Raw genomic sequence first — 115343 nt, forward strand, 5'->3', positions numbered from 1 at the left:
AACCAAGGGTCAACTGCAATACAGTGCCCGCCAACACCTGGTCCTGGGTTTAATATGTTGACCCGAGGGTGGCGGTTGGCCAATTTAATTAATTCCCAAACATTGATTTTTAATTTCTCACAAATAAGGGAAAGTTCGTTCGCGAATGCAATATTGACGTCGCGAAAGGAATTTTCTGTTAATTTCGCCATCTCCGCCGTACGAGAGTTGCTGATGATGCATTCGCCTTTAACAAAGGTTTTATACAGAGCCATCGCTTTCTCGCTACACGATTTACTCATGCCACCAATCACTCGGTCATTACTGACCAACTCTTGTAGTACATAACCCGGTAAAACTCGCTCTGGGCAATGCGCTACCTTAATGTCAGCCGTGTCACCTTTGTGCTGTGGGAAAGTTAAATCAGGACGAGCCTCTGCTAGCCATGCGGAAAGCTTTTCTGTCGCACCGACAGGGGAAGTACTTTCCAATACCACCAAGTTGCCTTTTTCCAGAACTGGTGCAATCGCTTTGGCCGCGGCTTCTATATAGCTAAGATCAGGCTCGTGATTATCACCTTTAAATGGTGTGGGTACCGCCACTAAGAAAGCATCAGCTGGTTCAGCTGTCACAGTTGCTTTTAGTTTGCCAGTCATCACTGCACTTCGAACTACGATATCTAAATCCGGTTCGACAATGTGAATTTCACCTTTGTTGATTGTATCGACAGCGTGTTGATTGACATCTACGCCAATCACTTCAATACCACGCGAGGCTATAACGGCAGCCGTTGGCAGGCCGATATACCCTAAACCAATCACAGAAACTTTATTAAACATCTTATTTTCCTTAAATCTTATCTTGCTAGAATGTCGGCGATACGTTGACAGGCTTTGCCATCACCGTATGGATTGTGTGCTTGACTCATGAGTTGGTAAGCGCGCTCATCACTAAGCAACCGGTCTAACTCTTCACAAATCAGTTGTGTGTTAGTCCCAACCAGCTTGACCGTACCCGCGCTTACCGCTTCAGGTCGTTCGGTGGTGTCTCTCATCACTAATACAGGCTTCCCTAGCGACGGTGCCTCTTCTTGAATACCACCGGAATCAGTTAAAATGATGTGTGCTCTGTCCATCAAATAGACAAAGGGCAAATACTGTTGTGGATCCACTAAGAAAATGTTTTCAATGCCTTTTAAAAGACGATTGACGGGCTCTTGAACATTCGGATTAAGATGTACCGGATAAAGAATTTGACAGTCAGGGTGGCGCTTTGCTGTGATGGATAAGGCTTCACAAATACGCTCAAATCCATCACCAAAACTTTCACGACGGTGGCCTGTAACAAGAATGAGTTTTTTATTGTTATCAAGCATCGGAAACTGGTGTGCCAGCGTAGCATTGAGATCTTGCTCGTTATGAATCTTGTTACGGATCATAAACAAGGCGTCAATGACGGTATTCCCAGTAATATGGATGTTCTCGAGGCAATAATTTTCATCCAATAAATTTTGTTGAGATGTTGCCGTTGGTGCGAAATGGTAGTGAGTCAATGCACCCGTAAGCTTGCGGTTCGCTTCTTCAGGCCAAGGGGAATAAATATTGCCGGTGCGTAATCCAGCCTCAACGTGGCCGACTGCAATTTGCTGATAATAACAAGCAAGTGAAGTCGCAAACGTTGTAGCGGTATCGCCATGAACTAAGACGATGTTTGGTTGAAAGTCTTTTAGAACCGTTTCCATACCGTTCAAGATTTTAGTCGTTACTGTCGTCAGTGTTTGCCCTGGTTCCATGATATTAAGATCAAAATCAGGCACCACTTCAAACAACTCTAAAACCTGGTCAAGCATTTCCCTGTGCTGGCCAGTGACGCATACTTTTGTGTCGAAGCGGTTATCTTGTTTAAGCTGATGAACTAGAGGCGCCATTTTAATTGCTTCAGGTCGTGTACCAAACGCAATGAGTATTTTTTTCACTTTATTTATTTCCTTGGGCTAAACTAAACGACTGTTAAGAACAAACTGTTCAACGCTATTTCTTCAAAAAAGCAGATAAAAATGGTGAATAGCAACGGTTAAATACGCTACCGCCACTAGATGTCGCCTCTAGAATGCGCATTTTCTTCACATTTTTTTGCTTTATGTATATAAGAGAAAACTTATTAACCACCCATATTTAATCACCTACTTAAAAACTATGAGTAGAAATTAATTGCCAAACTGTTGCTTTGTTTTTTGGGGTGGGTAATCAAAAAGTCATATAAAACTTTCTATGTGCTACACACAAAGTTTCATTGCACTTTCCTTTAATTGATATTGTTTAGATATATGTTCGATGATCCCTTGGGCCCCGCTCTCTATCAGTTCCAAAACCCGTTCAAACATATGAATATTTCCTTTGTAAGGATCAGGGACTTCCGTGACACCGATGTGGCTATGCGATAGAAACAGTGAAAGTTTCTCTTTATGTTTAGCAGGACAAATGTCAATCAGATCCGCTAAGTTGGCTTTATCTAAGGCAAAAATAAGATCAAATTTTTCGAAATCCTCAGAACAAACCTGCCTTGCTCTTAAATTTGACATTGAATAGCCACGCTGCTCAGCGACAGATATCGCTTTGGGATCTGGTTTTCGGCCCACTTGATAATTCACAGTACCAGCGCTTTCAACAAATAAATTAATTCCATGTTGTTGCGCTTTTTGGCTCAAAACAGCTTCAGAAAGCGGTGAACGGCATATATTTCCCATGCATACGATGAGGATAGAGAGTTTTTTATTTTCCATGGCCATTACTGATGCATTCACTTCATTTTGTCTCTGTATTAAAGAGGTGGATAGAGTATCGCAAGGCGCATTGCAATGGGTGTCTCAAAATTGAGTCTATCTATAATTAATACCTAAGATTTAAATAGGAAAAATGAACTGGCTATTTTGATGGATTATCGAAAATGGCATTAACCATTTGATATCTCGCTTGTATGTTCAAATAACTTGATGTGATAAGCCGGCCGCATGTGATTTCATCTAATGAGCATAGATAACGGTGAATGGAATAGGTGTGAACGGTGAACAAAGAAGAGCCTGCAGGGCGCAGGCTCTTGATACGTTAATCAGTGAACACTTCTGGTTTTAACATCATGCAGCAGTTCTTGATTAAGTTCAGCTTCAACATGACCTGGAGAGCGTGTTGATGCCGAGACCAAACGGTACATAGCAGGAATAACAAATAGAGTGACCAAAGTGGCAAAGCCCATACCGAAGAAAATCACCGTACCCACTGCCACTCGGCTTTCATAACCTGCTCCTGTCGAGATAATTAATGGGATGGAACCTGCTAAAGTAGTAAAGGCGGTCATCATGATTGGCCGTAAGCGCCTTGCTGAGGCATCAATGATCGCTTTTTCAAACTCAACCCCTCGGTCACGCAGCTGGTTGGCAAATTCAACGATCAAAATGCCATTTTTGGTCACCATACCGATCAGCATAATCATCCCAATTTGGCTATAGATATTGATACCTTGTCCCATAATTGATAGACCAAGAAAGCCGCCAAACACACCCATCGGCACCGTCAACATCACCACTAACGGGTTGATAAAACTTTCAAATTGGGCGGCAAGTACCAAATAGGCGACAAGCAGCGCTAACGCAAATACAATGGCTACGCTCGATTGGTTTTCTTTAAAATCTTTTGACTCACCTGAGTAACTAACGGAAATATCACTAGGAAGTATCTCTATCGCTTTCTTGTCAAGAAAATCAAGCGCTTCGCCCAACGTGTAACCAGCCGATAAATTTGCAGTAACCGTGATCGCCTTTTGCTTATTGTAATGAGACAAACGGATCGATGATGCCACCTCTTCCACTTTCGCAAGTGCATCGAGTGTAACAAGCTCACCGGATGCGGTTCTCATGTAGATCTGGCTTAAATCGGAGGCGTTATTGAAGCTATTTTCGTCGCCACGGAGATAAACATCATACTCTTCGCCACGCTCAACAAAGCTGGTTTCACTCTTCCCGCCGAGCATCACTTCTAACGTATCTGAAATATCCGCGACACTGATCCCCAATTCCGCGGCACGCTGCCTATCAATCGTCACCACCAGTTCAGGTGTCTTTTCGGAATAATTGGTGTCAGCACCTTCCATAAAGGGGGAATTTTCAGCTTCCGTTTTTAGCAATTCAGCCCATTTTTTGAGTTCAGGATAGTCTGACCCACCTAACACAAACTGAACAGGCTCATTAGAGCCACCACGAAAGCCGGGCATAAAGGGCATAACTCGTACATCGGGAATTCCCGTTAGCGCTTTTTTTACCTGCCCTAATGCTTGTTGAGCGGTAATGCTTCGTTCGTTCCAGTCATCCAAAATCATGATAACAAAACCCGTCTGATCACCCGCTTGCCCACCGAACGCGGGCGATTGAATACTAAACGACTTGAGAAAACCTTTGCCAACCAAGGGCATTAACCGCTGCTCAACAAGATCCATATTGGCCGACATCCGGTTATAACTGGTCGCATCCGCTCCGCGCACAAAGGCAAAAATAACGCCGCGATCTTCTGAAGGCGTGAGCTGGGAAGGCACTTTCTGCATCAGAAAATAACTGCCACCGACACATGCAAGAATAACGAATGGTGCCGCCCATTTCCAACGGATAGCAAAACGTAAAGAGGATTTGTAACCCGCTTCTAAACGACCAAAAATACGATCAACAAAACGATTAAAACGGTTTGGTTTGACATTGACCTTTAAAATCTTGCTACCGAGAACGGGCGTTAAAGTTAACGCTATTAGCGATGAAAAGAGAACCGACATGGCCAAAAGTACAGAGAACTCGGTGAACAACAGGCCGACCATACCGTCCATAAAAGAGATCGGTAAAAAGACCATCACTAATACCAATGTGGTGGCAATCACGGCAAAGCCGACTTCGCGCGTCCCTTTATAAGCCGCCAGCAGTGGCTTCTCTCCCTGTTCTATGTGATGAAATATATTTTCCACCACCACAATCGCGTCATCAACAACCAAACCGATGGAAAGAATCAGCGCCATCAAGGTGATAAGGTTAATGGAGAATCCGAAATAGTAAGCGGCAATAAAAGAAGAGATCAATGATACTGGCACAGTAACGGCTGGGATTAGCGTTGCCCGAACTTGGCCGATAAAAATGTACAGTACCAAAATCACTAAACCACCCGTGATAAACAGTGTGCTATACACTTCCGAAATTGAGCGATCAATAAAAACGGTCGAGTCGTAGTCAATGGCCAAGCGCGTTCCTTTGGGTAGAAACTGCTGAATATTATCGACTTCTTGATGGACACGCTGCGCCACATCCAAGGGGTTAGCATCTGACTGTGGCACAATGCCCATGCTCACATTAACCACACCGTCGCTTTTGAAGGTTGAGTTTTCGTTCTCAGCGCCGATGAAGACATCCGCGACATCTTTTAAGTAAATCGGCGAATTGTCACTTGCGCGCTTAACCACCAAATAGTCAAAATCTTGAGCCGTTTTGTACGCTCGGTCGGTACGCACCGACATTACTGTCGAATCGTTACGCACTTCCCCGCCCGGGCTTTCAATATTTTCACTGCGCAATGCACTTGATATATCAGAAGTCGTGACACCACGCCCAGCCATCAGATTCGGCTTGAGCTTGACATACATCACCTTATAAAGACCACCAGACACATCCACAGAACTGACGCCAGAGATTAAACTAAAGCGGTCAATCAAAGCTCGTTCGATATAATCGGTCAGTTGGGTTCGATCCATCTCTGAAGAACTGAGATTAATGTACAAAGAAGCTTCACCAGAGCCATTGTTTTTGAATACGGTTGGATCATCTGCTTCATCTGGTAATGAGCGCTGTGCTCTCGCAACGGCGTCGCGGATATCGCTCACACCAGTATTGAGATCGTAACCCAGTTCAAATGTAACAGTAATCCGTGACATGCCATTACGCGTGGTGGATTCAATTTCATCAATCCCGCTAATGCCTGCCAGTTGATCTTCCAATACAGAAGTGATTTGGTTTTCAATGATGGTAGCTGAAGCCCCTGCATAGCGAGTACTGATTGAAACCACCGGGCTTTCAATATCGGGCATTTCCCGGACCGAAAGCTTAGAAAATGACACTAGACCAAAAACGCACAACAGTAAGCTTAATACCACCGCCGCCACAGGGCGCTTCACTGAAACATCGGATAACCACATTATTTGTCATCCTTTTGTATCGGTGAGCCATCCACATTGACTTCAGTAACGACAATGCCGTTTCTCATATTCACGATACCTTGCACCACAATCTTATCGCCAATGGCTAAACCTTTATCAATCACCACTTGATTGTCGATCCGCGCGCCAAGCCAAACTTCCGTGCGTATTACTTTATTATTGCTATCAATCACATAGACATAGCGTTTAGTGCCTGAATATTCGAGTGCTTGAACAGGGATAATGGGCGCTTCAATCGCTGGGAAATTCAACTTAGTAGAAAGCAACATTCCGGGTTTTAGCTTGCCATCTTGGTTATCGAAATGAATACGGACACGCAAATTCAAGGTTTCACGGTTAATGCGTGAATCAATACCCACAACTTTGCCGGTAAACTCGTTTTTTGCCCAAGCATTACTCTTCGCCGTCACCGTCATACCTTTACTGATTAACGAAAGGTAACGCTCTGGCACTTGGATATCGAGTTGCATCACCGATAGGTCATCTAAAGTCAGCAATTCCGTCCCTGCACTGACCATTTTGCCCAAACTAAAATCAATAAAACCAACGGTGCCATTAAATGGCGCGCTAATGCGCAGATCGTTTAAATTTGCGTTTGCTGCATCTAAACGTGCTTGAGCAATATCAACACTCGCTTTTTGCGCATCGATTTCCGTTTGGGTAATGGCATTCCGTTTGACCAAACGTTCAAACTCTTTCAACTTACGCTGTTCATCGTTCAAATAGGCTTGAGCCTCTGAAAGTGCGGCTTTGGCTTTATCATCATTAAGCTGAATTAAGAGCTGACCTTTCTTGACCTCTTGATTGGCTTTAATCGCAATATGGCTGACCTTTCCCGAAACTTCGGATGAGATCTCCACTGCGCGTTCAGCTTCTAATTTACCAATCAGAGAAAGGGACTGAGATACTTGATGAGTTGCCACCCGCTCTGCGACCACCGCAACGGCTTGTGGTGCTTGCGCAGCGAACGCACTTAACGGTGTGGTAAGCAAGGTAACCAACATTAACGAAAGAATAGACGTGTTTTTCATAGTTTTTATTCAACAATAAATAGACTGATTGAATTGTAACTGCTTATACGACGCTCGAACGTCAAGGAGTGTAAATCTTATTAAATATCTGTAACGTGCGTCATAACTTAGCCTCCTCCAGCTGTTTTTTAGGCGTCACACACAGGCTATACCCAAACAACTTGAAGTTGCAGGTAGGCGGCAAGTAAGTTCATCCCCATGAGCATAGATAAACTATGTGATTGGGGTGAGCGAACGTAGCCAACACCGCTGCAGCTTCAAGTGGGAAGGGTATAAATAGAGCAAAACTATCCATTCCTCCCCCCTTTGCCCAAAAAGGCAGCATTCAATTCAAAATCATAAGAAAAAGGCTTTACAGAGAGAGCGAGTTTGCTATCATGCGCTCCGCACTTGAGCAATGCGTTGGGAAAACGTTGTTTAAGCATACTGTGAGCCAATAGTGTCGTTATAAGCACTATAAATCACATTGTATGAAAACCCTCTGGAGGGGTTCCCGAGTGGCCAAAGGGAGCAGACTGTAAATCTGCCGGCTCCGCCTTCGATGGTTCGAATCCGTCCCCCTCCACCATATTCTCTCGTAAGAGAAACCTTGTTTGATATGTTGGGAAAACATCATTCAAGCCTATTTTTAGAATAGGAAAACACCCGGAGGGGTTCCCGAGTGGCCAAAGGGAGCAGACTGTAAATCTGCCGGCTCCGCCTTCGATGGTTCGAATCCGTCCCCCTCCACCATATTCTCTCGTAAGAGAAACCTTGATTGATACGTTGGGAAAACATCATTCAAGCCTATTTTTAGAATAGGAAAACACCCGGAGGGGTTCCCGAGTGGCCAAAGGGAGCAGACTGTAAATCTGCCGGCTCCGCCTTCGATGGTTCGAATCCGTCCCCCTCCACCATATCTTCTCGATTGAGAACGATAAAAAGCCAGCTTTCGAGCTGGCTTTTTCGTTTCTTTACATCATAGCTCTATAAACTGGCGTCACTAAGTAGTCTAGTTAACCCTCAATATACTGAAGCAGAGCGGTAACACAGCTTTGTGCATCACTGCAATTGATACTCTCTGGCAGTTCAGTCTGCAATAAAAACCCTTGTTCCAAAGAGTGGCAAGATGAACTTTCACTTAAACAAATCGGAACTCCTTGAGCAGAAAGGGCATTTAATAACAACAAAGCCGTTTGTATATTTCCCCCAGCATTGGCGGCAAAATGTAGCTCAAACTCAGCAGCGCTATTGAGTGAAGTCAGCGCATGCTCTAATTGAGTGTCCACTTCGCTTAAAGAAACCGAATCTAAATCACTAAAGCTCAGCATGCCTTGGTTCCTATCAGCATACCGCCAAGCAACGATATCAACCTGCTGCATATAGGCTCGCTGCATGCTTTGCGCGGCCGCCTGAATGATCACCTGCATTTGGTCACTGTTGCTTCTTCCACCACTGTCTTTGACTGATAATTCAAAAATATACGTGCCAGCAATCGTAGGATAAAACGCCGTTGCTTTCAGAGAATCTGCATTGATCAAAGTAAGCGATTGAGGCCCAGAAACTTGACGCCAAGACTTCGTTTTAATTTCATATATTGATAACTCAGATTTCGCCGTTCCGCTCAGTGTAATACTATTCACTGGCAGTATTAACATCTGATCAGCACCAGCATTAACCGTAGGCTTAGTCAGCTTATCCGCATCTTTCAAATCATCGGCTTTACATCCCACGATAAGTGCGAGCACACTCAGGATCACGAACAACTGGTTTAACTTAAACATAATATTTTCCTGTGATTAAGCATTAGAAGAGGTAACTGGTACTGATGGAAAGAAAGGCGACTTCACTACCGTCCAAATACATTGCAGCATCTTGTTGCGCGTAATCCATCATCACATTCGATTGCGTATTGGTTTGGCTGAGCTGGTCATTTAAGCGAACCCCATCGCTGAAGGCTGAGATCCATTCCATCGGTTTAGTGGCACTGGTAGATGAGAAAAATACGCCGCTTAAAAACAGCGCTAATAATTTGGTATTCATGCTTACTCCTTGTGAGCGGTCTGATTCACCGACCCATTCAAGGTAGCATTCTCAATACAAATAAATCGTCAGCAGTTTATTGACCATTTGTATCCAGTTTGGTCACATTAGGTAAAGAAATCTGTTTCGGCCATTGCAGTTCAAAACATGCGCCCCCTAATGCTGAACCATTTACTTTTACTCTAACCTTGCCTTGATGCCAACGAGTGATCTGTTTAACAATCGCCAGCCCAAGACCATGACCTTTTTCACTATTACGCTCTTGATTATTCACTTGAGTAAAGGGCTCAAAAATACGTTCAATATCATCTGGCGCAATACCGGGGCCATCGTCTTCGACCACCAAAAAAAGTTGCCCATCAGATTCGTTCAACGATAGATGGATCTCTTGCTGCGCAAATCGCGCGGCATTACTCAGCAAGTTTTTAACGGCCCGTAATAAAGCTCGATTATCGACAAATATCGTTTGCTGTCGCAACGAATCCAACACGCTGACACGCAATGTGAGTTGCGGGTTTTCAAGCTGGAAATGCTCCGCTTCTGCAACCAAATTGTCGGCAAAGTGGCAATAAGAAAAATGGCGAATATCTGTGATACGGTTATAGCGCGACAAAACAAGTGTCTGGTTAATCAAATGATCGAGATCTTCAATACTGGAGTGAATTACTTGGCGGTATTTTTCTTTCTGGCTTAAGGCAATGTCTTCATCCTCAAGCATTTCAAATGCAAAGCGTAAACGGTAGAGCGGTGTTCGTAAATCATGCGCCACGGCGTTGGTTAAGGTTCTTTGGCTGGCAATCAGCTTTTCGATGTTATTTGCCATGTTATTAAAAGAATGACTGAGCTGAGAGACCACGGAAAGCCGAGATGTCGTCGCTCTGCGAGATAATACTCCTTGGCCAAATTCATTCGCCGTTTTTACAAGACGTTTCAGATCTCGCCATAAAGGGTAAATCCACATAACTAAGGCCACAGAAATGGCTAAAAAAAAGAAACCGCCGATAGCCGTGGTGAGCTTTAATTGGGTTTGGTAGGAAATATTGTCCTCAACGCGTAACCACGTATTCTCATCCACCGCAGCCAATAAGATCATGCTGCCTTGTTGATTGATATAACTGGTCATCTGCTCTTTATCAGCCAGCAATTTGGTTCGCTCGATGGGTGACAAATCTTGCTCTCGCAATAGACTCAACTCTAAAGGTATTCGGCTATTTTGCTCAGCAATACTAGTTTGCCATTGAGTACGAGGTTGGCTACGGAGATCTTCTACCGCGAGGTATAATGTACCTCTGGACTGGTTAAGCGCAGCGAGTTCTCTCGGTTCATTGATCGCGAAATAGAGCACTTTGTCACTGTTCAGCACTCTTTGCAAAAGTGCCATAGGATCACCATCTTGGAAAATGATCTCGCCTTTTTGCAACGCTTGATAAACTTCTGGGGAGGCGTGGTAACTGTCTAATGCCTCTAATCGAAGTGGGTAGCTGAAATGCTTAGCATAGCCGTCAATAATCGTTGTCCACTCAGCTTGAGGCGCTTGACGCAATTTTTCAGATAGAAACGTAAAGTTACTCTGATAGACAGGCTTATAAAACTCTTCAGAGATACTGCGGCTAAGATATGGGATCGGATTAAATTGCGTGGGAATACTGAGTAATAAGATCGGCAGAAACACAGCTACCCAGAGTACCCAAAAAGATCGAATCATGACCACTTCCCTTCCGATACAGCGCAGAGCTGATATCCTTTACCTCGAACCGTTTTTATCAACTTAGGTTCATTAGGATCATCTCCGAGCGCACGCCGCAAGCGTGATATACGACGATCAATTGAGCGATCTAAACCATCATATTCAAAACCACGCACATGCTGAGCGATATCATCTCTCGTGACAATGGTGCCGACATGTTGGGCGAGTAGATACAAAAGCTCAAACTCGCTGGTCGTGAGTTTTATGGGCTGCTGCTCAAGTAATACCGCTCGATGCTGTAAATTCATCCACAAGTTACCTATGCACAATTCGTATTTGTCACTTTGACTTCCTCTTGCTTGCCTTCGAAGTAAGGCTCGAATACGTGACAGTAGCAAACGGGGCTTAACCTGCTTAACAACATAGTCATCGGCACCCAGTTCCAACCCCATCACCTGATCAATATCGTCGTCCAACGCCGTTTGCATTAAGATCATACCGTGGTATTGATCTCGGACAGCGCGGCAGACATCCATACCACTTTGCCCTGGTAGCATAATATCCAGAATGACTAAATCAGGTTGCTCATCCAAAATCCGATCAACGGCTTGAATCCCATCCGCAACCGTTGAGACACAAAACTCATAGTGGTTGAGAAAGTCTTTGATCAGTTCCGAGAGTTCTAAATCGTCTTCAACGAGAACCACTCGATAAGAGGGGGAGAGAGTACTGTTCATTGTGTTTCACACATCCGTTTGCTAAGAACGCAAACTATAGCGGATTGTGTTTCATCTTTGTGTGACTAATTGTGACCAAGCAACAAAGTTGTGGTGTTGTTAAAATATTAAACAAACCATCAACAGCCAAACCTACCGCGTTGAATCAATAAGAGCACGAAGAAAGTACCATTGAGCCGTGACTCATAAACAGAGTCGATAAAAAAGCCCCGAAAATTCGGGGCTGAAAAATGACTGAATCTATAGGGGTAGGACTCAATCAGGATACTAAATCGAACAAAATTACGCGTGTTTCATACGGACGAAGCACTTGATGTTCCAAAACTTTGAGTGGTTTTATATCTGTATAGTTGCCTAACAGGTATTTTGCTTTCTCAATCGGTAACTCTTTTGGCAGCACGCATTCGGTGTCAACGCCATAATAGTTATTGATACAGATCAGCACCTGTTTCGCGTTGCGTCGCTGGTAGGCAAAAATCTCTTTATGATCGGGTAGTAAATCGGTGTAATCACCATCGGTAATTACACCGATTTTTTTACGCAGCGCTATCAACTCTCGATAGAAATAGAACACCGATTGCTCATCAGCTAACGCACATTGCGCATTCAATTCTTGATAGTTTTCTGCAATGTCTAGCCAAGGCTGACCTTGGCTAAAACCAGCAAAGCGCTCTGCATTCCATTGCATTGGCGTGCGAGAATTGTCACGGGATTTTTGTGCAAGAATGACCATCATCGCTTCATGACTTACCCCTTGCTGGTTCACCATGATGTCGTAAATGTTAGTACTTTCCACATCTCGGTACTGTTCAATAGCGGTGTAGCCGGGATTGGTCATGCCAATTTCTTCACCTTGATAAACATAAGGCGTGCCTTGCATCATATGAATCGATGCGGCCAACATTTTTGCCGACTCAACGCGATAACGTTGATCATCCCCTAAACGGCTCACGATACGAGGCTGATCATGGTTACACCAAAAAAGTGCTCCCCACCCTTTACCATTTAAACCCGTTTGCCAATGGTTGAAAATCTGCTTCAATTGCAAGAAATCAAATGGCGCTTTCGTCCATTTTTCACCATTCGGATAATCCACTTTTAAATGGTGGAAGTTAAACACCATCGACAGCTCTTTGCCGTCCAAGCGTGAATATTGTTGGCAATGTTCAAGCGTTGTTGAGGACATTTCCCCCACGGTGACACTGCCGTACTGTTGGAAAACCGCTTGGCTGATCTCTTGTAAAAATTCATGCACGCGCGGGCCATCGGTATAAAAACGGCGTCCATCACCTTGGTGATCATCACTGAAATCCTGCGCTTTTGAGATTAAATTGATCACATCGAGACGAAAACCATCCACCCCTTTTTCGGCCCAAAAACGAATCACTTGCTTCACTTCCTCACGAACTTGAGGATTTTCCCAATTTAGATCCGCCTGCTCTTTGGCAAATAGGTGCAGATAATATTGCCCTGTTGCGTCATCTAACGCCCATGCACTACCACCAAACTTTGACTGCCAATTATTTGGAGCCTGACCATTAATCGGGTCTTGCCAAATATAATAGTCACGATACGGGCTTGATTTATCACCCAACGCCGACTGAAACCAAGTGTGCTCGGTTGAGGTGTGGTTAACCACAATATCCATAATAATGCGGATACCTCTTTGATGAGCTTGAGTCAGCAGTTCATCAAAATCTTGCATGCTACCGAATTGAGGATTGACACTGTAATAATCCGAAATGTCATAACCGTTATCAACCATCGGAGATGAATAAATGGGTGTCAGCCAAATGGCATCAATTCCCAAGCGGTGCAAGTAATCCAGTTTAGAGATGATCCCTTTGATATCTCCCGTTCCTTTATTGCCGCTATCACAAAAACTTTTGGGATAAATCTGATAGATGGTAGCGGTTTTCCACCACTGACTATCACTCTTGGTTATAACCATATTGACAACTCACTTACCAAAATGAAAATGAGTGGTGAAAACTCACCACTCGAATGAAAGGTTATGCACTTGCTGGCTCTAGCTCGCCTTTAGCTTGAGCTCGTTTGTATAAAAACAGAGTAAGCAGAATTGGGACGGCCATCGCCACCAGCATCGCGATGCCGTAAATACCCCAGTATTGTGGTTGAATCGAAAGAATACCTGGTAAACCACCCACACCGATGCCATTCGCCATCACCCCTGCACTACCACAAATTGCGGCTGCAATAGCACTACCAATCATGGCGCTTAGCATTGGGAACTTGTACTTTAAGTTGACACCATACATCGCTGGCTCTGTCACACCCAAATAAGCCGAAATAGCCGCAGGAACAGAGATGTCTCGCTCACCGTGTTTTTTGCTGATAAAGATGATACCGACGACCGCAGACGCTTGAGCAATATTTGACAGTGCAATCAGTGGCCAAATTGGCGTACCACCCATTTCTTGCATCAATTGCAGATCCACCGCGTTAGTGGTGTGGTGAATCCCGGTAATGACCAGTGGCGCATACAAGAAACCGAACACCATTGAACCGATAACCGCAAAATCGCCAGTCATTGCAGCTTTAGCCGCAAACGCGACGCCATCGCCCAATACGCGACCAAATGGACCAATTAAAGCGTGGGCCAAAATAACGGACAATATGATAGAGATAAACGGCACAACAACGAGGTAAAGATAAGAAGGGATGATGCGCTTTAAGTTTGTCTCAATAAACGCCAGAGCAACACCCGCCAACATCGCAGGAATCACCTGAGCTTGATAGCCGACTTTCTCTATCACAAACAAGCCAAAATCCCACACTTCGGGCATCTGCTTACCGATCAGATAAGCATTCATTAATTGAGGCGAAACCAGAGTCACACCCAAAGTAATACCTAGTATCGGTGTTCCACCCAACTTTTTCACCGTTGACCAACAAACACCAACCGGTAGGAAGAAGAAAATAGCCTCGCCAATTAACCATAAGAAAGAATGAACCGTGGCCCAAAATTGGCTAATTTCAACCAAGGTTTTGCCATCGAACATACGAATGTCGCCAATGACATTACGAAAACCGAGGATTAAACCGCCGGTGATGATCGCTGGCAGCAAAGGAACAAAGATTTCCGCAAGATGCGAAATGCCACGTTCTAAAAAGTTCATGTTTTGGCGAGCGGCTTTCTTCGCTTCATCTTTAGAAACGGCTTCTTTGCCTGAAAGCCCGATTAAGATGGCGTAAACTTCGTCCACCTCAGTACCAATCACAACTTGAAACTGCCCAGCATTGGTAAAACACCCTTTAACCATGCTCAGCTGTTCTAGTCCTTTTTTATCCGCCTTGTCGGTATCATTTAAAACAAAGCGTAAACGAGTCAAACAGTGACTCACACTGGCGATGTTCTCTTTACCACCTACCAGCTCGATAAGACGTATCACGTCTTGCTTCGCTATCTTGGCCATACTTTTGCCCACCCTATATTGGAATACTGTCTGTTTTTCTTTTTAATGGGAACATTCCCACCTACAAGTGCAATATTGACATAAATAATAAAAGGTAAAAATGGGAACAATCCCATTAATTGAATAAGATCACAGACTAATTGTAATTCACTTTAAGAAATAAGGAGTTAGCTTGTTAGCGGTTGTTGAGTGATGTGTGCAGGGTTCATTTCATTATTAAGCTGTAAAATCAATAAATTAGCTGCTTTTTCTCCCGCTTGAGCATAGCCAGGATCAATACTGTAAATATTAGGGAAAAGAAAAGAGAGCAGTTCATTACCACCCACACCAGTGACGGCAATATCATCTCGGCCTAATTCTTGGAGACGTTTAATCACGCCAAGTGCCAGAGTGTCACTGGCGCACACGATAGCTTGAGTCTGATCATTCAGCACTTCATCAACCAGTTGGTAGGCACTTTCATGATGCAAACGCCCAGTGCGATAATTGGGAGTGCATCCACTTTGTTTGCACCAATCTAAGTACGAATCTAAACGTAATTTACCTGTCGTTTTATCGCTAGGATCGACCCCAATGTAGGAAATATGAACTCGATTTTTCGAAGTCAAATGAGCAAGCGCGCCTTGAATAACACCATAATTGTCATAGTTAATCGATGAGACTTTATCGGCATCCATCGCAATCACAACCGCTCGCGATGCCCATAGGTTGAGTTGTGTGATATCGAGATCGGTAAAACCAAATACAATTACACCATCCACATTACGCTTATGTAAAACCTCAAGGTGCTCGTTCGTTTTAGTGCGATCAAACTGGCTTTCCATAATCACCACATCGTACCCATTTTGATACAACACCTGTAGCATTCGCCCCACGGCGCGGTTTTCAGACGGTGACTCAAGGCGTGAGATAATCACGCCAATCACTTTCTCACTGCCACCACGCATTAACTGAGCCGATTTCAGTGGCACATACCCAGAATCTTGGATAACGCGTTCCACTTTTGCTCGTGTTTCAGGCTTCACTTTTGGGTCGTTCGTCAATACACGAGAAACCGTCGATTTACCAACACCAGACAGTTTTGCAATATCCAAGATAGTCAGTTTTCTGCTCATGCGAACCTATAGCGTAAATAAAAATGGAAGATAGCATGCGCTTATCTTAAATGAATTATTGAGTGGTACAGCCTTGATAAGTCGTTGATCCCACTTCGAGCAAAGCCTCATCGCCTTTCGTATGTAAAAGCACGGTTTGAGGCTGAGTTTGCTCGCTATCGTCGATCACATACTTTGCGCCAGAGGCGGCTGGAATTTGTATTAATGTATATTCGCGATCGGCAATACGGAGAACGGCTGACTGTTGCTCAATATACGCAACATCAAAATGCTCACCAGAACGGCATTGATAATGCTGGAACAGGTTCTCACTTTCAACGCGCGAATCGTTCGCGTAGTGTGGTGAGCATGCCGCTAAAAAACCAACACTGAATCCAACAAAAAGAAATGATTTATTCATATTGCCTTCCACAAAGGGGGGAATTTTTACGGTGCAAGAAAAGCAGGGACATCGCGAATACTATCAAGTACCACGGTGGCGAGTAATTCACCTTGCTCAGTAACGGGTTTACCCGTACGCACTAACACACGAGTACCAACACCTGCGGCTTGTGCAGCCATCATATCTTCAGCTTTATCGCCTATCATCACGGATTTTTCCATATCGATATCAAGAAAGTCCCGTGCGGAGATAAACATACCAGGCTTGGGTTTGCGGCAATCACACTCTTCTTTATACTTACCTTCACCGTGCTCAGCATGGTGCGGGCAGTAATAAATACCATCAAACTCGACACCGTGATCGGCAAAATTCCAGTCCATCCATTGCGTTAAAGATAAAAAGCGCTCTTCACTAAATTTCCCACGAGCGATACCTGATTGGTTGGTCACCAAAACCAGCAAATACCCCATGTCTTGAAACTTCTTAGTAGCTTCAAATACACCATCAATAAACTCAAAATCATGCTCATCATGAACATAGCCATGGTCAACGTTGATCACGCCATCGCGATCTAAAAACACTGCAGGTTTAGCCAAAATAACTCTCTCATATCACGCCAGATATGATGATTATTACACGCTTTATTTTTTTCATCACTACCTAATTCACCAAAGCGTTTAGACGTCTAGACGTAAAAATATCTATTGACTTAAATCAAGTTAAGCCATAGCATCGTCCAACAAGTGAGAGAGAGTTCAACATTTTATTCTGTTATCCCTGCACAGGTTTTCCGATGATTCAAATTAATCAAGTAAATAAAGTTTTCTATCAAGGCAATAAGGAAATTCATGCTTTGAAAGAGATTAATCTTCACATTAAGCAAGGCACTATTTTTGGTGTAATTGGCTCGTCAGGTGCAGGGAAAAGTACACTGATTCGCTGCGTCAACATGCTAGAAGCTCCAACAACAGGTTCGGTTGTGGTTGATGGCGTTGATTTAACTCAACTGAGCAAATCAGAACTCAGCCAAGCTCGTCGCAACATTGGCATGATCTTTCAACACTTCAATTTGCTTTCATCACGTACAGTATTTGGCAACATTGCTCTGCCACTTGAACTGGCTGGTGTCGAAAAAAATAACATTGAAAAGAAAGTGTCAGAGCTGTTGCAACTGGTCGGCCTGACGGATAAGCGCGAAACGTATCCTGCCAATCTGAGTGGTGGTCAAAAGCAACGTGTTGCAATAGCGCGAGCACTCGCCTCTGATCCCAAAGTATTGCTGTGTGACGAAGCCACCAGTGCGCTTGATCCTGCGACGACTCAATCGATTTTAGAGCTATTGAAAGAGATCAACCGCACACTCAATATCACCATTTTGCTAATTACTCACGAAATGGATGTGGTAAAAAGTATTTGCCACGAAGTGGCCATTATTGGCGACGGTGAACTGGTTGAAAAAGGCACAGTTGGCGAGATTTTTGCTCACCCTAAAACCGCCTTGGCTCATCAATTTATTCGCTCAACACTCGATTTATCAATTCCGGAAGATTACCAAGCTCGCCTGCAAGCCACTCGCGTAAAAGGTAGCTACCCGCTGGTGCGATTAGAGTTTACAGGAGCAACGGTTGATGCTCCCTTGATGACACAAATTGCCCGTAAATTTAATATTGATGTCAGTATATTAAGTTCTGACCTTGATTACGCCGGTGGCGTTAAATTCGGCATGATGGTCGCTGAACTTTTTGGTAATGAGTCGGACGATACGGCCGCTCTTGAATTTCTTCGCGAAAACAACGTAAAAGTAGAGGTACTTGGTTATGTCCTTTAACACCATCACCGCTTGGTTAAACCTGAATGGCGATCTTCTACTGATGGCAACCTGGCAAACACTCTACATGGTCGCTGTCGCGGGCATCGTCGGTTTCGTGGTTGGTATTCCACTAGGGGTTATTTTACATACCACCAAAAAAGGCGGCCTTCTCGAAAACACTCAGCTGAACCGCATTCTTGGTGCCATCGTCAACATTGGTCGCTCTGTGCCATTTTTGGTGCTTATGGTGGCCATTATTCCGGTGACAAAACTGCTTGTCGGTACGTTTATTGGCACCACGGCGGCCATTGTGCCGCTGACGATTGGCGCAATTCCATTTGTCGCTCGTTTAATTGAAAGTGCATTGCTGGAAGTGCCCACTGGTTTGGTCGAAGCTGCGCAGTCAATGGGGGCTACGCCGATCCAAATTATTCGTAAAGTGTTGCTTCCTGAAGCGCTACCAACGATTGTCAACTCAGTCACCATCACGATGGTCACTCTAGTAAGTTACTCTGCCATGGCCGGAACCGTTGGCGGCGGTGGCTTGGGCGATGTCGCTATTCGTTACGGCTTTCATCGCTACGACTTAGGCATCATGACGGTCACCGTGGTGATGTTGATTGTCTTAGTACAAATTATTCAATCGATTGGCGATAAGTTTGTCCGCCGTGTCGACCACCGTTAAATCACAATAAAGTTAAAACACAGATTCGTTTTATAACAAGGAGTTAATCATGAAATTTAGCCTTAAAGCTCTACTTACCCTCGCCGTTAGCGCTTCAGCACTCGTGCTGGCAGGCTGTGGTGAAAAAGCGGTCGACAACAATAAAATTAAAGTGGGTGTCATTGCCGGTGCTGAAGCACAAGTTGCTGAAGTTGCAGCAAAAATTGCAAAAGAAAAATACAACCTAGATGTAGAACTCGTAACGTTTACCGACTATGTTACTCCTAATGCGGCACTGGATGATGGTTCGATTGATATCAATGCATTCCAACACAAGCCATACCTTGATCAACAGATCGCTGACCGCGGTTACAAATTAGCGATTGCAGGTAACACCTTTGTTTACCCGATTGCTGGCTATTCAAAACAAGTGAAATCGGTTGATGAGATTCAAGATGGCTCTCGTATTGCGGTACCTAACGATCCAACCAACCTTGGTCGCTCTTTACTGCTGCTAGGACAGCAAGGCCTTATTACTCTACGTGACAGTGCAGGCCTACTGGCAACGGTACGTGATGTGGTCGCCAACCCAAAAAACATCACTATTGTTGAGTTAGATGCCGCGCAACTGCCTCGTTCACTTGACGACGTTACGCTCTCGATCATCAACACGACCTACGCCAGCTCAATCAATCTAACGCCTGAAAAAGATGGTGTGTTCGTTGAAGATAAAGAGTCACCTTATGTCAATATCATTGTTTCTCGTGCAGAAAATCTGAATGCTGAAAACGTGACTAACTTTGTTAAAGCCTACCAAACAGAAGAAGTGTACCAAGCCGCTTCGAAAATTTTTGACGGTGGCGCAGTAAAAGGCTGGTAATTAATAAACCTATTACCTGTGCAAAAAAGCCTATAAAAACAGAAAAGCCGATACGCGATGTATCGGCTTTTTCGTATCAACAACACGCACCTGTTTACTTAATATGATCCCAAGACATATTGGACACAATACGGCATGGGTCGCATTTAAAATGGAAAATGTCGTGCAGCGGTTCATCGAGTAGCCACTCTCCCCCACATTTCGGGCATTTTCTGGCTTGTTCGTCCGCTAGGCTCTGGCCGCCAACTCGATACTGATAGTAATAAGTAGGGACGTGGGTCAAAAACTCAATTCGTCCTCGTAAATCCCATCCTCTAATAAACAGCACACTGTCCGCATCGCAAATCTCGTGCAGTGCAGCGTGTTCTGCTCGACAACCACCCGCCATCTGAAGTTCATCACACGCCTGCCACTCTGTTTGCCATTTGATCACTGCTTTATGATCGCCATTTAAGGTCGCAGAATTACGATATAAAGGGATCGGCAGCAATGTGTCACCACTGCGCAGCGGAGAACAAGTGTGTACATAAGTGGTGTAAAGTATCTGCCAGCTAGGCAAAACATCATCAGCGGCTTGCTCGGAATTAAGATCGCGCCCCAACAAACGGGCTTTCGGAGCCAGCAAACTAGCCTCCGTCAAGCGACTCAGGCACACCCTAACAAAATCAGAGTGATACTTAGGGTGTAAGCTTTCTTGCTCTGGGCAAACCACCCGCACAAAGAACTCGCCCTCTCCCATCACGATGGGGAATTCACGCCCAAGCACTTGACCGTTATAGCGTAAAGCATCCATTAGGCCATTAATCGCTTTGTCTACCGCCGAGATAGTCGTGTTATCAAAACACTCAAACTGCAATTCAACCACGTACATCGTTACACCACAGGTTCTAAATTAGCGAAAAACTCGGCCACACTTTCGGCCAGCACGTCGCGTTTATCGGTACCTAAACGTTCTAATAACACATGGCCAGAAAGGTTACAGATCGAAATTACATCCATCTCCGCATCGGTTGCACCAATAAACACGGTTGGTTTGAGTTTTAGTCGGCGCTGAGTCACCAAATGACCGAGGATATTTTCCTGCAAACGAACAAAATCATCCTCACTCCACACTTGCAATAGAGCGAGCTCGTTGCCTTGCCATTTAGCGGGCATGTCCGCACAAAACTGTACGCCATAAAAGGCTTTAATATCAGAATGTAGAGTCAATTCAATCGCTGCTTCTACGTTAGAAAAATCAGCTGCAACCGATCTGACGACGGGCTTCCACAGCACACTGTCTTGGTCGTTCATCACTGCGCAAGGAGAATCCAACTCAGCCAACTCATCATTACGAGGAGACTCGCCATGCTTTGTTTGGTAAGCGTCAAGATAACGTTGAGTAAATGAAAGTAAGGCTTGCTCGGCAGTTTGTGCCATGAAGTGCTCCAAAATTGATGAGTCGCTGCCTTGTGTGATGACAGCAACCCTAGGATTGCGTAAAATTCTGCTTATTCTAATCGAATTGACGTGAAAGTATGAGCAAATATTCCGATGCCAAAGCGCTGGCAGGGTTAACCCTTGGCAAAAAAACCGACTACGCCAAACAGTACGATCCAAGCTTACTGCAACCTGTCCCTCGTAGCTTAAACCGTGATGATCTGCATTTGGGGGATAGCTTACCGTTTAAAGGCTGTGACATTTGGACTTTGTACGAGCTCTCTTGGCTCAATGAAAAAGGGTTACCACAAGTGGCAATTGGCGAGGTTTCTATCCCTGCAACAAGTGCTAGTTTGATTGAATCTAAATCCTTTAAGCTCTACCTCAATAGCTATAACCAAAGCAAAATAGCCAGTTGGGATGAAGTAACGCAGCGCTTAACCAACGATTTATCGGCCTGTGCCGGAGCGCCAGTCAGTGTCACTCTCAACCCGGTGAGCGATTACACTGGCCAAGCAATTGTGACTATGCAAGGTGAATGCATTGATGGACAAGATATTGAGATTGAAAGTTACCAATTTGATGCCAGCTTACTGAAAAGTGCCGCGCGTGGTGAGCAAGTCAATGAAACACTGCACAGCCATTTACTGAAATCGAACTGTTTAATCACCAATCAACCCGACTGGGGCAGCGTCGAAATTCATTATCAAGGTCAACAAATTGATCGAGAAGCACTGTTACGTTATCTCGTCTCATTTCGTGAACATAATGAGTTCCACGAACAGTGTGTAGAGCGCATCTTCACCGACATTATGCAATACTGCCAACCGACACAGTTAACGGTATACGCTCGATACACTCGCCGCGGCGGTTTGGATATCAACCCATTTCGCTCAACCGAACAAGAACGGCCAACACATAACCAACGTATGGCCCGTCAATAAGGATTAGCATTAGGATGATCAACGTGCGCTGGACACTTTTGCTCAGTTTAACTCTGGCTCTGTTTTCATTGGCTTCACAAGCCACTATCTACTCGTCGCCAATGTTAAATGAAGCCAATGGGTTGATTGATATCTCACCGAATCAAGCCAAAGCCCTAGCCACTGAGTATCTGACTCAGCGCAAGTTGGCCGAAAAATCAGAAAAATCATCATCAGTGATGGCGCGCGATGAAAGCGACAGTCGGATTCGAACACCGGGCAGCAGCGTTGATGCGTTAAAGATTTTAGCCAAAGCAGAGTTCCAGTTGCACAATATGGATGCCGCACTGGCCGCATTAAAACTTGCTGAAGAGCTCACGCAACACTATCAATTGCCTTATTTAGCCACGGATGTACAAATACTCAAAACTCGTCTAATTTGGCTCAATAATAATGATGCAAGCGCCGCTCGGCAGGCGCTACGCGCGATCAGCATTCAATATGATGCCATCAAAAATGCGGATCAAGTGGCAAAAGGTCTCGATTATAAAATTACCCTGCTCAAAGCAGAAATTGCCTCAAAAGCCAATGATATCGAACTGGCCAATAAGCTTTTTGCTGACCTAAAGCCTTACATTGATTCGATCTCCTCACCGAAAACCGTGATTGAATATCAGATTGTTATTGGTCAACATTTTCTCACTCATGGCTTTTACAATCGTGCTTTATCTGAGTTGCTAGTTGCCTACTGGGGCGCGATTGAAAACAACTCAAGCGCCCTACTCGCTAAAACTAATACCTTGCTGGCTCAGCTTTTTTTTGAAAGAAAAGTGCTCGATAAGGCTTTAGAGCATTTGTCTCAAGCCGCCGATTTTTATGACGGCTATAACAAGTCGCCAGCCTTGGCTGATGTATTGCAACGTATGGGCGATGTCTATTACCAGCAAGGTAAATACAATCTAGCGCTCGTTCACTACTTCAACGTGATCGATCACGAAACGAGCCGCAATGATCTGGAAAAAATCATTGAAGTGCGTATTAGTTTGGCAGCGACCTACCTTAATCTCTATAACTACCCATTAACTGACCAATATCTCACTCGCGCTGAAGACTTGCTTGAGCTGAAAGATTATCCTCGTTTAAAGGCACAGGCTTATTTACTGCATTCAGGATTAGCCTTTCACCAAAAGCAAGCCGATGTGGTCATCAGCAACGCTCAACATGCTTTAAGCGTTGCTAAAACGATGCAAGATGAAGAGATTGAAGAGCATGCCTATCGGTTACTGGCCTTGGGTTATGAGCAAAACGGTCAGTACGCACAGGCCTTAGAGAACATAAAACGCAGCAATGCACTATCGCAAATACGCCAAGAAAAACTCAACCAAATCAGTGAAGATGCTTTTCGTCAACAAAAAGAGTTTGTAGAACAAACCTTACATCTGGTCGGGCAAGAAAAAGCGCTGCTCAAAACTCAAGAAGAGTATAATAAGTTCAAAAAGATCGCCTTTATTCTGTTTATCATCTCCATTATTTTATTTTTACTGCTACTGCGTAGAGGCTACCTTATCCAGTTGCAAAATGAAGAAATCGATGAACTCAACAGCACGCTCTTTACCCATTCTCGCTCTCGCTTACGTAACCTGCGCATGCTCAATGCTAAGCTTCCTTCAGCGATGCAAAAAAGCAGCCGTCATTTTGAGCCGTGGTATATTGGTGAACTCATCCACGAGCCACTGAGTGATCGCCTCCGCTTTGTGATGATTGATATTCCCTTTCTGCGCAACATGTACTTAGAACATGGCTATTCAGCTGGCTTAGAATTGGAGCATCAATTTGGTCAGTTTTTAAAATCGAAAATCAAAGAACCGAATCGGATTTATCACTTTTCAGATTCCAATCTGCTCTATATCGAACCGAATGCCGATCGCAATACACCGCCTGAAATCGCATTCGATCAAATTCAGCAATGGATAGATGAATTTCAACCTGAACGTCGCTTAAACCGTACAATACGGATGGGCATCGCCGACTACCCATTTTTGCCAAGAGCTTATATGGCGATTAATGATAAAGAGCTGCTCGATATTCTGCTGATGGCAACCAACACGGCTCGTGAGCTAAGTATGAGAGAAGAAGCAAGCCATTGGGTCTACTTAAAAGCGATTGATAACGCTCCAGCCGCTAGTTTTGCCTCCAACAATATTCGCAAATCATGCAAGCACGCCATCAATCAAGGGTTGATAAAAGTGCATTCTTCTTATAAGAATGAGGAGAGCATCAAAAAACTCCTAAAAGATGGGTAATTACTCGGCATTCAATGTGTTAAAGCAGTGACGTGGGCAATTAATTTGTTATTATCGATAAATCAATTAATAGGATCCTAACGATCCTCGCAGTTTAGTTTAGTTGTACATGGGCGCTCTCGAACAGGATATTCAAACACAGTTACAGCAGCTGAAAACTCAGTTGGAACAGGTTCGTTTGACACACAGGGACACTTCGTTCAAATTTAAACGAGAACATACTGTCCTAAAACGGATCGTCGCATCATTAAGCTTGGCGTGTCAGGGTAATGATCATCAGCTAAATATTAATTTATCGGATCTTCGTGAAGCTCTAGAGCAACAAAAAGATGTAAGCACGCTCATACCTCGCTTAGCCGTATTGGAGCGCATGTTGAAGCAACAAACTTTGGTTATGGAAAAAGAAAACTCTCATTTGGACTCTCAAATCAAACATTGTGGGGAAACATTACTTCGCGTTGCTGGCCTACCCGCCAAACTTAAGCGTGATTTGCGTGATCTGCTCAGTTTTTCAGAAGCTCAGCCTAAAGCCGAACAAGCGATTCAACTGCTTGGGATTTATGAACGTGCAATCAAAATAATAACAGCGAACCCGAATACGGCCATCAGCGAGCTGCATGTCGCGGATAGAGAGCTATTGACCAAGCTATCCGATGAACTGCAACACCTGATCACTGAATTGGATTTTGAAGGTGAATCAGGGGAACTACTGGTAGATATTCGTGCCAAGCTGTTGATTGGCGTATCGACATCAACGCTCTTAGAGTTGACGTTAGAGATTCTAAAACTGGTGATTGATGGCACCAACAGTGAGCGCAAAACATCTGAGAAGTTTTTAGAACAGGTCAACTCATCACTCACAAAACACATTAAAAGTAGCACTCACAACGCAGACCAAAGCCAGAGTTACTTTGAACATCGCCAAGAGATGAATGCTGAACTCGCCGCTTTGATTACCCAAAGCCAAACTCTAATCAAAGATTCTGTGGCGATTGACGATCTTAAGCTCTCCGTTTCACCTATATTATGCGAAATGGCGTCACTTTCTGAACGCTTAAGTCATGCAGAGCAACGCGAGCAGGCACTGATTGAACGCTTAAATTATGGCAAAAATCAAATGGAAGCTCTGTTCGAACTCACCCAAGATTATCGCCGTCGATTGGAAGATCAGTCTCAGCGCTTGCTGCTTGATCCACTGACAAAAGTCTATAATCGCACCGCCTTTAATGACCACCTTGAGCTGGAATACCGGCGCTGGATAAGAGCTCAACACACTTTCCGAATCGTAATCTTTGATATTGATAAGTTCAAAACTATCAACGATAGCTTTGGCTATACGGCAGGTGATAAAGCCCTTAAAATTATTGCCCGCACCATATCCAAAGAAGCATCCGATACGGATACCGTGGCACGTTTCTCTGGTGAAGAATTTATTATTTTACTTCCCGATCAAGAAGATAATCACTGTTTCAAGCTAGTACAAAATATTCAACGTAATGTGTCTAAACTGCCTTTCAAGTTCAGAGACAAGAGTATTACGATTACACTTTCAGCCGCGAGTACCTGTTTTAAAGACTCCGATACACCAGAGGAAGTACTTGAACGTTTACGCCGCTCGTTACTAGAAGCCAAAAGTTTCGGCCCTAACCAAGTGGTTTGGAAATAAACACAAGTCCAGATCGGATGTAGACAAAAGAAACCCATTCAAATCGCGGCCTTAACTGGTCGCTATTTGAACAAAACCAAACTAAAGCGTGCTTAACATCACACTCTGCTTGCATAAACATTTCCTAACAATCGAGAAAAGAACTAGATTGATACTGTAATTTCAATCAGTTATGTCGTCCTATCGCACATCCGCCACTAAACGAACCATGACCTATACTCCATACTAAGCGGGTATATATAAAAACCAACTTTAGTCGTAGCGTGGACATTTTCCTTACTTCTCAACTAAGGAGGCCAGTATGATTACTCATATCAGCCCTACAGGCAGCATGGATCTGCTTTCTCAACTTGAAGTTGAGCGTCTAAAAAAGACCGCGTCGAGCGATCTATATCAACTGTATCGCAACTGCACTTTGGCGGTACTTAACTCTGGTAGCCATACGGATAACTCAAAAGAACTTCTTGAAAAATATAAATCTTTTGATGTCACTGTCATGCGCCGTGAACGCGGTATCAAGCTAGAGCTGACGAATCCACCAGAACATGCCTTTGTTGATGGGCAGATCATTAAAGGAATTCAAGAACATCTGTTTTCGGTCCTACGCGATATCGTTTATGTCAACATGCATCTGGCGGATAATCAGCGCCTAAATCTTACCAATGCCATTCACATCACCAACTTAGTGTTTGGTATTTTGCGTAATGCCAGTGCCTTGGTTCCCGGTCTTGAACCTAACTTAGTGGTTTGTTGGGGTGGACACTCTATCAACCCTACTGAGTACCAATATACGCGGGAAGTGGGCCATGAACTGGGCTTGCGTGAACTGAACATTTGTACAGGCTGCGGACCAGGCGCTATGGAAGGGCCAATGAAAGGAGCCGCCATTGGACACGCTAAACAGCGCTATACCGCACAACGCTATCTTGGCTTAACAGAACCATCGATCATTGCCGCCGAGCCACCGAATCCGATTGTGAACGAACTGGTGATTATGCCGGATATTGAAAAACGGCTAGAAGCTTTTGTGCGAATGGCGCACGGCATCATTATTTTCCCCGGTGGAGCAGGTACAGCGGAAGAACTGCTGTACATTTTGGGTATCATGATGCACCCAGATAACGCAAGCCAACCAATGCCAATTGTACTGACTGGTCCAAAAGAGAGCGAAGCCTACTTCCGTTCAATCGACACATTCATTGCCGAAACATTAGGTGAAAAAGCACGCCAGCATTATCAAATCGTCATTGATGATCCAGAAAAAGCGGCGCGTATCATGAGCCAAGCGATGCCGCTGGTTCGTCAGCATCGTAAAGATAGTGGTGATGCTTATAGTTTCAACTGGTCCCTCAAAATCGAGCCTGAGTTCCAACTGCCTTTTGAACCGACTCACGACAGTATGGCCAACTTGGATTTACACCTAAACCAAAAACCAGAAGTACTCGCTGCTAACTTGCGTCGCGCCTTCTCTGGCATTGTCGCTGGTAATGTGAAAGCGGAAGGCATTCGAGAAATTGAACGTCACGGCCCATTCATCATTGATGGCGATGCCCAATTGATGAAAAAAATGGATCTATTGCTAAAAGACTTCGTTGCACAACACCGAATGAAGCTACCGGGTGGCAGTGCTTATGAACCTTGCTATAAAATTGCAACCAATAACCATTAACCATTAACCATTAACCATTAACCATTAAAGGCAAAAATAACTTATGCCGGGGATGAGTGGCAATATTAAGTGAGATCATTACAATAAGGGCTTATTAAGCCCTTATTTTTTGGTCGTTATGTCTTTACACCTTGTCATCATTGATGCTTTGAATTTGATCCGTCGGGTGCACTCCGCACAACCCGATCCTAACGATAATATAGCAAGAACCATAGAGACAACCTCGCGCACCTTGCACCGTATCATCAATGAAGCTCAACCGACCCACATCATCGCCGTGTTTGATCATCACTTACAAGACCGGGGCTGGAGAGCACAACTTCTACCGACTTATAAGCAGAACCGGAAGCCGATGCCAGAAGCACTGCAACTTGGCTTAGACGCCATTCAGCAAGCATGGTGGGAATTAGGGATTGATTCACTGCTCTCGGAAGGTGATGAAGCCGATGATTTGGTGGCCACCTTAGCCACGAAAGTGGCAAGCCACGGTGAAAAAGTAACGATCGTTTCAACCGATAAAGGCTATTGCCAACTGCTCTCCCCCACTTTACAAATTCGTGACTACTTTCAACATCGTTGGTTAGATCAACCCTTTATTGAACAGGAATTTGGCGTAAAGCCGAGCCAATTAACCGATTTTTGGGGATTAACGGGCATCAGTTCAAGCCAAGTTCCCGGCATTGCCGGCATTGGTCCAAAAGCAGCAAAAGAGATATTAACGCAATTTCCCGACATAGAAGCGGCCTACGCCAGTGCTGATTTGGCCAAGAAATACCGTAAAAAATTTGATGAGCAGATCGATATGGCGCGAGTCTGCAAACACATTGCCACACTAAAGACCGATATAGAGCTCGGTTTTAATTTGCAAGACATTCGCTTTTCAGCGCAAGTACCGCGTCCAGAATAGCAAAACGCTCCTAGATAGGAGCGTTAAATTAAATTATCGAACCGTTAATGCGGAGAGATGTTCGACAAGCATTGGACATGCACTGTGATCTCTTCACGATCATGATACAAATGCTTTGCCTGCATGCGGAACTTTACATCATTTTTAATCAGAAAAACTTTCATATTTTCAATATCTTGTAAAACTTCATCATAGCGCCCTTTCATTGGCAGCTTTAAGTTGAAGATGGCTTCTTTCGCCCAACCCTTGAGGATCCACTGCCCCATTAAATGCGCAACACGAGCTGGCTTTTCAATCATGTCACACACAATCCAAGTCACGTTCTTGCGTGGCGGCTCAAATTTAAAACCATCCTCGGCATGGTGTTTCACTTGTCCTGTGTCCATCAAACTTTCAGCCATTAGACCGTTGTCGATAGCATGAACAAACATCGAACGCTTCACCAGTTGGTAAGTCCAGCCCCCCGGGCATGCGCCCAAGTCTACCGCCCACATTCCCGGAGCCAAACGTTCATCCCACTCTTCACGAGGAATAAACACATGGAAAGCCTCTTCCAACTTCAGTGTGGAACGACTTGGCGCATCGGCTGGGAATTTCAAACGAGGAATACCCATGAAAAAAGGCGAGTTATTGTTGGTGTACGAATACCCGACGAAGCAGTGGCCGGGTTGAATAAAGCAGACATGTAGCACAGGTCTCTTCGCCGACTCTTTGTTAGACAAAATCCCCTTGCCACGTAACGCTTGACGCAATGGCACGGTAAACTTACGACAAAATTTGAGCAACTCTTTCGCTTCATTGGTATCTGGCGTCTCAATGCGAATGTCACCACAACGCGGAAAACCCTCAAGTTCGGCGAGTTCAGATAAGATAGGCGAAATACGATCATCTTTAGGTAAATCGCTAAATTCCGCCGCTACCGCAAACATCTGACGAGCAAAAATAAGCGATTGGAAATCGATCTCTTTAACCAACTTATCAGCATCACCGGCCTGATAGCACTCAAACAAAACATAACCCGTATTGTTTTTCAAACGAGGAAAACCAAAAACCTCTAGCTTAGTCGCTTTATCTTGGATCTCTCCGGCACACTCTTTTTCAAAGCCTGCACGACAATAGAGCATTACGTGTTTCACTGGTCCACCTCTTGAATATTAAGTGCTGCATAGCCAAACACTCCCCACCCTAGCATAAAGAACACGCCACCAAATGGCGTGATCGGGCCAAACCACTTGATGCCCGTGAGTGCTAAAGCGTAAAGACTGCCGCTAAAACAAAGGACGCCGATGATAAAGCAAATTGCCGCAATGAAAAAATATTTTTGTGCTTTCGATCCCAAACGACAACGCAGCAAAATACCACACGCTAATATGGCTAAAGCGTGAATCGATTGGTACTGCACTCCCGTTTCAAACACCGAAAGCAAGTAAGGGGTTAAATACGCTTTTAGGCCGTGCGCCGCAAAAGCTCCTAGAGCGACACCAACGCCCGCCATAAAAGCCGCGATAGTGAGCAATAACTTACTCTTCATCTAACAATACCTCTTGTTCACGTCTGGCTTTTTTGAGCATCCAATCACGGAAAGTAGCGATGCGCCCCATATCGGCCTGCTTCTCGTGACAGACCACATAGAAAGCATTTTTAGTCATCAGCACTTCATCAAAAGGCGCAATCAAGCGACCCGCTTCCAGCTCTGGCTGAGCTAGCACGTTATTCCCCAGTGCGATACCTTGCCCATGCGCCGCCGCTTGCAGCACCATGGTCGAATGGCTAAAGATGGGGCCGTGGTTGACATTCACCCCTTCAAGATCGTTCTCTTTGGCAAACTGTTTCCAATCTTTACGTGAAGTATCGTGTAGCAGCGTATGGCGTGTTAGATCGTCCAGTGTTTCTAAAGGCTTAGGGCCTAACAGCAGTGAAGGAGAACAAAGCGGGATCAAAAACTCTTGATACAACTTATCCGCGCGTAAACCAGGCCAGTTACCTCGCCCATAATAAATCGCCACATCCACATCATCGGTTAACGACCCTTCATCCATATCAACCGCTTTGATACGCACATCAATATCCGGCTCTTGCTGGTTAAAATCGGCCAGACGCGGCACGAGCCACTGAATCGCAAAACTCGGCGGTAAACTAATGGTTAATGCCCCTTTCTCACTGCGCTCGAGTACCTTATCGGTGGCTTCAGAGAGTGCGGTGAAGATATCTTTAATGTCGAGAAAGTAACTTTGCCCTTCTTCTGTCAATAGCAGAGAACGATTACGACGGCGAAATAGCTTTAACCCTAAAAATTCCTCTAACGCTTTGATTTGATGACTAACTGCGGCTTGTGTCACAAATAGCTCTTCCGCAGCGCGAGTAAAACTCAGCTGGCGAGCTGCCGCTTCAAACACTTTCAGCGAGTTTAATGGTGGCAATCTTCTGGACATAGGTACACTCAAAAATTAGATTAGTTTTTTTAATCTGAAACATTATAAATTGTCCATTGCCGAGCGGCTAGAGAAATTCTATATTTCACCCCGCAACAAGGCCTGAACGGCTTGATTCAGTTATGAATCAATTGGCTTTTGTTGCGATGTTGTGTTTGCAAACTCGTATTTCGAGTGAGGTAGAATTCTACCATCCTGTTTTGTGCAGTTATCCCCTGCACCAAAACATATACTTCCTGTATTTATTGTTTGACCTGTCTGTCAAATTCTTTAGCACCGCCCTTGGGCGGTGTTTTTTTATGTCTGTGATTAAGTCGGAGCCATAAAAAAACCGCTCACGAAAACGTGAGCGGTCGATTCTGTATCGAGATAACGATTAAGGTCGATATACCTTGATGTTGTTAAAGCCTTGCTCTTTCAAATACAGAGCTTGAAGCCGGCTCATCACACCGCGCGCACAATATAAGAGATATGTTTTCGATTGATCCAAATCGCCAAACTGAGTCGATAGCTTGTAGAAAGGTAAGTGTTTCACTTCCACTCCTTCAATCAGCAGTGGCTTATCATCTTCCTCATCTGGGCTACGAATATCAAGTACCACCGCATCTTTTTCGATAGCGGTCACTTGTTCAACTTCAGGTGCTTGCTCTTGGCTCTCTTTTTCAATATCACGAATATCCATTTGACGAGCGTTGTAAACAACGTGCTCTAGGATTGAGAAATCAAACTTCGCCTCTTCGGCTTCTAATTTCGCTTTCACCGCTTTAACTGTTGGGCTTTTTGAAATAACCCCACAGTATTCTGGCATCGTTTTGGCAAAATCTTCTGTTCCAATCTCGCGCGCCACTTTAATAATCTCTTCTTTGTCCCAGTTGATGAGAGGACGCAAAATTAGAGTATCTGTCACACCATCAATATGACGAAGATTAGTTAGAGTTTGGCTCGAAACTTGACCCAACGCTTCTCCGGTCACTAAAGCTTCAATATTTAACTTATGAGCTATCATGCCTGCGGCGCGCATAAACATACGTTTTAACACCACACCCATTTGGCCATCGTCTACTTTTTCTAAGATTTCAGCCACCACAGGCTCGAAATCGACCGAGATAAAACGCACTTTGGCTGAAGAACCGTATTTATTCCACAAATAATGGGCCACTTGCTTTACACCAATTTCATGCGCAGGGCCGCCTAAATTGAAGAAGCAATAATGCACTTTTGAGCCACGTTTGATGTGTAAATAGCTTGATACACCCGAGTCAAAACCACCAGAAATCAAACTCAATAAATCTTCTTGAGTGCCAAGAGGGAAACCACCTAAGCCTTTATAACGGGCAATCACTTGATTGAGCAATTCATCGGCTATTTCAATATTGATGGTAACGTCCGGGTTTTTAAGTTGAACTTTTGCACTCTCAACTGCTTGGTTTAAACCACCACCAACATAACGCTCAACATCGATTGAGGTAAAATCATGCTTTCCTCGACGCTTAGCACGCACAACAAAAGTTTTTCCTTCGATGTTATTACGGCTGAGCGCTAACACTTGCTCGTAAATGTCATGCATATCCTTAAACTCAGATTGCTGCACTTCGAGCACTTGCTGGATGCCAGGAGTATGAGTCAGAATTTCAAGGACTTCTTGATAGTATTGGTCACTTTGCGCAGCCACTTCAATGTGATCGCGACGGTTAAATACCGCGACCGACTCTGTTCTTCGTTTGATGATATTACGAATATTGGACTCTAAAATTTTTGTAAAGCGCTTGCGTACTGAGTCACTTTTAACAAAAATTTCCGGATGGGGCTTAACAATAAATTTCATAGTTCTATTCGCAATCTGATTGGGCAACGTGGTGAATCAATGGGTCGCATTCTACTTGCTACTGATACACCGCTAAGGGCGCAGGATTATACACGAGGTCATAACCATAAAAAAGACGAGCCTTAGCGCTCGTCTATGTGTTTTTGCATAATCCAACGTAACTTACTGAACGGATGGAACTTCATCACTGTACAGCGGTTCACCTTGCATGATACTGATTTCTACTCGGCGGTTGCGTGAACGTTCACTTTCCGTATCGTTAGAGCCGACTGGGTCGGTATCGGCCATACCACGCACCCTGAGTCGTTGATGAGAAAACCCACGAACCTTTTCCATCTCTTGCGCCACAGAAACCGCTCGTTGAGCCGAAAGATCCCAGTTTGAGCGATACAATTCAGAATCGACACTTTGATTGTCGGTATGGCCAGAAATACGCACAATGCCCGGCACATCTTTAACCAGATCGGCAATTTGACGAACCAATGGACGAAACTTAGGTTGTAGAAATGCAGAACCTTCGGGAAACGCACCTTTTTCACGAATACGGATCACCAATTGCTGACCTAAGTTTTCAACTTCAATAGCGCCTTGTTCGATTTCTCTTGCTAACGCTTTTTTGATGTCCTGTTCAACAATTTCCATCTCTTGCGACATAGATTCTGCTTGCTGTTGTTGCATTTCCGATTGAGTATTTTGATTATTCTGCGTTGAAGTTTCAGGGGATTGCCCCCCCGTCAATTGACCTTCTTCACGCTGAACACCACCCGCTCGATCTGAATCCCCTTCTTGAAACTCAAGTGTCTGCTGCGTGATATCAATGGTTTGTTGCATGATGACATCAATCGGTGTCGGTTCGGGGCGGCCTGGGCGAAACTCTTGTGCAATGATGCTTGTCCCTTTAGGAATGTCTTTCACTTCCAAACGATTTTGCACACCAAAAGCAAACTTCATCGAGCCCGCTATCTGTTTAAACTTCAGTACGTCCATCTCGGAAAAAGAGAGCAGTAGTACGAAGAAACACATCAACAGCGACATTAAATCGGCAAAGGTTCCCATCCACAACGGCAAGCCGGGAGGTGGGCATTTACAGCCTTCTTCATCATCCATTACAGGCTCCGTTATTCGCTATCAACATCTAAAACACGCTTGCCTTCATTGAGGTAGTTTTTCAGATAACTATCAATGACCCGTGGGTTTTGTCCATCCTGAATGGCCAGAACGCCATCCATGATTAAACGACGGTTAAGCTTTTCTTGATCTCGGCGCAAAGCAAGTTTGTCTGCAATCGGGAAAAAAATCATGTTCGAGAGAACAGCGCCATACAAGGTAGTTAATAAGGCAACGGCCATGGCGGGGCCAATTGATTTGGGGTCATCCATGTTAGACAGCATGGCAACCAAGCCCACCAAAGTACCGATCATGCCCATCGCTGGCGCTACGTCACCAAAAGCACGAAATACGCCAGTTCCCTGTGAATGACGCTCATCAGTCAATACAATGTCTTTTTGCAACGCAGAACGCACCACGTCAGCATCATGGCCATCCACCAGCAAATCGATCCCCTTTTGCATGAAGCTATTGGTAATTTCCATCTCTTCTAATGCAAGAAAACCACCTTTCCGCGCCGCATCAGCCATTTCTACAATTTTCGCGATCAAATCTTCAGGTTCATCGGATTTGAACATAAATGCCTTACCTGCCACCTTGGCTGCACCGAAGAATTGTCCCATCGTGAACTTCATCAATACAACAAACATTGACCCACCCACTACGATCAAGATGGATGTGACGTCGAAGAACATCATTAGGCTTCCGCCTAAAATCATCGCCATGATAACGAAAGCGAGGCCTCCGATCAGGCCTATCAGCGTTGCTAAATCCACAAAGCACTCCTCATGCTGCTTACCCGCGATAATGAGTTTAAACTCGTTATCGGCAATAGATTCAAATCTTTAAGTAAATTATTGGATCATACCGAAATTCTCTCTATTCAGTTTATACCTAAACTGAGCAAAGATGCACTGTTGCCAGCACACTGATATGGTCAAGATTCTGAGTCACCGTCACTATTTCAGTAAATATCGGCCTGGTTGCTAAGTATCGTATTATTATTTTTATTATTTGTGATAGTGACAGTTCCAAAAGAGGGACTTTTCAGACAAAAATCGTTGGTTAAATTTGACCATCACTACGCCCTAAGGTAACTTTCGTGCATATTTACCAAGATAAAAAGATTATGGCGAGCAAGAAACCTGAAAATATGCCCTTCGAAGCGACAATCGAAGAACTTGATAGCTTAGTGGAACAGCTAGAAAATGGCGATTTAGCCTTAGATGATGCGCTAAAAAAATTCGAGCGCGGAATATCCCTTGCTCGTGCTGGACAAAGTAAGTTAAGTGAAGCGGAGCAGCGAGTCAGTATTTTGCTCAGTGCGAGCGATGACGCGCCACTCTCTGACTTTACTGAACTACCTGAGTAATAGGCACGTATTACTGATACATACTTATTACTGACTCATATTTATCGATCTCATCGCTCGCTATGTGACTTGAACCTGTCAATTAAGTCACAGGGAAACGGTCGATCGTAACCTAGTAGATACCACAACTTAGTAGAAAGAGTGTCCTATGATTGAGGCTCTGAGCTCCTATCAGCAAAGAAATATTGACCAATTAAACCTTTGGTTAGGCCGTTTACCGCACCAAAAACAACCGTTGATTGACGCGATGCGCTACGGTTTGTTACTTGGCGGCAAAAGAGCTCGACCTTATTTGGTGTATATCACAGGGCAAATGCTTGGTTGTACGCCAGATGAACTCGATACCCCAGCCTGCGCAATAGAATGTATTCATGCTTACTCATTGATCCACGATGACCTTCCCGCGATGGACGACGATGAATTGCGTCGCGGTAAAGCCACTTGTCACATCGAATTTGACGAAGCCATCGCGATTTTAGCGGGCGATGCCCTGCAAACACTGGCCTTTACTATTTTGGCAGAAGGTCAACTCGCCGAACATGCGCAAGTCAACCGCATTAAGATGGTTCAAATGTTGGCTCAAGCTTCCGGTGCTCAAGGTATGTGTATAGGGCAAGCGTTGGATCTGCAAGCGGAAAATCGTCTGGTTTCAGTGCAGGAATTAGAAGAGATCCATCGCAATAAAACAGGAGCCTTGATGCGTTGTGCAATCCGTTTAGGTGCGCTTGCGGCTGGTGAAAAAGGGCTTGCGGTACTACCACAATTGGATCGCTATGCCGATGCCGTTGGTCTCGCATTCCAAGTTCAAGATGATATTTTGGATATCGTTAGCGATACCGAGACATTAGGTAAACCTCAAGGCTCGGATCAACAACTCAATAAAAGTACCTACCCAGCGCTGCTAGGGTTACAAGGTGCTATTGATAAAGCACAAAGTCTGTTACAGGAAGCTCTTCAAGCCTTGGAAGCAATACCCTACAATACAGAATCACTCGAAGAGTTCGCCCGATACGTCGTCGAGCGCAAGAACTAAACTATAAGCGCGCAAAATTATGACTCTTGATATTTCAAAATACCCAACACTGGCTTTAGCAAATACACCCGATGAACTGCGCAGTCTGCCGAAAGAGGTTCTGCCAACGTTGTGTGATGAATTAAGAAACTACCTTCTTAATTCAGTCAGTCAGTCGAGTGGCCACCTTGCGTCAGGCTTAGGCACGGTTGAATTAACGGTTGCCCTACACTACGTCTATAATACCCCTTTTGATCAACTGATTTGGGATGTAGGCCACCAAGCTTACCCGCACAAAATCTTAACTGGTCGCCGCGAGAAAATGTCGACCATTCGTCAAAAAGATGGTCTTCACCCTTTTCCTTGGCGTGAAGAAAGTGAATATGACACGCTCTCTGTCGGCCACTCGTCCACCTCAATCAGTGCCGCCTTAGGGATGGCGATCAGTGCAGGTAAAGAAGGGAAAAATCGCAAAGTGGTGGGCGTGATTGGTGATGGTGCTATCACCGCAGGCATGGCCTTTGAAGCAATGAACCATGCTGGCGACGTTCATCCGGATATGTTAGTCGTGCTCAACGACAACGAAATGTCGATCTCTGAAAACGTGGGCGCACTGAATAATCATTTAGCGCAACTGCTTTCCGGTAGCCTTTATACCTCGATCCGTGAAGGGGGCAAAAAAGTGCTCTCTGGCATACCGCCTATCAAAGAGCTGGTACGTCGCACAGAAGAGCACTTGAAAGGCATGGTCGTACCCGGCACCTTGTTTGAAGAGCTTGGATTTAACTATATCGGCCCAGTAGATGGCCATGATGTGATTGAACTTATCAAGACATTACGCAACATGCGCGAGCTCAAAGGCCCGCAGTTTTTGCACATCATGACCAAAAAAGGCAAAGGTTATGAGCCCGCCGAAAAAGATCCGATTGGTTACCATGGCGTTCCTAAATTTGACCCGAGCCACACTAGCCTGCCAAAAAGCAGCAATGCTAAACCGACTTTTTCTAAAATCTTTGGCGATTTTTTATGCGACATGGCCGCGCAAGATCCAAAATTAATGGCGATTACACCCGCGATGCGCGAAGGCTCTGGCATGGTTCGCTTTTCAAAAGAGTTTCCACAACAATATTTTGATGTGGCGATTGCTGAGCAACATGCCGTCACCCTTGCGACAGGCATGGCGATTGCGGGAGATCATCCGATAGTGGCGATCTACTCAACCTTTTTACAACGGGGTTATGATCAGCTGATCCATGATGTTGCCATCATGAATTTACCGGTTATGTTTGCCATTGACCGCGCAGGGTTAGTCGGAGCTGATGGCCAAACTCACCAAGGTGCGTTTGATTTAAGCTTCATGCGCTGTATTCCCAACATGGTGATCATGGCACCCGCCGATGAAAATGAGTGCCGACAAATGCTCTATACCGGCCATAAACACACAGGGCCAAGCGCCGTGCGTTATCCTCGTGGCAATGGCATGGGAGTCGAAATCCAAACCCAATTTAGTGCGTTAGAGATTGGCAAAGGACGCATTATGCGCCAATGTGACACGGCTATCGCGAATGAAAAAATCGCGATCCTCAACTTTGGCACTTTCCTACCAAACGCGCTTGAAGCAGCCGATAAGCTAAATGCAACAGTGGCTGACATGCGATTTGTTAAGCCCCTTGATGAAACACTCATTCGCCAACTGGCTGCGCAACATGATGTGCTAGTGACCTTGGAAGAGAATGCGATTGCAGGTGGTGCGGGTGCCGGCGTCATTGAATTGATGATGAAAGAGAAAATCCTAAAACCAGTACTCAATTTAGGTTTGCCTGATCAATTCATCGCTCAAGGCACACAAGAAGAGCTGCATGCAGAATTAGGTTTAGATGCCAAAGGCATCGAGCGTTCCATTCAAGAGTATCTAGAGAAGTAGCTCGTTTTTTGTTCGCTGCCGGCTTTTATGAACTGAATGTCTTGATGAACTACACCACTTTCAGTTACATCCCAATACTCAAAACCCTCGCATCGCGAGGGTTTTGTTTTTATATCGGCTGGCTCCACTCAAACTGAGTAAACAGCCTTTGCCATACCTCATCAAAACCAGCTTTAAGCACTAATGCTTGGCCAGTAAACGGATGAGTAAAACGTAATTCAGAGGCATGGAGCATCAGACGCTGCGCGTCATAATGATCGCGAAATAGGCGGTTGTGCTTGCCATCACCATGAGTGGTATCACCAATAATCGGGTGACTCAAATGGTGCATATGACGACGCAGCTGATGTTTACGGCCTGTTTGCGGTTTCATTTCCACCAAACAGTAGCGGCTGGTTGGGAAACGCCCGGTTGAATACGGCACTTCTACTGTCGCTAATGGCTGATAAGCGGTGATCGCTTCTTGGGCTTCTTTATCTTGTTTGGCAAACTTATCGGCAATTTTATCTAACTCGATTTTGAGTGGGTAATCAAGCACATCCCCTTGTTCAATCCAACCACGCACAATCGCATGGTACGTTTTTTCCATTTGATGGTTGGCAAACATCGGCATCATTTGCGCCGCCACTTCACTGGAGAGCGCAAACACGAGCACGCCAGAAGTTGGCCTATCTAATCGATGTAGGGGAAACACATGCTGGCCAATTTGATCGCGCAGCGTTTGCATCACAAATTGCGTTTCGTGTTTATCTAGCCATGAGCGATGCACCAGCATTCCTGCGGGTTTATTCACGGCGACCAAATCATCGTCCTGATACAGAATCTCTAACATGGTTGGCTTACCTCATCAATCAAACGTAGCAACGCAATCACCTCAGCCAATTCCGCTTGATGTTGCCATGCCTCTTCAAAATAGGGAGTGAGCGAGAACCCTTGAGGAAGCTCTGTTTGCTGCTCAATTGCCAATAACATTTTGGGGATGAAAATCCACTGCAGCCACTGCTCCGGAGTGAGGGTATCGATGGAGAAAGGCTCTGTGCTCATCAATGCGCTTTCGCTTGGCGGCTGGGATTGCCAGCGCTGAGAATTGCGTAACTGAGTTTCTAATTTTTCCAACAGGTGGGTCAGTTCTGTGCTTACTGTCATTATTCACCAAGTTAATTTGCTAAGTGACCTTGAAAATGGGCTATAGAGTACCATTTATTGTTCAAAGAGAGTTATTGATCAAAAATAGTTATTCAAGAACACAAGTTAAGGCCACTTTATCCATGGATACCATTCATACGCTTAGCCAATTGCTCACCAATAGTGGTAGCCAATATCGGATCTTTGATTTAGGAAGGCGCATCTGCCCGATTGAAAATACACACTTTTCTCAAGTAGAAAAAGGTCAACAACCGTATCCCTATCCATTGCAGCGTCATGCTCATCTTGCCATCGCGTATTGGAACCAAGCCCAACAACCTTGGATCTGGTTTCTTAAATTCTCTTTGGATGAACGCGGCCTACTCAAACAAGCTGAGATAGGTAACTTCATCAAGTTTGTACTTGAAGCGATGGGGTCACGTTTGCATCAAGACCTCAGCGATGAGCAGCAGCAAAAGCTTGCCAATAATCCTTATACCTTTAAACCGAGCGACGATAAAATGGCAGTATTCCACAGCCAAATACGCGCCCAGTTGAACCTACCATCAAGCCAATATTATGAGCATGCGCAACACTATTTTAGTGGGGATTTAGGCTGGGAAAACTGGCAGACGGTCGGCTTACAAGGCATTACTGATATTTGTGCTCGTTTAAGCAAAGAACAAAATAGCGTGTTACTAAGGAAGGCATTAAACCACCTCCCCGCTCAGCCTTTGTATGCCCTGCTGGGGGCGCTCGAACATAGTGCACCGTTGAATGATAAGTTGGCGCTGCGTTTGCAAGAGATGGCAATGTTGCACATCGAAAGCCACGAACCTGATCCGTTCTTACTCTCTGCTTTAATACGAGCCTTATCAGGTGCGAATAATGCACTCACCGCGACCTTGGTTGAACGTATTCTGCAAAGCCCACGCTTGAGCCATCAAGAGATATTAATTGCCATTGCAGGGCGCTCGTGGCATGTATTGTCTAACCCATCACTTGCCGAAACGTTTTTATTACGCTTGGCGCAAACAGGCAATCAAGCCCTCTTTAACCAGCTCTTTGCTGATTTAGTGATGCTGCCAGAACTGCGAATGGTACTGCTGCCACTGCTGCATTCTAGCCCTTCGATCGAATTAGCCGATGCCTTAATTCGCTTACAACAAACAACTAAAGCTCAATAACTGGAATGTTTATGCTAGGCGATCTATTGGCTATTTTATTACTCAGCTTGGGCTGCTTTCTTTTCTGGCAACAGCGTCGCCAAGCCGAATTGGCAAAAGCGGCGATCAGTCGAAAATGCGAACAACTCGACTTACAGCTGATCAGCGTTGCTTTTGGACGCCACAAATTCAAAACGCCAGAAGGACTCTGGCGTTGGCATACCGTTTATTGGTTTGAGTTTTCTGCACTAGGTGACGACTGCTACCAAGGTGAATTACAAATGATAGGCTTTAGGCCATCTGCTTTTCATTTGCCGCCTCATCGTATGTAAACTCAAATTCCCAATAAGGGCCAAAAACATCTTCTTTCTCACCCAACAGCTCAAAGCCTAGTTTTTTGAGTACCGCAATAGAGGCATGGTGGCCAATATTAGCAGTGGCTGTAATTTTTGGTCGTTGCAATTGGTAGGCTGCTTTAGGTAAAAAAGCCTTCAATGCCTCAGTTGCAATGCCTTTGCCCCAATACAATTTATCAAAAAGAAAACCGAGTTCTGCTCGCTCTTCGTCAAGTTCAATGAACAAATGCCCCATGTATTCGCGGTTATAATTATCTAACACCGCCATTGCGTACAAATGAGGATCATGAAGCACTCGTTGAAAAAGCTGTTTTGCTGAAGCGACCGTTTTAGGGCCATTCATCTGTGCCCGATTTTTGGCGCAACAATTGAGCATCAAAAAATCAGACTCTAACGAATCGGTGTAAGGGAGAAGAAGCGTTCTTCTTGTTACGGTTGTCACGTACAATCCTTGTTAGCCGCAAAATAATACCGAAAGACTCAACTAGGCTCAGGGCAATACGCCTTAGCCCAGATAAAATCTGGTACTCTATTTTTGCAAAGAAGCCGAAAATTAAACCAACCGAACGATGAGGTAATTGATCTAGATTGTTTTTTTGTTGTTATTATTTTGCTGCACTTATCATATGAACTTTTTTTGAAGCAACAACACGCTAAAGCCAGAATGCAAGTAATAAGAAAAGCCTCAACACGCATGTGTCGAGGCTTAAAGTCTTACTCGCAGCAGTCCAGCTACTAAATTGTGTGCTCCATGCATCATCCATAATAGTGGCCAATTCTTCGGCTCATCCTGCATCGCCATCCTAGCGGTGTCCAAACTTTCCATGGTACTAACACTCCGGTCAATACTCATCACTTGTTCCTTGAGCGGTGTCCATAACATCATCCTGATGTTGTCCTGCCTTATCCACAAGGTGTCCATCGCCAATCCATGCAGCTCGCATCCTGCCAACTGTTGTATCCTTACGCTGTCCTAGCATCCTGCGTGGTTATTCTTCGTGAACAACCTTGTCTTCTTCCTGAAGAGACCAAACCTTGGTGCTTTATAATTCCTTGTCAGAATCCTTCCGACAGGGTTCAATTTACTCGTTTGGCTTTAAGAAACAATCACCTAAAAATATCATTTTAAAAAAAACAACCTAAAGAAATAGATATATTAATTAAAAACAAATAGTTATAAAAAAATCACCACCAAACATTGCATTAAACACTGTGATTTCTTACAAACAATGTGCGAGATCTCTTACAACACTTCGCCACTTTTGCTCTTGGTAAATAAAAGGTAAGATCACAGCAACTCACAAAAAGGACAACCTATGCTCACAAAAGATGTCACTCAAGAACTAGAAAGCATCTTGACTCTCTTACAACAACAGGGAAAGGAGCCGAGTGTGGCCTTAGTAAAGTCACGTCTTAGCACCTCAGTGCCAATGCCAGCCTTGATTGCAACCATCAAAAGTTGGAAAAATGCACACCGAGTTCCCAAAGTAGAAGTGAGCGTTAGTACGGAAAATAGCGCGAACAAGGTAGCCGAACTTGAAACGCAACTAGCCGCTTTGTCAGCCCGAGTAGCAGCCCTAGAGGCACAACTAACCGAGAAGTAATTGAATGATGAAAATTTGGGTGGACGCCGATGCATGTCCGAAAGTAATTCGTGAAACCATTGTCCGCGCAGCCGAAAGGACGGGCGTTGAATGTACTTTTGTGGCCAATCATGTCGTTCCGATTCCGCAACGATCCAACATTCGTTCACTGCAAGTCCCCAGTGGTTTTGATGTTGCCGATAACGAAATCGTCAAACGGGTAGAAGTGGGCGATTTGGTAATTACTTCCGATATTCCGCTGGCCGATGAAGTGATAACCAAAGGTGGCTTGGCGCTCAATTCTCGTGGCGAGCTGTATACCAAAGAGACCATCAAGGCACGCCTCAATATTCGAGATTTTATGGATACGATGCGATCAAGCGGTATCCAAACTGGCGGACCAAGTGCGCTTTCTCAAACAGAACGACGCGAATTTGCCAACCATTTGGATCGCATTTTGGCTAAAGCGAACAAATAACCACATTTTGACGGTTGGACAATCACTAGCCTGTCCAACCGTTCCTCTTCATTAGCGCTGAACCGCCTTAAATCTTGGATTGGTTTTACAAATTACATATAAACGACCGCGTCTTTTGACGATTTGACAATCTGGATGACGTGATTTTGCGCTTTTTAATGAACTTAATACTTTCATAGTTTACTCCTTACCAAACTGAGCAAAGCGACGATTGAAATTCGCCACTCGTCCTTCTTTTTGAACAACTCGCTGCTTACCGGTGTAATACGGATGCGATTCAGACGACACATCTAAGGTGAAATAAGGATAGGTGTTGCCATCTTCCCACTCGATTGTCCGATCAGTTTTTAGCGTTGAACCCACAATAAAATACTTATCCACACTGGTGTCGTGGAAAACCACTTTTTGGTATGGCGGATGAATTCCGTCTTTCATCAATTTCCCCTCACTTAAATTGTTATGTTATAACATGCCAATTAATAATCATTACCAAGAAGAAAAGCAAGCTTAAATGTGATATTTTTCTCAACCAACGTGAAAAAAGACGGATACGGATATGCACACCATTGCTCCGATTGGCACTATTGAAACGCCTTATAAAGAAAAATTTGCCGTTCCTCGCCAACCTCGCTTAGTGGCGAGCGCAAGCGCGAGAGTCAAGCTCATCGGTCACGCTAATTGCTTAGAGTCGGTGCGAGGCATCGAACAATTTAGCCATGTCTGGTTACTTTTTCTGTTTGACCAAAACCTCGATGCCGGTTGGAAACCGACGGTGCGCCCACCGCGCTTAGGCGGAAATGAGCGGATCGGCGTATTTGCTTCACGGGCCACGTTTCGACCTAACGGTATCGGTATGTCTGCCGTTGAATTGAAAGGCGTCACTCAACAAGGTGATCAGGTTTATTTGGAACTAGGCAGCGTAGATTTAGTCGATAACACACCGATCATTGACATCAAACCCTATATTCCCTATTCCGATTCGATAGCCACAGCCAGCGGTGGCTATGCCGAGAGCGAGCCCGACAAGATCACAGTGACCTTTAGCCAAGCGGCGTTAACAGCACTGAATGCGCGTGCAGATCACGACATGGTTAAAGCCGTCATAGAGCAAGTGCTGGCTCAAGACCCTCGCCCAGCCTATAAGAAACACAAAATCGATCATAAAGAATATGCGGTAAATCTGTTCGATCTGAACGTAAAATTCACTATCGCAAACAACTTAGTCTCAGTAACCGCAATAGAACGCTTTTGACAAAGCCGATTGGCTGATATTATTAGCGGCTTAATTCTAGCCTCTCATTGGAGAGCGCTTTTAACTATCATGAAACGGATACCATAGAATGCGTACCAGTAAATATCTTCTTTCTACTTTGAAGGAGACTCCAAACGACGCAGAAGTCGTGAGCCATCAGCTCATGTTACGTGCAGGTATGATCCGTAAGCTGGCTTCAGGTCTTTATACCTGGCTGCCTACTGGTCTACGTGTGCTGCGTAAAGTCGAAAACATCGTTCGTCAAGAGATCGACAATGCCGGTGCAATCGAAACCTTGATGCCCGTTGTGCAACCGTTTGAACTGTGGGAAGAGACAGGCCGCTCTGAGAAAATGGGCCCTGAGCTACTTCGCTTTACTGACCGCCATACTCGTCCGTTTGTGCTTAGTCCAACTGCTGAAGAAGTAATCACCAGCTTGGTACGCAACGAAGTCAGCTCTTACAAGCAATTGCCGCTGAACCTGTACCAGATTCAAACCAAATTCCGTGATGAGAGACGTCCTCGTTTTGGTGTGATGCGTGCTCGTGAATTCTGCATGATGGATGCCTATAGCTTTGATATAGATAAAGCAGGCTTAGAGAAATCTTACCAAGCGATGCACGAAGCTTACTGTAAAGCCTTCGATCGCATGGGGCTTGATTACCGCCCAGTATTAGCCGACACTGGCGCTATCGGTGGTAACGGCTCTCATGAGTTCCATGTATTGGCTGAAAGTGGTGAAGACATCATCGCCTTCTCAACTGAATCGGATTACGCCGCCAACATCGAAAAAGCAGAAGCCATTGCGCCAGCCGTTGAGCGCGCCGCGCCAACTCAAGAGATGACGCAGGTTGATACGCCAAACGCCAAAACCATCGCTGAATTGGTTGAGCAGCATGGCCTACCGATTGAGAAAACAGTTAAAACACTGTTTGTAAAAGCCTCTGATGAGATCGATGCCTCTATCGTGGCACTGATTATCCGTGGTGATCATGAACTCAATGAAATCAAAGCCGAGAAACTCGCTGAAGTTGCCGCTCCGCTAGAAATGGCTAGCGAAGAAGAGATTCGCGCGCTGATTGGCGCAGGCCCAGGCTCTCTTGGCCCTGTTGGTCTTGAATTGCCGTTTATCGTTGATCACAGCGTAGCCGTCATGAGCGATTTTGGCGCAGGAGCCAACATCGATGGCAAACACTACTTTGGCATCAACTGGGGCCGTGACGTTGAGCTAGCGAAAGTGGAAGACCTCCGTAACGTCGTTGAAGGCGACCCAAGCCCATGTGGCAAAGGGACACTAATGCTCAAACGCGGTATCGAAGTGGGTCATATTTTCCAATTGGGTACTAACTACTCTGAGAAAATGAACTGTGGCGTTCTTGATTCCAATGGTAAAAACACCATTTTAGAGATGGGTTGTTACGGCATTGGCGTATCACGCGTTGTGGCATCAGCCATCGAGCAAAACAACGATAAATACGGCATCATCTGGCCTGACGCGATCGCACCTTTCCAAGTGGCGATTGTCCCTATGAACATGCACAAATCAGAGCGCGTCCAACAAGCTGCTGAAAAACTGTATACGGAACTGACCGCAGCTGGTATTGAAGTGCTATTTGATGATCGTAAAGAGCGCCCGGGCGTAATGTTCTCAGATATGGAACTGATCGGTGTACCACATACCATCATTATTGGCGATCGCAGTATGGATGAGGGCAACTTCGAATATAAACATCGCCGCAGTGGTGAGAAGTCGGCCGTCGCTATGAATGAAATAGTCTCCTTTATTAATGCTCAAATCGCCTAATAAAGTATGCTCTTGAAAAGGTTGCCTAATGCCTAAATGGCAACCTTTTTTATTTTGTCACCAGCCACAAAAGCTTTTTCAAGCATATTAATCTTCGATTCATCTACGGTGATCTATTCTTTAATCCATTATTAATGGAGGTGACCTATGGATCTAAAAAGTTTACTTAACCAAGCATTGAATTCAGACATCGTAAAACAAGGTTCAAGCCAACTCGGCGCTATCACACAAGATTCAAGTAAACTCAAAACCTTAGGAGCAGGTGCACTCGGTGGTGGCCTAATCGGTTTATTGATGGGCTCGAAGAAAGCAAAAAAAATAGGCACTAAAGTGATAGGGATTGGTGGAGCAGCGGCGCTCGGCGCACTAGCCTATAAAGCGTATAATGACTGGCAAGCAAAACAAACGACCACTCAACCGCAGTCTAGCTTTGACCCTAATGATGCTAGCCACAGCACGCTGATCCTAAAAGCGATGATTGCCGCCGCAAAAGCTGATGGTCATGTGGATGAACAAGAAATGGCGAAAATTGAGCAAGCCATCTCTGAAATGGGCGCAGATAACCAATTGCAGCAACTGGTAAAAAATGAGCTGCATAAACCGCTCGATCCCGCGGCTATTGCACAGTTAGCCACAACGCCCGCACAAGCGAGTGAGCTTTATCTGGCCTCTTTACTTATCGCCGATGAACAAAATTTCATGGAAAAAGCGTATCTGAACGAGCTCGCTAAGCAACTACAGCTAGCCGACGATCTGGTCATGACGCTAGAGCAGCAAGTGAATGCTTAAAGTTTCATCACATGCAATCAGAGCTTGCGCAAACGCAAGTTCTGATTTTGTCTTTGCCAAACGTAATGTGTATATTGAGAGCCATTATCATTAGTTAGGATTTAATCTATGCAAGTTTACGGTTGTTGTGAATTAGTGCGCGAGCTTTATGCGCAGATAGGCAGTGGTGATCAAGCTTATATTCCTCAAGCAATCTCCTGCGCCATCAAAACCTTGAATGATGTCGCAGCAGACGAATCGCTGCCAAAAGCGGTTCGAGAGCAAGCAGCCTTTGCGGCAGCTAACTTGCTGATTTCTGATTTCGAGGATAAGTGATGAATTTAGCCAATTTTGCCACAATGGATCCAATCATGCTGATGAGCATCATCAATATGAAGCTACGTGATGATTTTAATGGCGATCTTGATAAGCTGGCGGATGACTTTGATATCGATCGGGCGGCATTGGAGGCTCGCTTAGCCAGTGCAGGTTTTGAGTTTTTACCGCAAATCGGTCAATTTCGTTAAGGCATAAAAAACCCGCTAATTTAAAGCGGGTTTTCGTTCAAATAACAGTTCTTAAAGCACAGCACTCAGATTTTTTGTACTAAGCTTTTTTCTCTTTTCTTGCCAGAGCCTTACGCTCATTGCGTTTCGCTTGGTTCTCAATAAAGCCACTGAGCTCTTTTTCCGCCCAAGCTTGTGCTTGTGCTTCGCTTTCAAAACCCATTTCGCGCTTTGAAACAACACTTCTGCGAGAGGTCACTTGACGTACGATTTCCGCCGCCCAACCATTGCGCTTTTCAGTCACTTTGATGGTAAATTTTTTACTTTCTGACATTTTCGTTTTCCTAAGGGAATAATAAGGGATTACTCATCAACGTTTGTCGCGCGCCATTATATTATATGGCGGCGGATGTTGAACACCATCCCTTGGTAAGCGCGGCATTAGAGCACAAATCACAATTTTTTTCTGCATTTTTTACAAAAAATTCATCCTCAAAGTAAACAAAAAAGCCGCTGAGTTGCAGCGGCTGGAATAACAAGACTAAGTCGTTTCTCTCACTGGCGACAAGGTGAGTTACCCTAAGTTCTTACGTGCATTTTGGAACATACGCATCCATGGACTGTTTTCACCCCAAGAATCAGGATGCCAAGAGTTCGCTACCGTGCGGAACACGCGCTCTGGGTGCGGCATCATGATCGTCACACGGCCATCTTGAGTCGTTAAGCCTGTAATCGCATTTGGTGAACCATTTGGGTTGTTCGGATATTGCTGCGTGGCATGGCCGTTGTTATCCACAAAACGCAGCGCAACGGTGCCTGATTGTTCAATCGCCGTTAAATGTGCCGTATCACGAACTTCAACGCGCCCTTCGCCATGCGAAACCGCAATCGGCATGCGCGAGCCAGCCATCTCATTAAAAAACAGTGAATCAGATTGCTGCACTTCCACTAAGCTAAAGCGCGCTTCAAAACGCTCTGATTCATTGCGCACAAAACGCGGCCATAAATCCGCACCAGGGATTAACTCTTTCAAATTCGACAGCATTTGACAGCCGTTACACACTCCTAGCGAGAAAGTATCTTCACGTTGGAAGAAACTTTGGAACTGTTCACGAGCTTGTACATTAAACAGCACTGATTTCGCCCAGCCTTCGCCCGCGCCCAATACGTCACCATAAGAGAACCCACCACATGCGACGAGGCCTTGGTACTCTTCAAGCACCGCTTGACCCGTTAAGATGTCGCTCATGTGTATATCGGTTGTTTCAAAGCCTGCGCGATCAAACGCTGCCGCCATTTCAACGTGTGAGTTAACCCCTTGCTCGCGCAAAATAGCCATTTTTGGCTTCACGCCTTTAGCAATATACGGTGCCGCAACATCTTGTTGCACGTCAAAGCTCAAACTGACGTTAAGACCTTTATCACTGTTATCTTGTTTTGCTGCAAACTCTTGATCCGCGCACTGCGGGTTATCGCGTAGCGCTTGCATTTTATGCGTAGTTTCAGCCCAAATGGTGCGAAGTTCGGTGCGGTTACGCACAACAATAGGTTGTTCACCAGCGGTAATGGCTAGTTCATCAGAAGCGTCAACACGACCGATAACGTGTGAACACGCTTGTAAACCATGCGCCGTTAGCGTCGAGATCACCGTCTCTAAATCGTGGTGACGAACTTGAATGACTGCGCCCAGCTCTTCATTGAATAACGCGGCCAACGCATCATCACCTAGCGCGGCGATATCGGCTTTCACGCCACAATGACCAGCAAAGGCCATTTCAGCTAGAGTAACGAATAGACCACCGTCACCTTTATCGTGATAGGCAATAATCTGCTGATTCGCGACCAAGGTTTGGATCGCTTCATAGAAGGCTTTAAGCTGCGCCGCATTATCTACGTCTGCGGGTTTATCACCCAACTGTTTGTAGACTTGTGCTAACGCCGTTGCGCCCAAGCGATTCTTACCATTACCTAAATCAATCAAAACCAGTGAGGTTTCGCCCTTATCGGTTCTTAACTGAGGGGTGATGGTGTTACGTACATCTTCAACACGAGCAAATGCCGTGATCACCAATGATAGCGGAGAGGTCACTTCTTTTTGTTCGCCATTTTCATCCCATTTGGTCTTCATCGACATCGAATCTTTACCCACTGGGATAGTCAGGCCGAGCGCAGGACAAAGCTCTTCACCGACCGCTTTTACTGCCTCATACAAACCAGCATCTTCACCTGGGTGACCCGCTGGTGACATCCAGTTCGCCGACAACTTAATGTGTTTGATATCACCGATATGGGTAGCGGCAATATTGGTGATCGCTTCGCCCACGGCTAAACGTGCCGATGCCCCAAAATCCAGCAAGGCAACTGGCGTGCGCTCACCCATCGACATCGCTTCGCCATGGTAAGTATCATAACTTGCCGCAGTGACCGCGCAGTTTGCTACTGGCACTTGCCACGGACCAACCATTTGATCACGAGCGACCAAGCCAGTGACGGTTCGGTCACCAATGGTGATGAGGAAGGTTTTTTCTGCAACCGCAGGGAGACGCAGTATACGATCAATCGCTTCGTTCAATTCGATATCACGGCGATCAAGTGCTGGATTATTAACTTTCAGCGTCTTCACATCACGATACATTTTAGGTGTTTTGCCAAGCAATACGTCCATCGGCATATCAATTGGCGTATTGTCGAAATGTGAATCTTCCAATTTCAGTTCACGCTCTTCAGTGGCAATGCCCACAACAGCATAAGGCGCGCGCTCACGTTGGCAAATGGCGTCAAAGCGCGCCATGTTTTCTGGCGCTACAGCCAGTACGTAACGCTCTTGTGATTCATTACACCAAATTTCAAGCGGGCTCATTCCCGGCTCATCGTTAGGTACATCACGCAGTTGGAAAATACCGCCACGTTCACCATCATCAACAAGCTCAGGCAATGCGTTTGAGATACCACCAGCGCCCACATCATGGATAAAGGCGATCGGATTCGCCTCACCGAGTTGCCAGCAGCGATCAATCACCTCTTGGCAGCGGCGTTCCATCTCTGGGTTTTCACGCTGTACCGACGCAAAATCAAGATCTTCCGCAGATTGACCAGATGCCATAGAAGAAGCGGCGCCCCCACCAAGGCCAATGTTCATTGCCGGACCACCAAGCACAATTAAGCTCGCGCCAACAGGGATCTCTTTTTTCTGCACATGCTCGTCGCGGATATTCCCCATCCCACCAGCAATCATGATTGGTTTGTGATAACCACGCACTTCTTCACCTGCGTGAGAGTTAACTTTCTCTTCGTAAGTACGGAAGTAACCTAACAAGTTTGGACGACCAAATTCGTTGTTAAAAGCCGCGCCACCGAGCGGGCCTTCCAGCATAATATCGAGTGCCGTGACAATGCGCCCCGGTTTACCAAAATCCGTTTCCCAAGGCTGCACAAAATTAGGAATACGCAAGTTTGAAGTAGTAAAACCGACTAACCCGGCTTTAGGTTTTCCACCAATACCCGTTGCACCTTCGTCACGAATTTCACCACCGGAACCCGTTGAAGCGCCCGGCCAAGGAGCAATCGCCGTCGGGTGGTTGTGTGTTTCCACCTTCATTAAAATATGCGCTTTTTCATGGTGATAACCATATTGGCGTGTCTCTGGATCAGGGAAAAAACGCCCAACTTCCGAACCCACCATGACGGCGGCATTATCTTTATAGGCAGACAGCACATGATCAGGAGTCACTTCATAAGTGTTTTTGATCATCTTAAACAGCGATTTATCTTGCTTAACGCCATCAATAGTCCAATCGGCATTGAAGATTTTATGGCGACAATGCTCAGAGTTTGCTTGAGCAAACATCATTAATTCGATATCGGTTGGATTACGCTCAAGTTTAGTGACGAAGCTTTCGAACAAATAATCAATTTCATCGTCAGCCAATGCAAGCCCAAGGGTAACGTTTGCTTTTTCAAGCGCTGAGCGGCCGCCATTCAGCAAGTCGACGTACGCTACGGGAGCAGGTTCAGCGACTTTAAACAGTGAGGTTGCTGATTCGAAATCGGTAAACACGACTTCCATCATTCGGTCGTACAGCAGGGAATAAAGCGTAACAAGTTGCGGTTGAGAAAGTTCGCGATCTAATTCGATGTAGTAAGCCGTGCCTCGCTCTAAGCGCTTCACCTCATTCAAACCACAGTTATGCGCAATATCCGTCGCTTTGGAAGACCAAGGCGAGATGGTTCCAGGGCGAGGAGTGACCAGTAAAAGAAGACCTTGTGGCTCATGTTCTTGAATCGTTGGGCCATAAGTGAGTAGTTTCTCTAATTTTTCAAGGGATTGAGCGTCTAAATCCGCAGAGAGATCAGCAAAATGCATGAACTCCGCGTAAATACCCGATACAGGCAGTTGCTGTTCACGACAAAGTTCAACGAGTTTGTTAACACGAAACTCAGAAAGCGCTGGGGAGCCACGCAAAATTCTCATGTGCTTAGGTCTCTTATACAGTGGGTTGAGGTGTAATTGGAATGAATTCAAAATCATTAAAATACAATAAGTTAATAAAAGAAAACTGAATACATACCAATTTCACCTCGTGATTTCGAACGCATTATAAAGGAATTCTTTTTGTGACGTAACACCAAAAGCAACCGTTTGCGTCATTTTTTTTGTCAAATTTGAAATACAGCCACATTAGCGTGGTCACCGACACTTTTTCATCCGTTTTTGATCTGAAACTTTGCCAATATGGCCGCCTTTGATATAAAGGCAGTAATTGATGTAAGAGATCGCTCATAAATGCCAAAGTATTATCTGATTCAGCTTCATCGCTCATTGTCCATTTTCCTACTCACTCTTTTTGTCGTCGGTTGCCAAATCGATTCAGATCCTAAAAGCGAGCTTGACCATATTCGTGAGCGTGGCGTATTGCGAGTGGGTACGTTGAACAATCAACTCTCCTACTACATTGGCCCAGATGGCCCTGCAGGGCTGGACTACGAACTAGCACGCGAATTTGCCAATCAGCTTGGGGTTAAACTAGAGATGAAACCCGCTTATCGGTTGTCTAGTCTCTTTCCTGCACTGAAAAATGGGGAAATCGACGTTGTTGCAGCAGGGTTAAGTCAATCGAATCAACGCTTGAATGAGTTCAGAACAGGGCCCGCTTATTACTATGTCAGCCAACAAGTCGTCTATAAGAAAGGCAACTGGCGTCCAAGAAATTTAAAACAATTACTGGAAAAACAACCGGAACTGATTGCTGGTCATGAAGGTGACAGCGTTTTTTCTATCGTGAATGAATCCCACTTTGAAAATACACTCAGCGACATTAAACAGATCTACCCAGAGTTTCAGTACAATGTGAATAATAACGCCGACGTTAACGACCTTTTAAAACAGGTTTCGAATGGCGAACTGCTATTTACCATGGCTGATTCGGTCGAAGTCTCGCTGTCGCAGCGAATCTACCCTGACTTAGCCGTCGCCTTTGAATTAACTGAAGATCAGCCTATCGCTTGGTATATGCGTCGCTCTGAAGATGAAAGTTTATACGCCTTGATGATTGAGTTTTTTGGCAACCTTAAACAATCTGGTCAATTAGCGGCCTTGGAAGAGAAATATATTGGTCACGTGGGCACGTTTGATTATGTCGATACGCGCGCCTTTATTAGAGCACTCGATGTCCGCTTACCAAAATGGGCACCTCTTTTCCAACAATATTCTGACGAGTTTGATTGGCGATTAATTGCCGCCTTAGCTTATCAAGAGTCTCACTGGAATCCGTTAGCTAAATCCCCCACCGGGGTCCGCGGTATGATGATGTTGACTCTCCCTACGGCAAGAAGTGTTGGTGTCGCCAATCGACTTGATCCGGAACAATCGATTCGTGGTGGTGTCGAATACCTGCGTCGGATGGTACAGCGTATACCAGACTCCATCCCAGAACATGAGAAAATTTGGTTTGCTCTCGCTTCCTATAACGTCGGCTATGGGCATATGATGGATGCAAGACGCTTAACCAAGCAACAAGGTGCGAACCCTGATTCATGGACTGAAGTCAAAGAACGCCTCCCTCAACTGAGACAAAAGAAATACTTCAGCCAGACTCGATATGGCTACGCGCGAGGTGACGAAGCCAAGGCCTACGTTGAAAATATTCGTCGCTATTATCAAAGCATTATTGGCCATGTTGATCAACAAAAGCAGATAGACAATAGTTCAGGTACTGATGATTTGGTTGTGATCAGTATTGAGGAGGAGGAAGCCGCGTTAGAAGCTATGGAATCGGCCGATGAGGCGCAGGATAATCAGTATCTCGACCCCATAGCTCAATAAGCATAACAATAGCTAAATCTTCCACGTTGAACAAAAATTGCACACTTGATTTCCAAGTGTGCAGCCCATACATCAAAACGTGAAAAAGATCGTTCCCTAAGTTTCATATTATGGTAACAATCCTGCACTATAAAGGCAGATTAAGATTGTCATAAGGCACCCTAAACCATTAGGGATCATTGTCAAAACTCAGCAGTAGGAGGTTGTTTATGCTTAAACGTAAAAAGCTATCAAAACACCTTAATAAAACGGTGGCAGCGAACCGTCGTAAACGTATGTTATCCAATAATAAAAAGAAAATTATCTGGCGTAACCGTGCATTTATGCAATTAATCTCTGCTTAACCTTCAGCGGCAAACATCTACTCAAAGTGGATGTTTGCTAAAGCCCATCACTCTGTTGCTTATTCCGCTGTTTTTCCGCCTGTATCTCTGCGCGTCTTCGTCTAAAAAAAGATTGCAGTTGCTCCCGACACTCCTCTTCTAACAATCCTTTATCGACCGTCGCGTAATGATAGGAGGCTTGGCTTTCAAATAAATTCAGCACCGTACCGGCCGCCCCAGCTTTGAGATCTGGAGCGCCAAAGACAATCCTTTTGACTCGGCTATGCAGCAGTGCGCCTGCGCACATTGGACAGGGCTCTAAAGTGACGTATAAGGTAGTATCAAGCAAACGATAATTTTGTAACCGTTGACCTGCTTGACGCAAAGCCTGAATTTCAGCGTGCGCTGTCGCATCATGTTGACCAATAGAGGCATTCCAACCTTCAGCAATGATTTCGCCATCTTTAACAAGCACAGCGCCCACAGGCACTTCACCTGCTTGTTCTGCAAGATTGGCAAGCGCGATAGCTCGGCGCATAAACTTTTGATCTTGAACGGTAAACTGTGTATTCATATATCCTATTTTCTCTTTCACTAGCCTTTGCCGTTAGCGGACGATAGCCGTTCTGCCAGAAAATCCACCAGCAACCTAACTTTTGAGGACAAATGGCGATTTTGTGGGTATAAGGCCCATACACCTTCACGATCATCTCGGTACTGATGCAACACTTCTTGCAACTCACCCGAGAGCAAATACGGCTCTACATAATAGTCGGGCAATTGTACGATTCCAATCCCTTGCAACGCGGCATTCAATAACGCCACACCGCTGTTGCATTTAATTTTTCCTTTAACACCGATTTCACGAGAGCGTTGTTGATCCTTAAATCGCCAATAGTTCATAGTACCTTGTAAACATTGGTGATGAACCAACTCTGACAATGAATAGGGGGTGCCATATTTCACCAAATAGTCAGGGCTAGCGCAGACAAACAGTTGTCGGTTGGATAACTTTTTGCCAATAAAACTCGAATCATCTAACTGCCCTAATCGTACGGCGACATCAATTCCTTCCGCAATCAGATCCAATTTTTGGTTAGTGAGTATCAGTTCCAACTCCAATTGAGGATGTAACTGTAAAAACTCATGCAGCAAAGGCGCGACTTTCTGCTCACCATAAGTCACCGGAGCGGTCACTTTCAGTAAACCTGACGGCGTTTGCTGCATCTGCGTGACAGCAAGATCAGCCTGCGCTAAGCCTTCAACCAATTGCCGACACTGATGATAATAGAGTTGACCCGCTTCGGTCAGGGAGACTCGCCGCGTGGTACGTTGCAACAACTTTACCGCCAAGCGCTCTTCTAATAGCGCAATACGTCGGCTGACATTCGCTACTGATGTCGATAGTTTATGTGCTGCTGCGGTAAAACTTCCAGTTTCAGCCACCGCAACAAATTCATGAATGCCTTCCCAACTCGCCATCTTAATTATTACTGATAAGTAAAAGTAATTCTTATTTTAGACCGATTATCAAATTTCAAGAAGGGAATATACTGTCACTCTCCCCAACTCACTTGAAACTTCAAGTAATGTGCAAAGGAAAATCTTATGTCATCACATCAATTCATTAAATCTCGCGCGGCGATTGCGTGGGGGCCAAATCAACCACTAAAAGTCGAGGAGGTTGACGTTATGTTGCCCCAAAAAGGCGAAGTGTTGGTGCGTATTATTGCGAGCGGCGTTTGTCATACCGATGCCTTTACGCTATCTGGTGAAGACCCTGAAGGGATTTTTCCGGTTATCCTCGGCCACGAAGGTGGCGGTATCGTTGAGAGGATTGGTGAAGGGGTAACCAGCGTCGAGGTAGGAGATCATGTCATTCCCTTGTACACCGCAGAGTGTGGTGAATGCAAATTCTGTAAATCAGGTAAAACTAACCTGTGCCAAGCAGTACGTGAAACGCAAGGAAAAGGATTAATGCCGGATGGCACTACACGTTTCTATAAAGACGGCCAACCCATTTTCCATTATATGGGTTGCTCCACCTTTTCTGAGTATACCGTGTTGCCAGAAATTTCCTTGGCTAAGGTCAATAAAGCGGCTCCATTAGAAGAGGTCTGCTTGCTCGGTTGTGGTGTCACAACGGGCATGGGCGCGGTGCTCAATACGGCCAAAGTTAAACAAGGTGATACTGTGGCCATCTTTGGCCTAGGCGGCATCGGGCTTTCCGCCATTATTGGCGCAAGAATGGCTGGTGCCAGCCGTATTATTGGCATTGATATCAATGAGAATAAGTTTGAGCTTGCTACTCAGCTTGGTGCAACGGACTGCCTGAACCCGAAAACTCTGACTAAACCAATCCAAGAAGTGATTATTGAGATGACTGATGGCGGTGTTGATTTTTCTTTTGAGTGCATCGGTAACGTCAATGTAATGCGCCAAGCGTTAGAATGCTGCCATAAAGGCTGGGGAGAATCGGTCATTATTGGTGTGGCTGGCGCGGGCCAAGAAATATCAACTCGCCCTTTCCAATTAGTGACGGGCCGAGTATGGCGTGGTAGTGCATTTGGCGGCGTAAAAGGCCGCTCGGAACTGCCACACATTGTCGAGCGCTATCTGGCAGGCGAATTTGGTTTGCAAGAGTTTATTACCCATACCATGGGTTTAGAGGATATCAACCAAGCCTTTGATTTAATGCATAAAGGCGAAAGTATTCGTTCTGTGATTCATTTTGACCAATAAGCCTTAATAGTCAGCCCTTTTCTCTTAAAGGGCTGGGTGGGGAAACTTGCTATGCACATTGAAAACATTAGCCAAGCCAAAGTATTTGAAGGCTGGCATAAACAGTACACGCATTCATCACAAGTACTAGGGTGCAGTATGCGTTTTGCTATTTATCTTCCACCTCAAGCGGCCTATCAATCGGTTCCGGTGTTGTATTGGTTATCCGGCTTAACATGCAGCGATGAAAACTTCATGCAAAAAGCTGGCGCATTTCAAAGCGCGGCTAAGCTCGGTATCGCGATTGTTGCCGCCGATACCAGCCCAAGAGGTGAAGGTGTTCCTGACGACCCGCAAGGAGCGTATGATTTTGGCCTTGGCGCAGGATTTTACCTCAACGCAACTCAAGCGCCTTGGGATAAGTACTACCAAATGTACAGCTACATTGTGCAAGAACTTCCAGCCTTAATAGAGCAACATTTTCCCGTAAACCAACAGCGAGCGATTGCAGGACACAGTATGGGTGGCCATGGTGCGTTAACCATCGGATTGAAAAACCCTCAACGCTATCGCTCGATTTCAGCCTTTAGCCCGATAAGCAACCCAATACACTGCCCTTGGGGGCAAAAAGCATTTCGCCACTACCTTGGTAATAACCAGCAAGATTGGAAACAATACGATGCGGTTGAATTGCTCACTACTCACTCGTCATCCTTACCCATTTTGGTTGACCAAGGAGAGGAAGATCCGTTTTTACACGAACAGCTTAAACCTGAACGCTTACTCGCCGCTGCACAAGCGAGCAATAGCCCACTCTCGTTAAGAATGCATAAAGGTTATGATCACAGTTATTTTTTCATTCAAAGTTTCATTGATGATCACTTAACATTTCACGCGCAACATCTGTACAAATAAGATTGAAAAAGCCCGCGATACACTCGCGGGCTTTTAATTCAGACTCGATGAATAACGTTAACGCTACAAGCTGTATGTGTAAGGCGCTTGCACCCCTAGCGGAATACCAAAAGCCCAGTAAGCAAGCAGGAACAGCGTCCAACCAATCAGCATCGCAATGGAGAAAGGCATCATCATTGAAGCCAAGGTGCCAATGCCCGTCGATTTTACATAACGTTGGCAATACACCACGACTAATGGGAAGAAGACCATCAGTGGAGAGATAATGTTAGAAACCGAATCGCCCACGCGGTAAGCCGCTTGCGATAGCTCGGGAGAAATCCCTACCGCCATCAGCATAGGTACCAGAATTGGACCAATCAATGCCCATTTTGCCGAGGCCGAACCCACCAGCAAATTAACGCTAGCCGTGAGTAAAATCATCCCCACAATCGTTGCTTGGCCGGGTAAGTCCATCGCTTTTAAGCCTTCAGCGCCATACAATGCCAACATAGTACCAATATTAGACTGACCAAACGCTGATAGGAACTGAGCACAGAAGAACGACATCACTATGTATGCGCCCATCGTAGCCATGGTGCCAGACATCGCTTTTATCACGTCATTACTGTTTTTAAAGGTGCCAGCCACTCGGCCATACACAATTCCCGGAATAATAAACAAGATAAAAATCAAAGGAACGATCGACTTCATCACTGGCGCAGAAAAGGCCGTTAGCTCACCATCAGGCGAACGCAGTGCTGAGTTTTCTGGGATCAAAGCCGCTACTAGTAATGCAATACCTACCACCATTGCCCAGCCAGCAAAACGAAATGCTCTCGATTCCGTTGCGCTGAATGTTCCTAGATCAGGCGCTATTTCCGCATCTTCATCGACAGGCATATTCGCTAGACGAGGTTCAATAATTTTCTCAGTCACATACCAACCAATCGCGACGATGATCACCGAAGATAAACCCGTGAAGAAAATGTTCGCCAGCGGATTCACTATGTATTGAGGATCCAAAATTTGTGCGGCGGTTTGTGTAAAACCAGCGAGCAAAGGATCAATACCAGAAGGGATAAAGTTCGCTGAAAAGCCACCAGAAACACCAGCAAATGCGGCTGCAATACCGGCCAGTGGATGACGCCCTGCCGCATGGAAAATAATCCCACCCAGAGGAATAACCAATACATAACCAGCATCAGCAGCCGTATGCGACACTATCGCCACCAAAATCAGCATCGGTGTTAGTAGTTTCGCTGGCGTGAAATTTAGCATTTTCTTAAGGCCTGTAGTGATAAACCCTGAAGAATCAGCCACTCCCACACCGAGCATGGCAACCAGCACGATACCTAGCGGCGCAAAGCTGGTGAATGTGGTCACCATATTGGCTAGAAAACTCGCGAGCGCTTTACCTGTCAGTAGGTTATTAACTTGCAGTGCTTCACCCGTTCGAGGGTTGGTCAAATCAAATGTCACATTCGATAACAGTGCCGATGAAACCCAAACAATAATCAGTGCCCAGAAAAACAAAATCGCAGGGTCAGGAATTTTATTTCCTGCACGTTCAATAAAATTTAAAAAGCGATCCATACCGCTCGGCTTCGGAAATGGTGCTTGTTTTACGACTTGGTTACTCATTCGTAACTCCATATGTGATGTTGCTGCTGTAGGCCTATATCAATTTATTTAGCCGACCTATTAATCGTCGGTTATTCTATAAAAAAGCCTCAACCAAAGCACAAGCTTCTACAGTTTTTTACAAAAACGGGGACATATTTTGCAAAAATAGCATTCCACCACAACAATCCAAACACATTCTTATGCTCTTTTTTCCTACAAATCAGTAACCAATTTGCAAAATCAAATATTTCATTTTTGTATAAGCATCGAGACGCTAATCAAACTCACTGAACTGCGAAATCATGGTTTTCAGCTCAACCGACTGCTTATTTCCCTGACGATCATGCCAATAGGACTCAATATAAATGGTTTTCAGTGAGCCCGATAAAGAGACCGTTGGTACTGACCAACTGAGTGTATAAAAGGGATGTGAGTTATCTTGTCCGTTGACAATATCACTATCAAAATTCGCTGGCGTGAGAGTAGAAATCGCGGCAGAAGCGCCACGGCTACGAAACCATTCCAACTTTTGTTCGGCCAAATGTAGTGCTTCGATACTATGAACGGCAAAATCCGCCTTTTGCTCAACCAACACTTGTAATTTGACCAAACCCAGTGCCCCAACACCAATTAGAACAAACGATATCATCACTTCTATTAGGCTAAATCCTTGCTGTTTAGAGATCATTCCATGAACCTTTTTGCCATCTAGGTGGAACCGAAAAGGAAAAGCTGTTTTCAATATCACTGTTATATTGCAAACGTAGCGAGTTATAAAATAGTGCTATCTGACCTTGGGTATCAAAGGCCATTCCTCCGGTAAATTGAAAAGATCCCGACTGTAAGTAGGTAGCGTGCTTTGGCGTCAAGGTGGTAGCGCTGCCGTACAATGTTTTTATCGGTGCATCAAAATTAGCATTGAGATCCGCGATGAGTTCAGTATCAAATCCATTCCAATTTGCCGTATCAGCGGCAAATCCACTGTTAAAATGAAAGAGCACCCCTTGAATGCTGCCACTCCCTCGAATCCCTAACACGCCATTATGCACCAGCAAAAAAAGGTAAGTCCCAGGATGAGCATTTTGTATGGTTGACATTGTATCAATCGATGCTTGGTTCAGTTGACAACTGCCATCAATCCATACTTGATTGGGCTGACCAAGAACCAAAGCACCTTTAAATTTCGAAACACAATCAACATCACCACTGGTCATTGTGTAACTCAAGAACTTAAATTCAGTATCGTCGCGTGCTTTTTCCCATTCTCCTCGTTCGTAACCAAAGAGATCTTTAAATGGGTTTAGCGTTTCATCTCGGTAAATATCATTTTTGACATCGACTGCTTCATAAAGACCGCTACTATTTTTCCAAATACCGCTTTGTGAACTACTGTTCGTTTTATGCGTCGGCGCGCAATCGGCACTATTGTCAAAAACAGCGCTTGGTTTTTGAATAGCACTCCCAACACCATTATTTGTCACTCCCGCCGTAGCAATAACATATTTAGCAACGGCGATAGCCGCGCATTCATATTTCCCATCACTATTTTTGGGCCCGGGATCTGGTGGAGAAATAAGTGTAGAGCCAAACACTATTAAGTCTGAAGTAGAACGAATGGCTCCTGGACTTATCCCACGTTGAAACAGAATGTTCTTTTTCAACGTCGTCATTTGATACTGGGACATAAGTGTACTGGCGTTAGTAGGGTCTGCAGAGAGGTACGTTAACTCTAAATCGACACACAAGGTATTGAGGTTATTTGGAATTGAACTATTTTTATTGTTCACAATATGGCTATAACCACACTCAAGCCCCCCTTCTGCTCGCCAGTGCTGTTGCCTCGCTTGCACCTCATTTTGTGCTCGTTTGATCTGAAAAAAGAGCGAACGGTAGGAGCCTAATGCCACCACTAAAGCGAGCACCAACAAAAGCGTGGTGATCAATAACGTTACAGCGCCTTGCTGAGCTTGCTTCATTACTGCCAATTCCTTTGTTTTATTGCCACTCCAAATGATGTTGATACACGGCTATCCCCCACCAGCTCTGCTGCCATAGAGATCGTCATGTAGGCTGAGCTCACACCATTCGCCGCTAATGATGCTCGCTGGGCTTGAAAATGAGTCACATTAATCTGGTTAGTATCAAAAATAGCAGAGCAACCAGCCGTCGCTTGGGAAACGGTTTTGGCCCCTGAAATCACAGACGTCGGCCTGTCACAGACACCCAACGCGCCAGAAGTCATGACAAACCCAACATTTCTGATCTGTTTCGTTGCCCCTGTATCATCAAGGTAGGCATACGCGAGCGTTGATTGGTCGGCCGAAACAAAAACGATATCATCGCTATCCAATAACGTGAGTGAGTTACCATGACCGCCATCATAACCTGCACGTTGAATATCTTGTTTGAGGTATTGCAGCGCGCCCGTCACTTGTTGCAGTAGCAGTAGCTCCTTGCCTCTTTCGGTCGCTACCTTCTGCCCAGTGATGAATACAGAGCCGATAATGGCTATCGCAATCAAGCCAAGCATGGATGCCACCATGAACTCAATTAACGTTGCCCCCATCTGCTTGGTTTCAGCGATATGAGCTTTATAGGTATGCTTTTTTGCTCTCGGTATGTTAGCTGCACTGCTTAAAACCAAAATAGTCTCCTCCATTACCACATAGGCGCATTCGTCCTGAAGGTCTATAGGTCGTGAATTTGAGTGCACCTTGGTGTGTTGAAAAATCAAGGCTCCCATTTACAGCTCGGCCATTAATGGCTTCAAAATGGATCTGATTTGACGGGTAATTCACCCCCAATTCAATATTGCGATAAGGTTGCCCCGATAGCGATGAAATCACTTGCCCCCCGGGATAGGTTCCTGAATTAGTCAGCACGATTTGCCATTCACCTTGGCTATTAACCGAACCCGACATGACAATATGCGCCCATAGCGGCTGCTTTCTCATTACTGCTTCCGAACGGGCGCTCATCATCAAGCCATTAATCTCACCCGCTAAACGTTGCATCTTTTGCGTATCACTGACTTGTTTGAAATTGGGAGCCGCTATCGTGAGTAAAATAGACAAAACGGAAACCGTGATAAGCAGCTCAAGTAAAGTAAACCCGCGAGCCATTTCCCAAATTCCTATGTAATTAAAATATGAAACAAAATTCACCTTGCGCGAATGCTATCACCTAATAAAAATAGCGGGTAAATCAACAAGGAACTCCACGTGATGATTCGAAATTCTAAATGCAACAACCACAACCGGCGGTCGTTCGGGATGACATTGATCGAATTATTGATTGCGGTTGTGATTATTGGCGTACTGTCTGCAATCGCTTATCCAAGTTATACCAAGCACGTTTTAAAAGGACACCGAACCACCGCTCTCGCCGATATGGGGAGAATTCAACTGGAACTGGAGCATCACTACGATAAGGGTTATGACTGGAGCGGGATCATTTCAGGGGGAAATTGCGTCATCTGTGAAAGCGATGCTGAACGCTATCAGTTTTCAGTCACCAGCTCCGCAACCAGTAGCTACACCATCACCGCGACGGCGCAGAGCACCAGAGGCCAAGACAAGGATGAGTGCCTTACCAGCGATAAGGTCATGACATTGAAATCAACCAACGAATCCGCCCCAAGCGCATGCTGGAAATAGAACACCACAAAGGTTCAGTTTGTGAGGGGAGGACAAAGTCATCCTGTATCAGGAACGAATAAGGCCTGCATTGCAGGCCTTATTGGATAGATAATAATTCAACAGTGAATTAGCTGGTTAAATCATCGAAGAACTTTTTCACGCCATTAAAGAAACCTTCCGATTTAGGCTTATGCTTATTTGCCGCTTCACCACCGCAAGTTTCTTCAAATTCACGTAATAGTTCTTTTTGACGCGCGCTCAGTTTCACTGGTGTTTCAACCACGAGTTTGACAACCAAATCACCGATCGCCCCACCGCGTACGCCTTTCACACCTTTACCACGCATACGGAACATGCGCCCTGTTTGCGTCTCTTCTGGCACTTTCAAGTTTACACGACCATCGAGTGTTGGAACTTCAACTTCACCGCCAAGTGCCGCCATAGCAAAACTTACAGGGACTTCACAGTATAAGTTGTTGCCATCGCGTTCAAAAATGTGGTGCTCTTTGACGTGAACTTGTACGTACAAATCCCCCGCTGGAGCGCCCATTTCTCCCGCTTCACCTTCGCCAGATAAACGAATGCGATCGCCCGTATCCACACCGGCTGGAATTTTAACATTAAGCGTTTTGGTTTTTTGCTTACGCCCCTGTCCATGACACACGTTACATGGGTCTTTAATGATCTTACCTTTACCATGGCAAGTCGGACAGGTTTGCTGTACAGCAAAAAATCCTTGGCGCATCTGTACTTGGCCGTGACCATGACAGGTTCCACACGTTTGCGCAGACGAGCCTTTCTTCGCGCCAGTACCTTCACAAGAATCACAATGGACCAGTGTTGGCACTTCAATCTCTTTCGAACAACCACGAACGGCCTCTTCTAAAGACAGTTCCATGTTGTAACGCAAGTCAGCACCACGTTGTGCACGCGCTTGACCACCGCCCCGGCGACCACCACCGAAAATGTCACCAAAGACATCACCGAAGATATCGCCAAAATCAGCACTGCCGCCACCAAAGCCGCCACCGCCCATTCCGCCTTGTTCAAAAGCAGCATGACCGTACTGATCATAAGCCGCTTTCTTTTGCGAATCGGTTAAAATTTCATACGCTTCTTTTACTTCTTTAAACTTGTCCGAAGCGCTGTCATCCCCTTGGTTTCTATCAGGGTGAAACTTCATTGCTAGGCGCTTGTACGCCTTTTTAATATCGCGCTCAGAGGCATCTCGGCCTACGCCTAATACTTCGTAAAAATCACGTTTTGACATCTTCTTCGTCACCAATTTGTTACCGCAAACGACACGCTGCCGCTTGGTGTTTATATCGACCTAACTAATGGCTCTAGATTCTAGTGAATTCAAACTAAAAAGACACTGTTAGTTAGATGGACACCAATGAGTTTTCATTAATTACAGACATACGGGCGTAAGAGTTACCCCAAACGCCCGCATCATACCGTTGATTTCATTCTTCTCTTAGAGAAGTTAGGGTGGGTTAAACTCGCGAGCCACCCAACCCTAGCCCTCCCCGTTGAAAAGGAGGGAACTCAATCAATTACTTTTTGTCTTCTTTGACTTCTTCAAACTCAGCGTCAACGACATCGTCTTCTGCAGACTGTTGTTGGCCTTCACCCGCTTGTTGTGCTTGAGCTTTTTGCTGAGCGATCTCCATCAGTTTTTGAGCAGCAGCCATAAGCGCTTGAACTTTAGCGTCGATCGCTTCTTTGTCTTCACCTTTCTTCGCTTCTTCAAGCTCAGTAATGGCCGCTTCAATCTTCACTTTATCGTCAGCAGGAAGAGCATCACCCGCTTCTTCAATTTGCTTACGAGTACCGTGAATCATTTGGTCCGCTTGGTTACGTGCTGTCGCTAACTCTTCAAACTTTTTGTCCGCTTCTTTGTTTGCTTCAGCTTCTTGGACCATTTTCTCGATTTCAGCATCGCTCAAACCGCCAGACGCTTGGATAGTGATCTTCTGCTCTTTGCCTGTTTGTTTATCTTTCGCAGACACGTGCAAGATACCATCCGCATCCAAGTCAAACACAACTTCAATTTGTGGCATGCCACGTGGTGCAGCTTGAATACCTTCTAGGTTAAATTGACCTAGCGATTTGTTGTACATGGCTTGCTTACGCTCACCTTGTAGAACATGGATCGTTACTGCATTTTGGTTGTCTTCAGCGGTAGAGAATACTTGATTCGCTTTAGTTGGAATCGTTGTGTTTTTCTCAACCAACTTAGTCATCACGCCACCCATTGTCTCGATACCGAGAGACAGAGGCGTTACGTCAAGTAGCAGTACGTCTTTTACTTCACCCGCAAGCACACCACCTTGAATGGCCGCACCAACAGCAACCGCTTCATCTGGGTTAACATCTTTACGCGCTTCTTTGCCAAAGAATTCAGCCACTTTCTTCTGAACCATAGGCATACGAGTCTGACCACCCACTAGGATAACGTCAGTGATGTCGCCGACAGACAAGTCTGCATCAGCCAACGCCACTTTCAGTGGCTCAAGCGAACGCTGAACAAGGTCTTCCACTAGAGATTCTAGTTTCGCACGTGTCACTTTCACGTTCATGTGCTTAGGACCAGCAGCATCAGCGGTGATGTAAGGCAAGTTCACATCTGTTTGTTGCGCTGATGACAACTCAATCTTCGCTTTTTCTGCGGCTTCTTTCAAACGCTGCATCGCAAGTGGATCAGTTTTTAGGTTGATGCCTTGCTCTTTTTTGAACTCATCAACGAGATAGTTGATCATGCGGTTATCAAAGTCTTCACCACCAAGGTGTGTGTCACCATTAGTTGCTAGAACTTCGAATGTTTTCTCGCCTTCAACTTCATCGATCTCGATGATTGAAATATCAAATGTACCACCACCAAGGTCGTATACCGCGATAACGCGATCGCCACCTTGTTTGTCCAAACCATAAGCAAGTGCAGCCGCTGTTGGTTCGTTGATGATACGTTTTACTTCAAGACCTGCAATACGACCTGCATCTTTCGTTGCTTGACGTTGTGCATCGTTAAAGTATGCAGGAACCGTAATAACGGCACCAGTAACTGGCTCACCAAGAAAATCTTCAGCTGTTTTCTTCATTTTCTTCAGAACTTCAGCTGAAACTTGAGGAGCGGCCATTTTTTGGCCTCTTGCTTCAACCCAAGCATCGCCATTATCAGCCTTCACGATTTTGTAAGGCATGATTTCAATATCACGTTGAACTTCTTCGTCTTCAAAACGACGACCGATCAAACGCTTAATTGCAAATAGCGTATTGGTTGGGTTTGTTACCGCTTGACGTTTTGCAGGCTGACCTACTAGCGTCTCACCATCTGTATATGCAATTACCGATGCAGTTGTACGTTCACCTTCAGCGTTTTCAATAACGCGAGGTTTGTCGCCATCTAAAACAGCAACACAAGAGTTAGTAGTACCTAAGTCAATACCAATGATTTTACCCATCAGGCTATCTCCAAATAAATTCTATTTTTGTTTTATGCTACCCCCTATGTGGGGGAGGGAGAACAGGGTTTCAACCCTTACTCACAAACTAAACAAGGATGTTCGTTTCTCGTATGCCCAATAAATAAGGTCACTCAGCACCTTTTCAAGGGCAAAATTGAAAAAAGTTATGATATTTCGACTAAACAGCGTAAATAACGACTTTTTCAATCCCGAAATCACTTAATGAAGGTTTCTATCTCGACATTAATCGATTTCGACATAAAAAAGAGAGGCGACGTACACCTCTCTTTGGCACTGAATAAATTAACGCCAATAAAGCATTTGGCTTATTTCGCAACTCTTTACTTTGATACCATGACCATCGCAGGGCGAATCACTCGGCCATTCAACTCATAGCCCTTTTGCATCACAAACATCACAGTATTAGGTTCATGATCTGGGCTCTCTTGAATTGACATTGCTTGGTGCAATTCTGGGTTGAATGTTTCGCCTTCAGGATTAATCTCTTTCAAGCCAAACTTTTCAACTACGCCAATGAAAGTTTTGTGTGTCAGTTCCACACCTTCCACCAGCGGTTTCACCACTTCGTTCTCAGCGTCAGCAGCTTGAATCGTGCGCTCTAGGTTGTCTAACACTGGCAACAACTCTTCAGCAAAACGGCTCAACGCATATTTACGCGCTTTATCGATCTCTTGCTCTGAACGGCGGCGCATATTTTCAACTTCCGCTTTCGCTCTTAGCACCGAGTCTTTTTGCTCTTGAATTTTTGCTTCGCTCGACAGTAGCGCCGCTTCTAATTGCGCAATTTGGGACTCTTTCTCATCGACTTCAACTTGTTCGTTCCAATCGATATCCGCGTCAGTACCAACGACTTCAGCTTCTTGACCCACTACTTCTTGCTGTAGTTCTTCTTCTTTGATTTTGTTTTCTTCGTTGTTCATGATATCTCCAGAATCCAACTATTTTGCGCTTAACCTCCACAGTTCAAAAAGTTAAGCACACAAAAATTCGCACAAAGGCATAACTTGCCCTTATTATGGGGATGAACAATCCTGATTCAAGCCTAATTAGTTTGGAAAATTTATGAAAAAACCATTTGAAGTGATCGCTATCATTGGAAAACCAAGAGATCAACAAGCCATTCAAACACATAAAGAGCTTTATCAATGGCTAACTTCAATGGGATATCCGGTCTTTATTGATGATCGTCTCAGCGAAATATTGGAAGGTGTACCTGCGGAACATTTCGCTAGCTTGCTTGAAATCGGCAAAAAAGCAGACCTTGCGGTTGTGGTTGGGGGCGATGGCAATATGCTCGGTGCCGCACGCGTATTATCACGCTTCGACATTTCCGTGATTGGGGTGAATCGTGGCAATTTAGGATTTTTGACCGATCTCAACCCAGAAGATTTTCAACCAAGGCTACTTGCAGTACTCAATGGCGAATATTTAGAAGAACAACGCTTCTTACTGGAAACAGAAATTCATCGCCACGGGCAAGTCAAAAGCCATAATGCAGCGCTTAATGAAGCCGTATTACACCCCGGCAAAATTGCACATATGATTGAATTTGAAGTCTATATAGATAATAGCTTCGCTTTTTCTCAACGCTCTGATGGCCTTATCGTTTCTACCCCAACGGGCTCTACCGCTTATTCACTTTCTGGCGGCGGGCCGATTTTATCCCCCAGTTTAAACGCCATTACACTGGTTCCCATGTTCCCGCATACCCTTTCAAGCCGCCCCCTAGTTGTGGATGGCAACCGCCAGATAAAACTGCTGGTTTCACCTGATAATCGCGGAACACAGGAAGTTAGCTGCGATGGACAAGTATCCCTACCGGTTTCCCCCGGTGATGAAGTGCATATTTACCAAAGCCCAAATATTCTAAAGCTCATTCATCCTAAAGATTACAGCTACTATCACGTGCTAAGAAAGAAACTGGGTTGGTCGAGTAAATTGTTTTAAACCAACCTCTTCACCTTCTATTTACTGTCGACCTCGATTAATAATATCGAGGTCTTTTTTACAGGGAATCATTAATATTTAATGGGTTTTAAAATTTCCATTTATTTTCCATCATAAATTTACTTATCCTATAGCTGATTATTTGTGAGCCATGATTTATTCCATATTCAAGTTAAGGACTTCGATCACAATTATTATTTCTATCAATTTACTTACTGATCAACTTGGTTAAGAATCGTTCCATCAGTCAACCAGCTATAACTCACAACGGATTTAGATATGAGTAAAAATCTAAAAATTCAAGATAAGTTATGGTCAAGCTCCCTAGCTTGGTACACGCACGACTATCAAATCTCAATTTTACCATCTTTTGCACACGCCTAGCCTGCTTGGTTGTTTCTGCATTCTTTCGAATCCATTAAACAATCAGCATCAACACTAAATCTATTTATATCGCTTTTCGATACTTGCATTCATCTTTATTAATTTAAAGTTGTTGCTTGGTTATTCTCAAATAGATTTATTTCACTCGAATTTTATCGCTAATTATTTGGCGCGATATTTTTCACTCTAAATATATAAAGGGTGTTGACTAATATCGCCTGACGAAAATTAAATTATTCAAAGGTATTATCATGGAAAACTTTAAACACTTACCAGAACCCTTCCGCATTCGTGTTGTTGAACCAGTAAAACGTACAACACGTGAATATCGCGAAGAGGCCATCCTTAAAGCGGGTATGAACCCATTCCTTATCGATAGTGACGATGTATTTATTGACCTTCTCACTGACAGCGGCACAGGCTCTATTACTCAAAGAATGCAAGCAGCAATGCTCATGGGTGACGAAGCTTACAGTGGCAGCCGCAGCTACTATGCGCTGGCGAATGCGGTAAAAGATATCTTCGGTTATGAGTTGACTATCCCAACTCACCAAGGCCGTGGTGCAGAGCAAATCTATATTCCTGTTCTAATTAAAAAGCGTGAGCAAGAAAAAGGCCTCGATCGTTCAAAAATGGTGGCGCTGTCTAACTACTTCTTCGACACCACTCAAGGTCACACTCAGGTTAACTGCTGTGTGGCGAAAAACGTCTATACCGAAGATGCGTTCGATACGTCTGTCAATGCAGATTTCAAAGGTAACTTTGACATCGCGAAACTTGAAATGGCGATTGAAGAAGCAGGGCCTGCGAACGTACCTTACATTGTCAGCACGATTACTTGTAACTCTGCCGGTGGTCAGCCTGTCTCTATCGCTAACTTAAAAGCGGTATACGAGATTGCTCAACGCTACGATATTCCTGTCATCATGGACTCTGCGCGTTTTGCTGAGAATGCTTACTTTATTCAGCAACGCGAACCGGGTTATCAAAATTGGACTATCGAAGAAATCACTCGTGAAACCTATAAATACGCAGATGGTTTAGCCATGTCTGCTAAGAAAGATGCAATGGTTCAAATGGGTGGTCTGTTGTGTTTCAAAGATGAATCGATGATGGACACTTACACGGAATGCCGCACGCTTTGTGTGATTCAAGAAGGTTTCCCTACTTATGGTGGTCTTGAAGGTGGTGCAATGGAGCGTCTTGCTGTCGGTCTATACGATGGCATGCGTCAAGACTGGCTAGAGTACCGTATCGGCCAGGTTCAGTACCTTGTTGATGGCCTAGAAGCCATTGGGGTTGTGTGTCAGCAGGCTGGCGGCCACGCAGCATTCGTTGATGCAGGCAAACTATTACCTCATATCCCTTCGCATCAATTCCCAGCCCATGCTTTGGCCTGTGAACTCTACAAAGTAGCAGGTATTCGCGCGGTGGAAATCGGTTCGTTACTATTAGGCCGTGATCCTGCAACGGGTAAACAACACCCTTGTCCTGCTGAGTTGTTACGCCTAACCATTCCTCGTGCTACTTACACCCAAACGCACATGGACTTTGTTATCGAAGCATTTGGGAAAGTAAAAGAGAATGCCCACAACGTAAAGGGACTCGATTTCACCTACGAGCCACAAGTGCTACGCCACTTCACAGCCCGTCTAAAGGAAGTTGAATAATCACTAACTAAAGCGCGCCTAATTGGCGCGCTATTTCCTTCTAAATCGAGCAAAACAAAATCTATAAATTTAGCGGGCTTTTTCCTCAACATGAAACTTAAACAAGAGTAACGATTATGAACAATAATCCATCTTTAGTAGGCGGAGCTTGTATCATAGCAAGCGTCTGTGTCGGAGCCGGAATGTTAGGGTTACCGAGTGCGGGAGCCGGCGCTTGGACGACTTGGTCTCTTATCACAATTACCTTCACCATGATCATGATGACACTCTCGGGTTGGATGCTATTGGAAGCATTCAAGCGTTACGATCTTAAAGTGTCTTTCAACACTGTGACCAAAGACATCCTTGGCGATAACGTCAACCGAATTAATAATTTAGCAGTTTATTTTGTCGGCGGTATCTTACTTTATGCTTACATCACATCTTCAGGTTTAATTCTGGAAGGTGTTTTAGGCATCAATAACAAAATCACATCAGTCCTGTTTGTTGCTGTTTTCTCTCTTTTCGTTTGGCACTCTACTCGAGCAGTCGACAGGATCTCTATTGTTCTTATTGCCTTTATGGTACTGAGCTTCGTATTGGGTGTTTCTGGTTTAGCCGTTAACATAGATACTAGCGTACTTTTCGACCGCATTAACGAAGAATCCAATTATGCCCCATACGCTATGGCAATGTTACCTGTGGCCTTAACTTCATTTGGTTATCATCACTCAGTGGCCAGTATGCGTTCTTACTATGGATGTGAGCATCGCGCAAAATACGCCATTTTGGGCGGTACCGTTATCGCACTATGTCTGTACTTCCTGTGGATGGTCAGTATTTACGGTAACCTACCACGTAGCAATTTCGGCCCAGTGATTGCCCAAGGTGGTAACGTTGAAGTTCTGTTAGCAGCGTTAGGCTCTGTGATTGATTCAGACAAGGTATCGCACGCAATCAACACCTTCTCAATGGCAGCCATTCTTTCTTCGTTCATTGGAGTAGGCTTAGGTGTTTTTGATTTTCTGGCAGACCTGTTTAAATTTGAAGACAACAAACAAGGTCGAACTAAAACGTGGCTAGTGACATTTATTCCACCACTCACCCTTTCTTTATTGTTCCCTTTCGGCTTTATTCTGGCGATTGGCTATGCGGGTGCTGCTGCAACAATCTGGGCTTGCTTAATTCCAGCGTTATTGGCTCGTAAATCACGCACTTTAGAAGGTGGTCAAGAAGGATTTATGGCACCGGGTGGCAACGCAATGATCGGCATGCTGATCTTATTTGGTATCGCAACCGCAGTATTCCACTTTATGTCAATGATGAACCTATTACCGACATTCAGCGGTTAAGTCAGTTTCACTACACCAATGGCAATCCACTAATGACGAGAATTACGATGGTCTTTGAAAGCCACCAAGCCTCTTTTCCAGCGCGCTCATGCGTGGAAGTTGCTCGCCTGCCTATGGATGCGAAAGTGGAAATTGAAGTGATAGCGACCAAGTAAGCGCTATTCTCTAGATGATAAAAAAGACGCATCAAGCGTCTTTTTTATGTGAATTTATGCAATGTAGATTAACCCTAGCAAACCAACTACGGCGATTGTCGCGCCAAACACCATGACACTCGATAGTTTATCAGCCAATGTCGATTGGGATTTACCTTTTTCAGAGGTGCTTTTCTTTTCTAATAGCGAAAGAAGTGCTGAGTTCATCATTTACTACACCTTGTTACATTGTATACAGGTTGCGTATTCTATCTTTTTTGTGAACCTCGTCAAACTATTTAATGAGCATTTAATAATCAATTCAAAACTAATTAACCCCATCGAATGAAGTAAAATTCACTAGAAAGCCAGAGCTATCAAGCAACATAAATCACTTCCTGTCGCATGCACTAAACTCAGCGCAGTTTACAATACTCATAGTTTTCTGACAGGCATCTTTACTGTATAAAAAAACAGTTTATACTGTTCACTTATACAGTGTTATTTGATTATATAGGTACAGAAATGCTGGCTCATTTAAGTGTGAATAATTTTGCTATTGTTAAATCATTGCAGTTAGAGCTTTCCAAAGGAATGACTACCATTACTGGCGAAACCGGTGCGGGTAAATCCATTGCAATTGACGCGCTCAGTTTATGTCTTGGTGGCCGTGCGGAAGCAGGAATGGTCAGGCAGGGTGAAGAAAAAACCGAAGTCAGCGCCGCCTTTATTTTGGACAATAACCTCAACGCCACGCGCTGGTTGGAAGACAATGACTTGCTCGACCAAAAAGAGTGTATTTTACGCCGAATCATCACCAAAGATGGCCGCTCTCGTGCCTTCATCAATGGCAGCCCTGTGCCTCTTTCACAACTCAAAGCTCTAGGTCAATTACTGATCAACATCCACGGTCAACACGCCCATCATCAACTGATGAAAAGTGAGTATCAAATGAGCATGCTGGACCAATACGCAGGTCACGTGAATCTTGTCAAAGAGACACGCTTAGCCTACCAAATGTGGCGTCAAGCAGATAACCAGCTCAATCAACTCAAAGAAAATAGTCAACAAAACCAAGCTCAAGTTCAACTGCTGGAATATCAAATCAAAGAACTCAATGAATTGGCGATTGGTGAAGAAGAGTTCACCGAACTCGAACAAGAGCACAGACGTTTAGCCAACAGTGGCGAGCTTGCTACCACTTGCCAGCAAGCCATTGAACTTATTTATGAGGGGCAAGAAGTCAATGCGCTAAGTTTGCTGCAGTCAGCCAACCACGCCTTGCTTGAACTGGCCGAGTTAGATGAAAAACTTGCCACCTTACCCAACATGGTGGCTGAAGCCATCATCCAACTCGAAGAAGCCAACAGTGAATTGCGAAACTATCTGGACAGTATCGATGTCGATCCTGAACGTATGGCTTATGTAGAAGAACGTTACTCTAAAGTGATGTCCATATCGCGCAAGCACTACATCGCTCCTGAAACGCTTTACCACCACCACCAAGATCTGCTCAAACAAATAGCGCAACTTGACTGCTCTGAAGATAAATTACAAGAACTGGAAAGTAACGTTGCCAAACAGTATCAGCAGTTTGCAACCTGTGCCGACAAACTGCATAAGTCTCGTAGCCGTTACGCGAAAGAGCTGGATAAATTAATCACCAATAGCATGCACGAACTGAGCATGGAAAAAGCCAAGTTCTGCATCGAAGTTAATCATGAAACAACGCATCCATCACCACTGGGTTTTGACACCGTAACCTTCTTAGTCTCGACCAACCCAGGTCAACCGCTGCAGCCTATCGCTAAAGTCGCGTCAGGCGGAGAACTGTCACGGATATCTCTAGCAATCCAAGTGATCACCGCTCAAAAAGTAGACACTCCTAGCCTTATTTTTGATGAGGTCGATGTCGGTATCAGTGGGCCAACTGCTGCGGTGGTCGGAAAAATGTTAAGGACATTAGGCGAATCAACTCAAGTACTGTGTGTGACTCACTTACCACAAGTGGCAGGTTGCGGGCACCAACAACTGTTTGTCAGCAAGCAAGCCAAAGCAGGAAAGACAGAAACACAAATGAAACGGTTAGACAATGAACAACGCGTCGCTGAACTTGCTCGCCTTTTAGGGGGTAGCCAAATCACCGAATCTACCCTTGCTAATGCGAAAGAACTGCTGATCGCCGCCTAAGCTGACATTTTTCTTTTTAGGTTTGCAACCAAACTCAAAATTTGCAGTCTCAACTAGCTCGTAGCTCAGTCTATTTTTTACTTCTGCTGCGAGCTTGTTTATTATCAGTCCAGTTTTACGACCTATTGGCAAAGAATTTTGAATATGCAGTTAAAAAAGTGGTTAATCGCAGTCCCTTTAGCAATGACAATGCTGACTGGATGCTCTTTATTAGAAAAACTCGTTTATCGTATTGATATTAACCAAGGCAACTACGTTGAACAGCAAGCCGTCGATCAACTCAAGTTCGGTATGAGCAAAGAACAGGTTAGGTTTGTCATGGGGTCGCCGATGCTTATTGAAAACGGTTATCCCGATACTTGGTATTACATTTATCACCACACGGAAGGCCACAAAGAATCGATACAGAAAAACCTGATTGCGACATTTAATACCGCAGGTGCTTTGATGGAAATCAGTGGCGACTACCCTCCTAGCGAACGGTTTTTTGAAGGCGTAAACTGAACGAAAACACGTTCAAACAAATGATACCCAAAGTGCACCTCACAATGAGTGACACTAACGGACAGGGCTCATAACGAGCCCTTTATCTTGCACCCAATACCGCAGCAACGTTTACTGTTGCGCTTTTGCCTGCTCGGCTCTCTTGCGACGGATCTCTTTAGGGTCGGCCAATAACGGACGATAAATTTCAATGCGATCACGGTCTCTGACCGTCGAATCTAGCTTAACGTTACGACTAAAAATCCCGACCTTATTTTTTGATAAATCAATCTCTGGGTAGAGCTCAAGCACACCGGACTGTTGAATTATCGTTTCGACGGTTGAGTTTTTGTCTACCACCAAATTCAGTACTCTTTGCTCATGAGGCAATGCATAGACTACCTCAACATGGATCATCTCAGATTCAATACTCATTACTGATACACCTGTTTCGCTCGTTTGGTAAATGCGTTAACCATATTACTGGTCAATTCATCGAATATCTTGCCAAAAGCCAATTCCACCATTTTGCTCGAAAATTCAAACTCCAGTTTAAGTTCAACCTTGCAGGCCTGTTCATCAAGTGCAGTAAAATACCAACCGCCTTTTAAAGCCTTAAAAGGACCATCGACCAAATTCATCAAAATAGCTTCACTGGCCACCAACACATTCGACGTTGTGAACGTCTTACTTATCCCTGCCTTTGAAACATCCACCGAAGCCACCATCGACAAATCGGAAGATTCAATAACGCGAGAACCAGAACAACCTGGCAAAAATTCAGGATAACGAGCAACGTCATTCACGAGATTAAACATTTGTTCTGCACTAAAAAGCACTAAAGCAGAACGACTGACTTGCTTCATATTCTCTCCTCATCACCACCGAAAGAGTCTGGTGTGTAACAATTTTACTTTTATTCTTATCCTACGCAAATAAAAGGATTTCCTAAGCTCGAACCAAGCCGTATAATGCCGCCATTATGGTAAAGAAAAAATCAAACTCAAAAGCAGGTAGCAATACCATTGCTGTAAATAAAAAAGCTCGCCACGAATACTTTATCGAAGATGAAGTAGAAGCAGGCATGGAGCTCCAAGGCTGGGAAGTCAAATCTCTTCGTCAAGGCAAAGCTAATATCGCAGAAAGCTACGTTTTCATGCGAGACGGAGAAGCCTTTGTTTCCGGAATGACAATAACGCCACTGCAGCAAGCATCCACTCACGTGGTTGCCAACCCAACTCGCGTGCGCAAGCTGTTAATCAGCCGCCGTGAACTGGATAACCTTTATGGACGCATCAACCGTGAAGGCATGACACTTATCGCACTATCACTGTATTGGTCTCGCTCTTGGGTGAAAATCAAAATTGGTGTAGCGAAAGGTAAAAAACTGCATGACAAACGTGATGATTTAAAAGAAAAAGATTGGGCAAGAGAGAAAGCACGCGTAATGAAGAGCTCATTGCGTTAATCTTGACCACTTAGACGCAGAAAGCTAGACAGACAAAGGTTTTCTGGTAGTATGCGTCAACACACTTGGGGCTGATTCTGGATTCGACGGGAATTTTGCAGTCTGAGGTGCATGCCGTGGGGCGGTTTGCCACGTTAAAAGCCGCAAAAAAATAGTCGCAAACGACGAAAACTACGCACTAGCAGCTTAATAACCTGCCAAGAGCCTTTCTGCCCTAGCTTCCGCTCGTAAGACGGGGAACAACAGAGAGTCAAAACCAAACAAGCTCGTGCCGCGTCTCCCGCCTGAGAGACAAAGCATTAAAACTAATTCAGGATAGCCATTAGATAGCGTGTCGGTTCGCAGTTTGATGGTGAAATTAAAGATCGAATAAGCATGTAGTACCAATGATGAATGATTTTCGGACGCGGGTTCAAATCCCGCCAGCTCCACCAATCACTAGTAACGGGACGTCTCAGGACGTCCCGTTTTCTTTTCTAAACCCTTGTCATATCTAGCTTTAAGTGGTTCAGGGAGTCTCATCGAGATTCACTTAATCTCTGTCACTTCGTAACATTCCTCGTAACACTGCCACAGCTCACCTCAACCACTTTGTTCATTCAAGGTAACTGTTCATTTATTACGAACAACTTGCATCACTGTACAAACTATTAACGCCCCACTTCCTATCGCAGCTTTCATCGCTGAAATCATCCATTCTGCTCATCAAAACTTTTGACTTACAGATTATGAGTAACAATTTACTCACAACTTGAAAGAAAATGACTTTAAGAGTAAAACTTTACTCATTGATAAGTAGGGTGTTGTCGATGGAAGAACTAACCGTACAAGCTTTTATCAAAGGTGAATGGATAGATATTGGTATTATCTCGTTCCCTAAAAGTAGCCAACATAATTTCCGAGTAACTGAACTCAACTACCTCAGCGACTATGCGCTAGAGCATCACGATAAAGATGACTTTCACGCTGTTTCACTAAACCACCCTGTCTCATTCTTTTTTAATGACATGGGTAAACCTGGATGGTTAAAGTTTCTAGACGATATTATGCCTAGCGGCGCTAGTAGACGGTACTGGGTTAAACTCCTAGATATTGAAGACCTTAGTTCAAACGAACAAGACTATGTTTTGCTCAAGTTTGGCACGATGTCGCCTATTGGCAACTCAAACCATTTGGCTTAAAAGTCGGACTGCTCCCCTCTTCTCCCGATGCGTTAAAATCGCTATTGATAGATGGTGAGGATGGGTAAAATGCTCAGTATCAGCGCTCTTGCTTTAGATTGAATTGCTATAACAAGCTAGTATTTTTAAATGATTTAGGAATACATGGACGCGGGTTCAGTTCCTTTTGAAGTAGGAAATTGATGATTTTGCCAGGTGGTTCTAAACAATCGCAACTCAATGACTATCGCTCAATAAATAGAAAGCGCGCCAATCTCAACTTAGGACGCCACCCTGATGTTTCTCTTGTACAAATGCGGAGGTCAGTTTACACACCCGCAGTTATGCATTCGTTTGTTGCTGATGGGTAGCGACTGTCGTGAGTTTATCGGCGCGGAAAAGCTTGTAAGCCATAATGCCAATAACCAACGCTTTGATAATCATCATTTGTGGGTTACCGAAATAGGCAGCCATACCAACAAACCCCGATAAGAACATGAGCAAACGGAACCTTTTCAGGTCAGTCATATACAGTGCCAACAAAATTAACGCGAGATCGCCAAACTGCAAGGCTTCGGCAAGTGTGGGGTTATTGATAAAGCTGCTTACGGCCACATAAGCAATATAAAGAATACCGCTCGCCATCAAAGCCGCAGCAGAATTGATCACCATTTTGCTGGTGTTAGTAAAATCTTTCACATATCGATAGGCGTTAATGGCACCAACCGACAGGTTAAGGATCACTTTAGGCCACCAGCCCATCAAAATTGACCAAGCAATGTCATTCGCAGCCGAAGCAAAAGCAGCATAGCGTGTAAACTTCATCGAATTAAAAACGGTAAGTGATATATAGAATGCGACAGATGTCCATCCTAATACTTCACGTAATATATCAAGCAAAATATGGTCTCTTTTTACATAGAATCATCATCCACAACAATGAAACTATCTGCTACTAATAAGGCCAGTAGTGGTTTATAAACCCACCACATAGCCGTTGGGCGCAGGATAATATCACGGCATTCGGTATAAATCCTAGAAAAGACTCTTATCAATACACGCTTATTCTCGAGAATATGTTTCTCAATTTTGGAAACAAAACTGCAAACTCAACAAACGCATCACCACTCCCCTTTTGACACACTCAATCATCCCTGAATGAAAATTAACTGACGTACGCTAACTCATTCAGCGAGGAGAACGAACCGCAACCACTTTCGTCTCGATCAACTGGTAGCGAATCCCAGCTTGGTCAAACGACTGGCGCAGCGCCGTTAAATTCCGGTGATAGGTCACTTGCCGACCAGATGCCGTCTTCACTTTCATTACCATATTAGTCATACACTTATCCTCTACACTTAACCGATTGGTTGCATCAAACGACGCTATTTTGAATATTTATAGCCAAACAACTTGGAGTTTTAGGTAGCAAGGAAATCGTTATTGTGCGAACTCTTTGAGTGCCGCCATCGCATTTTCTGCCTTCTCTTGTTGTACAAAAATATGGTCATGATAATAGCCCGCAATCACATTAGCGCTGATGCCATACGAAGCTAGCTTAGTTGCAAAAGCGGCCGTTAAACCCACTGCCTCTAAACTTGAATGAACCGTCAGCGTAATTAAGCTGAATACCGATTCAAAATCGAGCTGCGCCGCAATGGCCTTTTGCTGCTCAATGACCAAGGTCAGCCCTTCGCGCTCTTGAAATGTCGCCACGGGTTCTAAATGCAAATAATCGGCTAATGCCCCTTGCACAGTACAAAACACATAACTTCCGCCCACCAACTCGGGTGACATGGATTGCAGTAAAACCTCTAAATCAGTAATCGCTGTCATATTTTTCTTTCTCATTCAAATTGAAGCCGAAGTGCAGAGTAAAGCCCTCTGTGGAATAAGTGAAATTAATAATATTAATGGTTAATTAGTCATTCTTATTGAATAGAACATCACTTGAGTTCTATGGCGACTTTAGGCTAGCTGTCTGCGCACGAAAAACTTAAAACAACTCAGTTGATCACACTTGTACTGCAATCAATTGAGCCTTTGGTATTAGATAGTTAGAATAGCGTTCACTTTGAGGAGCGATTATGTCTATCGAGTTCTACAACCAAAATGCCCAACTGTTTTTTGCATCAACCAAAGAAGTAGATACCCATTCGCTGATGGAACACTTTACGCCCCATATTCCAAAAGGGGGCATCATCCTTGATGCTGGTTGTGGTTCCGGCAGAGATGCAAAAAGTTTCATTGAGCAGGGTTATAAAGTGGTGGCATTTGACGCCAGTGAAGAATTAGCAAGCTTAGCATCTCAACTGCTTCAAATTCCGGTCACCGTTTCAACCTTTGCTGATTTTCAAAGTGATCAATCTTTTGATGGTATTTGGGCTTGCGCATCGTTACTGCATGTCGGTGAGTTGGATCTTCCAGATACCTTTACTCATTTAGCTTCTCAGCTAAAACCATTAGCCCCTCTATATTGTTCTTTTAAATATGGGGCAGGGGAAGTCGAACGAGATGGCCGTCGATTTACCAACGGTGATGAACAGCGTTTAGCACAATGGATCGCTCATGCCCCATTGAATGTGGCAAAAATCTGGATAACCAATGATTTAAGAGCGGATCGCCAAAATGAACAGTGGTTGAATGCTATTTTAATAAAAAGTGAAGAGCGATGAGCGCTCATAGAAACAAGGGTCTGGCCACTTTATATAGCGGCCCAAAACTGAGTGCGGGAGGGAAACAAGACCCGCTACTTCCTAAGTTAATCCAAGCCATTAACCACGCTAGTGAAATAGAGATCTCGGTTTCTTTCGTTCAACCTTCCGGATTGGATTTACTATTTGACCCTATTCTTGACGCTCTAAAAAGTGGAGCCTCACTCAAATTACTGACTTCGGACTATCTAGCAATAACCCACCCAGTCGCATTACGACGCCTTATGATATTGGCGGAACGTGGAGCGCAATGCCGTATTTTCACTTGTGAAAGTCAACATAGCTTTCATATGAAATCCTACATTTTTGTTAAAACAGAACAAGGAACCATCAGTGAAGGGTGTGCTTGGGTCGGTTCAAATAACATCAGTAAAACAGCATTGCTACAAAGCTATGAGTGGGCTTTACGCCACGATTTTGAGCAACCAGCCACTTCACCCGCAGCGCAAGAATTTGAATATATTCGTGAGCAGTTTTCAGCTATTTTTTCTCATGAACAGAGTATGACTCTCTCCCATCACTGGATAGACGACTACTTACTGCGCTACAAAAAACTGTCAATGCAACGTTCATTAACACTGTTGGATGGAGCCGATGAAGCACCGGAGATCCCTACCCCAAACTCAATGCAAGTGTTGGCTTTATCAGCGCTCAACCAGAGCCGTGAGCAAGGCTATGTACGTGGCTTGGTTGTCTTAGCGACTGGAATGGGAAAAACATGGTTAGCCGCTTTTGATGCCCAACAGATGCAAGCAAAACGCGTCTTGTTTGTTGCCCATCGAGAAGAGATTCTGACTCAAGCTGAAAGCACATTTAGTAAATTAATACCTAACGCTAAAACTGGCTTATACAACGGAGCTGAAAAAACAGAGGAAGCTGATTATCTTTTTGCTTCAGTCGCCACCTTAGGTAAAAAAGCGCAGTTAGCGCGCTTCAAAGCCGATGATTTTGACTATATTGTTGTCGATGAATTTCATCACGCGAGTGCGCGTAGTTACCGAGATTTACTCGCTTATTTCCAACCAGCATTTCTTTTAGGCTTAACTGCAACACCCGAGCGCTCTGATCAAGCCGATATATTATCGCTTTGCGACAACAATTTAGTGTTTGAGCGTAACTTGGTGCATGGCATTGATGAGAAAATTTTAGTGCCATTTCATTACTACGGTATTTACGATCAATTCGTCGATTATCAAGAAATCCCTTGGCGCAATGGCAAATTTGACCCTACAGCTTTGGACAGTGCATTTGCGACCAAGCAGCGTGCCGAACATATTTATCACCATTGGTTTGACAGAAAACAACAACGCACATTAGCTTTCTGTATTTCTAAACGTCATGCCGATTACATGGCGAAATACTTTTCCAAACAAGGCGTTCGCGCTATCGCCGTCTATAGTGACTCTCAAATACGTCGAAACGACGCCTTAAAACAGTTGAATGAAGGAAGTATCGACATTCTTTTTTCTGTCGACCTGTTCAATGAAGGAACCGATCTACCCGCGATTGATACCATTTTGATGATTCGTCCCACCGAATCAAAAATACTCTTTTTACAGCAATTAGGCCGCGGTTTGCGCCAATCTCCGAGTACAGGTAAACAGCAATTAATGGTGTTAGATTTTATCGGTAATCACTCTTCATTTTTAAATCGGCCCGCAACCCTACTCAATGTGGGTTCACTGAAAGAAATAGTCAAAACGACCAACCAAACCACTTCGTTAGCGGCCGGTTGCTATGTCAACTTTGATCCACAACTGCTGCAATTTTGGCAAACCTTAGAAAAACAGATACGTTCAACTGCGGCTGAAGATTACCAAGATCTCAAACATCAACTCGCACACCGACCAAGTGCCGCCGAATTTTTCCACCATGGCTATGATCTCAGTAAAGTACGCCGCTCGATGAAAAGTTGGTTTAGGTTCGTGGCAGACCAAGAAAGTGACTTAGCACTGACTCAACGACTGACGAAACATGACGAGTTTTTGCTCAAAGCAGTCGAAATCACAGCGATGAGCAAATGCTTTAAAGCCGTTTTACTTGAAGCACTATTAGAGCTTGATGGTTTGCGAAAGCCCCCAACATTGAATGAGCTAGCGATTCAAAGTCATAAAGTGCTATCACGTAGACCTGATTTGATGCGACGAGATCTCACCGAACAAGCCAAGCAATTTAGCGCAACAGGATCCGAATGGCTAAATTACTGGAATCGAAACCCAGTCAAAGCGTTTACAAGCCCAGACTCTTCTGGCCACGCATGGTTTAAGGTGGATAATCATCGCTTTGTACCTACTTTTGCTATAGACAATGCCGATTTGCCACAGCTTCATAATCTTATTCAAGAACTTGTCGATTTGCGCTTTGCCGAATACATACAGCGAGTCAGTAAGCAAGAAGCACACTCAAACTCGAAGCCAATCCAAACTTCGGCCAAGATCCTTCCGTTGCCAAACCAAGCAAGCGAAAAAGGTACCTATTTGCCCCTCTACCCCGATCTAAAAATTGCTTGCGGTCATTTCAAGCAAGGTACTCATGATACGCAAGAGCAATATTTAGTCACCGCTGGTTACGGTAAGCTTGATCCAACAAGACATTTCATTGCCCCCGCTTCAGGTAATTCAATGAATGGAGGTAAAAACCCGATTCAAGATGGTGATTTACTACTACTTGAATGGGTCACACCAAAGAGCGCAGGTTCAATTTCTAATCTGGTCATGGCGATTGAAACTCAAGATGAAACGGGTGATAACCACTACTTGCTACGCGTAGTACGCAAAATAGGACCAAACCATTATCAGCTTGAGGCACAAAACGCTGACTACGCTCCCATGCTCGCAACCGACAGCATGCGTACTTTTGCTCGGCTCAAAGCCATCCTCCGTTAATATTGCGTGCTTCCTGACGCTCTATTGGGAAAATAAACATAAAACCAAAATAACCACCAGTTGTTTTGTGACAGGCAGCAAATAAAGAGACGATAAATTTGCGCTTGAAATAGCGATTCAAATCACATTTTCAGCGCATTTATTCCCATAAATCTTATTCACACATCACATAAAACCGCGCGAATGTTACTGGCCACGGTTTATTTCCATTTGGAAGTGGAAATAGGGCTTATCCACCCTTGCTCCCTTTTACGCTATTTTCTTCTCCAAGCTAAACATTTGGAGAATCCCACGGTGCAAAACTCTCAACCCATTAGCATGGATGATGCACAGATTATAGAGCTTGGCTTGTCGCTCACCGAACGAGCCATTGTCTTGCTTAATTCACACGCTATCTACCCCGATTCGCTACAGAAAAAAATGCTCGAAACACACATCAAAGCGATGGTTTGGCGCTCATTTAGCGGTGAATCGTTGCCTGAACTCGATATGGAGATGTTTGATGAAATCTCTCCCATTTGTTTCACCTTGGCCGAGCAAGTGTGTCATTGGATGGAGAGCCTCGCTTATGAAGAAGCGCATCTGCTTTCGGTCCATTTTGAAGTAGCTAAAGAAAACGAATTAAACCCAACAGCAGGAGAAACAACATGTCAGTAATCAAAGTCGTTATTGGTGATCGCATGGGCAAAGGTCAAAAAGTAGGATCTGGTGCTCAAGCGGCAGGCGCTGAAGTGACCGTTATTCCCGGCATGGCCGCAGACATGAAGTTAGGTGATGTCATGCAACAGCAGCAAGCCGATTTAGGGATCTCTTTTTGCGGCAGCGGCGGCGCTGGTGCTATCACAGCGCAAACAAAATATGGCTATCAATGCCGCTATGGAATGCGCTCTGTTGAGGAAGGGATAACCGCGATCAATGAAGGCTGCGTGGTTTTGGGTTTCGGCTTTATGGATAAAGAAGAGCTGGGCGAAAAACTGGTGAAGGCGTTTGTGGCTAAGCATGGCATCAAAGCATGAAAGAGCAGTTAACCACTAAGGTAACCGTGAGTGGCAAGGGCGAAACAAAGCAGCAGGCTTTTGCCGCGGCTTTAAGCCAAGTACAACCCACGTTACTTAAGAATAACGCAAAAGTCCTCCTCCGGATTGAACCGTTAGACGTCAACGTTTTGCAAGCAGAAGAGAAAGTAACGCGAGAGAAATTCCTTTTCTTCTTTCTTGCAAGAGATCGACGCCAATACAGCGTCAAGCTAGAGGTTACGGTCAGCCTGACCCACATCGATGTGGAACAGGTCGATTTCAAACGTTAACAGGTCACTATAAGGATCCCTGACATGTTTCTTATCATTCTCTTTAAGTCCATCATCATTGGTGGCTTAGTCGGTATCGGCGTTGGAGTAGGCGCGGCAAGGATGTTCCATGCTCCAACTATCCAAGGTATGGGTGCATTTCGTACTCTGGGAGAGTTGAACTCGTGTGAAGGCGACCCGGCCTCTCACTTCTCTTTTGGGCTTGGATTCTTCTTTAATGCTTGGGCCTCAACGGTTGCGGCAGGGGCATTCACTCAAGATGTTGACCACCGCATCATCCCGAACTGGGGCGCGGCGGCGCTGATGATAAAAAACCGCGACCTTGCTACTACCTTGCATGATCCAAAACGAATGGGCATTGCTTGCGCCATTATCGGTGCGATTGTGGTTGCGTTTCTTAACTCAACGGCGGCGGCCGTTCCTGCGGCGCTGCAAGTCACGGCAGTAAAGGTATTAGTACCTGCGGCAAACTTACTGGTGAATACCGTCATGCCGGTTATTTTCTGGCTAGCGGCAATTGAAGCGGGTAAGAAATCGGGCTTTTGGGCCACTATCTTTGGTGGTTTAGCGCAAATGATCATGGGCAACGCCGTTCCTGGTTTGGTGCTGGGTATTTTGATTGGTAAAGGTGTTGAAGAGAGTGGTTGGAACAAAGTAACTCAGATCATGATGGCGGCGATTATTGCACTGTTTGCGTTAAGTGCTTTCTTCCGCGGGTTCGACATGAAATTTATCGAAGCTTTCCATATGCAAGTTCCTTTGTGGCTTGAAAATATCCATCTCATGATCAGTGGCAAATAAGGAGTTGACCATGGACGAAAAAATGAAAAACAACTTTTGGTATGCCGACTGGTCTTTCCCGATTTTCGTGGGCTTGCTTTCAGCCGGGGTTTTTGCCGGAACGCACATGTACTACTTATACGGTGTCGGTGCTTTTAACGAGGTGGCGTTTGTGTCCATGCTGCGAGCAGGGATGGATACAGGCGCGTACGGTGCGGTGGCCGCTTTTGGTGCAAGCTTTCTGTTTGCACGCATCATTGAAGGTTCGCTCGTGGGCATTTTGGATATCGGTGGCGCGGTGCAAACGGGTGTGGGTTTAGGGATTCCAGCTTTATTACTGGGTGCTGGCATTGTTTATCCTCTTGAAAATTTCACCGCTTCGTTAATCACAGGCATGCTCGCTGGTTTGGCGATTGGTGGCTTAATTGTGCTGGCACGTAAATTCACCATTAACCAAAGCGATTCAACCTACGGGGCTGATGTGATGATGGGAGCAGGTAATAGCTCCGGCCGTTTTCTTGGACCATTGATCATTTTATCTGCGATGGCCGCTTCTATCCCGATTGGGATCGGCTCTCTAGGTGGCGCATTAATTTTCTATGTGTGGGGTAAACCGATTACGGGTGGTGCAATTCTCGGAGCGATGGCGTTAGGAGCTCTTTTTCCTATCGCACTGTAAAACAAGCTGGGGTTTAAATTCTACTGATAATCGCTCTTCGCGCCGATGAGCGAAGAGCGTGAGATGCAAATTATGTATGACATCCTGATCAAAAATGCCCAACAAGCGGGTGGGTCTAGTATCGATATCGCCCTTCAGGGCAACAAAATAGCGGCGGTGGGCGATCTTGCTGGTTCATTGGCAAAACAGACCGTCGATTTAGATCATGACGTTTTTGTCAGTGCCGGTTGGATTGACGGCCACACTCACTGCTATCCGAACTCGCCGATTTATAACGACCACCCCGATAACGTTGGGGTGTCAGGTGGCGTGACGACTGTCATTGATGCGGGCAGCACAGGCGCAAACGATGTGGATGATTTTGCACAGCTTGCAGCGCAATGCACAACCCATGTGCGAGCTCTACTGAATATCTCGAAAATTGGCTTGTTGCGCCAAAATGAACTGGCCGATGCCAACGACATTGATCTGGATAGCGCAAAGCAAGCGCTGCTTCGTCATCCCGAATTTATTGTCGGTTTAAAAGCACGCATGAGCGGTAGTGTTGTCGGCCACAATGGCTTAATGCCGCTTCAGGCTGCCAAAGCATTACAGCAGCAATGCGGCTGCGTTCCATTGATGGTGCACGTCGGTAATGCGCCGCCGGATTTGGATGAAATTGTCGCTCTGCTGGGCAAAGGCGATATTCTCACTCACTGCTTTAATGGCAAGCCTAATCGCATTCTTGATTGTCATGGGGAGATAAAAAGCAGCGTTCAGCAGGCCAGAGCTCGAGGCCTGAAACTTGATATCGGCCACGGCAGTGCCAGTTTCAGTTTTGAGGTGGCTGAGCAGGCCATCGCACAAGGGATTTTGCCCGATACGATCAGTTCTGACATTTACTGTAAGAACCGGCTCAATGGCCCGGTTTACGGTCTTGCCCACCTGATGTCGATGTTTTTTACGCTCGGATTATCCCATGAGCAGATCATTGAGCGCGTGACGAGTCAAGCAGCGCAAGCACTTCGCCTAGCGAAAAAGGGGCACTTAATTGCAGGCTATGATGCCGATTTAACGCTCTACACCATCAATAAAGCGTCGGTTAACTACACCGATACTCATCACCAGCATCGAACTGGACAACAGAGATTTACGCCTCTTGCTGCCATTATTGACGGCAAGCTTGTATTGACTGAACAAGGACAACAGCATTATGTCTTCCATTCTTGAAAAATATCACTTGAAACAAGTGATCAACACATCTGGCCGTATGACAGCTCTTGGTGTTTCTACTCCGCAAGCCGAAGTGGAGCAGACTGTCTGTTTTGGGATGAACAACTACTTTGAAATGAGCGATTTGGTGAACAAAACCGGCCAATATATTGCTCGTTTGCTGCAAGTTGAAAATGCAGTCGTCGTCTCATGCGCTTCTGCGGGGATTGCACAGAGTATCGCGGCAGTCATTGTGCGTGGTAACCCTTATCTGCTTGAGCATCTGCATGCAAAAACGCACCCGATCGCAACGGATATTGTGATCCCCAAAGGGCATAACGTCAATTATGGTGCCCCGGTTGGCTGCATGGTAAATCTTGGCGGCGGTAACCTGATTGAGGCCGGTTGGGCTAATGAATGCAGCGCAGAACAATTAGCCGCGGCAATCACCCCCAATACCGCCGCCATTCTCTACATTAAATCGCACCATTGTGTGCAAAAAAGCATGTTAACCGTGCCACAAGCGGCCAAAGTGGCTCAAGACCACCAGCTTCCGCTGATTGTTGATGCAGCAGCAGAAGAGGATCTACAACTCTATTATCAGCAAGGGGCTGATCTGGTGATCTACAGTGGTGCGAAAGCGATTGAAGGCCCAACCAGCGGTTTAGTGATTGGGAAACATCAATATGTGGAATGGGTTAAGCAGCAATCTGCAGGTATTGGCCGTGCTATGAAAGTCGGTAAAGAAGGCATTTTAGGCCTAACGCATGCCATTGAGTTGTACTTAAGCCGCCAACAAGAAACCGGCCAACAAATGGTGGATAAAATGACGCCATTTATCGAGGCGTTAAACCGTATTGAAGGGATAAGCGCACGCGTGGTTTGGGACAGTGCAGGCCGAGATATCGCACGTGCAGAAGTGAGTTTTGATGCCAAACAATTTGGTATCAGCGCTAATGAAGCCGTCACACGCCTCCAAAATGGTAACCCAGCGATTTACTGCCGCGCTTACAAATCCAATGAGGGTTCGGTGGAATTTGATGTCCGCAGTGTTTCATCTCATCAACTTGAACTTATTCTTAGCGCCATGAACCAACTGAATCAGGAGTCATTAGAATGTCTTTAAGCCCTAATTTTTACGCTGACCGCGTATGTCTCAATGTGCTGGCGGGCTCTCATCATAATGCGATTGAAGTCTACCAAGCCGCAGAAGGCCATGTGTTGGTTGGTATGCTCTCGAAAGATTACCCAGATACCGCAAGCGCTGCGGCTGATATGAAAGCGTGCGCTGAAAAAATCGAGAATGCTTTATCGATTGGCCTTGGCGCAGGGGATCCAAAACAATCGGATATGGTGACGGCTTTAGCCGGAATACTGCAGCCTCAGCATGTCAATCAAGTCTTTACTGGTGTCGGGGCTACGCGTCAAGCGCTAGGTCAACATCACACTATCGTGAATGGTTTGATTTCACCATCAGGCACTGTTGGCTTGGTTAAAATCTCAACTGGCCCGAAAAGTTCCGGCATGGAAGAAGCGGTTGTTCCCGTTGATACCGCGATTGCCATGTTGCAAGATATGGGCTGCAGCTCAGTCAAATTCTTCCCAATGCAGGGGCTAAAATGCAAAGCTGAGTACCAAGAAGTTGCCAACGCCTGTGCTCGTCACCACTTTTGGTTAGAGCCAACAGGTGGTATTGATCTAAACAACTTTGAAGAGATTTTACGCATCGCTCTCGATGCGGGTGTCGAAAAAGTCATTCCACACATTTATAGCTCAATCATCGATGAGAAAACCGGACAGACTCGCCCCGAGGATGTGAAAACCCTGCTGGCCATGACTCAAAAACAACTGGCACATTCATAACACCGACGCCGGAGCATGTGCTCCGGCATAACAAAGCGTTGGCTATCTATTGCCTTTTAGTGCATTTTACCTTTTAGATAGCGCTGTTCATGCTGGAATGGGAATCGATGATGTACAAGCTACCGCACCCTCGCCTAATTCATTTGTTGGATGCTGTATCCGCCTCGCCTTTGACTCAGGACGAACTTGCGCAACGGCTTAATGTTTCGACACGCACCATACGCACCGATGTCGCGCTGCTCAATAATGTGATGGTCAACCATGGCGCGCATCTTCTCCACCAGCGCGGTTCCGGTTACCAACTCAATATTTACAACCCGTCAACTTTCGAGCATTTTTTGTCGAGGGTGCAAAATGCAGAAACGATTCCAAGGACCAGTAAAGAGCGCATCATTCAAATTCAAGTGCTGCTATTGACGGCAGAACAAGGCGTAAAAATTGACGAATTGGCCGAGACATGGAATCTAAGCCGCACCGTTATTCAAAATGATATGGCCGATGTGCGCAGCCAACTCGCCACGTTTGGTTTATCGATTGAAAGTAAACCTCGTTTGGGCATGCTGATCCAAGGCCCAGAAATGGCGATTCGCTCCCGTTTAACCCAACTTATCTACATCGAACAAAAAGAGACAAAACAAGCTCTGGGCTTTATTAGTACGATTTTCCCTGAAAAATCTCAGCAAATTTTTGCAGCGCGCTTTCGTGAAGTGTTGACCAACCATACACTCTATATCAATGATATTGGGCTGCGTTGGTTAACCCTTTATGCCGCCGTCACACTGCACAGGCTCGCGTGTGGCAAAGAGCTTACCGAATTTTCTAAAAACGATGTTCATGAAACGACGCTACCGATTGCCAAAGCGTTATTTTCTGCGCTACCGATGCTGTTACCCGCCAATAACCATGAAATTACCGCCTTGGCGATTCACATTCAAGCGAGAATTGCGACGAATCAAGCACTCCTTAGCCAAGGTGTACAGCATAAAGCCGATGCTCTAGTCACTCATATCTTTGATTATATCTATCAAAATTACCCTTACGATGTGCGTGACGATGCGCTATTACGCCGCGATCTCCACAACCACGTCTGCCATATGATCATTCGTGTCAAACATCATGTCGCCACAATTAACCCATTGGCCGAACATATCAAACAGCACTACCCACTCGCTTACAGCATTACCTTATCGGCCATCGCAGACTGGATCAGAGAGACGGGTTACTGCATGACGCAGCACGAAATAGGCTATCTTGTAATTCACATTGGTGTGGGGCTTGAACGTAATTACCATTTAGGTCACCGTACACCAAAAGCGCTCCTGTATTGCGACGCCGGTAATGCCGCGACACTTGGGCTAGAAGCGATCATCCGCCGCCAGTATCCGCAATTGGATATGAAAACGGTTTATTCCCCTGAACAGTTGATCACCGCTGATGCCACGCAAGCCGACCTCATTATTACCACCATGCCCTTAGCCAATAGAGAGATTCAGAGCTTTGTGGTTGACCCCTTCCCTACCCAACATCAATTGGAAGAACTGGGCAAACAAGTGTTGGTTGATCGCACGCACTCTTATCTTTTGGATAAGTATTTTTCCAAGGCTCAATTTCTCTACCTTGATGACGTCATTGAGCAATCACACCTCTTTGAGCAGGTTTGCTCGCATCTTGAATCAACTGAGTTGGTAGAGGAGGGATACCTAGCTTCACTGCAAGAGCGAGAGAGTTTGGTTTCAACCATGATGGGCGAATACATTGCTCTACCTCACTCGATTGAGCTCTTTGCTAAACGTTCGATGGTTTACACCGTCGCCGCACCGCGTGGAATTGAGTGGGGCAATGGTGAAAAAGCCTATCTGATCTTTTTCCTCGCCTTAAGTAAATGTGACTATGAAGAGGCAATGGGGCTGTATGATCTTTTCCAAGTGCTGATTAATAAAAAATTAGGCAAAAGTCTGTCGCAATGCGAAACCTTCAAGCACTTCAAAACACTGGCGCACTTGGAATTACAATAAAATATATCGCTGTGTGATGCTTCCTAGATGCCCTCTATTTTTTAGATGCCCTCTATTTTTTAGATACCATCTGTTTTTAGGTTCCGTCTGTTTTTAGGTTCCGTCTGTTTTTAGAAACACTCGTTTTTTAGGGACCACTCTTTTATAAACAAGCCGTTTAGAGAGAAAGCTAGGCACAACAAGGCCCTCGCTAAGAGGGCCTTAATATCAAGATTACTGAGTGGAGATGGCTTACAACACGTCGAAGCGATCGGCGTTCATGACTTTGGTCCAAGCAGCGACAAAGTCTTTGACGAACTTCTCTTTGTTATCGTCCTGCGCGTAAATTTCAGCGTATGAGCGCAAAATAGAGTTTGAGCCAAACACCAGATCAACACGAGTCGCTGTCCATTTTGTTTTACCGCTCTTACGCTCAACCATATCGTAAGAGTTACGGCCTGTTGGCTTCCAAGTGTAATTCATGTCGGTGAGGTTAACGAAGAAATCGTTAGTCAACGCCCCAACACGATCAGTCAATACGCCGTGTTGGCTGCCGCCATAGTTTGTACCGAGCACTCGCAATCCACCAATCAATACGGTCATTTCTGGAGCAGTCAGGCGTAATAGTTGCGCTTTATCTAACAGCATCTCTTCTGGGTTAACCACGTAATGTTGCTTCTGCCAGTTACGGAAACCATCCGCCAGTGGCTCAAGCACATCAAACGATCCCACATCGGTTTGTTCAAGCGTTGCATCACCACGTCCCGCAGTAAAAGGCACAGTAATATTAACGCCTGCCGCTTTGGCCGCTTGTTCAACACCGACGTTACCCGCCAAAACAATGGTATCGGCGATGCTAATACCCGCATCAGCGGCAATTTTCTCCAGAACAGCCAACACTTTGCTGAGTCTTTCTGGCTCATTACCTTGCCAATCTTTTTGAGGAGCTAAGCGAATGCGTGCACCGTTAGCGCCACCACGTTTATCGGAACCACGGAAAGTACGAGCACTATCCCATGCGGTGCTGACCATCTCACTGATGCTTAAGCCACTGGCCGCTATTTTCGCTTTTACTGCATCCACATCATAATCTTTACGACCTGCGGGGATGGGATCTTGCCAAATGAGATCTTCTACCGGAACATCAGGGCCAAAGTAGCGCGCTTTAGGCCCCATATCGCGGTGAGTGAGCTTAAACCAAGCACGAGCAAACACTTCAGAGAAATACGCTGGGTCTTTGTAGAAGCGCTCTGAGATCTTGCGATATTCAGGATCCATCTTCAGCGCCATATCGGCATCGGTCATCATGGGGTTATAACGAATGCTTGAGTCTTCCACATCAACCGGTTTATCTTCCTCTTTGATGTTGATTGGCTCCCACTGCCACGCGCCAGCAGGGCTCTTCGTCAGTTGCCATTCGTAGGTAAATAGCAGGTGGAAGAAACCGTTATCCCACTGGGTTGGGTGCGTAGTCCATGCACCTTCAATACCACTGGTGACGGTATTACGGCCAATACCGCGGCTGGTGTGGTTATTCCAACCCAAGCCTTGTTCGTGCAAGTCCGCCCCTTCAGGATCTGGCCCTAAGTTCGCAGCGCTACCATTACCATGCGCTTTACCCACCGTATGCCCACCCGCAGTCAGCGCAACGGTTTCTTCATCATTCATTGCCATGCGCTCAAAAGTGACGCGCATGTCATGTGCGGTTTTCAGCGGGTCTGGATTACCGTCAACGCCTTCAGGGTTTACATAAATCAGGCCCATCATCACCGCAGCAAGCGGGTTTTCTAAATCACGCACACCGGAATAGCGGCTATTTTCTCCGCCACTTGGCGCTAGCCACTCTTTTTCTGAGCCCCAATAAGTGTCTTTTTCTGGGTGCCAAATATCTTCACGACCAAAAGCGAAACCAAAGGTTTTAAGCCCCATGGATTCATAAGCCATATTACCCGCCAAGATCATCAGATCCGCCCAACTGATTTTGTTGCCGTATTTTTGTTTGATTGGCCACAATAAGCGACGAGCTTTATCTAAGTTAGCGTTATCGGGCCACGAGTTAAGCGGAGCAAAACGCTGGTTGCCAGAGCCCGCACCACCGCGACCATCTGCAATTCGGTAAGTACCCGCAGAGTGCCATGCCATGCGGATCATCAAACCACCGTAATGCCCCCAGTCGGCAGGCCACCACTCTTGGCTATTGGTCATCAGTGCTTTGAGATCTTTTTTCAAGGCATCAACATCCAATGTTTTTAGCGCATCGCGGTAATTAAAATCCGCACCCATTGGGTTGGTTTTCACGTCGTGCTGGTGAAGAATGTCAAGATTCAGTGCTTTTGGCCACCAATCCATGTTGGATTGTTCAGCAGAAGTTACTCCGCCGTGCATGACAGGGCATTTACCGCCCGAATTCATACCTTTATTCTCCATTGCGTTCTCCTTGCTTCGCATTACTGCGGCTATTTAAGTGTGCTTGATTTATTCTAAAAACACTCAGCACGGTCGATATTGGCTGAACATTCACTGTATTAAATTCAAATGCAACAAAACTTAGAACAACATCATGTATATACAATAACAACGAGAGGTGATGAGCCTGCGGTCACGACTTGTTCGAAAAACCTTTTTCTTCAAAACCTTGCCACGATTGTTGTTTCTGCTGCGTTCTGTACAGACTAGACAAGATGAGCATTAAACACTAATTCACTGTGGCTATTAATTTGATAGGCATCCTCTAACGCAATACGGCTAAGTTCACCCCTAAAGTCTCTCCTAACCACAGAACTTGTCCCTGAGAATGGTCATACCTATCGTCTCCAGAAACCGGATGGATTAACACGCTAAGACCTTCCCGATGTTCATCTAGCCACTCAATAAATCCGTGGCTATTGTCAGCAAGGTGTACTTCAAACATCGGCTTTAAGTGCGGGCCAACAAGCCTTGGTACTAAGCCAAACATGGCTTGTACATCATGTCGTTGTTGGGCAATTTTTTGTTGTACGCGTTGTGCTTTCGCTTGCTCTACGAGATCAAAATAAACATGGGCATGAAACATAAAATAACTCCTCTTGATTTTTAAGCAGTGTACTACGCCAAAAGAGCATAGAAACCACAACAAATTTGCTGATGATTTTCAGCTAATTTGAAGGTACTAACCACAACGTATTCTATTTTAAGAGCCAAGAAATGGGCATTATCACACGATGACGTTGATTCAAACGAAGAACCAGCGTATTAAATAACCTCAAACTTTCGATGGTGGATACCCGCTTTGCAACCTATCAATCAACTGCTCCTCTCAATGCAGCCGTTATTGGAACAGTACGGCTACCTAGCACTGATCATCAGCATCTTTTTCGAAGGGATTGGCATTCCGATGCCCGGCCAATCGCTCATGATTGCCGCGTCCATTTTGTCATCCAATGGCGTAATGAATTTCTCTCTTGTTATGATTGTATCGTGGCTAAGCTGCTTTATTGGTAATAGTTGCGGCTATCTACTCGGCTATTATTTTGAGGGTTGGTTGGATAAAAAAGGCTATATTTCAGGGGCTAAATTTCAAAAACTGCAAAGCGCTATTCAAAAATACGGCCCGATTTGCTTAATCATCAGTCGCTTTGTTGAGGGGATGAAACAATTCATGCCATTAGCCTGCGGAGTGGCGAAAATGCCCATCAGAGTATTTTTACTGGGTAACGTGCTTGCCACCACAGTTTGGGTCGCGGTCTTTGGTTTACTCACCCATTTTGCATTTGAACATCTTCACCAAATCAGCCACTTTTATTCTGCTTACCGCTATTGGATCTGGGCAATGGCCGCTATCACTTTTATCGTTATGATTTATGCAGTATTGAAACATAGACACACTCAGCGCTGATAGCGACCTGTCTCTGACTTCATTTCCCCCCTTTTGTCATCACCACATAAAAATAAGTGTAGGGGCTAGTGATTGTGTTTCCACTCAATTTGATGTTTGATGTTGCCATTATGTGAACATTTACACCAACTCTGAATGTGCTCAGAGAACACACTAGGGTGATTTAAGGAGACAACATGGACGTGATCGTCTTAGGTAGCGGCGTCATCGGGCTAACCAGCGCATGGTATTTATCACAAGCGGGCCACCGAGTAACGGTGGTGGATCGCCAATCACAAGGTGCAAAAGAGACCAGTTTTGCTAACGCAGGGCAAATATCTTACGGCTACTCTTCCCCTTGGGCTGCACCCGGCATCCCACAAAAAGCATTAAAGTGGCTGTTTGAAGAGCATGCACCGTTGAAAATAAAACCGTCTATCGACCCACAGCTGTTGGCGTGGATGGGTAAAATGTTATTGAACTGCCAACAGGAGCGTTACAACATCAATAAAGCCAGAATGCTGGCGATTGCCAATTACAGCCGCGTTTGTTTGGCTGACCTGAATCAGCAACATAACCTGCAATATCAAGGCCGTCGGCTTGGAACGTTGCAAGTATTTCGCAGCGAAAAACAGCTACAAGCGATACAAAAGGACATCAAACTACTCGAGCAAAGTGGGATTCGTTATCAGCTTCTTGATGTCGATGGGTGCATTAAGCAAGAGCCGGGGCTTGCTCTTGTACGCGATAAATTGCGAGGTGGTTTGTACCTCCCCGACGATGAAACCGGAGACTGCTATCTGTTTTGCCAACAATTAACAGAGCTCGCGAAAAGCCGTGGGGTGCAATTTCTGTTTGATACACAAATAAAAACATTAACCACTGAAGGCAAAAAGATCACCGCTGTCCAAACCGATAAAGGTGAGCTAAAAGCAGACAAATATGTCGTCGCACTCGGCAGTTACTCTACCGCTTTACTGGCGACATTGGGTATCTCCATTCCTGTTTATCCAGTGAAAGGGTACTCACTAACGCTGCCGATTGTCGACGCCGAACTTTCCCCACGTTCAACGGTAATGGACGAAACATATAAAGTGGCCATCACTCGTTTTGAGGATCGAATTCGTGTCGCGGGCACGGCAGAGTTAGCCGGGTTTGATCCTGCCTTGCCTGATGCACGCAAAGCAACCATTGCAAAAGTCGTGACCGATCTCTTTCCTCAAGGTGGTGATTTAGCACAAGCTGAATTCTGGACAGGCTTTAGACCAATGACGCCTGACGGAACTCCGATTATAGGCTCCACTCCATTTGAAAACCTTTACACCAATACCGGACATGGAACCTTAGGGTGGACGATGGCTTGCGGATCTGGACAGCTTCTTGCCGACATCGTCAGTGAGCAAACTTGTGCTTTACCAATTCATGAGTTGAATCTCTCTCGCTACCTCATCAACTAGTCGCAATAGAAAATGCTTATTATTAGCTAAACCTTAGTGGAAAGTTATTATGCATAATGATTCATCCGAGAGGATTTAATTTCCAACCTTTCGGGTGACCAACCCATATGCGCTGAAATTTTAGCCAATTCTAATTAACCCACCTATTATTTAACATTTCATTAGCATTTTGTGTTCCTCATCACGCTAACGATTATTCACAGACAAATAAATTAACATCTAAGTTACAAAAAGATTAATATGTTGCCCACAAAGCAAACACAACACTCACCAAAACTACTAAAACAGGGAAATGCATATGCAGTCATTTGTTGATTTTCTGAATGGAATAATCTGGAGCCCGGCGCTAATTTATTTATGCCTTGGTGCGGGTTTATTCTACTCAATTGTGACCCGATTCGTTCAGGTCCGTCACTTTTTTGAAATGTGGCGACTTCTTCTTTCCGGAAAAAGCTCAACCAAAGGGATATCCTCTTTCCAAGCTTTGGCCGTTTCACTTTCGGGACGCGTCGGTACGGGTAATATTGCAGGCGTAGCCGCAGCAATTGGTTTTGGTGGCCCTGGTGCTATTTTCTGGATGTGGGTAGTGGCCTTTTTTGGTGCCGCGACTGCTTATGCTGAGTCAACTCTGGCACAGATTTATAAAGAAGAAGATGAAGGTGAATTCCGTGGTGGCCCCGCTTATTACATCGAAAAAGCGATGGGACAAAAATGGTATGCATGGATCTTCGCCATTTCCACCATCTTTGCTTGTGGTGTGCTTTTACCTGGCGTGCAATCCAACAGCATTGGTAATGCCGTAGAAGCAGCTTTTGGGGCTGGCCCAATCATTGAAACCACTATCGGTAGCTTCACTTTTGCTAAGATTTTTACTGGTACCGTAGTGTCAATTATTTTAGCTTTCATCATCTTTGGTGGTGTTAAGCGTATCGCTAACTTCACACAGGTCGTGGTGCCATTTATGGCTTTGGCCTATGTCATTACTGCGTTTGTTATCATCCTGCTTAACATCAGTGAAGTACCACGTATTTTTGCCATGATCATTGGTGATGCGTTCACACCAATGGCAGGTATTGGTGCTGCGATTGGTTGGGGGGTAAAACGAGGTGTTTACTCAAACGAAGCAGGCCAAGGTACTGGACCGCACGCTGCGGCTGCCGCGAGTGTTGATCACCCAGCGCAGCAAGGTTTAGTGCAAGCATTTTCTATCTACATTGATACTTTGCTGGTCTGTTCCGCAACCGCGTTCATGATTCTGATCACTGGTGCTTATAACGTACACGGCGGCGCAGAAGGTGCATTTTTAGTACAGAACATCGCGGCGGATATTAGTGCCAATGGCCCAGTATTTACCCAAATGGCGATTGAGAGCGCACTACCGGGCGTGGGTAAACCTTTTGTTGCGTTTGCTCTGTTCTTCTTCGCCTTTACCACGATTTTGGCATACTACTATATTGCTGAAACGAATATTGCTTACATTCGCCGCACCTTTAAAGTCGATGGCCTGATGTTCCTTCTTAAAGTAGTGATCATCGCAACGGTATTCTACGGCACAGTGAGAACCGCGAACCTTGCTTGGGCAATGGGTGATGTGGGCGTGGGTTTGATGGCGTGGCTAAACATAGTCGGGATTTTGATCATCTTCTTTATGGCTAAACCAGCTATTGCAGCACTCAAAGATTATGAAGAGCAACAAAAACAAGGTGTCGATGAGTATCTTTTCAACCCAGTAAAACTCGGCATTAAGAATGCGACATATTGGGAAGGAAAATATAAACGCAAAACGGGACAAGAACCAACCGTAGAAGAAAGCTCTGTGGGTGTTGAACAACCATCATCCTAACGGATTAGCTAAGCTCATCAGCAAAAAGCATTCAAGGTAAACGTAAAAAGGGTTAGCAAACGCTAACCCTTTTTCTTTTTCATCAACCCGTATTAGGCTGCGATTTCTTGTGTCGTCAACTTTTCGACAACAGCATTTTGCGCTTTCTTTTCACCAATCGGTAAAATAACACGGCCATATTCATTATTCAGAACTTGAGCCATTGCAAAATAAATCGCACTTGCGCCACAGAAGATGCCTTCAAAGCCAGCAATCGTGCCGATAAGCTCGCTACCAGTGAAATCACGCGCAGCTAGTAAAGCAAATAGAATGGTCAGTGAGCCGAATACCACTTGTTTAGCACGTGGGTAGCACAATGAACCGATAAACATGAAACCAGTGAAAATGCCCCACAACGCTAAGTACCAACCCATAAAGTGAGCAGGGCTTGCTGGTAGTCCCATGTATGGCATGACAATCAGGCCAACCAATGTGAGCCAAAATAGGCCGTAAGAGGTAAACGCTGTGGTACCAAAAGTGTCACCACGTTTGAAACACATGATACCCACGATGACTTGACTTAAACCACCGTAGAAAATACCCATCGCCAAAATCATAGAGTCGATAGGGAAAAAGCCTGCGTTATGGATATTAAGCAGGATAGTCGTCATGCCAAAACCCATTAGGCCTAGCGGCGCTGGATTGGCCAATTTAGTAGACATTCGCGAGTACCTTAAAAAATGTTGATAAAAATTACGCGCGGATTTTAGTGGAGTAGCACACAAAATGGAAAGAACGTTAACGAAAACTAAGATTGTAAATTTAACCACTTGATTGTTCAAAAAGAGAGCAGAGCAACCGAATTCGATCGTGCTGCTCTCCTTTTGCTAAATGTTACTCTCTATTGACAGTTTATTTCATCCCAAAACCAGTTACTTTGCGTGGGTGATTCCCATACTCCGGGGTTATTTTTAGCCATAAAACACTTTCCATTATGCGTAATTTTATCGCCATTTTTTGCAACAGTAACCCCTGCAACCCAGCTTGAAAAATCACTGCTTGGTGGCGTAGGCTCTGGCGTGACGGGCGGTTCAGGCTCGGTGACGACTGGCGGTGGCTCAACAGGGTCAGGTGTTGTGGGCGCGGTTGGTTCACCTGTAATAAGCTTCCAAGGATCACCTTGAGTGGGTTCATTACCTTGTGACCACCACTTAGCTTCATAAGTAGCGCCTTTATAGCTCACCTTATCGCCCGTGTTATATACCTTTGTCGCTTCCCAGCCGACGATGCCATCCACTGGTGGCTCTGGTGGCGTACCGGGATCAATCGCATCCACAACACGCACTTGGGGCCAGCTAGAATGTGAACCATAAAAGTTAGTCACACATTTTTCGTAATCACCAGCAACAAGGGCTGAATACGCGGTTTGGAAACCAACCAGTTCACATTCAAACGAGTAGCCACCTGGACGATCAGAGTAATATTTCCAATTACCATCCCAGTTGGTATACAGCACATCCGTCGCACCGTTCAAATTTAAGCTACCGTAAGGCGTTTGCTGCCAACAGGTATTCTTTTCATCAGACTCAATCGGTATTTGATAATGATCGGCTAGCCCTTCCCAGTAGCGAATACGATTAACCGGTTGACCTTTATCTTTGTTCTGTTCACCGCACTCAATGCCACCATTGATAACGTTAATTGTGGTGCCAAAACCATAGCCAATACCGGCATCGCTTTCACGTTGCGAAGGTGTCCATGTACGGTCAATTACGTGCAACATTGCCGGTTTCGGTGCTTGAGGTGTTAAGAAAAACCAAATCGCTGAGGCTAAATTCAACCAAGAATCCGCTACTAATCCGGGGTTATTGAGCAGTACTTTGGCATCACCATCAAACATCACTTCAGAAAAAGCGCCATAGTTGAAATGGTAAGAGAGCTGCTTCGCGCCACGACCAAAATAACCCTGCCCGGCGGCGCACGGCCAACGAGCATTTTGCCAATCATTTTGGCCACAACCGGTTGTGTAGCCACTTTGCCCTTCAGACCAACCCATTTCACGCACATGAACTAATGCTTGCTGCCATTCTTCAAGCCTATTCGGATTATCAGATACGTTGTCTTTCGCAATGTGACCACCTGTTTCTTGTGAGAAATGGGCAAAAGCCGTCACAATGGATTTTTTACAAATTGCGTCTGAATCTCGGCCATCCGTATATTCGCCACAAAATGCGGGGAATTTGCCAATTGCCCGTAAGAAGCGTGTGTAGGTGTATTCGGGAGCCGCCATTTGAGTTAAGAAACCCCACTCGTACTGTGGAAAGACTTGTTCAACACGCTTGACGTTTTCAGGGTTAGAACTTAACCCCGGTACTATTGCTTCAACAATCGCATTCGAACGCGTTTCTAGTGCTTTCGACCAGATGGCATACATGGGATCCGCTGTTTTGGCTTTTTCTGCCGCTTGTAGCTCTACTTTAGAGACAATATAACCCGCGGAATTTTCAGGGTCAGGTAAGATATTTAACGCGTAACTGTTTGCGGCTAAGACACTGCTAATCAGCACGGCTAAATGCTTTGTTTTCAACATATCAATCCCTTATTTTTTGCTTAGTGGGTACAGTGAAAATAGTATGGATAGCCGAGCCATTATTGACAGTGAAACTTATTAATTAAATGTCAAAATGCGAGTGGTTTCATCATGATGTAAACCAATTATCGTACAGCGACATCGCCCTTTGAAGGCAAGTCGATAAAGATGAAAAAGCCTCAAAAAAGCTTGAGACTTTTAGAGTTCAATCTATTTTTCATCAGGTTAAGTGAACAACCAATGCCTCAAATTTCTCAAGCATCATAGCACCGGCAATGGCTTAGCGCACATGAGCGTGGCCAGTAAAAAAGTGATGAACTGGGCCGCGACTTTGGCCAACATCCAGTTCATCGGCATGGCCAATAGCTTGCGAGATATACTGTTTAGCCAAATACACGGATTTGTGCAGGTTATTACCTTGAGCAAGATAGGAAGCAATCGCAGAAGAGAGCGTGCAACCCGTCCCATGGGTATTTTGGGTTGGAAAACGCTTCGCACTGAGTAATTCTGACGAAGATTGCATGATCAAAAGATCATTGCTGTTTGCATCTTGTTCTAAATGCCCACCTTTTAGCAGCACCGCCTTTGCACCCAACGCTCGTAAATCAGCCACCATACCGCTCATTTCGACTTCAGATTGAGGAACCGGCTTGCCAGTAAGCACTGCTCCCTCAAATAAATTGGGGGTAATAATGTCAGCCAAAGGGATCAACATTTCTTTTAATGTACTGATTGCCGATTGCTCAAGTAATAAATCACCACTGGTCGCCACCATCACGGGATCTATCACAAGGCTCTTGGGTTGGTATTGCTGCATTTTTTGGGCAACGATCTTGATGATACTGGCATCGGCTAGCATGCCAATTTTAACGGCCACGATCTTCAAGTCGCTAAAGACAGCATCTAACTGGTTTTCGATGTGATCAAGTGGAATCGGGAAAATGGCGGAAACGCCTTGAGTATTTTGTGAAGTAATGGCGGTAATAACTGAACACGCGAAACTGCCAGTTGCCGATATCGCTTTTATGTCGGCTTGAATGCCTGCCCCTCCACCGCTATCAGACCCTGCGATAGTGAGTACAACAGGTATGTTTAATAGCGTCGTTTCTTGTGTGTGTTTCTGTATTGGTTGTGCCATGGTCGCTCCTATGACAAGACATACAGGAACTGACTTTGACCGTGGTTTGGAAAGTTCGGTAATCGAATTTACAAAGGTTAGCCGTTGTTATTCGGCTCGTGACAAAGTGCTCATAGTTCCCTACGTCAGTATTAACTGAATCAGGTTCGACGGGTCTCGAATTTCGATCTCAGCCGATGCAGAATCTGCATCGGCTCCCCGACTATTTCGCAGTAATCATAACAGGGCACTCACCGAAGGAGTACGCTTTTTTGGAGGATTATTCCCACTCAATAGTGGCTGGTGGCTTACCTGAAATATCGTAAACCACACGAGAAATACCATTCACTTCATTGATGATACGGTTAGAAACCTTACCCAAGAACTCATAAGGCAGGTGCGCCCAATGTGCGGTCATAAAGTCAATGGTTTCCACAGCGCGTAGCGATACAACCCAATCGTATTTACGTCCATCACCCATAACGCCTACCGAACGAACAGGTAAGAAAACCGTGAAAGCTTGTGACACTTTGTTATACAGATCAGCGGCATGCAGCTCTTCAATAAAAATAGCATCGGCGCGGCGCAGCAAATCACAGTACTCTTTCTTCACTTCGCCCAACACGCGTACGCCAAGGCCAGGGCCTGGGAACGGATGGCGGTAAAGCATGTTGTAAGGCAGACCAAGCTCTAGGCCAATCTTGCGTACTTCATCTTTGAAAAGTTCACGCAGTGGTTCAACCAATCCCATTTCCATATCATCAGGCAAACCGCCAACGTTATGGTGAGATTTAATCACGTGCGCTTTACCTGTTTTAGAGGCGGCCGATTCAATCACATCTGGGTAAATCGTGCCTTGCGCAAGCCATTTCGCATTTTTCAATTTCTTTGATTCTTCATCGAAGATATCAACAAACACATGGCCGATGATTTTGCGTTTCGCTTCCGGATCAGACTCACCTTGCAGTGCGTTGAGGAAACGATCTTCTGCATTGACATGAATGATGTTTAAACCAAATTTGTTGCCAAACATATCCATTACTTGCTGAGCTTCATTCAGACGCAATAGGCCGTTATCAACGAATACGCAAGTTAATTTATCGCCAATCGCTCGGTGAGCCAGCATCGCCACAACTGACGAATCTACACCACCCGATAGGCCAAGGATCACCTCATCGTCGCCGACTTGCTCTTTAATACGAGCAACCGCATCTTCGATGATAGACTCAGCCGTCCATAGACGCTCACAACCACAAACGTTGAGAACGAAATTCTCAAGCATTTTTAGACCGTTTTTGGTGTGCGTGACTTCTGGGTGAAATTGCACGCCATAATATTTTTTCTCTTCATTCGCCATTGCCGCATAAGGACAAGTTTCCGTTTGCGCTGTTTTGACAAAATCAGCCGGAATTTGCACCACTTTATCACCGTGGCTCATCCAAACGTCTTGCGTTAGCTCAAGGTCGCTAAACAGGGCCGATTCACCCATTAGCTGTACAGCTGCATAACCAAATTCACGTTCCTCAGAACTGGCCACTTTTCCGCCCAACTGTTCAGCCATGGTTTGCATGCCATAACAAACACCAAATACAGGTACGCCAGAATCAAACACATATTGTGGCGCACGCGGAGAGTTGGCTTCAGTCACGCTTTCAGGGCCACCAGAAAGAATAATGCCATCTGGGTTGAATTCACGGATGTCTGCTTCTTCAACATCCCAGCTCCACAGCTCACAATAAACACCGATTTCGCGAACACGGCGGGCAACCAGTTGTGTGTACTGAGAGCCGAAATCTAAGATCAGAATACGTTGGTCATGGATATCTTTAGTCATTTAAGGTCAATCTCAATCATTAATGTAGTGGATGGGGAACATCGCGCTCCCCATAAGCTTCAAGCTATTCGTGGTTCGTCATTAACCCAAGCGGTAGTTTGGCGCTTCTTTGGTAATTTGAACATCATGCACGTGTGACTCTTTCATACCTGCACCAGAGATACGAACAAACTCGGCTTTAGTGCGCAGATCTTCGATAGTGGCCGAGCCAGTTAAGCCCATGCTTGAGCGTAAACCACCCATTTGTTGATGAACGATCTCTTTTAGACGGCCTCGATAAGCGATACGGCCTTCGATCCCTTCAGGTACAAGCTTGTCAGCTGCATTGTCAGATTGGAAATAACGATCAGAAGAGCCTTGAGACATTGCACCCAGCGAACCCATACCGCGGTAAGCTTTATATGAACGACCTTGGAACAAAATAACTTCACCCGGAGCTTCTTCAGTACCAGCAAACATGGAGCCGACCATCACGCAAGATGCACCAGCAGCAATCGCTTTACAAATATCGCCAGAAAAACGAATACCGCCATCAGCAATCACAGGAATACCGTATTGATCAGCCACTTCAGCTGCATCAGAAATCGCCGTAATTTGAGGAACACCAACACCCGTTACAATACGCGTTGTACAGATTGAACCCGGGCCAATACCGACTTTGACCGCGCTTACGCCCGCGTCAATTAGAGCTTTCGCACCGGCACCCGTTGCAACATTGCCGCCGATAATATCGAGATCAGGATAAGCGGCGCGCGTTTCACGAATACGGTTAAGTACACCTTCTGAATGGCCATGGGAAGAGTCAATCAGTAGAACATCCACTCCCGCTTCCACTAATGCTTTTACGCGCTCTTCATTGCCAGCACCGGCACCAACAGCCGCACCAACACGTAAACGCCCTTGTTCATCTTTACAAGCATTCGGTTTACGTTCTGCTTTATGGAAATCTTTCGCGGTGATCATACCAGTCAGTTTGAATTCATCATTCACTACCAAGACTTTTTCAACACGCGCTTTGTGCATGCGCTCTTGTACATCCTGACGAGATGCGCCCTCTTTAACTGTGGCTAAGCGATCTTTTGGTGTCATGACTGCTTCAACTTTTTTTGTTAAATCAGTAACAAAGCGAATATCGCGGCCGGTGATGATACCGACAAGCTCATTGTGATCGCTCACCACAGGGAAACCGGCAAAACCATGTTTCTCTGTCAAAGCAATCACATCTTGAATGGTTGCGTCAGGGCGAACTGTTACTGGCGCAGTCACTACACCCGCTTCAAAAATTTTGACAAGACGGACTTGTTCAGCCTGCTCTTCAATGGGCATATTTTTGTGGATAAAACCAATACCACCCTCTTGGGCAAGAGCGATCGCAAGGCGAGCCTCTGTCACTGTATCCATAGAAGCTGAGATCATCGGAATATTCAGTACGATATTTTTGGTCAACTGAGTATGGAGATCGGCTGTGTTTGGGAGAACGGTGGAGTGTGCTGGTACGAGAAGAACATCATCGAATGTCAGCGCTTCTTTGGCAATTCTTAGCATTTGCAATATCTCACAATTAAGAGGAGTGAATAAAAGGTAAATCCAAGTTGTCTCAATTTGCCCTAATACACAATGAACAGGATAAATCGATTTGGATTTGATATTGCGGTCGGATTATACGCCCGAGGTAATCGCTTGACCACTCATTTTTTCATTTTTAATTTGCATTCCAACCCTTGATATGTATTATATTGCCGCTAATTTCCATACCCTCGTCTAGGGGATTAGCCTTGCCTTCTTTGACCAACGAAAACATCTACACTGTCTCCCGTCTCAATGCTGAAGTACGCCTGTTACTTGAAAATGAAATGGGCATTGTGTGGCTCGTTGGTGAAATATCGAACTTCTCCGCTCCGGTTTCTGGCCATTGGTATCTCTCACTCAAAGATTCTCGCGCGCAGGTAAAATGTGCGATGTTCAAAGGCAATAATCGCTTTGTGACCTTCAAACCTAAAAATGGCCAGCAGGTACTTGTTAAAGCGCGTCTTTCTCTTTATGAACCTAGAGGTGACTACCAAGTCATTATCGAGAGTATGCAACCCGAAGGGGATGGTCGTCTCCAGCAAGAGTTTGAAAAGCTGAAGATGCAGTTGGCCGCGGAAGGGCTGTTTGCACAATCCAATAAGCGCCCCTTGCCGGAAAATCCTCAATGCGTCGGAGTTATTACTTCAAAAACTGGCGCAGCCCTGTTTGATATTCTTGATGTGCTCAAGCGGCGCGATCCAAGTTTGCCCGTCATCATTTATCCTACACTGGTTCAAGGCGAACAAGCGGCCATTCAAATTGCTCAAGCAATTGGTAGAGCAAATGCGAGGCAAGAGTGTGACGTATTGATTGTGGGTCGCGGTGGCGGTTCTTTAGAAGACTTATGGTGTTTTAACCACGAGATCGTAGCGCGCACAATTGCCGCTAGTCAGATCCCAATTATCAGTGCCGTCGGGCATGAAATCGATGTGACGATTGCTGATTTTGTGGCTGACGTACGTGCCCCAACCCCCTCCGCTGCTGCAGAATTAGTCAGCCGAGACAACAGTAATAAGCGACAAGCTTTCGCCTCATACCAGCACAAGCTACAAAGTGCGATGCGCTATTACACCAGTCAACAAGCGCATCATTTACGCGCTTTGGTTCACGCGCTAGAGAAACAGCACCCCACTTATCGCTTGCAGCGTCAAAGCCAGCAACTTGATGACACAGAAATGCGCCTACAGCGGGCGATACACCGCTATATTTCGACTCAGCGCGAGCACATTGGCCAGCAATACCATCAACTGCAGTTGCATTCTCCCGTACAAACCTTAGCGAAGCAGCAGCATCGACTAGCCAAAAGCGAGCAACGATTGCTGGACGTAATGGAGAAAAAGCTCCTGCGCACAGCACACCGTTTAACGCTAGCCGCAGAGAAGCTTGACGCAGTAAGCCCATTAGCGACACTAAAACGAGGCTATTCGATCACGCGAGATAGCTCAGGCAAAGTGATTCACCGCGCTCGTGATCTAAAAACCGGCGATCAATTGATCACGCGAGTAGCGGATGGCGAAGTTTTCTCTACCGTCAATTAATCACTTAATCCTGTGCTTGAAACTCAAATCGAATCTTAGATTTTGATTTGAGCTCATTGCATGAGTTACAGAAAAAGTTTGCCGCGCCACACGCCTGCAATTTCTCCAGCTCAGAATCACACTCAGGGCAAAAACCAATTTTGTTAAAGTGATGTTTGCACTGAGTACAATGGTAACGCCCATCCCACGCCAGTGGATTTTGGCAACAAGGGCAAAGATTTTCCTGCATATTGATCCCATCTCTCTTTGTGTCTTTCACATAACATCTTTCACATAGTGTGATTTTGGTAGATGTTTTATATCGTTCGTTTTAATAGATAGCTCGTTTGCGTAGATAGTTCGTGCATGTGATAGCCGACACTTCATCAAACGGCACGTATGGTCTCGGATTATCGAGAGTTCAGCTTTGATCTCTATCATAATACCTTCAGGCTCACCAACCACCTCATACACATTAGGCTATGATCGATAAAAGATCTCAGCCTGATCATTTGCTTTATCTGCTCCGTTCAGCGATCTACTCTCAAAAGAACATTTATATAACCACGCACCGAAAGCATAAGTTACATATTCTGTATATGGATTTATAACGATATAAAGCTCTACGTAATAACTAAAAAATCAAAGAAATCAGGATATATGGAAATGATCTTTTGGCGAAATATTCTACTCATTTTGTTTGATAGTTATACAAAGCAGCAACGTTGCCATGCTCTGTTTTTCTCTCAATCATTTTGGTACTGCACTTCATTTCCAGACCGCCACGTTAAGTGAGGCTCTATCGCCAATGATAAATTTTAGGCAAAAAAATACCCAAGTCTAAGCTTGGGTATTTCAGTTATGAGGAAGGCTACTTGCTGCGTCCTTTCATCATCGTCATTAAGCGTTTACGTTTACGCTCTTGAGATAAGGTCAGCTTATTCACTTTTCCTTCAAATGGGTTATCACTGCTTTGGAACTGGATACGAATAGGCGTACCCATGATTTCTAAAGACTTACGGTAATAGTTCATCAAATAACGTTTGTAAGAATCTGGCAGCTCATTCACCAAGTTACCGTGTACAACGATAATCGGCGGGTTATAACCACCTGCGTGAGCGTATTTAAGTTTTACGCGGCGGCTACGAACCATAGGCGGTTGGTGATCATCGGTTGCCATTTTAAGAATGCGAGTCAATACCGATGTGCCGACACGTGTTGTCGCCGATTTGTATGCTTCTTGAACCGACTCAAATAGATGACCAACACCTGTACCATGCAGTGCAGAGATAAAGTGGATACGAGCAAAATCGACAAAACCTAAGCGGCGATCGAGCTCTTTCTTGACACGTTCTTTGACGTCGTTATCGAGCCCATCCCACTTATTGACTGCAAGCACTATCGAACGTCCGGCGTTTAGTGCAAAACCTAGCAGGCTAAGATCTTGATCTGAGATATTCTCACGAGCGTCAATGACTAACAGAACAACGTTTGCATCTTCAACGGCTTTTAAGGTTTTGACGACAGAGAATTTCTCAACCGTTTCGTTAATGCGAGTACGACGACGCACGCCAGCAGTATCAATCAATACATACTCGCGCTCATCACGCATCATCGGGATGTAGATGGAGTCTCGCGTCGTTCCGGGCATGTCGTAAACCACAACACGCTCTTCACCGAGAATGCGGTTAGTGAGCGTCGATTTACCGACATTCGGACGGCCAATGATCGCCAGTTTTATCGGCTGATCTTGCAGACGTTTGTATTCAGCTTCGGCTTCTTCTTCGGTGTAATCTAACTTTTCTTCTTCGGCATCTTCAAAGTCGGTTAGATCTTCGATTTCGCCTTCAGCCTGCTCAATCATTTCTTCAGCAAGTGGATTCAAAGCTCGGTCGATAAGGATCCCAACACCACGGCCATGAGCGGCAGCAATTTGGTACATTTGATCGACGCCCAATTGCCAAAACTCAGCACTTGCAGCATCAGCGTCAATGCCATCCACTTTATTCACAACTAAAATAGCGCGCTTTTCAATCTTACGCAGATGTTGGGCGATCACTTCATCAGCCGCCGTTAAACCAGCGCGGCCATCAACCATAAATAGCACAACATCAGCTTCATCAATCGCGGCCAATGACTGTTGAGCCATTTTCGTTTCTACACCCTCTTCACTACCATCAATACCGCCGGTATCGATAACAATGAAGTCGTGCTCACCCAATTTAGCTTGGCCATATTTACGGTCACGCGTTAAACCGGGGAAATCCGCCACCAACGCATCGCGAGTGCGAGTTAATCGGTTAAACAACGTAGATTTACCGACATTGGGACGCCCAACAAGAGCAACAACAGGAACCATACTAACCTCTACAATATTTTCTCTTATGTAGTTATAGGTAAACACTTGCTAGCAAGCATTAAATTTTTACCTATAACCACATCTATTTATTCAATAAAACGGCCCCTAACTGTTACCAGCCAGGAGCCGAATGTGAATTATATCACGATTTATTTTTTAATCGTCAGTTTCTTTACATTGCCATTACGGGTCATGCTGACATAACCATCATCGACAGCGAGAGGACTCACAGCAAAACCGCTCTTATCAACCAACTGTTGGGCAACGAATTCACCACTGCTGCGATCAATCCAATGTAGATACCCTTCACTGTCACCTAGCACAAGGTAGCCATTGATAATCGCTGGTGCAGTTAGCAAACGGTGTTCAAGCTGTTTGTTGCTCCAAAGTTCGGTACCGCTTCTTGTATCCACAGCCACCACATGATCTTTGTCGGTCACCACAAATAATCGGCCACCATCGCTAGCCATGTCTGTTGCTGAAGAGTAATTCCGCTTCCAAGCTGGTTTGCCCGAACGCAGATCAATGGCGATCAACTGGCCATTAAAACCAACCGCATACAGCATGCCGCCAATCACGATAGGTGAGGCATCAACATCGACTAGGCGGTCAATTTCAGTGGCACCTTTAGGCATGCCAATCGGTTGTTGCCAAATCAACTGACCACGCTCAACGATAGCGGCAGCAAGACGGCCACCTGAGGTTCCCCAAAAAACACCGCCCGATACCGCAACAGGTTTGCTATCGCCTCTCAACGTTAAATTAGGAACTTCAGTACTGATGGTCCATTTTTGCTCACCCGTCGCTTGGTCTAAACTCACCAAAGTGCCACGACTGGTATTAACAATGATCATGTTCGCATCTGCAGCCGGAGCTGCTAGCACTTCACCGTCGACTTTAACTTGCCATACAAGCTCACCCGTAGCTTCATTAAGCGCAGTGACTAAACCGTTTTCACTACCAATGTAAATTTGGCTATAGGCCGCCGCTATGCCGCCGGATAAACGCATGGTGCCATCTTGTTCAAGATCGGTTTGCCACAGCTCTTTACCCGTTTTAGGGTTCAAGGCTTTCACCAAACCATCACGGCTAGCAATAAATACTTTGTCGTAAGCGTATTCTGGAGATAACTTTGAGAAGTAATGCCCTACGCCATCACCAATCGATGTGCTCCACTGAGTTGTGGGCGTAAATTCACTGGTTACCATTGGCACAGGAGCCATGATAATGGTGTCTTCTTCGCTAGCACACCCTACAAGTGCTCCAAGCACAACGGCAGAAACGAGCACTTTGTTGAACAACTTTTTCATCAACTTGTGCCCTTATTTGGCAAGATCGTCCAGTTTCATCTGTAGCGTTTGGCTTGCATCGTCAGCTTGTTGTGCTTCCGTGTATGCCGCATAAGCCGCGTCCGTGTCGCCTTTACGCAGTGAGATATCACCACGCAGTTCCGCAATGCGTCCCGCCCACCCTTTCTCTGTAATGGTCGTAAGATCAGCTAAGGCGGCATCAAACTGGCCTTGTTCCGCTTTAATACGGGCCACGCGATAGGTCGCTAACGGTAGAATAGCATCATCTTTGGTGTTTGCTTTTGCCCATTCAAGCTGCGCTAAAGCTTCATCAATTTGACCCGCTTCTACTTGAACTTTTGCAAGTTGTAGTGCGGCTAAGACGGCATATTCTGTACCTTTATTACTATCAATAAAGCTCTCAACAACCATCTCTGCTTCTGCGCCTTTTGCCGCTAACTGAGTTACCGCTTTGCTATAACTTTCAGAAGCGGCTTCTTGCGCAGCAATAACGCTATCTTGGTAGTAACGCCAACCAAACAAGCCACCAAGGCCAATTACAGCACCAAAGATCACGGCTTTACCGTTCTCTTTCCACCAATCTTTTATCGCTTCAACTTGTTGTTCTTCAGTATCGTAGAGTTCCACTTCCTGTCCTCTTTAATAGATGTCTCAAATGCGCTTGCTTACACAAGATGCGTCAGTTTGCTCGCGACTTCAGTTTGAGAAATCGTAATTTGTTCACCACCGATAAGATCTTTGAGAACTACTGTGCTTTCTGCGACTTCATCTTCGCCTAATACCAAAGCCACCGCAGCGCCCACTTTATCAGCACGTTTAAATTGTTTTTTGAAGTTACCACCACCAAAATGGTTCATAACACGCAGCCCCGGAACCTGTTCACGCAACTGCTCAGCAAGTTTCATTGCTGCCATCATAGTGCCTTCACCCGCACTGACCATGTACACATCGACACTGCGACGCACGTCGGTCAGTTCCAGTGTTTCCATCATCAGCACTAAGCGCTCTAACCCCATGGCAAAACCCACTGCTGGTGTCGCTTTGCCACCCAGTTGTTCTACCAAGCCATCATAACGTCCACCGCCACAAACCGTACCCTGAGCACCTAAGCTTTCAGTGATCCACTCAAATACGGTGCGGTTGTAGTAGTCTAGGCCGCGCACCAAGCGCTCGTTAACTTGGTATTCGATACCCGCAGCAGTAAGAAGTTCACATAAGCCTGCAAAATGTTGCTTCGATTCTTCATCTAGATACTCAGACAATTTGGGTGCGTCACCTAAAATCGCTTGAATATCTGGATTTTTAGTATCGAGTACACGCAGTGGGTTGGTGTACATACGACGTTTGGCATCTTCATCCAACACCTCTTGATACTGCTCTAAATAGTCAATCAAAGCGGTGCGGTAATTGGCACGCGCTTCAAGAGAACCAATTGAGTTCAGTTCCAAACGAACATGTTTGTCGATGCCCAATTCACGCCATAAACGCGCGGTCATCATAATCAGCTCGGCATCAACATCAGGGCCATCCAGGCCAAACACTTCAACCCCACATTGGTGGAATTGACGGTAGCGCCCTTTTTGCGGACGTTCATGACGGAACATTGGCCCCATGTACCATAAACGTTGCTCTTGGTTGTAGAGCAAACCATTTTCGATACCAGAACGGACACAACCTGCGGTACCCTCAGGGCGAAGCGATAAACTGTCACCATTGCGATCTTCAAAAGAATACATCTCTTTTTCAACCACATCGGTCACTTCACCGATCGCACGGCTAAATAGATGTGTCATCTCAACGATAGGCATACGTACTTCATTGTAGCCATATGCACTAATCACGTTTTTCACTGTGCCTTCCACTTTTTGCCAAAGTGGAGACTGAGTTGGGAGGCAGTCGTTCATGCCTCGAATTGCTTGAATTGTTTTTGCCACAATACTTACCGTAAGGTCGTTGAGATTAATTTTGTTCGATTTGAGTCACGTTGATTCGGTTCTTCTCATCGAGAATAGAGGCCTTCGCGCGAATTTTCGCTTCGAGTTGGCTGACCAGATCATCGTTATCAAAACGCTCTTTCTGGCGGACGCCGTCTTCGTAGAATGCACTTTTCTTGTTGCTGCCAGCCAAACCAAGATGAGAAGCTTCAGCTTCACCTGGGCCATTAACCACGCAACCGATGATCGAGACATCCATAGGTGTCAAAATGTCTTCCAAACGTTGCTCTAACGCATTGACTGTGGCGATCACATCAAACTCTTGACGTGAACAGCTTGGACAAGCGATGAAGTTAATGCCTCGCGAGCGAATACGCAGCGATTTAAGAATATCAAAGCCGACTTTGATCTCTTCGATCGGATCCGCAGCCAGTGAAATACGCAGCGTATCGCCGATGCCTTCGGCAAGCAGCATACCTAAGCCCACTGCCGATTTAACTGCACCGGCTCTTGCGCCTCCTGCTTCCGTAATACCAAGATGCAGAGGTTGGGCAATCTGTTTAGCCAGTAAACGGTAGGAATCAACGGCGAGAAAAACATCCGATGCTTTAACGCTGACTTTGAATTGATCAAAGTTGAGTCTTTCAAGAATATCGACATGACGCATCGCTGACTCGACTAAAGCGGCCGGTGTTGGCTCACCATATTTCATTTGGATCTCTTTTTCGAGCGACCCACCATTCACGCCAATCCGAATGGGTATGTTCTTGTCACGTGCGCAATCGACCACGGCGCGAATACGTTCTTCGTTGCCAATGTTACCAGGGTTTATACGCAAGCAATCAACGCCATATTCGGCGACTTTCAACGCAATGCGGTAATCAAAATGGATGTCAGCCACCAGCGGGATGGATACTTGCTGCTTGATCAACTTGAACGCTTCTGCCGCGTCCATTGTCGGTACAGAAACCCGTACAATATCAGCCCCGACTTTTTCTAACGCTTTAATTTGAGCGACCGTTGCCGCAACATCGGTAGTGCGCGTGTTGGTCATAGATTGAACAGCAATAGGAGCACCATCACCGATGGGCACATTACCGACATAAATACGCGTCGATGAACGACGCTTAATTGGAGATTCGTGTTGCATAGTATTTTCTAAGGTAAGGTGAATCGAGCGACTTTACCGGAAGTATACCCAGAAAGGTCTACAGGTTCACTTGCAAATGTCATTGAAACGCTTTCAGGCGCGCCAAGAATGATTTGAAACGGAGCTTCACCTTGCAAGGTTACGGTTTGCCCTGATTTTTTAATCCCAGTGGAAAGGGTTTTGCCTGCTGCATCTTTCACCTGAATCCAACAATCTGCGCTGAATGTGAGCGTTAGAGGAGCGTATGGATTCGTTGCATCCTGCGGTGGCGTCTTATCCAATACAGGATCGTCTCTCGCACTCAGGTCGGCTTCGGCTGTATCATCTTCAGGTGAAGGGATAAGTTCTGCAGCCTGAGTGTTGATTTCTACAGGGATATCCACCGCTTCTGCTTCTACTTGAGATTCGTCAACCGTAGGTACTAATTCAGGAACGGTCGTGAAATCCTCATCTCGCAAACGCTCAACCGATGTCGACGTGATTGATGGTGAACTCTCAACCACAACATTCTCTTGTTCTTGGTTTTGCCACCACCATAATGAGGAAATACCAATAATGATGGCAAAAATACCCCATGTCAGCGTCATAATACGGCTATCGTGTTTCTCTCGCTTGGTTTTCTTCGAAAAACTTTGCATCGGTTGTTCAGCGACAACCGTAGGATAGCAATCATCAAAGGAAGCTAAAATAACTGACTCTTTGATCCCGACGGCCTTCGCATAGGAACGTAAATAACCGCGAGTAAACGTCGCCACTTGGTCCGAGGCGAAGTTATTCTCTTCTAAACTCTGAATGATAGAGAGACGTAACCGCAACCTATCGGCAACTTGCTTTTGCGTTAATCCCAACGCTTCACGCTTTGCCTTTAATAAAGTGCCGGGTTGCACCGTGTCTGTTTTTACATCTGCAATAATCTGTTCTTGTTCAGTAGTCATCCGTTTTGTACATCTCATTATGTTATGGCTCGAATGGCACCGTCATCACTTTTATTGTTATTAGTTCGTAGTAATAAAATGGTGCATTCCAACACGGTGAAAAATTTGCATTCATTGATGCAGGCGACAGTTCAAATTTAACATTACGTCAGTTAGCAATTCTAATGGATATTTGACGTTAAACAACATGGCTTTAGGAAAGAAATTACAGCTAGGTCAATATTTTTCATAAAATTGACGTCAAAATCGCGGAAAATTATTTCAAATGGTAAAAATGCACAAAGCCAGAGGAATCTCTGGCTTTGCTTTATCATCCGATTTAAACCGATTTGACAGGAATGACATCGCCACCCATTTGTTTCATTTTGGTCCGTTTGGTTCTATCAATCACATCACCCACTAGCTGCCCACAAGCGGCATCAATATCATCACCACGAGTTTTACGCACCGTCACTGTGTGTTCATACTGCATCAGTGTTTTTTGAAAACGGTCAATACGTGAATTACTCGGTTTTTTATAAGGTGAACCGGGATAAGGGTTAAATGGGATCAGGTTAATTTTACACGGTGTGCCTTTCATCAACTTAGCCAATTCGTGCGCGTGGTCCATATCGTCATTGACATGATCCAGCAACACATATTCCACCGTAACCTTGCCACGGTTTGCGTTTGAAGTGGCGATATAACGACGCACTGAGGCTAAGAAATCTTGAATATCCCAGCGATCATTGATCGGCATAATTTCGCTGCGTAATTTGTCATTGGGTGCATGCAATGAAATCGCTAATGCAACATCGATTTGCCCTGTCATTTGATCAAGACCAGAAACCACGCCCGAAGTGGACACGGTGACACGACGTTTTGACAAGCCAAAACCTAAATCATCCAGCATGATCTCTAACGCTGGGATCAAGTTTTTCATGTTGAGCAAAGGCTCGCCCATCCCCATCATTACTACGTTAGTAATCGGACGACGACCCGTCTCTTTCTCAAGGCCAATTTCTCTCGCTGCGCGCCAAACTTGCCCGATAATTTCAGACACTTTGAGGTTACGGTTAAAACCTTGCTGAGCCGTTGAACAGAATTTGCATTCCAGAGCACAGCCAACTTGGGAAGAGACACAC

106 protein-coding genes, 3 tRNA genes, 1 other RNA gene, 4 pseudogenes and 1 riboswitch (1 of these 115 running past the window's edge) are annotated in these 115343 nt (G+C 45.2%); of the genes and pseudogenes, 54 read left to right on the forward strand and 60 right to left on the reverse strand.

Annotated elements, in window-relative coordinates:
- From vpsB to AACQ42_RS14510, 5 genes are all read right to left on the reverse strand, one after another.
- The coding region (gene vpsB / locus AACQ42_RS14490) for a UDP-N-acetyl-D-mannosamine dehydrogenase VpsB (protein WP_094166365.1) at positions 1 to 818 on the reverse strand (818 nt) is incomplete at its 3' end.
- A 17-nt stretch (positions 819 to 835) separates the two neighbouring features.
- Entirely contained in the window at positions 836 to 1954 is a 1119-nt protein-coding gene (gene wecB, locus AACQ42_RS14495; RefSeq protein WP_081245367.1) for a non-hydrolyzing UDP-N-acetylglucosamine 2-epimerase, read from the reverse strand.
- 300 nt (positions 1955 to 2254) lie between these two features.
- Positions 2255 to 2782, reverse strand: a complete 528-nt coding sequence (locus AACQ42_RS14500) for a low molecular weight protein-tyrosine-phosphatase (RefSeq protein WP_013857370.1) — start codon at positions 2780 to 2782, stop codon at positions 2255 to 2257.
- Positions 2783 to 3087: 305 nt separating this feature from the next.
- Positions 3088 to 6198 (reverse strand): vibriobactin export RND transporter permease subunit VexH, encoded by a 3111-nt coding sequence (gene vexH / locus AACQ42_RS14505; RefSeq protein ID WP_094166366.1) that lies wholly within the window; start codon positions 6196 to 6198, stop codon positions 3088 to 3090.
- Positions 6198 to 7250 carry an efflux RND transporter periplasmic adaptor subunit gene (locus tag AACQ42_RS14510; RefSeq protein WP_019281706.1) on the reverse strand — a complete coding sequence of 351 codons (1053 nt, stop codon included), beginning with the start codon at positions 7248 to 7250 and terminating at the stop codon, positions 6198 to 6200. The genes vexH and AACQ42_RS14510 overlap by 1 nt, the downstream gene beginning before the upstream one ends.
- 483 nt (positions 7251 to 7733) lie before the next feature.
- On the opposite strand from AACQ42_RS14510, the gene AACQ42_RS14515 reads away from it, so the two are divergent.
- From AACQ42_RS14515 to AACQ42_RS14525, 3 genes are all read left to right on the forward strand, one after another.
- Positions 7734 to 7818 (forward strand) — tRNA-Tyr (locus AACQ42_RS14515).
- A 79-nt stretch (positions 7819 to 7897) separates the two neighbouring features.
- Positions 7898 to 7982 (forward strand) — tRNA-Tyr (locus AACQ42_RS14520).
- Between the two features lie 79 nt (positions 7983 to 8061).
- A tRNA-Tyr gene (locus AACQ42_RS14525) sits at positions 8062 to 8146 on the forward strand.
- A gap of 99 nt (positions 8147 to 8245) precedes the next feature.
- On the opposite strand, the gene AACQ42_RS14530 is transcribed toward AACQ42_RS14525, so the two are convergent.
- The 9 genes from AACQ42_RS14530 to gmhB all read right to left on the reverse strand — a co-directional run bounded on the left by AACQ42_RS14530 (position 8246) and on the right by gmhB (position 17226).
- Entirely contained in the window at positions 8246 to 9013 is a 768-nt protein-coding gene (locus AACQ42_RS14530) for a PKD domain-containing protein (RefSeq protein WP_094166367.1), read from the reverse strand.
- A 22-nt stretch (positions 9014 to 9035) separates the two neighbouring features.
- Positions 9036 to 9272, reverse strand: a complete 237-nt coding sequence (locus AACQ42_RS14535) for a hypothetical protein (protein ID WP_017044213.1) — start codon at positions 9270 to 9272, stop codon at positions 9036 to 9038.
- 76 nt (positions 9273 to 9348) lie between these two features.
- Positions 9349 to 10983, reverse strand: a complete 1635-nt coding sequence (locus tag AACQ42_RS14540) for an ATP-binding protein (RefSeq protein WP_017049464.1) — start codon at positions 10981 to 10983, stop codon at positions 9349 to 9351.
- A complete protein-coding gene (locus AACQ42_RS14545) occupies positions 10974 to 11696 on the reverse strand; it encodes a winged helix-turn-helix domain-containing protein (RefSeq protein WP_013857376.1) in 723 nt (240 codons plus the stop codon). Before AACQ42_RS14545 ends, AACQ42_RS14540 begins: the two co-directional genes overlap by 10 nt.
- Positions 11697 to 11955: 259 nt before the next feature.
- A complete protein-coding gene (gene treC, locus AACQ42_RS14550) occupies positions 11956 to 13647 on the reverse strand; it encodes an alpha,alpha-phosphotrehalase (RefSeq protein ID WP_094166368.1) in 1692 nt (563 codons plus the stop codon).
- Between the two features lie 61 nt (positions 13648 to 13708).
- Positions 13709 to 15133 (reverse strand): PTS trehalose transporter subunit IIBC, encoded by a 1425-nt coding sequence (gene treB / locus AACQ42_RS14555; protein WP_026027679.1) that lies wholly within the window; start codon positions 15131 to 15133, stop codon positions 13709 to 13711.
- A 167-nt stretch (positions 15134 to 15300) separates the two neighbouring features.
- On the reverse strand, positions 15301 to 16248 hold the full coding sequence (gene treR / locus AACQ42_RS14560; RefSeq protein WP_013857380.1) for a trehalose operon repressor TreR: 948 nt from the start codon (positions 16246 to 16248) through the stop codon (positions 15301 to 15303).
- A gap of 55 nt (positions 16249 to 16303) precedes the next feature.
- Entirely contained in the window at positions 16304 to 16648 is a 345-nt protein-coding gene (locus AACQ42_RS14565; protein ID WP_017044208.1) for an MliC family protein, read from the reverse strand.
- A gap of 26 nt (positions 16649 to 16674) precedes the next feature.
- Complete coding sequence (gene gmhB / locus AACQ42_RS14570) at positions 16675 to 17226, reverse strand: D-glycero-beta-D-manno-heptose 1,7-bisphosphate 7-phosphatase (RefSeq protein WP_013857382.1); 552 nt, start codon at positions 17224 to 17226, stop codon at positions 16675 to 16677.
- A 197-nt stretch (positions 17227 to 17423) separates the two neighbouring features.
- Between gmhB and metN the strand changes: the two genes are divergently transcribed.
- Genes metN through AACQ42_RS14585 form a run of 3 tightly spaced genes read left to right on the forward strand, consistent with a single transcriptional unit; the run spans position 17424 to position 19984 of the window.
- Entirely contained in the window at positions 17424 to 18458 is a 1035-nt protein-coding gene (gene metN / locus AACQ42_RS14575; protein WP_094166369.1) for a methionine ABC transporter ATP-binding protein MetN, read from the forward strand.
- The gene (locus AACQ42_RS14580; protein ID WP_017044205.1) at positions 18448 to 19125 is read left to right on the forward strand and encodes a methionine ABC transporter permease; all 678 of its coding nucleotides are present in this window, start codon (positions 18448 to 18450) and stop codon (positions 19123 to 19125) included. Before metN ends, AACQ42_RS14580 begins: the two co-directional genes overlap by 11 nt.
- A 49-nt stretch (positions 19126 to 19174) precedes the next feature.
- Positions 19175 to 19984: a MetQ/NlpA family lipoprotein gene (locus tag AACQ42_RS14585; RefSeq protein WP_094166370.1), complete on the forward strand. Its 810-nt coding sequence runs from the start codon at positions 19175 to 19177 to the stop codon at positions 19982 to 19984.
- Between the two features lie 94 nt (positions 19985 to 20078).
- Here the strand turns inward: AACQ42_RS14585 and AACQ42_RS14590 are convergent, their stop codons facing one another.
- Both AACQ42_RS14590 and syd read right to left on the reverse strand, forming a co-directional pair.
- Positions 20079 to 20855 (reverse strand): Zn-ribbon-containing protein, encoded by a 777-nt coding sequence (locus tag AACQ42_RS14590; protein ID WP_094166371.1) that lies wholly within the window; start codon positions 20853 to 20855, stop codon positions 20079 to 20081.
- 2 nt (positions 20856 to 20857) lie between these two features.
- Positions 20858 to 21403 carry a SecY-interacting protein gene (gene syd / locus AACQ42_RS14595; protein WP_029189917.1) on the reverse strand — a complete coding sequence of 182 codons (546 nt, stop codon included), beginning with the start codon at positions 21401 to 21403 and terminating at the stop codon, positions 20858 to 20860.
- Positions 21404 to 21501: 98 nt separating this feature from the next.
- Between syd and queF the strand changes: the two genes are divergently transcribed.
- From queF to xni, 5 genes are all read left to right on the forward strand, one after another.
- A complete protein-coding gene (queF, locus tag AACQ42_RS14600) occupies positions 21502 to 22347 on the forward strand; it encodes an NADPH-dependent 7-cyano-7-deazaguanine reductase QueF (protein ID WP_088732008.1) in 846 nt (281 codons plus the stop codon).
- Between the two features lie 14 nt (positions 22348 to 22361).
- Positions 22362 to 24629: a tetratricopeptide repeat protein gene (locus AACQ42_RS14605; protein WP_094166372.1), complete on the forward strand. Its 2268-nt coding sequence runs from the start codon at positions 22362 to 22364 to the stop codon at positions 24627 to 24629.
- A gap of 109 nt (positions 24630 to 24738) precedes the next feature.
- Entirely contained in the window at positions 24739 to 26295 is a 1557-nt protein-coding gene (locus AACQ42_RS14610; protein ID WP_064624685.1) for a GGDEF domain-containing protein, read from the forward strand.
- 301 nt (positions 26296 to 26596) lie between these two features.
- Positions 26597 to 27964, forward strand: a complete 1368-nt coding sequence (gene ppnN / locus AACQ42_RS14615; protein WP_017044198.1) for a nucleotide 5'-monophosphate nucleosidase PpnN — start codon at positions 26597 to 26599, stop codon at positions 27962 to 27964.
- A gap of 118 nt (positions 27965 to 28082) precedes the next feature.
- Entirely contained in the window at positions 28083 to 28871 is a 789-nt protein-coding gene (gene xni, locus AACQ42_RS14620) for a flap endonuclease Xni (protein WP_094166373.1), read from the forward strand.
- A gap of 44 nt (positions 28872 to 28915) precedes the next feature.
- Here the strand turns inward: xni and rlmM are convergent, their stop codons facing one another.
- The 6 genes from rlmM to pomA form a co-directional block, all read right to left on the reverse strand.
- Positions 28916 to 30007, reverse strand: coding sequence for a 23S rRNA (cytidine(2498)-2'-O)-methyltransferase RlmM (gene rlmM, locus AACQ42_RS14625; protein WP_094166374.1), 1092 nt, complete (start codon positions 30005 to 30007; stop codon positions 28916 to 28918).
- On the reverse strand, positions 30004 to 30402 hold the full coding sequence (locus tag AACQ42_RS14630) for a DUF423 domain-containing protein (protein ID WP_013857395.1): 399 nt from the start codon (positions 30400 to 30402) through the stop codon (positions 30004 to 30006). The genes rlmM and AACQ42_RS14630 overlap by 4 nt, the downstream gene beginning before the upstream one ends.
- Positions 30392 to 31303, reverse strand: coding sequence for a transcriptional regulator GcvA (locus AACQ42_RS14635; RefSeq protein WP_026027676.1), 912 nt, complete (start codon positions 31301 to 31303; stop codon positions 30392 to 30394). The genes AACQ42_RS14630 and AACQ42_RS14635 overlap by 11 nt, the downstream gene beginning before the upstream one ends.
- 376 nt (positions 31304 to 31679) lie before the next feature.
- Positions 31680 to 33128, reverse strand: coding sequence for a tRNA uracil 4-sulfurtransferase ThiI (gene thiI / locus AACQ42_RS14640; RefSeq protein WP_026028114.1), 1449 nt, complete (start codon positions 33126 to 33128; stop codon positions 31680 to 31682).
- Between the two features lie 162 nt (positions 33129 to 33290).
- Entirely contained in the window at positions 33291 to 34235 is a 945-nt protein-coding gene (locus AACQ42_RS14645) for a flagellar motor protein MotB (protein ID WP_017044193.1), read from the reverse strand.
- 11 nt (positions 34236 to 34246) lie between these two features.
- The gene (gene pomA / locus AACQ42_RS14650) at positions 34247 to 35011 is read right to left on the reverse strand and encodes a flagellar motor protein PomA (protein WP_013857399.1); all 765 of its coding nucleotides are present in this window, start codon (positions 35009 to 35011) and stop codon (positions 34247 to 34249) included.
- 353 nt (positions 35012 to 35364) lie between these two features.
- Between pomA and xseB the strand changes: the two genes are divergently transcribed.
- From xseB to dxs, 3 genes are all read left to right on the forward strand, one after another.
- Positions 35365 to 35607: an exodeoxyribonuclease VII small subunit gene (xseB, locus tag AACQ42_RS14655; protein ID WP_094166407.1), complete on the forward strand. Its 243-nt coding sequence runs from the start codon at positions 35365 to 35367 to the stop codon at positions 35605 to 35607.
- 148 nt (positions 35608 to 35755) lie between these two features.
- Positions 35756 to 36640, forward strand: a complete 885-nt coding sequence (gene ispA / locus AACQ42_RS14660) for a (2E,6E)-farnesyl diphosphate synthase (RefSeq protein ID WP_013857402.1) — start codon at positions 35756 to 35758, stop codon at positions 36638 to 36640.
- 19 nt (positions 36641 to 36659) lie between these two features.
- Positions 36660 to 38543: a 1-deoxy-D-xylulose-5-phosphate synthase gene (gene dxs, locus AACQ42_RS14665; RefSeq protein WP_019281147.1), complete on the forward strand. Its 1884-nt coding sequence runs from the start codon at positions 36660 to 36662 to the stop codon at positions 38541 to 38543.
- A gap of 109 nt (positions 38544 to 38652) precedes the next feature.
- On the opposite strand, the gene truC is transcribed toward dxs, so the two are convergent.
- A complete protein-coding gene (gene truC / locus AACQ42_RS14670; RefSeq protein ID WP_017045581.1) occupies positions 38653 to 39375 on the reverse strand; it encodes a tRNA pseudouridine(65) synthase TruC in 723 nt (240 codons plus the stop codon).
- On the reverse strand, positions 39369 to 39689 hold the full coding sequence (locus AACQ42_RS14675) for a YqcC family protein (protein ID WP_094166375.1): 321 nt from the start codon (positions 39687 to 39689) through the stop codon (positions 39369 to 39371). The genes truC and AACQ42_RS14675 overlap by 7 nt, the downstream gene beginning before the upstream one ends.
- A gap of 122 nt (positions 39690 to 39811) precedes the next feature.
- Between AACQ42_RS14675 and AACQ42_RS14680 the strand changes: the two genes are divergently transcribed.
- Together AACQ42_RS14680 and AACQ42_RS14685 are read left to right on the forward strand one after the other, a co-directional pair.
- Entirely contained in the window at positions 39812 to 40855 is a 1044-nt protein-coding gene (locus tag AACQ42_RS14680) for a DUF3549 family protein (protein ID WP_094166408.1), read from the forward strand.
- Positions 40856 to 40866: 11 nt separating this feature from the next.
- Positions 40867 to 41166 carry a DUF3301 domain-containing protein gene (locus tag AACQ42_RS14685; protein ID WP_017045584.1) on the forward strand — a complete coding sequence of 100 codons (300 nt, stop codon included), beginning with the start codon at positions 40867 to 40869 and terminating at the stop codon, positions 41164 to 41166.
- On the opposite strand, the gene AACQ42_RS14690 is transcribed toward AACQ42_RS14685, so the two are convergent.
- Complete coding sequence (locus tag AACQ42_RS14690) at positions 41126 to 41638, reverse strand: GNAT family N-acetyltransferase (protein ID WP_094166376.1); 513 nt, start codon at positions 41636 to 41638, stop codon at positions 41126 to 41128. The genes AACQ42_RS14685 and AACQ42_RS14690 overlap by 41 nt on opposite strands.
- Before the next feature lie 868 nt (positions 41639 to 42506).
- Here AACQ42_RS14690 and AACQ42_RS14695 point away from each other — a divergent pair.
- A complete protein-coding gene (locus tag AACQ42_RS14695) occupies positions 42507 to 42794 on the forward strand; it encodes a hypothetical protein (protein WP_013857408.1) in 288 nt (95 codons plus the stop codon).
- A gap of 7 nt (positions 42795 to 42801) precedes the next feature.
- Positions 42802 to 43251 (forward strand): YaiI/YqxD family protein, encoded by a 450-nt coding sequence (locus AACQ42_RS14700; protein ID WP_026027673.1) that lies wholly within the window; start codon positions 42802 to 42804, stop codon positions 43249 to 43251.
- 51 nt (positions 43252 to 43302) lie between these two features.
- On the opposite strand, the gene ykgO is transcribed toward AACQ42_RS14700, so the two are convergent.
- Together ykgO and AACQ42_RS14710 are read right to left on the reverse strand one after the other, a co-directional pair.
- Positions 43303 to 43428: a type B 50S ribosomal protein L36 gene (ykgO, locus tag AACQ42_RS14705; RefSeq protein ID WP_010319082.1), complete on the reverse strand. Its 126-nt coding sequence runs from the start codon at positions 43426 to 43428 to the stop codon at positions 43303 to 43305.
- Positions 43429 to 43431: 3 nt separating this feature from the next.
- On the reverse strand, positions 43432 to 43686 hold the full coding sequence (locus tag AACQ42_RS14710; protein WP_010319081.1) for a type B 50S ribosomal protein L31: 255 nt from the start codon (positions 43684 to 43686) through the stop codon (positions 43432 to 43434).
- A 121-nt stretch (positions 43687 to 43807) separates the two neighbouring features.
- Here AACQ42_RS14710 and tsaA point away from each other — a divergent pair, with 121 nt between their 5' ends.
- From tsaA to AACQ42_RS14735, 5 genes are all read left to right on the forward strand, one after another.
- On the forward strand, positions 43808 to 44503 hold the full coding sequence (gene tsaA, locus AACQ42_RS14715) for a tRNA (N6-threonylcarbamoyladenosine(37)-N6)-methyltransferase TrmO (protein WP_094166377.1): 696 nt from the start codon (positions 43808 to 43810) through the stop codon (positions 44501 to 44503).
- Between the two features lie 88 nt (positions 44504 to 44591).
- A complete protein-coding gene (locus tag AACQ42_RS14720; protein WP_017044181.1) occupies positions 44592 to 46307 on the forward strand; it encodes a proline--tRNA ligase in 1716 nt (571 codons plus the stop codon).
- 147 nt (positions 46308 to 46454) lie between these two features.
- Entirely contained in the window at positions 46455 to 47096 is a 642-nt protein-coding gene (locus AACQ42_RS14725; RefSeq protein ID WP_094166378.1) for a tellurite resistance TerB family protein, read from the forward strand.
- 108 nt (positions 47097 to 47204) lie between these two features.
- On the forward strand, positions 47205 to 47411 hold the full coding sequence (locus AACQ42_RS14730; RefSeq protein WP_010319078.1) for a YaeP family protein: 207 nt from the start codon (positions 47205 to 47207) through the stop codon (positions 47409 to 47411).
- Positions 47411 to 47602 carry a DUF4250 domain-containing protein gene (locus tag AACQ42_RS14735; protein WP_026028112.1) on the forward strand — a complete coding sequence of 64 codons (192 nt, stop codon included), beginning with the start codon at positions 47411 to 47413 and terminating at the stop codon, positions 47600 to 47602. The genes AACQ42_RS14730 and AACQ42_RS14735 overlap by 1 nt, the downstream gene beginning before the upstream one ends.
- 79 nt (positions 47603 to 47681) lie before the next feature.
- On the opposite strand, the gene AACQ42_RS14740 is transcribed toward AACQ42_RS14735, so the two are convergent.
- Both AACQ42_RS14740 and purL read right to left on the reverse strand, forming a co-directional pair.
- On the reverse strand, positions 47682 to 47915 hold the full coding sequence (locus AACQ42_RS14740) for a DUF3622 domain-containing protein (RefSeq protein ID WP_010319076.1): 234 nt from the start codon (positions 47913 to 47915) through the stop codon (positions 47682 to 47684).
- A 240-nt stretch (positions 47916 to 48155) separates the two neighbouring features.
- Positions 48156 to 52052 (reverse strand): phosphoribosylformylglycinamidine synthase, encoded by a 3897-nt coding sequence (gene purL, locus AACQ42_RS14745; RefSeq protein ID WP_094166379.1) that lies wholly within the window; start codon positions 52050 to 52052, stop codon positions 48156 to 48158.
- A 312-nt stretch (positions 52053 to 52364) separates the two neighbouring features.
- Here purL and mltF point away from each other — a divergent pair, with 312 nt between their 5' ends.
- The gene (mltF, locus tag AACQ42_RS14750) at positions 52365 to 53903 is read left to right on the forward strand and encodes a membrane-bound lytic murein transglycosylase MltF (protein WP_094166380.1); all 1539 of its coding nucleotides are present in this window, start codon (positions 52365 to 52367) and stop codon (positions 53901 to 53903) included.
- A gap of 209 nt (positions 53904 to 54112) precedes the next feature.
- Positions 54113 to 54247, forward strand: a complete 135-nt coding sequence (locus AACQ42_RS14755; protein WP_254917022.1) for a hypothetical protein — start codon at positions 54113 to 54115, stop codon at positions 54245 to 54247.
- Between the two features lie 37 nt (positions 54248 to 54284).
- Here the strand turns inward: AACQ42_RS14755 and tadA are convergent, their stop codons facing one another.
- Both tadA and AACQ42_RS14765 read right to left on the reverse strand, forming a co-directional pair.
- The gene (gene tadA / locus AACQ42_RS14760) at positions 54285 to 54800 is read right to left on the reverse strand and encodes a tRNA adenosine(34) deaminase TadA (protein ID WP_170888572.1); all 516 of its coding nucleotides are present in this window, start codon (positions 54798 to 54800) and stop codon (positions 54285 to 54287) included.
- Positions 54801 to 54820: 20 nt separating this feature from the next.
- Positions 54821 to 55708, reverse strand: a complete 888-nt coding sequence (locus AACQ42_RS14765; RefSeq protein WP_017045589.1) for a LysR family transcriptional regulator — start codon at positions 55706 to 55708, stop codon at positions 54821 to 54823.
- 126 nt (positions 55709 to 55834) lie between these two features.
- On the opposite strand from AACQ42_RS14765, the gene AACQ42_RS14770 reads away from it, so the two are divergent.
- Both AACQ42_RS14770 and fghA read left to right on the forward strand, forming a co-directional pair.
- Complete coding sequence (locus tag AACQ42_RS14770) at positions 55835 to 56968, forward strand: S-(hydroxymethyl)glutathione dehydrogenase/class III alcohol dehydrogenase (protein ID WP_013857421.1); 1134 nt, start codon at positions 55835 to 55837, stop codon at positions 56966 to 56968.
- 51 nt (positions 56969 to 57019) lie between these two features.
- Positions 57020 to 57862, forward strand: coding sequence for an S-formylglutathione hydrolase (gene fghA / locus AACQ42_RS14775; protein ID WP_094166381.1), 843 nt, complete (start codon positions 57020 to 57022; stop codon positions 57860 to 57862).
- A 63-nt stretch (positions 57863 to 57925) separates the two neighbouring features.
- Here the strand turns inward: fghA and AACQ42_RS14780 are convergent, their stop codons facing one another.
- The 5 genes from AACQ42_RS14780 to AACQ42_RS14800 form a co-directional block, all read right to left on the reverse strand.
- Positions 57926 to 59485, reverse strand: a complete 1560-nt coding sequence (locus AACQ42_RS14780; RefSeq protein ID WP_017045592.1) for an AbgT family transporter — start codon at positions 59483 to 59485, stop codon at positions 57926 to 57928.
- Between the two features lie 256 nt (positions 59486 to 59741).
- Entirely contained in the window at positions 59742 to 60155 is a 414-nt protein-coding gene (locus AACQ42_RS14785) for a type IV pilus modification PilV family protein (protein WP_013857425.1), read from the reverse strand.
- On the reverse strand, positions 60145 to 61452 hold the full coding sequence (locus tag AACQ42_RS14790; protein WP_094166382.1) for a hypothetical protein: 1308 nt from the start codon (positions 61450 to 61452) through the stop codon (positions 60145 to 60147). Before AACQ42_RS14790 ends, AACQ42_RS14785 begins: the two co-directional genes overlap by 11 nt.
- Positions 61443 to 62111 carry a PilW family protein gene (locus tag AACQ42_RS14795; protein ID WP_094128274.1) on the reverse strand — a complete coding sequence of 223 codons (669 nt, stop codon included), beginning with the start codon at positions 62109 to 62111 and terminating at the stop codon, positions 61443 to 61445. Before AACQ42_RS14795 ends, AACQ42_RS14790 begins: the two co-directional genes overlap by 10 nt.
- Positions 62089 to 62589, reverse strand: a complete 501-nt coding sequence (locus AACQ42_RS14800) for a GspH/FimT family pseudopilin (protein WP_017043370.1) — start codon at positions 62587 to 62589, stop codon at positions 62089 to 62091. The genes AACQ42_RS14795 and AACQ42_RS14800 overlap by 23 nt, the downstream gene beginning before the upstream one ends.
- A gap of 102 nt (positions 62590 to 62691) precedes the next feature.
- Here AACQ42_RS14800 and AACQ42_RS14805 point away from each other — a divergent pair, with 102 nt between their 5' ends.
- The gene (locus AACQ42_RS14805) at positions 62692 to 63123 is read left to right on the forward strand and encodes a type IV pilin protein (protein ID WP_170888688.1); all 432 of its coding nucleotides are present in this window, start codon (positions 62692 to 62694) and stop codon (positions 63121 to 63123) included.
- Positions 63124 to 63232: 109 nt separating this feature from the next.
- Here AACQ42_RS14805 and dnaJ read toward each other — a convergent pair whose 3' ends face one another.
- From dnaJ to grpE, 3 genes are all read right to left on the reverse strand, one after another.
- A complete protein-coding gene (dnaJ, locus tag AACQ42_RS14810) occupies positions 63233 to 64375 on the reverse strand; it encodes a molecular chaperone DnaJ (RefSeq protein WP_026027474.1) in 1143 nt (380 codons plus the stop codon).
- 286 nt (positions 64376 to 64661) lie between these two features.
- On the reverse strand, positions 64662 to 66569 hold the full coding sequence (gene dnaK / locus AACQ42_RS14815) for a molecular chaperone DnaK (protein ID WP_013857431.1): 1908 nt from the start codon (positions 66567 to 66569) through the stop codon (positions 64662 to 64664).
- 344 nt (positions 66570 to 66913) lie between these two features.
- Positions 66914 to 67513, reverse strand: a complete 600-nt coding sequence (gene grpE, locus AACQ42_RS14820; RefSeq protein WP_038148829.1) for a nucleotide exchange factor GrpE — start codon at positions 67511 to 67513, stop codon at positions 66914 to 66916.
- A gap of 142 nt (positions 67514 to 67655) precedes the next feature.
- Here grpE and nadK point away from each other — a divergent pair, with 142 nt between their 5' ends.
- From nadK to AACQ42_RS14840, 4 genes and pseudogenes are all read left to right on the forward strand, one after another.
- Positions 67656 to 68540 (forward strand): NAD(+) kinase, encoded by an 885-nt coding sequence (gene nadK, locus AACQ42_RS14825; RefSeq protein ID WP_013857433.1) that lies wholly within the window; start codon positions 67656 to 67658, stop codon positions 68538 to 68540.
- Between the two features lie 635 nt (positions 68541 to 69175).
- On the forward strand, positions 69176 to 70594 hold the full coding sequence (gene tnaA, locus AACQ42_RS14830) for a tryptophanase (RefSeq protein WP_017043367.1): 1419 nt from the start codon (positions 69176 to 69178) through the stop codon (positions 70592 to 70594).
- Between the two features lie 116 nt (positions 70595 to 70710).
- Positions 70711 to 71925 (forward strand): aromatic amino acid transporter, encoded by a 1215-nt coding sequence (locus tag AACQ42_RS14835; RefSeq protein WP_094166384.1) that lies wholly within the window; start codon positions 70711 to 70713, stop codon positions 71923 to 71925.
- Between the two features lie 53 nt (positions 71926 to 71978).
- Positions 71979 to 72080: pseudogene (locus AACQ42_RS14840) on the forward strand (Rid family hydrolase); the annotation flags it as partial.
- A gap of 54 nt (positions 72081 to 72134) precedes the next feature.
- On the opposite strand, the gene AACQ42_RS14845 reads toward AACQ42_RS14840, so the two are convergent.
- Complete coding sequence (locus AACQ42_RS14845) at positions 72135 to 72290, reverse strand: hypothetical protein (RefSeq protein WP_017047959.1); 156 nt, start codon at positions 72288 to 72290, stop codon at positions 72135 to 72137.
- A gap of 294 nt (positions 72291 to 72584) precedes the next feature.
- On the opposite strand from AACQ42_RS14845, the gene recN reads away from it, so the two are divergent.
- Complete coding sequence (gene recN / locus AACQ42_RS14850) at positions 72585 to 74249, forward strand: DNA repair protein RecN (RefSeq protein WP_029388392.1); 1665 nt, start codon at positions 72585 to 72587, stop codon at positions 74247 to 74249.
- A 144-nt stretch (positions 74250 to 74393) separates the two neighbouring features.
- On the forward strand, positions 74394 to 74753 hold the full coding sequence (bamE, locus tag AACQ42_RS14855; RefSeq protein ID WP_026027472.1) for an outer membrane protein assembly factor BamE: 360 nt from the start codon (positions 74394 to 74396) through the stop codon (positions 74751 to 74753).
- A 111-nt stretch (positions 74754 to 74864) separates the two neighbouring features.
- Here the strand turns inward: bamE and AACQ42_RS14860 are convergent, their stop codons facing one another.
- Positions 74865 to 75167: an RnfH family protein gene (locus AACQ42_RS14860; RefSeq protein WP_010319507.1), complete on the reverse strand. Its 303-nt coding sequence runs from the start codon at positions 75165 to 75167 to the stop codon at positions 74865 to 74867.
- Complete coding sequence (locus tag AACQ42_RS14865; protein ID WP_094166385.1) at positions 75167 to 75598, reverse strand: SRPBCC family protein; 432 nt, start codon at positions 75596 to 75598, stop codon at positions 75167 to 75169. Before AACQ42_RS14865 ends, AACQ42_RS14860 begins: the two co-directional genes overlap by 1 nt.
- Before the next feature lie 116 nt (positions 75599 to 75714).
- On the opposite strand from AACQ42_RS14865, the gene smpB reads away from it, so the two are divergent.
- From smpB to AACQ42_RS14890, 5 genes and pseudogenes are all read left to right on the forward strand, one after another.
- A complete protein-coding gene (smpB, locus tag AACQ42_RS14870; protein ID WP_013857439.1) occupies positions 75715 to 76200 on the forward strand; it encodes an SsrA-binding protein SmpB in 486 nt (161 codons plus the stop codon).
- Positions 76201 to 76267: 67 nt separating this feature from the next.
- Positions 76268 to 76634: a transfer-messenger RNA gene (ssrA, locus tag AACQ42_RS14875) on the forward strand.
- 375 nt (positions 76635 to 77009) lie between these two features.
- A pseudogene (locus AACQ42_RS14880) lies at positions 77010 to 77363 on the forward strand (hypothetical protein); the annotation flags it as partial.
- Between the two features lie 2 nt (positions 77364 to 77365).
- Positions 77366 to 77449, forward strand: a pseudogene (locus AACQ42_RS14885) (transcriptional regulator); the annotation flags it as partial.
- Between the two features lie 114 nt (positions 77450 to 77563).
- Positions 77564 to 77686 (forward strand): annotated as a pseudogene (locus AACQ42_RS14890) (integrase); the annotation flags it as partial.
- Between the two features lie 16 nt (positions 77687 to 77702).
- Here AACQ42_RS14890 and AACQ42_RS14895 read toward each other — a convergent pair.
- From AACQ42_RS14895 to AACQ42_RS14905, 3 genes are all read right to left on the reverse strand, one after another.
- The gene (locus AACQ42_RS14895; RefSeq protein ID WP_094166386.1) at positions 77703 to 78260 is read right to left on the reverse strand and encodes a hypothetical protein; all 558 of its coding nucleotides are present in this window, start codon (positions 78258 to 78260) and stop codon (positions 77703 to 77705) included.
- A gap of 288 nt (positions 78261 to 78548) precedes the next feature.
- A complete protein-coding gene (locus tag AACQ42_RS14900; RefSeq protein WP_017042953.1) occupies positions 78549 to 78701 on the reverse strand; it encodes a hypothetical protein in 153 nt (50 codons plus the stop codon).
- Positions 78702 to 78800: 99 nt separating this feature from the next.
- Positions 78801 to 79196 carry an ACT domain-containing protein gene (locus AACQ42_RS14905; RefSeq protein WP_176429736.1) on the reverse strand — a complete coding sequence of 132 codons (396 nt, stop codon included), beginning with the start codon at positions 79194 to 79196 and terminating at the stop codon, positions 78801 to 78803.
- 251 nt (positions 79197 to 79447) lie between these two features.
- On the opposite strand from AACQ42_RS14905, the gene AACQ42_RS14910 reads away from it, so the two are divergent.
- The 11 genes from AACQ42_RS14910 (at position 79448) to AACQ42_RS14960 (ending at position 90793) form a co-directional block, all read left to right on the forward strand.
- The gene (locus AACQ42_RS14910) at positions 79448 to 80035 is read left to right on the forward strand and encodes a class I SAM-dependent methyltransferase (RefSeq protein ID WP_094166388.1); all 588 of its coding nucleotides are present in this window, start codon (positions 79448 to 79450) and stop codon (positions 80033 to 80035) included.
- Positions 80032 to 82959: a DEAD/DEAH box helicase family protein gene (locus AACQ42_RS14915; protein WP_094166389.1), complete on the forward strand. Its 2928-nt coding sequence runs from the start codon at positions 80032 to 80034 to the stop codon at positions 82957 to 82959. Before AACQ42_RS14910 ends, AACQ42_RS14915 begins: the two co-directional genes overlap by 4 nt.
- 294 nt (positions 82960 to 83253) lie before the next feature.
- Entirely contained in the window at positions 83254 to 83616 is a 363-nt protein-coding gene (locus AACQ42_RS14920) for a transcriptional regulator (protein ID WP_254918609.1), read from the forward strand.
- Positions 83607 to 83975, forward strand: coding sequence for an SFCGS family glycine-rich protein (locus tag AACQ42_RS14925; protein WP_094166391.1), 369 nt, complete (start codon positions 83607 to 83609; stop codon positions 83973 to 83975). Before AACQ42_RS14920 ends, AACQ42_RS14925 begins: the two co-directional genes overlap by 10 nt.
- Positions 83972 to 84265, forward strand: coding sequence for a DUF4312 family protein (locus tag AACQ42_RS14930; RefSeq protein ID WP_017047947.1), 294 nt, complete (start codon positions 83972 to 83974; stop codon positions 84263 to 84265). The genes AACQ42_RS14925 and AACQ42_RS14930 overlap by 4 nt, the downstream gene beginning before the upstream one ends.
- Before the next feature lie 24 nt (positions 84266 to 84289).
- The gene (locus AACQ42_RS14935) at positions 84290 to 85066 is read left to right on the forward strand and encodes a DUF4311 domain-containing protein (protein ID WP_017045612.1); all 777 of its coding nucleotides are present in this window, start codon (positions 84290 to 84292) and stop codon (positions 85064 to 85066) included.
- A gap of 10 nt (positions 85067 to 85076) precedes the next feature.
- Positions 85077 to 85724, forward strand: coding sequence for a DUF4310 family protein (locus tag AACQ42_RS14940; RefSeq protein ID WP_064624573.1), 648 nt, complete (start codon positions 85077 to 85079; stop codon positions 85722 to 85724).
- 45 nt (positions 85725 to 85769) lie between these two features.
- On the forward strand, positions 85770 to 86933 hold the full coding sequence (locus tag AACQ42_RS14945) for an amidohydrolase/deacetylase family metallohydrolase (protein WP_088728668.1): 1164 nt from the start codon (positions 85770 to 85772) through the stop codon (positions 86931 to 86933).
- Positions 86917 to 88041 (forward strand): DgaE family pyridoxal phosphate-dependent ammonia lyase, encoded by a 1125-nt coding sequence (locus AACQ42_RS14950; protein ID WP_094166392.1) that lies wholly within the window; start codon positions 86917 to 86919, stop codon positions 88039 to 88041. The genes AACQ42_RS14945 and AACQ42_RS14950 overlap by 17 nt, the downstream gene beginning before the upstream one ends.
- Positions 88032 to 88778, forward strand: coding sequence for a 2-dehydro-3-deoxy-phosphogluconate aldolase (gene dagF / locus AACQ42_RS14955; RefSeq protein ID WP_094166393.1), 747 nt, complete (start codon positions 88032 to 88034; stop codon positions 88776 to 88778). The genes AACQ42_RS14950 and dagF overlap by 10 nt, the downstream gene beginning before the upstream one ends.
- A gap of 89 nt (positions 88779 to 88867) precedes the next feature.
- Positions 88868 to 90793 (forward strand): BglG family transcription antiterminator, encoded by a 1926-nt coding sequence (locus tag AACQ42_RS14960; RefSeq protein ID WP_254918610.1) that lies wholly within the window; start codon positions 88868 to 88870, stop codon positions 90791 to 90793.
- Between the two features lie 231 nt (positions 90794 to 91024).
- On the opposite strand, the gene katG is transcribed toward AACQ42_RS14960, so the two are convergent.
- Together katG and AACQ42_RS14970 are read right to left on the reverse strand one after the other, a co-directional pair.
- Complete coding sequence (gene katG / locus AACQ42_RS14965; protein ID WP_094166395.1) at positions 91025 to 93199, reverse strand: catalase/peroxidase HPI; 2175 nt, start codon at positions 93197 to 93199, stop codon at positions 91025 to 91027.
- Positions 93200 to 93503: 304 nt separating this feature from the next.
- Positions 93504 to 93824: a DOPA 4,5-dioxygenase family protein gene (locus AACQ42_RS14970; protein ID WP_094166396.1), complete on the reverse strand. Its 321-nt coding sequence runs from the start codon at positions 93822 to 93824 to the stop codon at positions 93504 to 93506.
- A 216-nt stretch (positions 93825 to 94040) separates the two neighbouring features.
- Between AACQ42_RS14970 and AACQ42_RS14975 the strand changes: the two genes are divergently transcribed.
- From AACQ42_RS14975 to AACQ42_RS14985, 3 genes are all read left to right on the forward strand, one after another.
- The gene (locus AACQ42_RS14975) at positions 94041 to 94646 is read left to right on the forward strand and encodes a DedA family protein (RefSeq protein ID WP_019282098.1); all 606 of its coding nucleotides are present in this window, start codon (positions 94041 to 94043) and stop codon (positions 94644 to 94646) included.
- A gap of 176 nt (positions 94647 to 94822) precedes the next feature.
- On the forward strand, positions 94823 to 96082 hold the full coding sequence (locus AACQ42_RS14980) for a D-amino acid dehydrogenase (protein WP_094166397.1): 1260 nt from the start codon (positions 94823 to 94825) through the stop codon (positions 96080 to 96082).
- 298 nt (positions 96083 to 96380) lie between these two features.
- Positions 96381 to 97925 carry an alanine/glycine:cation symporter family protein gene (locus AACQ42_RS14985; protein ID WP_017043180.1) on the forward strand — a complete coding sequence of 515 codons (1545 nt, stop codon included), beginning with the start codon at positions 96381 to 96383 and terminating at the stop codon, positions 97923 to 97925.
- Between the two features lie 92 nt (positions 97926 to 98017).
- On the opposite strand, the gene AACQ42_RS14990 is transcribed toward AACQ42_RS14985, so the two are convergent.
- The 5 genes from AACQ42_RS14990 to guaB all read right to left on the reverse strand — a co-directional run bounded on the left by AACQ42_RS14990 (position 98018) and on the right by guaB (position 104990).
- Entirely contained in the window at positions 98018 to 98626 is a 609-nt protein-coding gene (locus tag AACQ42_RS14990) for an acetate uptake transporter (protein WP_010320388.1), read from the reverse strand.
- A gap of 179 nt (positions 98627 to 98805) precedes the next feature.
- Positions 98806 to 100494 (reverse strand): chitinase, encoded by a 1689-nt coding sequence (locus AACQ42_RS14995; RefSeq protein WP_094166398.1) that lies wholly within the window; start codon positions 100492 to 100494, stop codon positions 98806 to 98808.
- A gap of 280 nt (positions 100495 to 100774) precedes the next feature.
- Positions 100775 to 101632, reverse strand: coding sequence for a bifunctional hydroxymethylpyrimidine kinase/phosphomethylpyrimidine kinase (thiD, locus tag AACQ42_RS15000; RefSeq protein WP_094166399.1), 858 nt, complete (start codon positions 101630 to 101632; stop codon positions 100775 to 100777).
- Positions 101633 to 101732: 100 nt separating this feature from the next.
- Positions 101733 to 101843, reverse strand: a riboswitch (TPP riboswitch).
- A gap of 48 nt (positions 101844 to 101891) precedes the next feature.
- Entirely contained in the window at positions 101892 to 103445 is a 1554-nt protein-coding gene (gene guaA / locus AACQ42_RS15005; RefSeq protein ID WP_017044245.1) for a glutamine-hydrolyzing GMP synthase, read from the reverse strand.
- Positions 103446 to 103526: 81 nt separating this feature from the next.
- Positions 103527 to 104990: an IMP dehydrogenase gene (guaB, locus tag AACQ42_RS15010; RefSeq protein WP_094166400.1), complete on the reverse strand. Its 1464-nt coding sequence runs from the start codon at positions 104988 to 104990 to the stop codon at positions 103527 to 103529.
- A gap of 230 nt (positions 104991 to 105220) precedes the next feature.
- Between guaB and xseA the strand changes: the two genes are divergently transcribed.
- Positions 105221 to 106552, forward strand: coding sequence for an exodeoxyribonuclease VII large subunit (gene xseA / locus AACQ42_RS15015; protein ID WP_088720949.1), 1332 nt, complete (start codon positions 105221 to 105223; stop codon positions 106550 to 106552).
- Between the two features lie 4 nt (positions 106553 to 106556).
- Here xseA and AACQ42_RS15020 read toward each other — a convergent pair whose 3' ends face one another.
- The 8 genes from AACQ42_RS15020 to AACQ42_RS15055 all read right to left on the reverse strand — a co-directional run.
- Positions 106557 to 106781 (reverse strand): zinc ribbon domain-containing protein, encoded by a 225-nt coding sequence (locus AACQ42_RS15020; RefSeq protein WP_202599510.1) that lies wholly within the window; start codon positions 106779 to 106781, stop codon positions 106557 to 106559.
- A 621-nt stretch (positions 106782 to 107402) separates the two neighbouring features.
- A complete protein-coding gene (gene der, locus AACQ42_RS15025) occupies positions 107403 to 108890 on the reverse strand; it encodes a ribosome biogenesis GTPase Der (RefSeq protein ID WP_029388206.1) in 1488 nt (495 codons plus the stop codon).
- Positions 108891 to 109039: 149 nt separating this feature from the next.
- On the reverse strand, positions 109040 to 110200 hold the full coding sequence (bamB, locus tag AACQ42_RS15030; protein ID WP_094166401.1) for an outer membrane protein assembly factor BamB: 1161 nt from the start codon (positions 110198 to 110200) through the stop codon (positions 109040 to 109042).
- Between the two features lie 12 nt (positions 110201 to 110212).
- Positions 110213 to 110827 (reverse strand): YfgM family protein, encoded by a 615-nt coding sequence (locus tag AACQ42_RS15035; RefSeq protein WP_013857490.1) that lies wholly within the window; start codon positions 110825 to 110827, stop codon positions 110213 to 110215.
- A 38-nt stretch (positions 110828 to 110865) separates the two neighbouring features.
- Positions 110866 to 112134, reverse strand: a complete 1269-nt coding sequence (gene hisS / locus AACQ42_RS15040) for a histidine--tRNA ligase (protein ID WP_094166402.1) — start codon at positions 112132 to 112134, stop codon at positions 110866 to 110868.
- 25 nt (positions 112135 to 112159) lie between these two features.
- The gene (gene ispG, locus AACQ42_RS15045; protein WP_010320399.1) at positions 112160 to 113284 is read right to left on the reverse strand and encodes a flavodoxin-dependent (E)-4-hydroxy-3-methylbut-2-enyl-diphosphate synthase; all 1125 of its coding nucleotides are present in this window, start codon (positions 113282 to 113284) and stop codon (positions 112160 to 112162) included.
- A gap of 8 nt (positions 113285 to 113292) precedes the next feature.
- The gene (rodZ, locus tag AACQ42_RS15050; RefSeq protein WP_094166403.1) at positions 113293 to 114237 is read right to left on the reverse strand and encodes a cytoskeleton protein RodZ; all 945 of its coding nucleotides are present in this window, start codon (positions 114235 to 114237) and stop codon (positions 113293 to 113295) included.
- A gap of 301 nt (positions 114238 to 114538) precedes the next feature.
- Positions 114539 to 115343, reverse strand: the 3' portion of a protein-coding gene (locus tag AACQ42_RS15055; RefSeq protein WP_026028096.1) for a bifunctional tRNA (adenosine(37)-C2)-methyltransferase TrmG/ribosomal RNA large subunit methyltransferase RlmN. The gene runs 317 nt beyond the window's last position; the window shows 805 of its 1122 coding nt (coding positions 318–1122); its start codon lies off the right edge, out of view; it ends in the stop codon at positions 114539 to 114541.

Origin of the sequence: Vibrio sp. V12_P9A6T4 (genome assembly GCF_963874835.1) — a bacterium.
Taxonomy (GTDB): domain Bacteria; phylum Pseudomonadota; class Gammaproteobacteria; order Enterobacterales; family Vibrionaceae; genus Vibrio; species Vibrio anguillarum.

Excerpts from the sequence above, each read along its gene's own strand:
- AACQ42_RS14785 (WP_013857425.1), bottom strand. The coding sequence starts at position 60,155 with ATGATCTCTAAACAGCAAGGATTTAGCCTAATAGAAGTGATGATATCG.
- treR (WP_013857380.1), bottom strand. The coding sequence starts at position 16,248 with ATGAGCAGAAAACTGACTATCTTGGATATTGCAAAACTGTCTGGTGTT.
- tnaA (WP_017043367.1), top strand. The coding sequence starts at position 69,176 with ATGGAAAACTTTAAACACTTACCAGAACCCTTCCGCATTCGTGTTGTT.
- thiI (WP_026028114.1), bottom strand. The coding sequence starts at position 33,128 with ATGAAATTTATTGTTAAGCCCCATCCGGAAATTTTTGTTAAAAGTGAC.
- AACQ42_RS14605 (WP_094166372.1), top strand. The coding sequence starts at position 22,362 with ATGATCAACGTGCGCTGGACACTTTTGCTCAGTTTAACTCTGGCTCTG.
- AACQ42_RS14755 (WP_254917022.1), top strand. The coding sequence starts at position 54,113 with ATGCTTAAACGTAAAAAGCTATCAAAACACCTTAATAAAACGGTGGCA.
- vexH (WP_094166366.1), bottom strand. The coding sequence starts at position 6,198 with ATGTGGTTATCCGATGTTTCAGTGAAGCGCCCTGTGGCGGCGGTGGTA.
- AACQ42_RS14675 (WP_094166375.1), bottom strand. The coding sequence starts at position 39,689 with ATGACAGTAAGCACAGAACTGACCCACCTGTTGGAAAAATTAGAAACT.
- AACQ42_RS14940 (WP_064624573.1), top strand. The coding sequence starts at position 85,077 with ATGGACGAAAAAATGAAAAACAACTTTTGGTATGCCGACTGGTCTTTC.
- purL (WP_094166379.1), bottom strand. The coding sequence starts at position 52,052 with ATGAGAATTTTGCGTGGCTCCCCAGCGCTTTCTGAGTTTCGTGTTAAC.
- AACQ42_RS14710 (WP_010319081.1), bottom strand. The coding sequence starts at position 43,686 with ATGAAAGACGGAATTCATCCGCCATACCAAAAAGTGGTTTTCCACGAC.
- AACQ42_RS14685 (WP_017045584.1), top strand. The coding sequence starts at position 40,867 with ATGCTAGGCGATCTATTGGCTATTTTATTACTCAGCTTGGGCTGCTTT.
- guaB (WP_094166400.1), bottom strand. The coding sequence starts at position 104,990 with ATGCTAAGAATTGCCAAAGAAGCGCTGACATTCGATGATGTTCTTCTC.
- ispG (WP_010320399.1), bottom strand. The coding sequence starts at position 113,284 with ATGCAACACGAATCTCCAATTAAGCGTCGTTCATCGACGCGTATTTAT.
- AACQ42_RS14935 (WP_017045612.1), top strand. The coding sequence starts at position 84,290 with ATGTTTCTTATCATTCTCTTTAAGTCCATCATCATTGGTGGCTTAGTC.
- nadK (WP_013857433.1), top strand. The coding sequence starts at position 67,656 with ATGAAAAAACCATTTGAAGTGATCGCTATCATTGGAAAACCAAGAGAT.
- AACQ42_RS14800 (WP_017043370.1), bottom strand. The coding sequence starts at position 62,589 with ATGGCTCGCGGGTTTACTTTACTTGAGCTGCTTATCACGGTTTCCGTT.
- smpB (WP_013857439.1), top strand. The coding sequence starts at position 75,715 with ATGGTAAAGAAAAAATCAAACTCAAAAGCAGGTAGCAATACCATTGCT.
- AACQ42_RS14995 (WP_094166398.1), bottom strand. The coding sequence starts at position 100,494 with ATGTTGAAAACAAAGCATTTAGCCGTGCTGATTAGCAGTGTCTTAGCC.
- dagF (WP_094166393.1), top strand. The coding sequence starts at position 88,032 with ATGTCTTTAAGCCCTAATTTTTACGCTGACCGCGTATGTCTCAATGTG.
- AACQ42_RS14915 (WP_094166389.1), top strand. The coding sequence starts at position 80,032 with ATGAGCGCTCATAGAAACAAGGGTCTGGCCACTTTATATAGCGGCCCA.
- truC (WP_017045581.1), bottom strand. The coding sequence starts at position 39,375 with ATGTTAGAGATTCTGTATCAGGACGATGATTTGGTCGCCGTGAATAAA.
- AACQ42_RS14590 (WP_094166371.1), bottom strand. The coding sequence starts at position 20,855 with ATGTACGTGGTTGAATTGCAGTTTGAGTGTTTTGATAACACGACTATC.
- xni (WP_094166373.1), top strand. The coding sequence starts at position 28,083 with ATGTCTTTACACCTTGTCATCATTGATGCTTTGAATTTGATCCGTCGG.
- der (WP_029388206.1), bottom strand. The coding sequence starts at position 108,890 with ATGGTTCCTGTTGTTGCTCTTGTTGGGCGTCCCAATGTCGGTAAATCT.
- dnaK (WP_013857431.1), bottom strand. The coding sequence starts at position 66,569 with ATGGGTAAAATCATTGGTATTGACTTAGGTACTACTAACTCTTGTGTT.
- AACQ42_RS14985 (WP_017043180.1), top strand. The coding sequence starts at position 96,381 with ATGCAGTCATTTGTTGATTTTCTGAATGGAATAATCTGGAGCCCGGCG.
- AACQ42_RS14680 (WP_094166408.1), top strand. The coding sequence starts at position 39,812 with ATGGATACCATTCATACGCTTAGCCAATTGCTCACCAATAGTGGTAGC.
- bamE (WP_026027472.1), top strand. The coding sequence starts at position 74,394 with ATGCAGTTAAAAAAGTGGTTAATCGCAGTCCCTTTAGCAATGACAATG.
- AACQ42_RS14580 (WP_017044205.1), top strand. The coding sequence starts at position 18,448 with ATGTCCTTTAACACCATCACCGCTTGGTTAAACCTGAATGGCGATCTT.
- AACQ42_RS14770 (WP_013857421.1), top strand. The coding sequence starts at position 55,835 with ATGTCATCACATCAATTCATTAAATCTCGCGCGGCGATTGCGTGGGGG.
- dnaJ (WP_026027474.1), bottom strand. The coding sequence starts at position 64,375 with ATGTCAAAACGTGATTTTTACGAAGTATTAGGCGTAGGCCGAGATGCC.
- AACQ42_RS14740 (WP_010319076.1), bottom strand. The coding sequence starts at position 47,915 with ATGTCAGAAAGTAAAAAATTTACCATCAAAGTGACTGAAAAGCGCAAT.
- AACQ42_RS14695 (WP_013857408.1), top strand. The coding sequence starts at position 42,507 with ATGCTCACAAAAGATGTCACTCAAGAACTAGAAAGCATCTTGACTCTC.
- dxs (WP_019281147.1), top strand. The coding sequence starts at position 36,660 with ATGACTCTTGATATTTCAAAATACCCAACACTGGCTTTAGCAAATACA.
- ykgO (WP_010319082.1), bottom strand. The coding sequence starts at position 43,428 with ATGAAAGTATTAAGTTCATTAAAAAGCGCAAAATCACGTCATCCAGAT.
- AACQ42_RS14845 (WP_017047959.1), bottom strand. The coding sequence starts at position 72,290 with ATGATGAACTCAGCACTTCTTTCGCTATTAGAAAAGAAAAGCACCTCT.
- AACQ42_RS14860 (WP_010319507.1), bottom strand. The coding sequence starts at position 75,167 with ATGAGTATTGAATCTGAGATGATCCATGTTGAGGTAGTCTATGCATTG.
- AACQ42_RS14565 (WP_017044208.1), bottom strand. The coding sequence starts at position 16,648 with ATGAATAAATCATTTCTTTTTGTTGGATTCAGTGTTGGTTTTTTAGCG.
- xseB (WP_094166407.1), top strand. The coding sequence starts at position 35,365 with ATGGCGAGCAAGAAACCTGAAAATATGCCCTTCGAAGCGACAATCGAA.
- AACQ42_RS14530 (WP_094166367.1), bottom strand. The coding sequence starts at position 9,013 with ATGTTTAAGTTAAACCAGTTGTTCGTGATCCTGAGTGTGCTCGCACTT.
- katG (WP_094166395.1), bottom strand. The coding sequence starts at position 93,199 with ATGGAGAATAAAGGTATGAATTCGGGCGGTAAATGCCCTGTCATGCAC.
- AACQ42_RS14535 (WP_017044213.1), bottom strand. The coding sequence starts at position 9,272 with ATGAATACCAAATTATTAGCGCTGTTTTTAAGCGGCGTATTTTTCTCA.
- AACQ42_RS14865 (WP_094166385.1), bottom strand. The coding sequence starts at position 75,598 with ATGAAGCAAGTCAGTCGTTCTGCTTTAGTGCTTTTTAGTGCAGAACAA.
- AACQ42_RS14835 (WP_094166384.1), top strand. The coding sequence starts at position 70,711 with ATGAACAATAATCCATCTTTAGTAGGCGGAGCTTGTATCATAGCAAGC.
- AACQ42_RS14945 (WP_088728668.1), top strand. The coding sequence starts at position 85,770 with ATGAGCGAAGAGCGTGAGATGCAAATTATGTATGACATCCTGATCAAA.
- metN (WP_094166369.1), top strand. The coding sequence starts at position 17,424 with ATGATTCAAATTAATCAAGTAAATAAAGTTTTCTATCAAGGCAATAAG.
- AACQ42_RS14900 (WP_017042953.1), bottom strand. The coding sequence starts at position 78,701 with ATGACTAATATGGTAATGAAAGTGAAGACGGCATCTGGTCGGCAAGTG.
- AACQ42_RS14610 (WP_064624685.1), top strand. The coding sequence starts at position 24,739 with ATGGGCGCTCTCGAACAGGATATTCAAACACAGTTACAGCAGCTGAAA.
- AACQ42_RS15020 (WP_202599510.1), bottom strand. The coding sequence starts at position 106,781 with ATGCAGGAAAATCTTTGCCCTTGTTGCCAAAATCCACTGGCGTGGGAT.
- AACQ42_RS14510 (WP_019281706.1), bottom strand. The coding sequence starts at position 7,250 with ATGAAAAACACGTCTATTCTTTCGTTAATGTTGGTTACCTTGCTTACC.
- rodZ (WP_094166403.1), bottom strand. The coding sequence starts at position 114,237 with ATGAGATGTACAAAACGGATGACTACTGAACAAGAACAGATTATTGCA.
- AACQ42_RS14980 (WP_094166397.1), top strand. The coding sequence starts at position 94,823 with ATGGACGTGATCGTCTTAGGTAGCGGCGTCATCGGGCTAACCAGCGCA.
- AACQ42_RS14765 (WP_017045589.1), bottom strand. The coding sequence starts at position 55,708 with ATGGCGAGTTGGGAAGGCATTCATGAATTTGTTGCGGTGGCTGAAACT.
- AACQ42_RS14910 (WP_094166388.1), top strand. The coding sequence starts at position 79,448 with ATGTCTATCGAGTTCTACAACCAAAATGCCCAACTGTTTTTTGCATCA.
- AACQ42_RS14545 (WP_013857376.1), bottom strand. The coding sequence starts at position 11,696 with ATGAACAGTACTCTCTCCCCCTCTTATCGAGTGGTTCTCGTTGAAGAC.
- AACQ42_RS14990 (WP_010320388.1), bottom strand. The coding sequence starts at position 98,626 with ATGTCTACTAAATTGGCCAATCCAGCGCCGCTAGGCCTAATGGGTTTT.
- treB (WP_026027679.1), bottom strand. The coding sequence starts at position 15,133 with ATGGCCAAGATAGCGAAGCAAGACGTGATACGTCTTATCGAGCTGGTA.
- AACQ42_RS14905 (WP_176429736.1), bottom strand. The coding sequence starts at position 79,196 with ATGACAGCGATTACTGATTTAGAGGTTTTACTGCAATCCATGTCACCC.
- grpE (WP_038148829.1), bottom strand. The coding sequence starts at position 67,513 with ATGAACAACGAAGAAAACAAAATCAAAGAAGAAGAACTACAGCAAGAA.
- AACQ42_RS14780 (WP_017045592.1), bottom strand. The coding sequence starts at position 59,485 with ATGAGTAACCAAGTCGTAAAACAAGCACCATTTCCGAAGCCGAGCGGT.
- AACQ42_RS14730 (WP_010319078.1), top strand. The coding sequence starts at position 47,205 with ATGCAAGTTTACGGTTGTTGTGAATTAGTGCGCGAGCTTTATGCGCAG.
- thiD (WP_094166399.1), bottom strand. The coding sequence starts at position 101,632 with ATGGCACAACCAATACAGAAACACACACAAGAAACGACGCTATTAAAC.
- tsaA (WP_094166377.1), top strand. The coding sequence starts at position 43,808 with ATGCACACCATTGCTCCGATTGGCACTATTGAAACGCCTTATAAAGAA.
- bamB (WP_094166401.1), bottom strand. The coding sequence starts at position 110,200 with ATGAAAAAGTTGTTCAACAAAGTGCTCGTTTCTGCCGTTGTGCTTGGA.
- AACQ42_RS14630 (WP_013857395.1), bottom strand. The coding sequence starts at position 30,402 with ATGAAGAGTAAGTTATTGCTCACTATCGCGGCTTTTATGGCGGGCGTT.
- guaA (WP_017044245.1), bottom strand. The coding sequence starts at position 103,445 with ATGACTAAAGATATCCATGACCAACGTATTCTGATCTTAGATTTCGGC.
- AACQ42_RS14735 (WP_026028112.1), top strand. The coding sequence starts at position 47,411 with ATGAATTTAGCCAATTTTGCCACAATGGATCCAATCATGCTGATGAGC.
- AACQ42_RS14930 (WP_017047947.1), top strand. The coding sequence starts at position 83,972 with ATGAAAGAGCAGTTAACCACTAAGGTAACCGTGAGTGGCAAGGGCGAA.
- AACQ42_RS14960 (WP_254918610.1), top strand. The coding sequence starts at position 88,868 with ATGCTGGAATGGGAATCGATGATGTACAAGCTACCGCACCCTCGCCTA.
- AACQ42_RS14585 (WP_094166370.1), top strand. The coding sequence starts at position 19,175 with ATGAAATTTAGCCTTAAAGCTCTACTTACCCTCGCCGTTAGCGCTTCA.
- ispA (WP_013857402.1), top strand. The coding sequence starts at position 35,756 with ATGATTGAGGCTCTGAGCTCCTATCAGCAAAGAAATATTGACCAATTA.
- treC (WP_094166368.1), bottom strand. The coding sequence starts at position 13,647 with ATGGTTATAACCAAGAGTGATAGTCAGTGGTGGAAAACCGCTACCATC.
- AACQ42_RS14720 (WP_017044181.1), top strand. The coding sequence starts at position 44,592 with ATGCGTACCAGTAAATATCTTCTTTCTACTTTGAAGGAGACTCCAAAC.
- ppnN (WP_017044198.1), top strand. The coding sequence starts at position 26,597 with ATGATTACTCATATCAGCCCTACAGGCAGCATGGATCTGCTTTCTCAA.
- AACQ42_RS14970 (WP_094166396.1), bottom strand. The coding sequence starts at position 93,824 with ATGTTTCATGCCCATGTTTATTTTGATCTCGTAGAGCAAGCGAAAGCA.
- AACQ42_RS14925 (WP_094166391.1), top strand. The coding sequence starts at position 83,607 with ATGTCAGTAATCAAAGTCGTTATTGGTGATCGCATGGGCAAAGGTCAA.
- tadA (WP_170888572.1), bottom strand. The coding sequence starts at position 54,800 with ATGAATACACAGTTTACCGTTCAAGATCAAAAGTTTATGCGCCGAGCT.
- fghA (WP_094166381.1), top strand. The coding sequence starts at position 57,020 with ATGCACATTGAAAACATTAGCCAAGCCAAAGTATTTGAAGGCTGGCAT.
- AACQ42_RS14635 (WP_026027676.1), bottom strand. The coding sequence starts at position 31,303 with ATGTCCAGAAGATTGCCACCATTAAACTCGCTGAAAGTGTTTGAAGCG.
- AACQ42_RS14805 (WP_170888688.1), top strand. The coding sequence starts at position 62,692 with ATGATTCGAAATTCTAAATGCAACAACCACAACCGGCGGTCGTTCGGG.
- AACQ42_RS14645 (WP_017044193.1), bottom strand. The coding sequence starts at position 34,235 with ATGGATGATGAAGAAGGCTGTAAATGCCCACCTCCCGGCTTGCCGTTG.
- mltF (WP_094166380.1), top strand. The coding sequence starts at position 52,365 with ATGCCAAAGTATTATCTGATTCAGCTTCATCGCTCATTGTCCATTTTC.
- AACQ42_RS14700 (WP_026027673.1), top strand. The coding sequence starts at position 42,802 with ATGAAAATTTGGGTGGACGCCGATGCATGTCCGAAAGTAATTCGTGAA.
- queF (WP_088732008.1), top strand. The coding sequence starts at position 21,502 with ATGAGCAAATATTCCGATGCCAAAGCGCTGGCAGGGTTAACCCTTGGC.
- AACQ42_RS14725 (WP_094166378.1), top strand. The coding sequence starts at position 46,455 with ATGGATCTAAAAAGTTTACTTAACCAAGCATTGAATTCAGACATCGTA.
- AACQ42_RS14950 (WP_094166392.1), top strand. The coding sequence starts at position 86,917 with ATGTCTTCCATTCTTGAAAAATATCACTTGAAACAAGTGATCAACACA.
- syd (WP_029189917.1), bottom strand. The coding sequence starts at position 21,403 with ATGGCACAAACTGCCGAGCAAGCCTTACTTTCATTTACTCAACGTTAT.
- recN (WP_029388392.1), top strand. The coding sequence starts at position 72,585 with ATGCTGGCTCATTTAAGTGTGAATAATTTTGCTATTGTTAAATCATTG.